124 protein-coding genes, 2 tRNA genes and 1 riboswitch (1 of these 127 cut by a window edge) are annotated in these 109171 nt (G+C 69.8%); of the genes, 69 read left to right on the top strand and 57 right to left on the bottom strand.

What is annotated here, in order from left to right:
- Positions 1–528 carry the 3' portion of a ComEC/Rec2 family competence protein gene (locus GPZ80_RS21170; protein WP_187222670.1) on the top strand. 1890 nt of this gene lie to the left of the window's left edge, so the window shows 528 of its 2418 coding nt (coding positions 1891–2418); the start codon falls outside the window, past its left edge; the stop codon is at positions 526–528.
- 207 nt (positions 529–735) lie between these two features.
- Here GPZ80_RS21170 and thrC read toward each other — a convergent pair whose 3' ends face one another.
- Positions 736–2001 carry a threonine synthase gene (thrC, locus tag GPZ80_RS21165; RefSeq protein WP_187222668.1) on the bottom strand — a complete coding sequence of 422 codons (1266 nt, stop codon included), beginning with the start codon at positions 1999–2001 and terminating at the stop codon, positions 736–738.
- A gap of 11 nt (positions 2002–2012) precedes the next feature.
- Positions 2013–2141, bottom strand: a riboswitch (SAM riboswitch).
- A gap of 118 nt (positions 2142–2259) precedes the next feature.
- Here thrC and holA point away from each other — a divergent pair.
- Positions 2260–3237: a DNA polymerase III subunit delta gene (gene holA / locus GPZ80_RS21160; protein ID WP_187222666.1), complete on the top strand. Its 978-nt coding sequence runs from the start codon at positions 2260–2262 to the stop codon at positions 3235–3237.
- A 206-nt stretch (positions 3238–3443) separates the two neighbouring features.
- On the opposite strand, the gene GPZ80_RS21155 is transcribed toward holA, so the two are convergent.
- On the bottom strand, positions 3444–3962 hold the full coding sequence (locus GPZ80_RS21155; RefSeq protein ID WP_222719629.1) for an acyl-CoA thioesterase: 519 nt from the start codon (positions 3960–3962) through the stop codon (positions 3444–3446).
- Between the two features lie 111 nt (positions 3963–4073).
- Entirely contained in the window at positions 4074–4337 is a 264-nt protein-coding gene (rpsT, locus tag GPZ80_RS21150) for a 30S ribosomal protein S20 (RefSeq protein WP_187222664.1), read from the bottom strand.
- A gap of 215 nt (positions 4338–4552) precedes the next feature.
- On the opposite strand from rpsT, the gene mscL reads away from it, so the two are divergent.
- Positions 4553–5008, top strand: a complete 456-nt coding sequence (gene mscL, locus GPZ80_RS21145) for a large conductance mechanosensitive channel protein MscL (protein WP_187222662.1) — start codon at positions 4553–4555, stop codon at positions 5006–5008.
- Here mscL and GPZ80_RS21140 read toward each other — a convergent pair whose 3' ends face one another.
- The 3 genes from GPZ80_RS21140 to GPZ80_RS21130 form a co-directional block, all read right to left on the bottom strand.
- Complete coding sequence (locus GPZ80_RS21140) at positions 5009–5209, bottom strand: type II toxin-antitoxin system antitoxin (RefSeq protein ID WP_187222660.1); 201 nt, start codon at positions 5207–5209, stop codon at positions 5009–5011.
- Positions 5209–6153, bottom strand: a complete 945-nt coding sequence (locus GPZ80_RS21135) for an SPFH domain-containing protein (RefSeq protein WP_187222658.1) — start codon at positions 6151–6153, stop codon at positions 5209–5211. Before GPZ80_RS21135 ends, GPZ80_RS21140 begins: the two co-directional genes overlap by 1 nt.
- 65 nt (positions 6154–6218) lie before the next feature.
- On the bottom strand, positions 6219–6653 hold the full coding sequence (locus GPZ80_RS21130; protein ID WP_312880479.1) for a type II toxin-antitoxin system PemK/MazF family toxin: 435 nt from the start codon (positions 6651–6653) through the stop codon (positions 6219–6221).
- A 51-nt stretch (positions 6654–6704) separates the two neighbouring features.
- On the opposite strand from GPZ80_RS21130, the gene GPZ80_RS21125 reads away from it, so the two are divergent.
- The 4 genes from GPZ80_RS21125 to lepA all read left to right on the top strand — a co-directional run bounded on the left by GPZ80_RS21125 (position 6705) and on the right by lepA (position 10411).
- Positions 6705–7085, top strand: coding sequence for a VOC family protein (locus tag GPZ80_RS21125; RefSeq protein WP_187222654.1), 381 nt, complete (start codon positions 6705–6707; stop codon positions 7083–7085).
- Positions 7086–7158: 73 nt separating this feature from the next.
- Positions 7159–7725: a redoxin family protein gene (locus GPZ80_RS21120; protein ID WP_187222653.1), complete on the top strand. Its 567-nt coding sequence runs from the start codon at positions 7159–7161 to the stop codon at positions 7723–7725.
- On the top strand, positions 7725–8522 hold the full coding sequence (locus GPZ80_RS21115; RefSeq protein WP_187222651.1) for a cytochrome c biogenesis CcdA family protein: 798 nt from the start codon (positions 7725–7727) through the stop codon (positions 8520–8522). The genes GPZ80_RS21120 and GPZ80_RS21115 overlap by 1 nt, the downstream gene beginning before the upstream one ends.
- A gap of 50 nt (positions 8523–8572) precedes the next feature.
- A complete protein-coding gene (gene lepA / locus GPZ80_RS21110) occupies positions 8573–10411 on the top strand; it encodes a translation elongation factor 4 (protein WP_187222649.1) in 1839 nt (612 codons plus the stop codon).
- A gap of 3 nt (positions 10412–10414) precedes the next feature.
- Here lepA and GPZ80_RS21105 read toward each other — a convergent pair whose 3' ends face one another.
- Complete coding sequence (locus GPZ80_RS21105) at positions 10415–10813, bottom strand: DUF3224 domain-containing protein (RefSeq protein ID WP_187222647.1); 399 nt, start codon at positions 10811–10813, stop codon at positions 10415–10417.
- A 45-nt stretch (positions 10814–10858) separates the two neighbouring features.
- On the opposite strand from GPZ80_RS21105, the gene GPZ80_RS21100 reads away from it, so the two are divergent.
- A complete protein-coding gene (locus GPZ80_RS21100) occupies positions 10859–11230 on the top strand; it encodes an MmcQ/YjbR family DNA-binding protein (protein WP_187222645.1) in 372 nt (123 codons plus the stop codon).
- Here GPZ80_RS21100 and GPZ80_RS21095 read toward each other — a convergent pair.
- Positions 11227–11652 (bottom strand): HD domain-containing protein, encoded by a 426-nt coding sequence (locus GPZ80_RS21095; RefSeq protein ID WP_187222644.1) that lies wholly within the window; start codon positions 11650–11652, stop codon positions 11227–11229. The genes GPZ80_RS21100 and GPZ80_RS21095 overlap by 4 nt on opposite strands.
- A gap of 80 nt (positions 11653–11732) precedes the next feature.
- Between GPZ80_RS21095 and GPZ80_RS21090 the strand changes: the two genes are divergently transcribed.
- From GPZ80_RS21090 to GPZ80_RS21080, 3 genes are all read left to right on the top strand, one after another.
- Positions 11733–12665 carry a TIGR04222 domain-containing membrane protein gene (locus tag GPZ80_RS21090; RefSeq protein WP_187222642.1) on the top strand — a complete coding sequence of 311 codons (933 nt, stop codon included), beginning with the start codon at positions 11733–11735 and terminating at the stop codon, positions 12663–12665.
- A 22-nt stretch (positions 12666–12687) separates the two neighbouring features.
- Positions 12688–13719 (top strand): NAD(P)H-dependent flavin oxidoreductase, encoded by a 1032-nt coding sequence (locus GPZ80_RS21085; protein ID WP_187222640.1) that lies wholly within the window; start codon positions 12688–12690, stop codon positions 13717–13719.
- A 118-nt stretch (positions 13720–13837) separates the two neighbouring features.
- Complete coding sequence (locus GPZ80_RS21080) at positions 13838–14899, top strand: alpha/beta fold hydrolase (RefSeq protein WP_187222638.1); 1062 nt, start codon at positions 13838–13840, stop codon at positions 14897–14899.
- Positions 14900–15084: 185 nt separating this feature from the next.
- Here GPZ80_RS21080 and GPZ80_RS21075 read toward each other — a convergent pair whose 3' ends face one another.
- The 3 genes from GPZ80_RS21075 to GPZ80_RS21065 all read right to left on the bottom strand — a co-directional run bounded on the left by GPZ80_RS21075 (position 15085) and on the right by GPZ80_RS21065 (position 17410).
- Positions 15085–15498, bottom strand: coding sequence for a hypothetical protein (locus tag GPZ80_RS21075; RefSeq protein WP_222719628.1), 414 nt, complete (start codon positions 15496–15498; stop codon positions 15085–15087).
- On the bottom strand, positions 15498–16376 hold the full coding sequence (locus tag GPZ80_RS21070; protein ID WP_187222636.1) for an alpha/beta fold hydrolase: 879 nt from the start codon (positions 16374–16376) through the stop codon (positions 15498–15500). The genes GPZ80_RS21075 and GPZ80_RS21070 overlap by 1 nt, the downstream gene beginning before the upstream one ends.
- Before the next feature lie 68 nt (positions 16377–16444).
- Positions 16445–17410 carry a zinc-binding dehydrogenase gene (locus GPZ80_RS21065; protein WP_187222634.1) on the bottom strand — a complete coding sequence of 322 codons (966 nt, stop codon included), beginning with the start codon at positions 17408–17410 and terminating at the stop codon, positions 16445–16447.
- Positions 17411–17477: 67 nt separating this feature from the next.
- Between GPZ80_RS21065 and GPZ80_RS21060 the strand changes: the two genes are divergently transcribed.
- Genes GPZ80_RS21060 through GPZ80_RS21050 form a run of 3 tightly spaced genes read left to right on the top strand, consistent with a single transcriptional unit; the run spans position 17478 to position 18439 of the window.
- Entirely contained in the window at positions 17478–17699 is a 222-nt protein-coding gene (locus GPZ80_RS21060; RefSeq protein ID WP_187222633.1) for a hypothetical protein, read from the top strand.
- A 9-nt stretch (positions 17700–17708) separates the two neighbouring features.
- The gene (locus GPZ80_RS21055) at positions 17709–18137 is read left to right on the top strand and encodes a guanyl-specific ribonuclease (protein WP_187222631.1); all 429 of its coding nucleotides are present in this window, start codon (positions 17709–17711) and stop codon (positions 18135–18137) included.
- Positions 18134–18439 carry a barstar family protein gene (locus GPZ80_RS21050; protein ID WP_187222630.1) on the top strand — a complete coding sequence of 102 codons (306 nt, stop codon included), beginning with the start codon at positions 18134–18136 and terminating at the stop codon, positions 18437–18439. Before GPZ80_RS21055 ends, GPZ80_RS21050 begins: the two co-directional genes overlap by 4 nt.
- On the opposite strand, the gene GPZ80_RS21045 is transcribed toward GPZ80_RS21050, so the two are convergent.
- The 12 genes from GPZ80_RS21045 to GPZ80_RS34070 all read right to left on the bottom strand — a co-directional run bounded on the left by GPZ80_RS21045 (position 18430) and on the right by GPZ80_RS34070 (position 29145).
- Entirely contained in the window at positions 18430–19203 is a 774-nt protein-coding gene (locus GPZ80_RS21045) for an enoyl-CoA hydratase-related protein (RefSeq protein ID WP_187222628.1), read from the bottom strand. The genes GPZ80_RS21050 and GPZ80_RS21045 overlap by 10 nt on opposite strands.
- 463 nt (positions 19204–19666) lie before the next feature.
- The gene (locus GPZ80_RS21040; protein ID WP_187222625.1) at positions 19667–20290 is read right to left on the bottom strand and encodes a cyclase; all 624 of its coding nucleotides are present in this window, start codon (positions 20288–20290) and stop codon (positions 19667–19669) included.
- Between the two features lie 299 nt (positions 20291–20589).
- Complete coding sequence (locus GPZ80_RS21035) at positions 20590–21333, bottom strand: sirohydrochlorin chelatase (RefSeq protein ID WP_187222623.1); 744 nt, start codon at positions 21331–21333, stop codon at positions 20590–20592.
- On the bottom strand, positions 21334–22218 hold the full coding sequence (locus tag GPZ80_RS21030; RefSeq protein ID WP_187222622.1) for an ABC transporter permease: 885 nt from the start codon (positions 22216–22218) through the stop codon (positions 21334–21336). It abuts the gene before it with no gap.
- The gene (locus GPZ80_RS21025; RefSeq protein ID WP_187222620.1) at positions 22205–22999 is read right to left on the bottom strand and encodes an ABC transporter ATP-binding protein; all 795 of its coding nucleotides are present in this window, start codon (positions 22997–22999) and stop codon (positions 22205–22207) included. Before GPZ80_RS21025 ends, GPZ80_RS21030 begins: the two co-directional genes overlap by 14 nt.
- Positions 23000–23028: 29 nt before the next feature.
- Complete coding sequence (locus GPZ80_RS21020; protein WP_187222619.1) at positions 23029–24084, bottom strand: ABC transporter substrate-binding protein; 1056 nt, start codon at positions 24082–24084, stop codon at positions 23029–23031.
- 29 nt (positions 24085–24113) lie between these two features.
- Positions 24114–25454, bottom strand: coding sequence for a sulfate adenylyltransferase subunit 1 (locus GPZ80_RS21015; RefSeq protein ID WP_187222617.1), 1341 nt, complete (start codon positions 25452–25454; stop codon positions 24114–24116).
- Positions 25454–26377 carry a sulfate adenylyltransferase subunit CysD gene (cysD, locus tag GPZ80_RS21010; RefSeq protein WP_187222615.1) on the bottom strand — a complete coding sequence of 308 codons (924 nt, stop codon included), beginning with the start codon at positions 26375–26377 and terminating at the stop codon, positions 25454–25456. The genes GPZ80_RS21015 and cysD overlap by 1 nt, the downstream gene beginning before the upstream one ends.
- A gap of 5 nt (positions 26378–26382) precedes the next feature.
- Positions 26383–27066 carry a phosphoadenylyl-sulfate reductase gene (locus tag GPZ80_RS21005; protein ID WP_187222613.1) on the bottom strand — a complete coding sequence of 228 codons (684 nt, stop codon included), beginning with the start codon at positions 27064–27066 and terminating at the stop codon, positions 26383–26385.
- On the bottom strand, positions 27063–27221 hold the full coding sequence (locus tag GPZ80_RS21000; protein ID WP_091372251.1) for an Insertion element protein: 159 nt from the start codon (positions 27219–27221) through the stop codon (positions 27063–27065). The genes GPZ80_RS21005 and GPZ80_RS21000 overlap by 4 nt, the downstream gene beginning before the upstream one ends.
- On the bottom strand, positions 27218–28945 hold the full coding sequence (locus GPZ80_RS20995; RefSeq protein WP_187222611.1) for a nitrite/sulfite reductase: 1728 nt from the start codon (positions 28943–28945) through the stop codon (positions 27218–27220). Before GPZ80_RS20995 ends, GPZ80_RS21000 begins: the two co-directional genes overlap by 4 nt.
- A 113-nt stretch (positions 28946–29058) precedes the next feature.
- Positions 29059–29145 carry a putative leader peptide gene (locus GPZ80_RS34070; protein WP_376771706.1) on the bottom strand — a complete coding sequence of 29 codons (87 nt, stop codon included), beginning with the start codon at positions 29143–29145 and terminating at the stop codon, positions 29059–29061.
- 119 nt (positions 29146–29264) lie between these two features.
- On the opposite strand from GPZ80_RS34070, the gene hemW reads away from it, so the two are divergent.
- Positions 29265–30479, top strand: coding sequence for a radical SAM family heme chaperone HemW (hemW, locus tag GPZ80_RS20990; RefSeq protein ID WP_187222609.1), 1215 nt, complete (start codon positions 29265–29267; stop codon positions 30477–30479).
- Between the two features lie 29 nt (positions 30480–30508).
- Here the strand turns inward: hemW and GPZ80_RS20985 are convergent, their stop codons facing one another.
- Positions 30509–31120, bottom strand: a complete 612-nt coding sequence (locus GPZ80_RS20985) for a TetR/AcrR family transcriptional regulator (protein ID WP_187222607.1) — start codon at positions 31118–31120, stop codon at positions 30509–30511.
- A 56-nt stretch (positions 31121–31176) separates the two neighbouring features.
- On the opposite strand from GPZ80_RS20985, the gene GPZ80_RS20980 reads away from it, so the two are divergent.
- Positions 31177–32382: a cytochrome P450 gene (locus GPZ80_RS20980; protein WP_187222605.1), complete on the top strand. Its 1206-nt coding sequence runs from the start codon at positions 31177–31179 to the stop codon at positions 32380–32382.
- A gap of 184 nt (positions 32383–32566) precedes the next feature.
- On the opposite strand, the gene GPZ80_RS20975 is transcribed toward GPZ80_RS20980, so the two are convergent.
- The gene (locus GPZ80_RS20975) at positions 32567–33442 is read right to left on the bottom strand and encodes a bile acid:sodium symporter family protein (protein ID WP_187222603.1); all 876 of its coding nucleotides are present in this window, start codon (positions 33440–33442) and stop codon (positions 32567–32569) included.
- Between the two features lie 148 nt (positions 33443–33590).
- Between GPZ80_RS20975 and hrcA the strand changes: the two genes are divergently transcribed.
- The 12 genes from hrcA (at position 33591) to GPZ80_RS20915 (ending at position 42615) form a co-directional block, all read left to right on the top strand.
- Entirely contained in the window at positions 33591–34613 is a 1023-nt protein-coding gene (gene hrcA, locus GPZ80_RS20970) for a heat-inducible transcriptional repressor HrcA (protein WP_187222601.1), read from the top strand.
- Positions 34614–34667: 54 nt separating this feature from the next.
- Complete coding sequence (gene dnaJ, locus GPZ80_RS20965; protein ID WP_187222599.1) at positions 34668–35825, top strand: molecular chaperone DnaJ; 1158 nt, start codon at positions 34668–34670, stop codon at positions 35823–35825.
- Positions 35822–36556 carry a 16S rRNA (uracil(1498)-N(3))-methyltransferase gene (locus tag GPZ80_RS20960; RefSeq protein WP_187222597.1) on the top strand — a complete coding sequence of 245 codons (735 nt, stop codon included), beginning with the start codon at positions 35822–35824 and terminating at the stop codon, positions 36554–36556. Before dnaJ ends, GPZ80_RS20960 begins: the two co-directional genes overlap by 4 nt.
- Before the next feature lie 197 nt (positions 36557–36753).
- Positions 36754–37098: an HIT domain-containing protein gene (locus GPZ80_RS20955; RefSeq protein ID WP_187222595.1), complete on the top strand. Its 345-nt coding sequence runs from the start codon at positions 36754–36756 to the stop codon at positions 37096–37098.
- A gap of 97 nt (positions 37099–37195) precedes the next feature.
- Positions 37196–38254 (top strand): PhoH family protein, encoded by a 1059-nt coding sequence (locus GPZ80_RS20950; protein WP_187222593.1) that lies wholly within the window; start codon positions 37196–37198, stop codon positions 38252–38254.
- A 22-nt stretch (positions 38255–38276) separates the two neighbouring features.
- Positions 38277–38828 carry an rRNA maturation RNase YbeY gene (ybeY, locus tag GPZ80_RS20945; RefSeq protein WP_187222591.1) on the top strand — a complete coding sequence of 184 codons (552 nt, stop codon included), beginning with the start codon at positions 38277–38279 and terminating at the stop codon, positions 38826–38828.
- A 5-nt stretch (positions 38829–38833) separates the two neighbouring features.
- Positions 38834–40144, top strand: a complete 1311-nt coding sequence (locus GPZ80_RS20940; RefSeq protein ID WP_187222589.1) for a hemolysin family protein — start codon at positions 38834–38836, stop codon at positions 40142–40144.
- Complete coding sequence (locus GPZ80_RS20935) at positions 40137–40463, top strand: cytidine deaminase-like protein (protein ID WP_187222586.1); 327 nt, start codon at positions 40137–40139, stop codon at positions 40461–40463. Before GPZ80_RS20940 ends, GPZ80_RS20935 begins: the two co-directional genes overlap by 8 nt.
- Positions 40460–40804, top strand: coding sequence for a (2Fe-2S) ferredoxin domain-containing protein (locus GPZ80_RS20930; protein ID WP_312880477.1), 345 nt, complete (start codon positions 40460–40462; stop codon positions 40802–40804). Before GPZ80_RS20935 ends, GPZ80_RS20930 begins: the two co-directional genes overlap by 4 nt.
- 4 nt (positions 40805–40808) lie before the next feature.
- Positions 40809–41717: a GTPase Era gene (gene era / locus GPZ80_RS20925; RefSeq protein ID WP_187222584.1), complete on the top strand. Its 909-nt coding sequence runs from the start codon at positions 40809–40811 to the stop codon at positions 41715–41717.
- Position 41718: 1 nt separating this feature from the next.
- Positions 41719–42246 carry an RDD family protein gene (locus GPZ80_RS20920; protein WP_187222582.1) on the top strand — a complete coding sequence of 176 codons (528 nt, stop codon included), beginning with the start codon at positions 41719–41721 and terminating at the stop codon, positions 42244–42246.
- A 3-nt stretch (positions 42247–42249) separates the two neighbouring features.
- Positions 42250–42615 carry a DUF2752 domain-containing protein gene (locus tag GPZ80_RS20915; RefSeq protein ID WP_312880476.1) on the top strand — a complete coding sequence of 122 codons (366 nt, stop codon included), beginning with the start codon at positions 42250–42252 and terminating at the stop codon, positions 42613–42615.
- 29 nt (positions 42616–42644) lie between these two features.
- Here GPZ80_RS20915 and GPZ80_RS20910 read toward each other — a convergent pair whose 3' ends face one another.
- Positions 42645–43850 (bottom strand): RNA-guided endonuclease InsQ/TnpB family protein, encoded by a 1206-nt coding sequence (locus GPZ80_RS20910; RefSeq protein WP_187222581.1) that lies wholly within the window; start codon positions 43848–43850, stop codon positions 42645–42647.
- A 143-nt stretch (positions 43851–43993) separates the two neighbouring features.
- Between GPZ80_RS20910 and recO the strand changes: the two genes are divergently transcribed.
- The 6 genes from recO to GPZ80_RS20880 all read left to right on the top strand — a co-directional run bounded on the left by recO (position 43994) and on the right by GPZ80_RS20880 (position 48849).
- Positions 43994–44761, top strand: coding sequence for a DNA repair protein RecO (gene recO, locus GPZ80_RS20905; RefSeq protein ID WP_187222579.1), 768 nt, complete (start codon positions 43994–43996; stop codon positions 44759–44761).
- A 99-nt stretch (positions 44762–44860) separates the two neighbouring features.
- Entirely contained in the window at positions 44861–45706 is an 846-nt protein-coding gene (locus tag GPZ80_RS20900; protein WP_376771704.1) for an isoprenyl transferase, read from the top strand.
- Complete coding sequence (locus GPZ80_RS20895; RefSeq protein WP_091372190.1) at positions 45703–46149, top strand: hypothetical protein; 447 nt, start codon at positions 45703–45705, stop codon at positions 46147–46149. The genes GPZ80_RS20900 and GPZ80_RS20895 overlap by 4 nt, the downstream gene beginning before the upstream one ends.
- A 57-nt stretch (positions 46150–46206) precedes the next feature.
- Positions 46207–47313: a permease gene (locus GPZ80_RS20890; protein WP_187222577.1), complete on the top strand. Its 1107-nt coding sequence runs from the start codon at positions 46207–46209 to the stop codon at positions 47311–47313.
- A complete protein-coding gene (locus GPZ80_RS20885; RefSeq protein WP_187222576.1) occupies positions 47310–48125 on the top strand; it encodes a TIGR03943 family putative permease subunit in 816 nt (271 codons plus the stop codon). Before GPZ80_RS20890 ends, GPZ80_RS20885 begins: the two co-directional genes overlap by 4 nt.
- Positions 48126–48411: 286 nt before the next feature.
- On the top strand, positions 48412–48849 hold the full coding sequence (locus GPZ80_RS20880; RefSeq protein WP_187222574.1) for a hypothetical protein: 438 nt from the start codon (positions 48412–48414) through the stop codon (positions 48847–48849).
- 286 nt (positions 48850–49135) lie between these two features.
- Here GPZ80_RS20880 and GPZ80_RS20875 read toward each other — a convergent pair whose 3' ends face one another.
- From GPZ80_RS20875 to GPZ80_RS20865, 3 genes are all read right to left on the bottom strand, one after another.
- Entirely contained in the window at positions 49136–49549 is a 414-nt protein-coding gene (locus GPZ80_RS20875; protein ID WP_187222573.1) for a Fur family transcriptional regulator, read from the bottom strand.
- Positions 49546–49947: an ArsR/SmtB family transcription factor gene (locus GPZ80_RS20870; RefSeq protein ID WP_222719626.1), complete on the bottom strand. Its 402-nt coding sequence runs from the start codon at positions 49945–49947 to the stop codon at positions 49546–49548. The genes GPZ80_RS20875 and GPZ80_RS20870 overlap by 4 nt, the downstream gene beginning before the upstream one ends.
- A 101-nt stretch (positions 49948–50048) precedes the next feature.
- A complete protein-coding gene (locus GPZ80_RS20865) occupies positions 50049–50321 on the bottom strand; it encodes a DUF6703 family protein (protein WP_246477310.1) in 273 nt (90 codons plus the stop codon).
- Between the two features lie 1205 nt (positions 50322–51526).
- Between GPZ80_RS20865 and GPZ80_RS20860 the strand changes: the two genes are divergently transcribed.
- Both GPZ80_RS20860 and GPZ80_RS20855 read left to right on the top strand, forming a co-directional pair.
- Positions 51527–51901 carry an antibiotic biosynthesis monooxygenase family protein gene (locus GPZ80_RS20860; protein ID WP_187222571.1) on the top strand — a complete coding sequence of 125 codons (375 nt, stop codon included), beginning with the start codon at positions 51527–51529 and terminating at the stop codon, positions 51899–51901.
- A 205-nt stretch (positions 51902–52106) separates the two neighbouring features.
- Complete coding sequence (locus GPZ80_RS20855; RefSeq protein WP_187222570.1) at positions 52107–53516, top strand: glycine--tRNA ligase; 1410 nt, start codon at positions 52107–52109, stop codon at positions 53514–53516.
- A gap of 7 nt (positions 53517–53523) precedes the next feature.
- On the opposite strand, the gene GPZ80_RS20850 is transcribed toward GPZ80_RS20855, so the two are convergent.
- Positions 53524–54468, bottom strand: a complete 945-nt coding sequence (locus GPZ80_RS20850; protein ID WP_187222567.1) for a hypothetical protein — start codon at positions 54466–54468, stop codon at positions 53524–53526.
- Positions 54469–54698: 230 nt separating this feature from the next.
- On the opposite strand from GPZ80_RS20850, the gene GPZ80_RS20845 reads away from it, so the two are divergent.
- From GPZ80_RS20845 to GPZ80_RS20830, 4 genes are all read left to right on the top strand, one after another.
- Positions 54699–55283, top strand: a complete 585-nt coding sequence (locus GPZ80_RS20845; protein WP_246477327.1) for a YdcF family protein — start codon at positions 54699–54701, stop codon at positions 55281–55283.
- Between the two features lie 20 nt (positions 55284–55303).
- A complete protein-coding gene (locus GPZ80_RS20840; RefSeq protein ID WP_187222563.1) occupies positions 55304–56569 on the top strand; it encodes a deoxyguanosinetriphosphate triphosphohydrolase in 1266 nt (421 codons plus the stop codon).
- 55 nt (positions 56570–56624) lie between these two features.
- A complete protein-coding gene (locus GPZ80_RS20835; protein WP_187222562.1) occupies positions 56625–57710 on the top strand; it encodes a serpin family protein in 1086 nt (361 codons plus the stop codon).
- A gap of 80 nt (positions 57711–57790) precedes the next feature.
- Entirely contained in the window at positions 57791–58357 is a 567-nt protein-coding gene (locus GPZ80_RS20830; RefSeq protein WP_187222560.1) for a carboxymuconolactone decarboxylase family protein, read from the top strand.
- A 522-nt stretch (positions 58358–58879) separates the two neighbouring features.
- On the opposite strand, the gene GPZ80_RS20825 is transcribed toward GPZ80_RS20830, so the two are convergent.
- Positions 58880–59806 (bottom strand): sigma-70 family RNA polymerase sigma factor, encoded by a 927-nt coding sequence (locus GPZ80_RS20825; protein ID WP_187222558.1) that lies wholly within the window; start codon positions 59804–59806, stop codon positions 58880–58882.
- Between the two features lie 60 nt (positions 59807–59866).
- Between GPZ80_RS20825 and dnaG the strand changes: the two genes are divergently transcribed.
- From dnaG to GPZ80_RS20805, 4 genes are read left to right on the top strand one after another with little or no spacing between them, the layout of a single operon-like run.
- On the top strand, positions 59867–61768 hold the full coding sequence (gene dnaG, locus GPZ80_RS20820) for a DNA primase (RefSeq protein WP_187222556.1): 1902 nt from the start codon (positions 59867–59869) through the stop codon (positions 61766–61768).
- Complete coding sequence (locus GPZ80_RS20815) at positions 61765–62307, top strand: hypothetical protein (RefSeq protein ID WP_187222554.1); 543 nt, start codon at positions 61765–61767, stop codon at positions 62305–62307. The genes dnaG and GPZ80_RS20815 overlap by 4 nt, the downstream gene beginning before the upstream one ends.
- 36 nt (positions 62308–62343) lie before the next feature.
- Complete coding sequence (locus GPZ80_RS20810; protein ID WP_187222552.1) at positions 62344–63108, top strand: trans-aconitate 2-methyltransferase; 765 nt, start codon at positions 62344–62346, stop codon at positions 63106–63108.
- Positions 63105–63806: an MOSC domain-containing protein gene (locus tag GPZ80_RS20805; protein ID WP_187222550.1), complete on the top strand. Its 702-nt coding sequence runs from the start codon at positions 63105–63107 to the stop codon at positions 63804–63806. The genes GPZ80_RS20810 and GPZ80_RS20805 overlap by 4 nt, the downstream gene beginning before the upstream one ends.
- Here the strand turns inward: GPZ80_RS20805 and GPZ80_RS20800 are convergent.
- Positions 63803–63973 carry a hypothetical protein gene (locus GPZ80_RS20800; RefSeq protein ID WP_376771707.1) on the bottom strand — a complete coding sequence of 57 codons (171 nt, stop codon included), beginning with the start codon at positions 63971–63973 and terminating at the stop codon, positions 63803–63805. The two genes, GPZ80_RS20805 and GPZ80_RS20800, sit on opposite strands and share 4 nt — an antisense overlap.
- A 171-nt stretch (positions 63974–64144) precedes the next feature.
- Here GPZ80_RS20800 and GPZ80_RS20795 point away from each other — a divergent pair.
- From GPZ80_RS20795 to GPZ80_RS20785, 3 genes are all read left to right on the top strand, one after another.
- Positions 64145–64217, top strand: a tRNA-Asn gene (locus GPZ80_RS20795).
- A 94-nt stretch (positions 64218–64311) separates the two neighbouring features.
- Positions 64312–64385 (top strand) — tRNA-Ile (locus tag GPZ80_RS20790).
- Positions 64361–64522, top strand: coding sequence for a hypothetical protein (locus GPZ80_RS20785; RefSeq protein WP_187222548.1), 162 nt, complete (start codon positions 64361–64363; stop codon positions 64520–64522). Before GPZ80_RS20790 ends, GPZ80_RS20785 begins: the two co-directional genes overlap by 25 nt.
- A gap of 34 nt (positions 64523–64556) precedes the next feature.
- Here the strand turns inward: GPZ80_RS20785 and GPZ80_RS20780 are convergent, their stop codons facing one another.
- Complete coding sequence (locus GPZ80_RS20780) at positions 64557–65435, bottom strand: class I SAM-dependent methyltransferase (RefSeq protein WP_187222546.1); 879 nt, start codon at positions 65433–65435, stop codon at positions 64557–64559.
- Between the two features lie 290 nt (positions 65436–65725).
- On the opposite strand from GPZ80_RS20780, the gene GPZ80_RS20775 reads away from it, so the two are divergent.
- The 7 genes from GPZ80_RS20775 to GPZ80_RS20745 are packed head-to-tail and all read left to right on the top strand — an operon-like array spanning position 65726 to position 72123.
- On the top strand, positions 65726–66484 hold the full coding sequence (locus GPZ80_RS20775) for a DeoR/GlpR family DNA-binding transcription regulator (protein WP_187222544.1): 759 nt from the start codon (positions 65726–65728) through the stop codon (positions 66482–66484).
- A complete protein-coding gene (gene pfkB, locus GPZ80_RS20770) occupies positions 66481–67422 on the top strand; it encodes a 1-phosphofructokinase (RefSeq protein ID WP_187222542.1) in 942 nt (313 codons plus the stop codon). The genes GPZ80_RS20775 and pfkB overlap by 4 nt, the downstream gene beginning before the upstream one ends.
- 7 nt (positions 67423–67429) lie before the next feature.
- A complete protein-coding gene (locus GPZ80_RS20765) occupies positions 67430–67879 on the top strand; it encodes a PTS sugar transporter subunit IIA (protein WP_187222540.1) in 450 nt (149 codons plus the stop codon).
- Positions 67876–69330, top strand: a complete 1455-nt coding sequence (locus GPZ80_RS20760) for a PTS fructose transporter subunit IIC (RefSeq protein ID WP_187222538.1) — start codon at positions 67876–67878, stop codon at positions 69328–69330. Before GPZ80_RS20765 ends, GPZ80_RS20760 begins: the two co-directional genes overlap by 4 nt.
- A 12-nt stretch (positions 69331–69342) precedes the next feature.
- Positions 69343–69609, top strand: coding sequence for an HPr family phosphocarrier protein (locus GPZ80_RS20755; RefSeq protein WP_187222536.1), 267 nt, complete (start codon positions 69343–69345; stop codon positions 69607–69609).
- Positions 69606–71243 carry a phosphoenolpyruvate--protein phosphotransferase gene (gene ptsP, locus GPZ80_RS20750; RefSeq protein WP_187222534.1) on the top strand — a complete coding sequence of 546 codons (1638 nt, stop codon included), beginning with the start codon at positions 69606–69608 and terminating at the stop codon, positions 71241–71243. Before GPZ80_RS20755 ends, ptsP begins: the two co-directional genes overlap by 4 nt.
- Positions 71244–71262: 19 nt before the next feature.
- On the top strand, positions 71263–72123 hold the full coding sequence (locus tag GPZ80_RS20745; protein ID WP_187222533.1) for an exodeoxyribonuclease III: 861 nt from the start codon (positions 71263–71265) through the stop codon (positions 72121–72123).
- Here the strand turns inward: GPZ80_RS20745 and GPZ80_RS20740 are convergent, their stop codons facing one another.
- Complete coding sequence (locus GPZ80_RS20740) at positions 72124–72924, bottom strand: SH3 domain-containing protein (RefSeq protein ID WP_187222531.1); 801 nt, start codon at positions 72922–72924, stop codon at positions 72124–72126.
- Between the two features lie 153 nt (positions 72925–73077).
- Here GPZ80_RS20740 and GPZ80_RS20735 point away from each other — a divergent pair, with 153 nt between their 5' ends.
- Positions 73078–73368, top strand: coding sequence for a DUF6191 domain-containing protein (locus GPZ80_RS20735; protein ID WP_187222529.1), 291 nt, complete (start codon positions 73078–73080; stop codon positions 73366–73368).
- Here GPZ80_RS20735 and GPZ80_RS20730 read toward each other — a convergent pair.
- On the bottom strand, positions 73344–73742 hold the full coding sequence (locus GPZ80_RS20730) for a DUF5313 family protein (protein ID WP_187222527.1): 399 nt from the start codon (positions 73740–73742) through the stop codon (positions 73344–73346). The genes GPZ80_RS20735 and GPZ80_RS20730 overlap by 25 nt on opposite strands.
- 356 nt (positions 73743–74098) lie before the next feature.
- The gene (locus tag GPZ80_RS20725; protein ID WP_187222841.1) at positions 74099–75076 is read right to left on the bottom strand and encodes a CobW family GTP-binding protein; all 978 of its coding nucleotides are present in this window, start codon (positions 75074–75076) and stop codon (positions 74099–74101) included.
- Positions 75077–75354: 278 nt separating this feature from the next.
- Here GPZ80_RS20725 and GPZ80_RS20720 point away from each other — a divergent pair, with 278 nt between their 5' ends.
- The 5 genes from GPZ80_RS20720 to GPZ80_RS20700 all read left to right on the top strand — a co-directional run bounded on the left by GPZ80_RS20720 (position 75355) and on the right by GPZ80_RS20700 (position 81964).
- Entirely contained in the window at positions 75355–75492 is a 138-nt protein-coding gene (locus GPZ80_RS20720; RefSeq protein WP_187222525.1) for a hypothetical protein, read from the top strand.
- Positions 75493–75616: 124 nt separating this feature from the next.
- On the top strand, positions 75617–77818 hold the full coding sequence (locus tag GPZ80_RS20715; RefSeq protein WP_187222523.1) for a fibronectin type III domain-containing protein: 2202 nt from the start codon (positions 75617–75619) through the stop codon (positions 77816–77818).
- A 5-nt stretch (positions 77819–77823) separates the two neighbouring features.
- Entirely contained in the window at positions 77824–78801 is a 978-nt protein-coding gene (locus GPZ80_RS20710; RefSeq protein ID WP_187222840.1) for an AAA family ATPase, read from the top strand.
- Positions 78802–78812: 11 nt separating this feature from the next.
- A complete protein-coding gene (locus GPZ80_RS20705) occupies positions 78813–79913 on the top strand; it encodes a DUF58 domain-containing protein (RefSeq protein ID WP_312880474.1) in 1101 nt (366 codons plus the stop codon).
- Positions 79910–81964, top strand: coding sequence for a transglutaminase TgpA family protein (locus GPZ80_RS20700; RefSeq protein ID WP_187222519.1), 2055 nt, complete (start codon positions 79910–79912; stop codon positions 81962–81964). The genes GPZ80_RS20705 and GPZ80_RS20700 overlap by 4 nt, the downstream gene beginning before the upstream one ends.
- 19 nt (positions 81965–81983) lie before the next feature.
- Here the strand turns inward: GPZ80_RS20700 and GPZ80_RS20695 are convergent, their stop codons facing one another.
- The 9 genes from GPZ80_RS20695 to GPZ80_RS20655 form a co-directional block, all read right to left on the bottom strand.
- The gene (locus GPZ80_RS20695) at positions 81984–83843 is read right to left on the bottom strand and encodes a serine/threonine-protein kinase (RefSeq protein ID WP_187222517.1); all 1860 of its coding nucleotides are present in this window, start codon (positions 83841–83843) and stop codon (positions 81984–81986) included.
- A 117-nt stretch (positions 83844–83960) separates the two neighbouring features.
- Entirely contained in the window at positions 83961–85451 is a 1491-nt protein-coding gene (locus GPZ80_RS20690; RefSeq protein WP_187222516.1) for a S8 family serine peptidase, read from the bottom strand.
- 99 nt (positions 85452–85550) lie between these two features.
- Positions 85551–86702: a M15 family metallopeptidase gene (locus GPZ80_RS33765; protein WP_187222514.1), complete on the bottom strand. Its 1152-nt coding sequence runs from the start codon at positions 86700–86702 to the stop codon at positions 85551–85553.
- Positions 86699–87169 carry a hypothetical protein gene (locus GPZ80_RS20680; RefSeq protein ID WP_187222512.1) on the bottom strand — a complete coding sequence of 157 codons (471 nt, stop codon included), beginning with the start codon at positions 87167–87169 and terminating at the stop codon, positions 86699–86701. The genes GPZ80_RS33765 and GPZ80_RS20680 overlap by 4 nt, the downstream gene beginning before the upstream one ends.
- A gap of 25 nt (positions 87170–87194) precedes the next feature.
- Positions 87195–87902 (bottom strand): ABC transporter ATP-binding protein, encoded by a 708-nt coding sequence (locus GPZ80_RS20675; RefSeq protein ID WP_187222510.1) that lies wholly within the window; start codon positions 87900–87902, stop codon positions 87195–87197.
- Positions 87899–88672, bottom strand: a complete 774-nt coding sequence (locus GPZ80_RS20670) for an ABC transporter ATP-binding protein (protein ID WP_187222839.1) — start codon at positions 88670–88672, stop codon at positions 87899–87901. The genes GPZ80_RS20675 and GPZ80_RS20670 overlap by 4 nt, the downstream gene beginning before the upstream one ends.
- On the bottom strand, positions 88659–89807 hold the full coding sequence (locus GPZ80_RS20665) for a branched-chain amino acid ABC transporter permease (protein WP_187222508.1): 1149 nt from the start codon (positions 89805–89807) through the stop codon (positions 88659–88661). Before GPZ80_RS20665 ends, GPZ80_RS20670 begins: the two co-directional genes overlap by 14 nt.
- Positions 89804–90700 carry a branched-chain amino acid ABC transporter permease gene (locus GPZ80_RS20660; RefSeq protein WP_187222506.1) on the bottom strand — a complete coding sequence of 299 codons (897 nt, stop codon included), beginning with the start codon at positions 90698–90700 and terminating at the stop codon, positions 89804–89806. The genes GPZ80_RS20665 and GPZ80_RS20660 overlap by 4 nt, the downstream gene beginning before the upstream one ends.
- Complete coding sequence (locus tag GPZ80_RS20655; protein WP_187222504.1) at positions 90697–92142, bottom strand: ABC transporter substrate-binding protein; 1446 nt, start codon at positions 92140–92142, stop codon at positions 90697–90699. The genes GPZ80_RS20660 and GPZ80_RS20655 overlap by 4 nt, the downstream gene beginning before the upstream one ends.
- A gap of 4 nt (positions 92143–92146) precedes the next feature.
- Here GPZ80_RS20655 and GPZ80_RS33760 point away from each other — a divergent pair, with 4 nt between their 5' ends.
- A complete protein-coding gene (locus tag GPZ80_RS33760; protein ID WP_312880489.1) occupies positions 92147–92656 on the top strand; it encodes a zinc ribbon domain-containing protein in 510 nt (169 codons plus the stop codon).
- Positions 92657–92693: 37 nt separating this feature from the next.
- Here the strand turns inward: GPZ80_RS33760 and GPZ80_RS20645 are convergent, their stop codons facing one another.
- The 4 genes from GPZ80_RS20645 to GPZ80_RS20630 form a co-directional block, all read right to left on the bottom strand.
- Entirely contained in the window at positions 92694–93779 is a 1086-nt protein-coding gene (locus tag GPZ80_RS20645; protein WP_187222502.1) for a hypothetical protein, read from the bottom strand.
- Positions 93780–94074: 295 nt separating this feature from the next.
- Entirely contained in the window at positions 94075–94470 is a 396-nt protein-coding gene (locus GPZ80_RS20640) for an OsmC family protein (RefSeq protein ID WP_187222500.1), read from the bottom strand.
- Positions 94467–94868, bottom strand: coding sequence for a VOC family protein (locus GPZ80_RS20635; protein WP_187222498.1), 402 nt, complete (start codon positions 94866–94868; stop codon positions 94467–94469). Before GPZ80_RS20635 ends, GPZ80_RS20640 begins: the two co-directional genes overlap by 4 nt.
- 11 nt (positions 94869–94879) lie before the next feature.
- A complete protein-coding gene (locus tag GPZ80_RS20630) occupies positions 94880–95938 on the bottom strand; it encodes a beta propeller repeat protein (protein WP_187222497.1) in 1059 nt (352 codons plus the stop codon).
- A 56-nt stretch (positions 95939–95994) separates the two neighbouring features.
- Between GPZ80_RS20630 and GPZ80_RS20625 the strand changes: the two genes are divergently transcribed.
- Complete coding sequence (locus GPZ80_RS20625; RefSeq protein WP_187222495.1) at positions 95995–96759, top strand: SGNH/GDSL hydrolase family protein; 765 nt, start codon at positions 95995–95997, stop codon at positions 96757–96759.
- Here the strand turns inward: GPZ80_RS20625 and GPZ80_RS20620 are convergent.
- The 4 genes from GPZ80_RS20620 to GPZ80_RS20605 all read right to left on the bottom strand — a co-directional run bounded on the left by GPZ80_RS20620 (position 96756) and on the right by GPZ80_RS20605 (position 99569).
- Positions 96756–97811, bottom strand: a complete 1056-nt coding sequence (locus GPZ80_RS20620; RefSeq protein WP_187222493.1) for an FAD-dependent oxidoreductase — start codon at positions 97809–97811, stop codon at positions 96756–96758. The two genes, GPZ80_RS20625 and GPZ80_RS20620, sit on opposite strands and share 4 nt — an antisense overlap.
- Positions 97812–97865: 54 nt before the next feature.
- Positions 97866–98297, bottom strand: a complete 432-nt coding sequence (locus GPZ80_RS20615) for a hypothetical protein (RefSeq protein WP_187222491.1) — start codon at positions 98295–98297, stop codon at positions 97866–97868.
- Between the two features lie 82 nt (positions 98298–98379).
- Positions 98380–98805 (bottom strand): GNAT family N-acetyltransferase, encoded by a 426-nt coding sequence (locus GPZ80_RS20610; RefSeq protein WP_187222489.1) that lies wholly within the window; start codon positions 98803–98805, stop codon positions 98380–98382.
- Positions 98802–99569, bottom strand: coding sequence for a helix-turn-helix domain-containing protein (locus GPZ80_RS20605; protein ID WP_187222487.1), 768 nt, complete (start codon positions 99567–99569; stop codon positions 98802–98804). The genes GPZ80_RS20610 and GPZ80_RS20605 overlap by 4 nt, the downstream gene beginning before the upstream one ends.
- A gap of 79 nt (positions 99570–99648) precedes the next feature.
- Here GPZ80_RS20605 and GPZ80_RS20600 point away from each other — a divergent pair, with 79 nt between their 5' ends.
- Genes GPZ80_RS20600 through GPZ80_RS20575 form a run of 6 tightly spaced genes read left to right on the top strand, consistent with a single transcriptional unit; the run spans position 99649 to position 105470 of the window.
- On the top strand, positions 99649–100236 hold the full coding sequence (locus GPZ80_RS20600) for a TIGR03086 family metal-binding protein (RefSeq protein ID WP_187222486.1): 588 nt from the start codon (positions 99649–99651) through the stop codon (positions 100234–100236).
- 9 nt (positions 100237–100245) lie between these two features.
- Positions 100246–101313: an NAD(P)/FAD-dependent oxidoreductase gene (locus GPZ80_RS20595; protein WP_187222484.1), complete on the top strand. Its 1068-nt coding sequence runs from the start codon at positions 100246–100248 to the stop codon at positions 101311–101313.
- A gap of 9 nt (positions 101314–101322) precedes the next feature.
- Positions 101323–101688, top strand: coding sequence for a hypothetical protein (locus tag GPZ80_RS20590; protein ID WP_187222482.1), 366 nt, complete (start codon positions 101323–101325; stop codon positions 101686–101688).
- Positions 101689–101698: 10 nt separating this feature from the next.
- Entirely contained in the window at positions 101699–102475 is a 777-nt protein-coding gene (locus tag GPZ80_RS20585; RefSeq protein ID WP_187222480.1) for an exodeoxyribonuclease III, read from the top strand.
- Between the two features lie 42 nt (positions 102476–102517).
- Positions 102518–103888 (top strand): FAD-binding oxidoreductase, encoded by a 1371-nt coding sequence (locus tag GPZ80_RS20580; protein WP_187222478.1) that lies wholly within the window; start codon positions 102518–102520, stop codon positions 103886–103888.
- A 28-nt stretch (positions 103889–103916) separates the two neighbouring features.
- The gene (locus tag GPZ80_RS20575) at positions 103917–105470 is read left to right on the top strand and encodes an acetolactate synthase large subunit (RefSeq protein WP_187222476.1); all 1554 of its coding nucleotides are present in this window, start codon (positions 103917–103919) and stop codon (positions 105468–105470) included.
- A gap of 27 nt (positions 105471–105497) precedes the next feature.
- Here GPZ80_RS20575 and GPZ80_RS20570 read toward each other — a convergent pair whose 3' ends face one another.
- The 4 genes from GPZ80_RS20570 to GPZ80_RS20555 all read right to left on the bottom strand — a co-directional run bounded on the left by GPZ80_RS20570 (position 105498) and on the right by GPZ80_RS20555 (position 108356).
- A complete protein-coding gene (locus GPZ80_RS20570) occupies positions 105498–105734 on the bottom strand; it encodes a hypothetical protein (protein ID WP_187222475.1) in 237 nt (78 codons plus the stop codon).
- A 188-nt stretch (positions 105735–105922) separates the two neighbouring features.
- Positions 105923–106138, bottom strand: coding sequence for a hypothetical protein (locus GPZ80_RS20565; protein ID WP_187222838.1), 216 nt, complete (start codon positions 106136–106138; stop codon positions 105923–105925).
- 17 nt (positions 106139–106155) lie between these two features.
- Positions 106156–107286: a fatty acid desaturase family protein gene (locus GPZ80_RS20560; protein ID WP_187222473.1), complete on the bottom strand. Its 1131-nt coding sequence runs from the start codon at positions 107284–107286 to the stop codon at positions 106156–106158.
- A gap of 11 nt (positions 107287–107297) precedes the next feature.
- Positions 107298–108356, bottom strand: coding sequence for a ferredoxin reductase (locus GPZ80_RS20555; protein ID WP_312880471.1), 1059 nt, complete (start codon positions 108354–108356; stop codon positions 107298–107300).
- An 85-nt stretch (positions 108357–108441) separates the two neighbouring features.
- On the opposite strand from GPZ80_RS20555, the gene GPZ80_RS20550 reads away from it, so the two are divergent.
- The gene (locus GPZ80_RS20550; protein WP_312880470.1) at positions 108442–109089 is read left to right on the top strand and encodes a TetR family transcriptional regulator; all 648 of its coding nucleotides are present in this window, start codon (positions 108442–108444) and stop codon (positions 109087–109089) included.
- The last annotated feature ends 82 nt before the right edge of the window (positions 109090–109171 follow it).

Here is a 109171-nt window from a genome sequence, read left to right as displayed (position 1 = left end):
GACTGGGCATGGCGACAAGTCCGCCGCGAAGCCGAACGGGCGGGGGTGCCGCTGGTCGACTTGGCCGGGGGTCAGCGCCTGAGTTGGCCTTCGCTGACGATCGAAGTGTTGTCCCACAACAGAATCGGGAAAGCTGACAACGAGACCACCGGTACGGCCATCAACAACCGCTCACTGGTGTTTCGCGCGTCCACGACCGCCGGGCGAGTCCTGCTGACGGGCGATATTGAACTGGCCGCCCAAGTCGACCTGATTTCGTCCCAAGTGGACATCGCGGCTGACGTGGTGAAGGTACCGCATCATGGTTCCCGCACGACTTCGCCGGAATTCCTGGCGGCGGTGGGGGCTCGGGTCGCGTTGGTGAGTGTCGGGGTGCGCAACCGGTACGGGCACCCGAGCCCGCGGACCATGGATGCGTTGCGGGACCTGGGGACTGTGGTCGCACGGACTGACAGTGATGGTGACAGTGCGGTTGTGCCGGGGCCGGGAATTCGGCGGCGGGGTGCCCGTGGGCCGCCGGCTTGCTGACGCCTTCACGGGCTTCGCATGGGCCGCTGACTCTGGCTTCCGGTGCCTGGTGTGGCTCGTTCGCCCACTGGTGGCGGACGCGTGTTTGGGGTGGTTGGCCGAATCTGGTGGCGGGTGCCTGTTTGGGTGCCTTGCGATTCGGGATGAGGAAATCGCCCACGCGGCCTCTGGGGATCGACGAGTGCCGCCGATCCCCAGGGCTCAGCTTCACCTACGGGAAAGGGCCTCGCGCACGGCGGCGGCTGAGGGTGGGACTGTGGCGAGTGGGCCGATCTTGTCCTCGACGGCGTCGAGGGTCTTGAGGCCGTCGCCGGTGATGAGGAGGACGGTTTCCGCGTCGGGGTCGAGTTTGCCGTTCTCGACGAGCTTCTTGGCGGTCGCGACGGTCACGCCGCCCGCGGTCTCGGCGAAGATGCCCTCGGTGCGGGCCAGCAGGCGGATGCCCTCGACGACCTCTTCGTCGGTCACGTCCTCCACGGCGCCGTTCGTGCGGCGGACGGAGTCGAGGACGTAGGGGCCGTCGGCGGGGGCGCCGATGGCGAGGGAGCGGGCGATGGTGTCCGGCTTGACCGGGCGGATCACGTCGCTTCCCGCCTTGTAGGCCGTCGACACCGGCGAGCAGCCGGTGGCCTGGGCGCCGAAGATGCGGTACGGGGTGGCCTCGACCAGGCCGAGTTCGCCGAACTCGCGGAACGCCTTGTCGACCTTGGTGAGCTGCGAGCCGGAGGCGACCGGGATCACGACCTGCCCGGGGAGCCGCCAGCCGAGCTGCTCGGCGACCTCGTAGCCGAGGGTCTTGGAACCCTCGGCGTAGTACGGGCGGACGTTGACGTTGACGAACGCCCAGTCCTCGTGTTCGGCGGCCAGTTCGGTGGCCAGGCGGTTGACGTCGTCGTAGTTGCCGTCGACGGCGATCAGGGCGCCGTCGTACACGGCGGTGGTGAGGATCTTGGCGCGCTCGAGAGAGGAGGGGATCAGCACGACCGAGTCCCAGCCCGCGCGGGCCGCGGCGGCGGCCACGGCGTTGGCCAGGTTGCCGGTCGACGGGCACGCGAGCACGGAGAAGCCGAGCTGGCGGGCGGCGGCGAGGGCGACGGCGACCACGCGGTCCTTGAAGGAGTGCGTGGGGTTGCCGGTGTCGTCCTTGACCCAGAGGTTCTTGATGCCGAGCGCGGCGCCGAGGCGGTCGGCCTTGACCAGGCGGGTCATGCCGGGCTCGGTGTTGGGGTGGGTGTCGACATCGGCGGGCACGGGGAGCAGTCCGCGGTAGCGCCAGATGGACTTGGGGCCCGCTTCGATGTCCGCCCGAGTGATCTTGCCGAACTCGTAGGACACCTCAAGCGGGCCGAAACACTCGGCACAGGCGAATTCCGCGGCGAGCGGGATCTGGTGGCCGCACTCGCGACACGACAGAGCGCGCGCGGAACCGAGGTCGAGGGTGGTGGGACGCTGGGCGTCGAGTGCCGATGTCATCGCGAGGTATCTCCTCATCTATCCCGCAAGCGGGTCGGAATTGGCACCGTGATCGCGCACACGTCTCCCATGGGAAGACATGGCTCACGCCGGTTGCCGGGGCTTCTTCGGGCCGATCCCTCTGCCCCTCTGGATGAGCGGTATTCAGTTATGCCGGCGACGCTACGGCACCGTGTCCGGCAGGTGCCAGCAAGCGTCCAGTATCCGAGAGTGGTTGCGCGCCCGCGGTTGTCACCCACACATGGCAGGATTCCCAGCGTGAACTCGCCCGCGGTCACCCCGGCACCTCTGCAACTCGCGCTGGGGGAGGAGGAATTGCTGGTCGAGCGCGCGATCCGCGCCGCACTCGACTCGGCTCGCCTCGCCGACCCCTCGGCCGACCTCACCCGGGTGCGCGTGGCTGAACTCACATCCCCCGAGCTGGCCGAGCTGGTCTCGCCGTCCCTGTTCGCCGAAGGCCGGGTGATCGTCGTCGAGGCCGCGCACGAAGCCACCCAGGACATCGCGGCCGTGATCATCTCGTACGTGAAGAACCCGGCCGACGGCATCGTGTTCGTCGTCGTCCACAACGGCGGCGGGCGCAAGGCGGGCAAGGACATCGTCGCCGCGATGCGCAAGGCGGGAGCGGTCGTCACCGAGTGCGCCAAGATCACCAAGCCCGCCGAGCGGGAGGCGTTCGTCCGCAACGAGATCCGCCGGGCGGGAGGGAAGACCGACCCGGCCGCCGTCGCGGCGCTGGTGGACTCGGTGGGCTCGGACCTGCGGGAACTGGCCGCCGCCTCCGCGCAGCTGGTGGCCGACACCGCGGGGGCCGTGACGGAGGAAGCGGTTCGGCGGTACCACCGCGGACGTGCGGACGTGACCGGTTTCGCGGTGGCCGAGAAAGCCGTGACCGGCGATGTTCCCGGCGCCCTCGAGGCCCTGCGGTGGGCGATGCACCTCGGAGTCCCACACGTCCTGGTGGCCGACGCCCTCGCCGACGCCGTCCGGACAGTCGCGCGGGTGGCGGGCGCGGGCCGGGCGGATCCGTTCCGGTTGGCCGGTGAGTTGGGCATGCCCGCGTGGAAGGTCAAAAAGGCGCTGGCCCAGAGCCGCGGGTGGAAACCCACGGGCCTGGTAGAGGCGATGCGCGTGGTGGCCGAGGTCAACGCCGACGTGAAGGGCATTGCCGCCGACGCGGACTACGCCCTGGAGCGGGCGGTCCTCCGCCTCGCGAAGGCACACCGCCGCGAGTGAGCGGCTGAACTCCCGCTCCTTTGACTTGGCGAGCGGGGAGCAACGACGCTCCCGGCGCGGATTACGCCCTGGAGCGGGCGGTCCTTCGGCTGGCGAAGGCTCATCGGCACGAGTGGGCCGCTGAACTTCCCACGGACGGCGGAGGGGAGAGCGTCGTTGCCGATACGGATTATGTGCGGGCCATCCGGCTGGCTGGCGCCTGCTTGCTACTCAGTCACCGGCGCCTTTGGGGTTCGGCTGGCGAGGATTTCGTCGCGGCGGGCCAACCGGTTATTGCGGCGGATCTCGGCCTCCACCCCGCGGCGTTCGTCTTCCGGGGTTTCCGGCTTCACCGGGGGCACCGCCCGGGGGTTGCCCTCGCCGTCCACCGCGACGAAGACCAGGTAGGCGGTGGCCACCCTGGTGGGTGCGACGCCCGCGCGGTCCCACGGCTCGGCCAGGACGCGCACTCCCACCTCCATGGAGGACCGTCCCGCCCAGTTGACCTGCGCGTGGGCGTGGACCAGGTCGCCGACGCGGACCGGGTGCAGGAACGTCATGCCGTCCATCGCGGCGGTGACCGCCGGGCCGCCGGAGTGGCGTTGGGCGACCGCGCCCGCGACGTCGTCGACGAGCTTCATGATCACGCCGCCGTGCACCGTGCCCAGGAGGTTCGTGTCCAGCGCCGTCATGATGTGCGACAGCGACGTGCGGGCCGCGGAGGTGGGCTTCGGGTCCAGATCCATGGGGCGAAGTGTGCCCCAGACGCCCGCGCCGCTCATCAGCGAGGCAAGCCCCGGAACGCCGACAGCGCCGCCCACCAGTGCGGTGGACGGCGCCGTCGAGAAAGGCTTGGGTCAGCCGAGCTTGTTGACCGCCAGGGCCATCGCCGACTTCTTGTTGGCGGCCTGGTTGGCGTGGATGACGCCCTTGCCCGCGGCCTTGTCGAGCTTGCGGCTGGCGTCCTGCAGCAGCTCCAGGGCCTTGGCCTTGTCGCCGGCTTCGGTCGCCTCGCGGAACTTGCGGACCGCGGTCTTGACCGAGGACTTGACGGACTTGTTGCGCTGGCGCGCCTTCTCGTTCGTCTTGATGCGCTTCATCTGGGACTTGATGTTGGCCATGCGTAACTCCTCGATTCAAAAACGCGGATTGCGCGCCGCTGTCTTCATGTGGCCCTGCTTACGCAGGTCTCCTCCAGGGCGGAGTGCCGTACGGCGCGTCGAGCAAGGTTAACAGGCCTGGTCCTGGCCTCACCCATCGGCTCTTCCGGTTGCGGAATGACGATCAGCCCCCCGAAATGTCAGACCAACACCAGGCATTCGAGAGGAGACGGATCGTGAAGGCCCTGTGGAGTGAATTCAAGGCGTTCGCGCTCGGCGGGAACATGTTCGACCTGGCGCTCGGCTTCATCATCGGCACCGCGTTCGCGGCCCTGGTGGAGAGCCTCGCGGGCAACGTGCTGATGCAGCTGGTCGCGGCGATCTTCGGCAAGCCCGACTTCAGCAGCCTCATGTTCACCGTCAACGGCGCCGAGCTCAAATACGGCGCGTTCCTCACCGAGCTGTTGAACTTCCTGCTGCTCGGCCTCGTGCTGTTCGGCCTGGTCAAGCTCATGAAGAAGGCGGGCCTGGGCAACTTCCGGGCGCAGGGCAGCCGTGAGTGCCCCTACTGCAAGGAGTTCGTCCCGATCGACGCGCTCAAGTGCAAGTGGTGCACCGCCGACATCGAACCCGCGCTGCTCGACGAGGAGGATACGGAGCTCATCGCCTCGCGGACGAAGGTCGCCGAGTAGTCAGTCCGCGTCCTTGGGCGGGCGGCCGCGCCGGGGGAGGCCGCCCGCCCCGTCAGGCAGCCGCCCCGCCTCGGCGAGGGCCCGGCGGAGCATGAACTCGATCTGCGCGTTGGTGCTGCGCAACTCGTCGTTCGCCCACCGGGCCACCGCGTCGTGCACGGCCGGGTCCAACCGCAGAAGGACCTTCTTGCGCTCGGCCATCAGTGGTAGAGCGACCCGGCGTTCACCACGGGCTGGGCCTCGCGGTCACTGCACAGCACGACCATCAGATTGCTCACCATCGCCGCCTTGCGCTCCTCGTCGAGGTCGACCACGTCGTTCTCGGCGAGCCGGGCCAACGCCATCTCCACCATGCCGACCGCTCCCTCGACGATCCGGGTGCGGGCCGCGACCACCGCGCCCGCCTGCTGCCTGCGCAGCATCGCCTGCGCGATCTCCGGCGCGTACGCCAGGTGCGTGATGCGCGACTCGATGACCAGCACCCCGGCCGCCTCGACCCGGGCGGCGATCTCCGCGGAGAGCCGCCGGGTGATCTCGTCGGCGTTGTCCCGCAGCGACATCGCGTCTTCGCCGTGGACGTCATACGGGAACGTGTTGGCGATGTGCCGGACCGCGGTCTCGGTCTGGATGGCGACGAAGGCGATGAAGTCGTCGACCTCGAACACCGCGCGGGCGGTGTCCTCGACCTTCCAGACCACCACCGCGGCGATCTCGATCGGGTTGCCGTCGGCGTCGTTGACCTTCATGACCGCGGTCTCGTGGTTGCGGATCCGCGTCGACACCTTGCGTCGGGTGGTGAACGGGTTCACCCAGCGCAGGCCGTCGAGCCGCACCGTGCCCGTGTAGCGGCCGAGGAACTGCAGGACCCGGGCCTCGTTGGGCGCCACCATCGTGAGCCCGCCCCCCGCGAGCCCGGCCGCGATGACCGCGACGACGCCCAGGACGATCGCCCCCGCCGCCACCGGCGTGCTGATGTTCACGCTGTCGGCGAGCCCCCCGATGCCGACGCCGATCAGTCCCAGCCCGGCGACCGCCAGCACGAACGCCGCGCCCGCCAGCGGCAGCCCCGCCGCGCCGAACGCCTCCTTCTCGCGCACTCGCGGCGACGGCAGCACTGGGCGTTCGAAGTCCTGTGGTGTGGTCATAGCGTCCTCCCCTGGATATCTATTGCCAAGCAAAGTGATATCACTTTTCCGGGGAAGCTGTCCAGTCACCGCCAGCCGTAGCGGTCCCGCAAAGCGGCGGCGACCAGGGTGAAGCGGTCCGCTTCGAGGATCGAGCCCTCGCGGCGGATGTCGTCCTCGCCCAGCTCGAAGAGCCGGTCCAGCCGCAGATACGACACCCGGGCCTCGCGGTCCCAGGTGCCGGAGCCGACCTCAAGCCAGTCGTCGCGCTCGCGATCGTGCGGAGTTTTGCTCGACAGCATCAGCGCGCGCAGGCCCGATCCCTGCCTGCCGACGACCAGCAGCGGCCGGTCCTTGCCGCGTTCCGGATCGTCCTCATAGGGCACCCAAGCCCAGACGATCTCGCCCGGATCAGCGTTTCCGTCGAGATCCGGGGCGTAGTCGATGGTGGCGGGACGGTCGGTGGACGCCTCCCGGACCGCGCCGCGGGCGGGTCGGGGGTCATCAGAGGTAGCTCGCACGGGGCGGGAGCGTAGTCGCGCGCGAGCCGGATCCCCGGTAGGACTTGTGGTGTGGAGTTCCTGACGAGCCGCGTGATCATCCATCCGCGTGACCCCGAGCGGTCCATGGTCTTCTATCGGGACGTCCTCGGCCTGGCGATCTTCCGCGAGTTCCCCGGCGGCACGGTGTTCTTCCTCGGCGGCGGCCAGTTGGAGCTCTCGTCGACGGGGTCCGAGCCCGCGTCCCCCGACCTCGCGCTGTGGCTGCAGGTGCGCGACCTCGCCGCCGCCGTCGCCGAACTGCGTGAGCGTGGCGTCGAGTTCACCCGCGAGCCCCGGCTGGAGCCGTGGGGTCTGCATGAGGCCTGGCTCGCCGACCCTGACGGGGTCCGGATCGTGCTGGTGCAGGTCCCGCCCGAACACCCCATGCGGCGCGACTCCCGCACCCCGTGACCGTCATCAACCCGTAAGGACTTCCACGGGCCGTCGTGCGCGATGATTCGGTTCCGACGACGTGGAGGTTTCAATGCGCCGCCCTGCCCTGGTGCTCGCCGCCCTTCTCCTGCTGGCGGGGTGCGGCGGCACGCCTGCCCCGGCCGGTCAGCCCGAGCCCGGCACGACCGCCGCGACGACCGCTTCCACGAGCCCGGCCGCGGGTTCGTCGGCCCCGGCCGCAACGGCGGCCGTCCCGGAGAAGCTCCAGTTCACCGCCATGACCGTCGACGGCAAGGATTTCCGCGGCGACTCGCTCGCGGGCAAGCCCGCCGTGCTGTGGTTCTGGGCCCCGTGGTGCCCCAACTGCCAGCGTGAGGCGGCGGGACTCGCCGAGATCGCCAAGGCGAACGACGGCAAGGTCACCTTTGTCGGCGTCGCCGCGCAGGACCGGCTCGAGGCCATGCGCGACTTCGTCCAGAAGCGCGGAGTCGGCGGCTTCACCCACCTCGCCGACACCGAGGCCGCACTGTGGAAGCGCTTCGGCGTGACCTACCAGCCCTCGTATGCCTTCATCTCCGCCGACGGGACCATCGAGACGCAGACCAAGCAGCTCAGCAAGGACGCCCTCGCCGCCAAGGTCGCGGGTCTCGCGGGCTGATGGGGGACCTGGGGCTCGCGCTCGTCGCGGGCATGTTGGCCACGGTCAACCCGTGCGGGTTCGCGATGCTGCCGGGCTACCTGGCGCTCGTCGGCGGGGCCAAGGTCGGTCGGGCGCTGGCCGCCGCCGCCCTGATGACTGTCGGGTTCATCGCGGTCTTCGGCATCTTCGGCCTGCTCAGCGCGCCCTTCGCGGCGACGCTGCAGCAGTATCTGCCGGTTGTCACCGTGGTGATCGGCGCCGCGCTGGTCGTCGCGGGCATCGTGCTGCTGTCCGGGCGTGACCTGCCGCTGCCGATCCCCAAACCCAGCCGCGGCGCGCCGAGCACACGGATCATCTCGATGATCGGCTACGGCGTGGCGTACGCGGTCGCGTCGCTGTCGTGCGCGGTCGGTCCGTTCCTCGCCGTCGCCGGTATCGCCCTTCGCGGTGGCAGCGTCGTCCCGTTCGTCGCCTACGGCCTGGGGATGGGCCTGGTCGTCGCGGTGCTCGCCGTGGCGGCCTCGATGACCTCGCTGGTGCGCCGGATGCTGCCGTACGTCAACCGGGTCGGCGGCGTGCTGCTCGTCGTCACCGGCCTCTACGTCGGCTACTACGGGATCTACGAGTTGCGGCTGTTCCACGGCGACGGCGACCCGGCCGATCCCGTGGTCGAGGGGGCCTCGGAAGTGCAGGGTTGGCTGGTCGGAGTCCTCGACGACCTCGGTCCGGTGCCGCTCGTGGCGGCGTTGGCCGTGCTCACCGTGGGTGCCGCCCTCGTCGCACAGCGCCGCCGGAAAGCGCCGGATCAGTCGTGACCTTGGGGCATGGGACGATGTACGCATCCATTGACCATGCGAGGACCTGAGTGGCTACGTTCGCTGACAAGACCTTCACGACACCGGAACTGATCCGGAACTTCTGCATCATCGCGCACATCGACCACGGCAAGTCCACGCTGGCCGACCGCATGCTGCAGATCACCGGCGTCGTCGAGGCCCGGGACATGCGCGCGCAGTACCTCGACCGGATGGACATCGAGCGCGAACGCGGCATCACCATCAAGGCGCAGAACGTGCGCCTGCCGTGGGTCGTCGACGGCACCGAGCATGTCCTGCACATGATCGACACGCCCGGCCACGTCGACTTCACCTACGAGGTCTCCCGCGCGCTCGACGCCTGCGAGGGCGCGGTCCTGCTGGTCGACGCGGCGCAGGGGATCGAGGCGCAGACGCTGGCCAACCTCTACATGGCCCTCGACCGCGACCTGACGATCATCCCGGTGCTCAACAAGATCGACCTGCCCGCCGCGGACCCGGACAAGTACGCGGCCGAGATCGCGCACATCATCGGGTGCGAGCCCGACGACGTGCTGCGGGTCTCCGCGAAGACCGGCTTCGGCGTGAAGGAGCTGCTCGACGAGGTCGTCAAGATGGTGCCCGCGCCGGTCGGCGACGCCGACGCGCCCGCCCGGGCGATGATCTTCGACTCGGTCTACGACACCTACCGCGGCGTGGTCACCTACATCCGCGTGGTCGACGGCAAGATCACCCCGCGCGAGCGGATCAAGATGATGTCCACCGGCGCCACGCACGAGCTGCTGGAAGTCGGGATCATCTCCCCGGAGCCCAAGCCCAGCGTGGGCCTCGGCGTCGGCGAGGTCGGCTACCTCATCACCGGTGTGAAGGACGTCCGCCAGTCGCGAGTCGGCGACACGGTGACGTCGGAGCGCAAGGGCGCCACCGAGGCACTCGCCGGCTACCGCGAACCGCGGCCGATGGTCTACTCGGGGCTCTATCCGGTCGACGGCTCGGACTACCCGGACCTGCGTGAGGCCCTCGACAAGCTGCAGCTCAACGACGCCGCGCTCACCTACGAGCCGGAGACCTCCGCCGCGCTCGGGTTCGGCTTCCGCTGCGGCTTCCTCGGCCTGCTGCACCTGGAGATCACCCGCGACCGGCTTGAGCGCGAGTTCGGCCTCGACCTGATCTCGACCGCGCCCAACGTGGTCTACCGGGTCGTGCAGGACGACGGCACCGAGCTGACCGTGACGAACCCGTCGGACTGGCCCTCGGGCAAGATCGCCGAGGTCTTCGAGCCGATCACCAAGTGCACGATCATCGCGCCCAGCGACTACATCGGCGCGATCATGGAGCTGTGCCAGGGCAAGCGCGGCCAGCTCGGCGGCATGGACTACCTGTCCGAGGACCGCGTCGAGCTGCGCTACACGATGCCGCTCGGCGAGATCATCTTCGACTTCTTCGACAACCTGAAGTCGCGCACGCGTGGCTACGCCTCGCTGGACTACGAGGAGTCCGGCGAGCAGGCCTCCGAGCTGGTCAAGGTCGACATCCTGCTGCAGGGCGAGGGTGTCGACGCGTTCAGCGCGATCGTGCACAAGGACTCGGCCTACGGCTACGGCACCCGGATGGTCACCAAGCTGCGCGAGCTGATCCCACGCCAGCAGTTCGAGGTGCCCATCCAGGCCGCCATCGGCTCCCGGGTGATCGCCCGCGAGACCATCCGCGCCATCCGCAAGGACGTTCTCGCCAAATGCTACGGCGGTGACATCAGCCGTAAGCGCAAGCTGCTCGAGAAGCAGAAGGAAGGCAAGAAGCGGATGAAGATGGTGGGCCGGGTCGAGGTCCCCCAGGAAGCCTTCGTCGCCGCCTTGTCAACCGACGACTCGGCAACCAAGAAGAAGTAGCACTCAGACCTCGTAGTCGAACGTGTAGGTGTGGCTGCCGTCCTCGTGGCGGGTGATCACGAACTCTCCGGTCAGCCCGGCGAGTTCGTTGGTCCCCGTCCCAGGGACGACAGTCACCTTCGCCGACTGCTCGTCGGGGGACGCCGTGGCGGTGTGCTGCAGCACGAAGCTGCCCGCCCGGCCGTTCAGGTCGCCGTGGACGCGCTCGATCGCCACGTACGCCCCGGTGCCCGCCTCCGGGTTCTGCGCGCCGATCATGTGCACCTCGCTGGTGCCCACCAGCGCGCCCGAGAAGGTCTTGGTCAGCGTGACGTGGCCCAGGTGCGTCCCGCCGTCGTCGTCGTACGGGTCCTCGGCCTTCCACTCGTCGATCACGAACTCGCCGCTGACATGCTCGGCCATGCTTCTCCCCTTGGACTGTCGTGCCTCAAGGGCATCATGGCATCCATGACCGACACGCGTGATCCGCTTCCGACGCTGCGCGAGCTGTGTCTGGCCATGCCGGAGTCCACCGAGCGGGTCAGCCACGGTGAGCCGACGTGGTTCGTCCGGGACAAGAAGGTCTTCGTGTCCTACGCCGCCCACCATCACGACGACCGCGTCGCCTTCTGGTGCGCCGCGCCGCCGGGTGTGCAGGAGGAGATGGTCGCCGAAGACCCGGAGCGGTACTTCCGGCCGCCGTACGTGGGCCACCGTGGCTGGCTTGGCGTGTATGTCGACGTCGAGGTGCACTGGGACGAGATCGCCGAGATCGTCGAGGAGGCGTACCGGATGGTCGCGCCGAAGCGGCTGGTCGCCGAACTCGACGCCCGCGGCTAGGGGGCGCCGAGGAAGGCCAGGGCGGCGGTGTACTTGGCGCGCAGCCTGCGCTGGGTGTGCTCGTCGAGCTTCGCGAGCCGGTCGGGGGAGGTGTTGTCGGCGATGTCCGCGAACTTGACCGCCAGGGCGATCGGGTTGGCCGCGACCCGGGCCAGGTACGTCTCCTGGTCCTCCCCGGCCACCTTGCTGATCGCGACGACAGCGGCCACGACCTCGGGTGGGCATCCCTGCGCCGCGAGGTCCTCGGCCGTCACCGCGGTGTCCTCGATGACGTCGTGCAGCACGGCGGTCATCTGCTCGTACTCGCCGCTGACGTTTTTCATGACCCGCAGGGGATGCCCGATGTAGGGTCGGCCGGACTTGTCGACCTGGCCCTCGTGCGCGTCGCGGGCGATCCGGATGGCGTCATCGACGGTGAACATGTCGAGAATCTAACCGCCTCCGCTGGAACCGCACGTCGATCACGGACGTCCTGGAGACAACACCGCTTGAGGAGGCCGACGTGGATGACCCCTGGGGACTGACCGGTCCGGAGTTCATGCAGCTTTACTGGATCGCCGTCGCGTTCGCTGTCGTCGTGGTCATCGTGGCCAAGGTCCGTTCCCGGTCGGTGGCGCAGCCGCAGCCAGGTGACCGTGGTGACCTGAGCCCGTACGACCTGGCTCTGCTCGCCGCGGGCCCGACGCGGGTCGAGCACACCGCGCTGGCGGGTCTGCTCGCAGGCGGCGCGGTCCGGGTCAGCCGCGGCGGCAAGATCAGCCGGACTGTGGGTGGTCCGGGCCCGGCCGATCCAGTGCAGGACTTCGTCTACGCCCGGTTCCGCAAGGCGGGCAAACTGGGTCCGCTCGGCTTCGCGAACAGCCCGCTGGGCAGGCAGATGATCGACACCCTCGACCAGCGCGGCTTCATCACCTCCATGCACCGCGCGGCGCGGCTGCGGCGGGTGCACTGGCTGTTCCTGGTCATCATCGGCGTCGGTCTCGCCAGGCTGGTCAACGGCCTGCAGCTTGAGCGCCCGATCGAGAACCTCACGGTCGCGTTGTTCATCACGCTCGGGATCTGGATCGTCTGCCGGATAATCCTGGGCCGGGCCAGGAGCAAGATCACTGCGCGCGGCCGCGAAGCGCTGGACTACCACCGGACGCAATCGCCTCGGATGGCCGCCACCGGCGCGATGGTCGGCTTCGCCGTCCTCGGTCCGATCGCGCTCTACGGCCTGACCGCGTTCCCGGACGAGGAACTCAACGAGATCCTCGCCATGAACACGGCCTCCGCCTCCGCCTCCACCTCCAGCTCGAGCGACGGCGGCGGGTGCGGCAGCGGCTGTGGGAGCAGTTGCGGCAGCTCCAGCAGTTCGGACAGTTCCAGTGGCGGCGGTGGCAGCAGCTGTTCGAGCGGCAGCAGCTGCGGCGGAGGTAGCAGCTGCGGCGGTTGATTCGGCGGCTACTGTCGGAGGGGTGTTCGCTGACCTCGAAGTGCCGGTGATCATCGCCCCCATGGCCGGTGGGCCCAGCACGCCCGCGCTCGTCGCGGGCGCGGTGGAGGTGGGGGCGTTCGCCTTCCTCGCCGCCGGCTACCTCAGCCCCGAAACCCTGCGCGAGCAGATCGAGGCCACCCGCGCGCTGACGCCGAAACCGTTCGGTGTCAACGTGTTCGTGCCCGGCGCGGAGTCGGCAGCCGATCTGGGCCTCTACCGGGATCTCGTGTCGCGGGAGGCGAACCGGCTCGGCGTCGAACCGGGCGAGCCGACCTGGGATGACGACCACTACCCGGCGAAGATCGACTTGTTGGTCGAGCTGGCGGTCCCGTGCGTGTCCTTCACCTTCGGCCTGCCCATTGCCGACGACATCGCGCGGCTGCGAGCTGTCGGCGCCACCGTCGTGGCGACGGTCACCACACCCGCCGAAGCACGGGCGGCAGTCGGCGTGGATGCCTTGTGCGTGCAGGGATCGGCCGCGGGTGCCCACCGCGGCTCGTTCACCGCGGACGCCCCGGCCTACGACCTGCTGCCGCTGCTGCGGCTCATCGCGGCCGAGATGGACCTGCCGCTGATCGCCACCGGCGGGCTCATGCGCGGCGCCGACATCGCCGCGGTGCTCGCCTCCGGCGCCGTCGCGGCCCAACTCGGCACGGCGTTCCTGCGTTGCCCGGAAGCCGGAACCCAGCCCGCGCACCGGGAAGCGCTCGCGGCGGGGGAGCGGGAGACCGTCGTCACCCGCGCGTTCAGCGGGCGGTCCGCGCGCGGCATGGCCAACCGGTTCATCGCCGAGTACGGCCCGCACGTGCCTGCCGCGTACCCGGAGATCCATCACGTGACTCGCCCGATCCGCGCCGCCGCCGCGAAGGCGCGAGACCCGGAGGCGATGGCGCTGTGGGCGGGCCAGGGCTACCCGCTGGCGCGGGAAGCGCCGGTCGCCGAGGTGATCGGCACGCTTGTGCGTGAACTCACCGACGCGGCCACTCGATTGGCGCAGCGGCACGCGAAATAACCGGGCGACCGTGCTGAATCTGCTGTGGACTGTTGTGCGGTTGGCCACAGAGAGGTCTACGGCGGACACAGTCGGTGTCTAACCTCGGCGGTAATCCACTTCTTCGAGGGAGTTCCCCATGGTTGGACTTCCCACTCTGGGCACGGTCCGGGCCGCCGCCGAGAACGTCGCGCACAAGGCGCTGTTCGGCGGCTTCGCCGACTTCCGACCGCTGCCGCGCACCGCCGTCGACTCCGGTCGGACGCGGTCGGTGTTCGAATACCACCTGCCCGATGGCGTCGAGGCCGCTGGCCTGCCGACGCTGCTGGTGCCGCCGCTGGCCGTCCCCGACTACTGCTTCGACCTGCGCCGCGGCTGCAGTGTCGTCGAGCACCTGATTTCACAGGGACGGCCGACGTACGTAGTCGAGTACGGCGGCATCGGCTTCGGCGACCGCGGTCTCGGGCTGGAGCACTGGGTCGAGGAGGTTCTGCCTGCTGCTGTGCGGGCGGTGCACGAGCGGACAGGGAAGCCGGTCCACGTCGTCGGTTGGTGCCTCGGCGGCATCATGTCGGTGTTGGCCGCGGCCCGCATGGGTGCCTTCCCGATCGCGTCGCTGACGGTGATCGCCAGCCCGTTCGACTTCAAGGCGATCCCGTTGGTGGCCCCACTGCGCCCCCTGATCGAGGCGACCGGCGGTCATGCGCTGACACCGCTCTATCAGGCGTTCGGCTCGATTCCGGCGCCGCTGGTGCGGAAGGCGTTTCAGCTCAGTGGGCTGGACAAGCAGATCATGAAACCGATCTCCATCGCGCGGAACCTCGCTGATCGCGATTACCTGGCGCAGATCGAGGCGGTGGATAGGTTCACGGACAACATGGTCGCCTATCCGGGGCGGACCGTGGCGCAGATCTACCACCGGTTCTTCCGGGCGAACGACTTGGCTGACGGCGAGATCGTGCTCGGCGGCACTCGGGTCGAGATCGGGCGGGTCAAGCAGCCGACGCTCGTGATCGCCGGTCGCGGTGACGCGATCGCACCGGTGAAAGCGGTGCGGAAGCTGACGGAGTTGTTGCCGGAAGCGGCTGAGGTGCGGTTCGAGACCGCGCCAGGTGGACATCTTGGAGTGCTGACGGGTCGTGGTGCTCGGCTGGGGACGTGGCCTTTGATCGACGAATTCCAGGTGCGGCACGACGGTTGAGTTCGATCGGCGGTCTTGGTCTGGTGGAGCCTGTTTGGTCCTGCCCCTTGCGATTTGTGGTGCTTGGGGCCGCCACCACCTGATCATGGTCGTGGATCGACCCGCTGCGTTTGTGGGTGGGAGGTGGGCGAGTCAACCAGGCAGGCCGTTGGGTTCCGCCCCCTCGCGTTCGGGTGGTGAGTTCCCTAGTCCCAGTAGTTGAAGAGGGCTTCACCGAGGGTGTTGGGCTTCCAGTACCTGATGTCGCGTGGGTCGAGGTTCGGCCACAGTGTGGGGTCGCACGGCTGGTTCAGCTCCGCTGTCGTGAGCACTCGGTACCGGCCTGCCATAACCGCCAGCAGATCAGGATCGTCCAGGAATGTCAGCGGGCCTGATTCCGCGCCGTCGGTGATCTCGATGGTTCGCGGCTCGGCGAGGGTGACCAGTGCCAAGTCGCGACTGCACACCGCCGCGATCAGGCGATCGCGATACGCGATCACGCCTTGGTGAAAGTTCGGTGCCGCACGGTCGGAGAACCGGAACTCGATCACCTTGCCGCCCGTCTTGCGCGCGGCGTCGTGGCAGGTCATGCGGAATTCGCGGCGGTCAATCACCGACATCAGGTCGCGACCAGGGCCTGTCGGCCGGTGTGGGCGGTGAAGTTCGCGATCAGGTCGGCTGTCAGTGCGGGGTCGTCGAGCTGTGGGCAGTGGCCGCACTCGTCGAGGATTCGCAGAGTGCTGTGCTCCACGTCCCCGTGCAGGCGCCTGCCTGCTTCGACGGCGACCAAGCGGTCGCGCCTGCCGGCCACCACCAGCAGGGGGATACGGATGTCATGGGGCCGGTAGGCGTCGTGGAGTTCGCTCAGGAGGGTTTGGCCGCGGCCGAGCAACTCCTTCGTCGACCGGTGGTCGCGGACGAGCGAGGCGAATCGGGCTACGGCGTCGGGGCACGCCGAGCCGGGTCGCGCGAACAAAATGCGGGGGATCACCGTCGACGCGATCGCGCGGACCGCGAGGCCGGGGACCGGCACCGGCAGCCACGAGTACAGGCGCACCGGCAGCGCGTTGTCGCTCAGGGCGCGCAGCAGCCAGGAGTCGCTGAAGCCGGGGGCGGCGATGGAGATGACGCCCGCCAGCGGCAGCGCCTGGTTCTGTGCGGCCCGCACCGCCGCCGTGCCGCCCATCGAGTTCCCGACGAGCACCACCTGACCCGACCGGGCCTCCGACGCGACCAGTGCGGCGAGGAAGGCGTCGAGTTGGGGGAGGATCGGGCCCTCCGCCAGGTCGTCGGCCTCGCCGAAGCCGGGTTGGTCGACGGCGACCGCCGACAACCCGCGTGCGGCGAACTCGGCCAGCACGCCACGCCAGGTGTCGGCGGAGTCGCCGAAGCCATGGAGGAGCACGACGCGGGGGCCACGGCGGCGGGAGCCGACCGACAGCGCCCGCGTGCGCACTCCGCCATACGTGTGGCGCGTCACCCGAATGGCGTCCGACATAGCGTCCGAATGTAGGCGACGAACGCGAGAAATCCTCGATACGCGCCGGTAACGAAGTGGTGCCGGTTTTAGCTGGTGAAGACGATCTTCCCCGCCGTCTCGCCGTCGAGCATCTGCTGGAAACCGTCCCTGGCCTGCTTGAACGGCATCTCCGCGCCGATCCGCGGCTTGATTCCCGCGGTATCGCAGAAGGCCAGCAGGTCGGCCAGTTCCTCGCGGGTGCCCATGGTCGAGCCGACCACGCGCAGTTGCAGGAAGAACAGCCGCTGCAGGTCGGCGCTCGGGTCCGGGCCGCTGGTGGAGCCGGAGACGACGATGATGCCGCCGGGCTTGAGCGCGCGCATCGAGTGCGACCAGGTGGCCTTGCCGACGGTCTCGAACACGCCGTCGACCTTCTCGGGCAGCCGGGCGCCCGACTCGAACACCGCGTGCGCGCCCAGCTCGGTGGCCAGCGCGCGCTTCTCCTCGGTGCGCCCGGTGACCCACACCCGCAGGCCCGCGGCCTTGCCGAGTTCGATCAGGGCCGTCGACACCCCGCCGGAGGCGCCCTGCACCAGCATGGTCTGCCCGGGACGCAGCCCGGACTTCACGAACAGCATCCGGTAGGCGGTCAGCCACGCGGTCCCCATGCAGGCGGCCTCGGCGAAGCTGAGCCCGGCGGGCTTGGGCAGCGCGTTGCGGGCGGGCACGATCACCGTGTCGGCGAAGCTGCCCTGGTGCTTCTCGGTGAGCAGCGTCCGCGTCGGGTCCAGGGTCTCGTCGCCGGTCCACGCCGGGTCGCCGATGACCGAGTGCAGCACGACCTCGGTGCCGTCGGCCAGCACCCCGGCTCCGTCGCAGCCCAGGATCATGGGGAACCGCTCCGCCTTGATCCCGACACCGCGCAGGGTCCAGAGGTCGTGCATGTTGAGGCTGGCGGCCTTGACCGAGACGGCGACCCAGCCGTCGGGCACCTCGGGCTCGGGCCGTTCCCCGATCTCGAGGGCGGCTAGCGGGTCATCCGGGCTGGGCGCGGTGGCGTAGACGGCGAACATGGTCGTCAACTTATCCACCGGCGGCGGCCGGTGCCGCGCGGAAGTGGCCAAGGTCTACTGTCGAGCCGTGTTTGACGGGTTGTCCGACTGGTGGAACGACGTGGAGCTGTGGGTCATCCAGCTCCCGTTCGCGGCGCAGTTCGCCCTGGTGATGGCTGTGCTGCTGCCGCTGTGTGTGGTGGCGGCCTGGGCTATCGACCGGGTCGTGGACTACGCGTCGGCCCGTTTCGGCACCTCCCGCGACGAACGCCCGCTGGGGTCGCGCGCGGGTCCCGGTACGGATTCGTAGGCTGACCGGGTGGGTTCGAGAAAACGCATCACCGCCGCCCTTGTCGGCCTCGTCGTGCTGGTCCTCGCCGGGTGGCTGATCCGGGAGGTCGGCTCCGGCGACGCCGCCGCGCCGCCGCCGGGCGCGGCGGCCGTTCCTGGTGTGGAATCAGGTCTGGACGTGCGGCCGCTGTCGCAACTGCCCAAGGAGGCCGCCGACACCTGGCGGCTCATCCAGCGAGACGGGCCGTTCCCCTACCCCCGCAACGACGGCACCACGTTCCAGAACCGCGAGAAACTGTTGCCCGCCAAAAAATCCGGCTATTACCGGGAGTACACCGTGCCCACCCCTGGCAGTCCAGACCGCGGCGCCCGCCGCATGATCTACGGCAACGGGAAAGAGCTGTTCTACACCGGCGACCACTACGCGTCCTTCGTGCTCGTGGACCCGACCCGATGATCGAACACGTGTTGGACGGGTCCGCGGTGCGCAGCAAGCGCGCGATGTACACCGCGATCGCCAAGACCCTGTCGTTCCCCGACTGGTTCGGCCACAACCTCGACGGGCTCTACGACTGCCTGACGGACCTGTCGTGGCTGCCCAAGGGCGAGCACGTGCTGATCTGGACGCACTCGGAGGTCCTGGCCAAGGCCGACCCGTCCGGTTACCGCGCCATCCGCGAGGTCCTCGACGACGCCGTCGAGGGTGCGACCGATCCCGGCCGCACCCTCTCCGTCGTGCTGGCCAAGCCTCAGTCCTGAGGCACCCAGTTCGGCTTGCGCTTCTGCGCGAACGCGGTGATCCCCTCCTGGCCTTCCGGGCTCGCGAAGAACCCTGCGGACAGCTTGAGCATCTCCTCGAAGTCCGTGGACAGGTCCGCGGCCGGGGTGCGGCGCAGCATCTCCTTGGTGGCCGCCAGCGCGAGCGGGCCACCGAGGGCGAGCATCCCGGTGTAGCGGTCGACCTCGGCGTCGAGCCGCTCGGCGGGGACCGCGGAGTTGATCAGCCCGATCTGCACGGCGCGCTCGGCGTCGAAGCTCTCACCGGTGAGGAACAGCTCGTGCGCGGCCCGGGGGAGCAGGCGCGGCAGGACGGTCACCGAGATGATCGCGGGCACGACGCCGATGCGGACCTCGGTGAACGCGAAGGTGGCGTCCGAGACCGCGATGGCGATGTCGGCGGCCGCAACGATGCCCACGCCACCCGCGCGGGCCGGTCCGGCCAGCTTGGCGACGACCGGCTTCGGGCTGGTCCAGATCTGCTCCAGGATCGCGGGGAACTCGTTGACCCCCTGGTCGCCGGACGACGCGCCGCCCGCCTCCTTGAGGTCCATGCCCGCGCAGAACACGGGCCCGGTGTGGTCGAGGACGATCACCCGCACGGCGTCGTCGGCGAGCGCCGCGGACAGGTGCTCACGCAACTCGCCGCGCAACTGCCGCGACAGCGCGTTGCGGTTGTGCGGAGAGTCCAAAGTGATCCGCGCGACGCCTCGGGAAACCTCGTAGTGCACCAACTCGTCAGCCATGCCGCCCAGACTATCCACGCCTCGCCGACGCCAGGATCTCGCCAAGGCTAGTCGTCAGGCGGGGATAGTCGGCGGGAGACATCGTCGTCCAGTCACTGCTGCCGGGGCCCGCTTGACACTCAGCAGGCAACGGCCCTGGGCCGTTGTCGAGCCAGGTGAGGCCGGGCAGCCGCCTCGGCTTGCCTGAGCACCTCGATCTGCTTGTTGAACTTGCTCAGTACCTGGTCTGCGGAGTGTGGACCGCCAGTCGCGAGCTGTTCGTTGAACGCACTGATCTGCCCCCAAGCGGGCCGTCTGGGCGGGCGTCTGGTCCTGCGCCTCCATCCACTGGCGCGTCTTCTCCTGGGCCCTTTGTTGCGCAGGCGTCAGCGGTGGCCGACGGACGCGTGACGTCGAATGGTACTGCCTGACACAGCGGTGCCGAGCCGTCGCAGGGGCGGCTCGGCATCGCTGGTTGGGGTTGCTATCCGATCGTTGTGGTGGTGATGACCGGGTTGGGGTTCGGGTAGCACTTCGTCGGGACATTCATGTCGCCGAAGAAGGAGCCGACCACGGCGGTGAACGTGAGACCCGGGTTGGTGTAGCTCGTGCCGTAGAGCTTGGTCTGGATCGTGCCGGACGACCCCGCGGTGAGGTTCGCCGTCACCGTGGGCAGTTCGAACGTGGAGCCGCCCGCGATCGGGCCGGACGCGGTGATCGTCGCGATTCCGTTGGAAACACTGATGTTCGTCGTGCCCACGTTCGACCCGCCGGACAGGGTGGCGGAGACATAGGTGGAGTTCGCCGGAATCGGCACCTTGAGCGCCATGGTGTGCACCCGCTTGACGGTGTAACCGTTGACCTTGGCCGGAACCGTGTTCGGCGCCGGGTCGATCACGATGGTCAACGCGCCGCCGGGGGCGACGGTGGCGGGGGCGGTCACCTCCGCGCCTTGCTGCAGGGTGAAGTACTGCGCACCCGCCGGGCTGTCGCCTCGGCAGTCGAAGTTGACTGTCGTCGGCACGGCGGCCGCGACCGGTGCGAACGCCAGGATCGGAACCACCGCGAGAACTGCGATGGAAAGGGCTCGACGTAAGGTCGAATTCATATCTGGTCACCTCGAATGTGCTGGGGGGACAACGGTTCGGGGTGGATCAGCCGCGGCAACGAGATAGTTACTTTCGAGTAGCCTCGCGGTCAAGTTTTCACGTTTAACACAAAGTCATGGTCGGCAACTATCCGACGACAGCGCGTTTTGATCACTGCCGGACAGTTGCGCCACTCGGGTGGCGGTCGCCGACGAACAACGTGGGCCACCACTCGACTGGCCCACGACAGGTGGCGCACGGCTATCGGCCTAAGGCCAGGCGGGTGGATATGTGTTACGCCCGATTACCCGAACCTGTTTCAGGCCGTGCGGAGGCTCGCAAGCCGCGATTCGTCGTAGCGGTCCAACACCAGATCGGCCACCTCGACGGCGGATCCGAGGGGCGCGGCGATGACGACGCCCGGGTCGATGCCCCGAGCCCGGGCCGCGACGCGGTCCGGCAGCAGACCGGGCGCCAGAAACCACGACGCCACAGCGATTCGCTGAGCTCCCAGCGCGCGCAGGGCTGACATGGCCGCGGGCACGCCGGGTTCGGTGCCGGAAGCGAAAGCGGTGCGGACACCCGACCAGCCCATGACGCGCGACCAGCGGTCGGCCACCTCGTGCACCCGGGCGTTGGCGGGCGCGTGCGACGACCCGGTCGCCGCGAGCACGACGCCCACGGTCGGATCGTCAGGCGCCACACCGGTTTCCGCGAGCCGGCGCAACGCGGCGACCTCCAAGCGGGCATCAGGCCCGAGTACATCGGTCACCGTCACCGACAGCCTGGGCAGCCGCGCGCACGTCTCATCGATCAGCGCGGGCAGGTCCACCCGGGCATGGAAAGCCCGGCCCAGCAACAGCGGGGACACCACGACCTCGCGGTGTCCCTCGCCGTGCAGCCGCGTCAACACGTCGGTCAACAGCGGCCGAGACAGGTCCAGGAACGCCCCGTGGACGTCCAGTTCCGGCCGCCGTGAGCGCACGACGTCCAGCAGTTCGGCCACCGTGGCGGCCGAACGCGGGTCACGACTGCCGTGGGCGACGGCGATCAGGGGAGTCATCTAGTGCGTGCCCGCCAGCCCGCGCGACTTCAGCACCGACTTCTCCAGCGGTCGGAACAGCAGCAGCTCGATGCCGACACCGACGAAGAAGATCAGCGCGATGCCTGCCATCACCATCGACATGTCGGACAACGACATCCCGTTGTGGAGATACTGACCGAGGCCGAATCCGAGCTGGGGCGACTGGGCGATCAGCTCGGCGGCCATGAGCGAGCGCCACGAGAACGCCCAGCCCTGCTTCATCCCCGCCAGGTAACCGGGGAGGGCCGCGGGCAACAGGATGAAGCGCGCGTTGTCGATCCGGCCCGCGCCGAGGACCTTGCCGACCCGAGGCAGGATCGGTGGTATCTGGTCGATACCCGCGACCAACCCGTTGGCGATCGACGGCACCGCGCCGAGCAGCACGACGGCGTAGATCGTGGCGTCGGTGAGTCCGAACCACAGCACCGCCGCGGGCACCCACGCCACCGACGGCAGGCTCTGCAGACCCGAGATCAGCGGCCCGAAAGCGGCCCGGAAGAGCCGCACCTTGGCCAGCAGCAGACCCAGCGGGGTCGCCACCGCCAGCGCGATCAGGAAGCCGATCACCGCCCGGTGCACCGAGACCCAGAGGAACTCCCAGACCTGGCCGCTGTCGATCAGGGTCTGGATCTGGTCCCACACCGCGAGAGGAGCGGGCAGCTGGAACTCCGGCCAGATCGCCCGAGACCAGAGGAACTGCCACAACCCGACTATGGCGACGAGCGCCACGATCGGCGCCAGCACTTGGCGCAGCAGGTCGCGGCGGGCGGCACCGCGTGTGGTTCCGGTCGGGGTGTCGAGCGCGTCGAGTCCGGCCTCGACGGCGGCTTCGTCCTCACGCAGTTTCGTCTCATGCTGCGGCATGACTACTGATCACCTCGCGCAGGCGGGCGTTGATCTCGTCGATTCGGGCGGACTCGGCGGTCTGGGACAGCCCGTCGACGTCCCACTCCTGCACCACCCGGCCGGGCTTGGACGACAGCAGCACCACGCGCTGGCCGAGGCGCACGGCCTCACGCACGTCGTGGGTGACGAACACGACCGCCGTGCCCGTCGCCTTCCACACGCGCAGCAACTCGCCCTGCAGGACGTCGCGGGTGATGGCGTCGAGCGCGGAGAACGGCTCGTCCATCAGCAGCAGCGAGGAGGCCTTGCCGCCGTTGCCGGAGATCGCCGACGCCAGCGCCCGGGCCAGGGCGACGCGCTGGCGCATGCCGCCGGACAGCTCGTGCGGGCGCTTGTCGCCCACACCGCCCAGCCGCACCAGTTCCAGCAGTTCCAGCGTCTTGGCCTGCCGCTCGGCGCGCTTGACGCCCGCCAGCCGAAGCGGCAGTTCGATGTTGCGCGCGGCCGTCAGCCACGGCATGAGCGCCGCTTCCTGGAACATCACGGCCGGGCGGGTGGTGGTCAGCTCGATCGAGCCGGCGCTCGGCTTGTCCAGCTTCGCGATCAGGTTGAGCACAGTCGTCTTGCCGCAGCCGGACGCCCCGAGGAGGCAGACGAACTCGCCGGGCGCGACGGTCAGGTCGATCCCGTCGAGCGCGGTCACGGCACGAGTGCCGTGACCGAACGACTTGCGGACGCCGGTCAGCCGTACGGCGGCGTCGATAGCGGTGGGCACGGGTGCCTCAAGCGTCGCGGTCATCGTCCTCGCCTGCCTTCCTCGGTTGTCCACTACTTCTTGTCCAGGCCTGCTGCGTCGGCCGCGGGCTTGCCCGCCGCCTTGAGCACCTCGTTGAGCGCGGTCAGGTCGACGAACCCGGAGAGCTCGGTTTCCTTCGCCGCCACACCCGCGGTGACCGCGTCCTTCGCCAACTGCGGGAAGGTGCCCGCCAGCGGGTCCGGGTCCAGCGCGATCGTCGTGAACGCGCGGTCGATGACCGGGGGGGCCAATCCCTTGCCTGTCAACGCTTCGAGCTGCTTGTTGATCGCGGCCTTCGCGCCCGCCCCATCGGCCTTGGCGAAGTCGTTGGCCGCGAGCAGGCCACGCAGCAGAGCCTTCACGGTCTGGGGGTGGTCCCTGAGGAACTGGGTGCGGACCAACAGGACGGTGGTCGGGAACTTGCCGTCCGTCCACAGGTCCTTCTCGTCGAGCAGGACCTTGCCGCCCGCGTCGAGCACCAGCCGCGACGCCCACGGCTCGGGCAGCCACGCCGCCTGCACCTCGCCCTTCTTGAAGGCGTCGAATGTCTGTGGGTTCTCCCGGTTGGTCACCTCGACCTTGTCGGTGAGTCCCTTCTCGACCAGCCACTTCTTCAGCGCCACGTCCTGGGTGCTGCCCAGCCCGGGGGTGACCACCGTCTTGCCCGCCAGATCTTCCGCCGTGGTGATGTCGGCCGAGACGACGAACTGCGCGCCGCCGGACGTGCCGCCCGCCACGAGCCGCACGGCCTTGCCGTCGGACTTGCCGAAGCCGTTGATGGCCGGGCCGGAGCCGATGAAGCCCGCGTCGAGCGAACCACCGAGGAACGCGCTCATCTCCGTCGAACCGTCGTTGAACTTCGTCGGCACGAGCCTGGTGGCGCCCAGTTCCTTGGCGAACAGGCCCTCCTCCAGGCCGATCAGCGCCGACGCGTGCGTGACGTTCGGGAAGAACCCCAGCCGCAGCTCCGTCGCCGGGCCCTTGTCGGGACCCGTCGTGGGCTCCTGGGCCGACTCGACACGCGTGCAGCCTGCCACGAGAAGGGAGAGGGCGGCGGTCGCGGCGGTCAGTCTGGTCAAGCGGGTCACGGCTGGAGCCCTTTCGATGGGGAGTGGGTTTACGGACCGGGCGAGACGACGGCATCGCCGTCGGTGGTGCTCCGGTCCGTCTCCAGCGCGGACAGGCCCGCTCCGACGAGGCCCGCGGCGAGCGTGGACCCGTCGGCCGCGTCGATCACCAGGAAGGCCCCGGTGCGCCGGTTGACGGAGTAGTCGTCGACCGGCAGCGGCTCGGCGGTGCGGATGGTGACCTGCCCGATCTCGTTGAGCTGCAACGCGCCGGGAGTGGCCACAGTGGACAGTTTCTGCTCGTCGAACCGGGCGTGCAGGTCGGCGACGATGGCCTGGACCGTACTCGCGCCGTGCTTGACCAGCACCCGCGCGCCCGGCTTCAGCGCCTTCTCCGACAGCCACGCCAGGGTCGCGTCGAACTCGTCGGTGACCGCCGGCGCGTCGACCGCCGCGGCGATCAGGTCGCCCCGGGTGATGTCGATCTCGTCGGCGAGGATCAGCGTGACCGAGCGGCCCGCCTCCGCTTCGTCCAGCTCACCGTCGTGCGTGTCGATGCGCGCGACAGTCGTGCGGAGGCCGGCCGGAAGAACGACGATCTCGTCGCCCTTGGTGACCGTGCCCGCCGCCACCAGACCCGCGTAGCCGCGGTAATCGGTGTGCTCCGCGGTGTTCGTGCGGATCACGTACTGCACGGGGAAGCGGAACGGGACGTGGTGCGGGTCGGGCTCGACCGGCACGTTCTCCAAGTGTTCCAACAGAGTCGGGCCGGTGTACCAGGGCGTGTGCGCGGAGCGGTCCACCACGTTGTCGCCGACCAGTGCCGACACGGGGATCGAGAGCACCGAGCCGATCGGGTAGCCCAGGGCGGTGGCGTGGTCGGTGAACTCCTTGGCGATGACCTCGAAGATGCCCTCGTCGTAGTCCACCAGGTCGATCTTGTTGACCGCCAGCACCAGCTGCGGCACACCCAGCAGCGCCAGCACGGCCGCGTGCCTGCGGGTCTGCTCCAGCACACCCTTGCGCGCGTCGACCAGCAGCACGGCGAGCTGCGCGGTCGACGCGCCGGTCACGGTGTTGCGGGTGTACTGCACGTGTCCGGGGGTGTCGGCGAGCACGAAGGACCGCTTGGGCGTGGCGAAGTAGCGGTACGCCACGTCGATGGTGATGCCCTGCTCGCGCTCGCTGCGCAGGCCGTCGACCAGCAGCGACAGGTCCGGAGTGGACAGTCCCTTGTCGACGCTCGCACGGTGCACGGCGTCGAGCGTGTCGGCCAGGACCGACTTGGTGTCGTACAGCAAACGTCCCACCAGCGTGGATTTACCGTCGTCCACGCTTCCAGCGGTGGCAAGCCGCAGCAAATCAGGAGGGAGATCGCGCAGCGTTGTCATTAGAAGTAGCCCTCTCGCTTGCGGTCTTCCATGGCTGCCTCGGAAAGGCGGTCGTCAGCACGGGTCGCGCCGCGCTCGGTGAGCCGGGACGCGGACACCTCGGCGATGACCGCCTCGATGTCGGCGGCGTCGGACTGGATCGCGCCGGTGCACGAACCGTCACCGACGGTCCGGTAGCGGATGGTCAGCTCCTGCACGGTCTCGTCCGCGTTCGGCCCGAACCACGGACCCGCCGTCAGCCACATGCCGTCGCGCTGGAACACCTCGCGCCGGTGGGCGTAGTAGATGGACGGAAGGTCGATGTTCTCGCGCTGGATGTAGCGCCACACATCGAGTTCGGTCCAGTTCGACAGCGGGAACACCCGGACATGTTCGCCCGCGCGGTGCCTGCCGTTGTACAGGTTCCACAGTTCGGGACGCTGCCTGCGCGGCTCCCACTGGCCGAACGAGTTGCGCAGGCTGAAGATCCGCTCCTTGGCCCGCGCGCGCTCCTCGTCGCGCCGCCCGCCGCCGAAGACCGCGTCGAACTTGTTGCTGGTGATGGAATCGAGCAGCGGCACGGTCTGCAGCGGGTTGCGGGTGCCGTCGGGGCGCTCCTCCAGCCGGCCGTCGTCGATGAAGTCCTGCACGCTGGCCACGACCAGGCGCAGCCCGTAGCGCTCGACGGTGCGGTCGCGGAACTCGATGACCTCGTCGAGGTTGTGCCCGGTGTCCACGTGCAGTAGCGGGAACGGCACCGGCGCTGGCCAGAACGCCTTGACCGCGAGGTGCAGCAGGACGGTCGAGTCCTTGCCGCCGGAGAAGAGGATCACCGGTCGGTCGAACTCGCCCGCGACCTCACGGAAGATGTGGATCGCCTCGGATTCAAGGCGATCGAGTGCGTCTAGCTTGTTCACAGCCTGGGTTGACTCTGTTGTTTTCATATCCCTTACCCGTGCAATCCGCACTCGGTCTTCGACTGCCCGGCCCAGCGGCCACTGCGCGCGTCCTCGCCCGGCTTCGGCAACGAGGTGCACGGCGCGCACCCGATCGACAGGTAGCCGATGCTGACGAGGGGGTTCTCCAGGATCCCGTGGTCGGCGATGTAGGCGTTGAACTTCTCGTCCGACCACGCCGCGATCGGGTTGATCTTCACCAGGTTGTTCCGGTCGTCCCACTGCACGATCGGCGTGTTCGCCCGCGTCGGTGCGTCCACCCGGCGCACACCGGTGACCCAGGCGTCATATCCCGCAAGGGTTTTCTGCAGCGGCACGACCTTGCGCAGGAAGCAGCACTGGGTCGGGTCGGTCTTGTTCAGCGGACCGAACTCGGCCTCCTGGTCGGCCACCGACTGCTCGGCCTCGGCGTTGACGATCCGCACCTCCGGGTAGACCGCGGCCACCGCGTCGCGGGTGCCGATGGTCTCGGGGAAGTGGTAGCCGGTCTCGAGGAACAGGATGTCGATCTCGCGCTTCGCCTGGTACGCCAGGTCGATCAGCACCGCGTCCTGCATGTTGGACGCGACGATGAAGCGGTCGCCGAAGGTGTCACGGGTCCAGGCAAGCGCTTCCTCAGCGGAGACCTCGGCGAGCTCCTTTTCCGCCCATTGAGCGAGTTTCTTCAACTCGGTCACTTCGCAACCCCCTGTGGCAGGTTCAACCCGACGAACTTCACCGTGAACACGCGCCTGCAGCTCGCGCACAGCCACGCGGACTGCGGCTCCTCCTGCGGGCGCAGGTCCTCATCGCCGCAGTAGGGGCAGTGGAACGGCGTGGCGCGCTCGGTCATCGCAGATCACCCTCGTCAGCCCGGGTGACCCACTGGGCGAAACGCTCGTCCGGCTCGCGCTTCGCGACGAAGTTGCGGACCACGCGCTCGACGTAGTCCGGCAGCTCGGTGGCGGTGACCTTGTGGCCGCGCAGCTTGCGGCCGAAGCCCGCGTCGAGGCCGAGGCCGCCGCCGAGGTGCACCTGGAAACCCTCGACCTGGGCGCCGTCGTCGTCGGTCACGATCTGGCCCTTGAGGCCGATGTCCGCGGTCTGGATGCGGGCGCAGGAGTTCGGGCAGCCGTTGATGTGCACCGAGATCGGCGCAAAGGAATTTTCGCCGGCGATGACGTCGGTTATGTCCTTGAGCCGGGCCTCGAGCTTCGCGACCAGGTCCATCGCCCGGTCCTTGGTGTTGACGATCGCGAGCTTGCAGAACTCGATGCCGGTGCAGGCCATCACGCCGCGCCGCCACACCGACGGCTCGGTCTGCAGGCCCAGCTTGGCCAGCTCCGTCTGCAGTGACGCAACCTCGGCCTCGGGAACGTCGAGGACGACCAGCTTCTGCTGCGGGGTGAAGGTGACCCGGGTGGACCCGGCGCGCTCGGCGGCCTTGGCCACCTGCACGAGGACCGAACCCGACACGCGGCCGACGATCGGGGCGGCGCCGACGTAGAACTTGCCGTCCTTCTGCTTGTGCACGCCCACGTGGTCGTAGGGGACCGCTGGGACCTCGGGCGCGGGGCCGTCGATCAGCTTGCGGTTGAGGTACTTCTCCTCCATGACCTCACGGAACTTCGCCGCGCCCCAGTCCTTGACCAGGAACTTGATGCGCGCGCGGTGGCGCAGGCGGCGGTAGCCGTAGTCGCGGAAGACGCTGATCACCGCGCCGTAGACGTCGGCCACCTCGTCGAGCGGCACCCACGCGCCCAGGCGCTGGCCGATCATCGGGTTGGTGGACAGGCCGCCGCCGACCCAGACGTCGAAGCCGGGGCCGTGCTCGGGGTGGTTGACGCCGACGAACGCGACGTCGTGGATCTCGTGCGCTACGTCCGGCAGCCCGGAGACGGCCGACTTGAACTTGCGCGGCAGGTTCGAGAACGCCTTGTCGCCGATGAAGCGGCGCTTGATCTCCTCGATGGCCGGGGTGCCGTCGATGATCTCGTCCTCGGCGATCCCGGCGACCGGCGAGCCCAGGACGACCCGCGGGCTGTCGCCGCAGGCCTCCATGGTGGTCAGGCCCGCGCCTTCGAGCTTGTTCCAGATCGCGGGCATGTCCTCGACCCGGATCCAGTGGTACTGGATGTTCTGCCGGTCGGTGATGTCGGCGGTGTCGCGGGCGTAGGTCTGTGACACCTCGCCGATCACCGCGAGCTGGCGCGTGGTGACCAGGCCGCCGTCGATGCGGATGCGGAGCATGAAGTACTCGTCGTCGAGCTCCTCGGGCTCCAGCGTCGCCGTGCGGCCGCCGTCGATCCCGGGCTTGCGCTGGGTGTAGAGGCCGTACCAGCGGAAACGTCCCCGCAGGTCGCCCGGGTCGATGCTGTCGAAGCCACCGTGCGCGTAGATGTTGACGATGCGGTCCCGCACGTGCAGCGGGTTGTCGTCCTTCTTGGCGCGCTCGTTCGGATTCAGCGGCTCGCGGTAGCCGAGCGCCCATTGCCCCTCACCCCGGCGGGCCTTGGGGCGGGCCGGGGCTGAGGGGGTCGACTGCGGGGTGGTCGACTCCGTGGTGGTGGGAGACACCGGCTGTCCTCTAGGGTCGGGGCGCTCGGGCGCACCGTCAGGGACCCCGGGAAATCAGGGATGCTCAGCCGGCGCGTCCGACGCCTGCTGAATTCGAGATAGGCGACGACGGATCAGGTGTACTGACGGCACATCGCGCTGGAGACACGACGGAAGTCGACGTGGCGGCGGGCCACCAGGAAGACTTCGGTCGCTGACATGGGTCCAGACTCCCATGCGTCCACGGTGTGGTCCACCTCCATCCGCATGCTGGGACGGACGTCACGCGGTTCGCCCTGCCGGAATAAATCCCTGCTAGGGGGCCTGGGAGGATGGTGGCGTGCCCTCCGTACTGCCTGACGGCGAACCCGCCCCCGTCGACGGCTCCCTTCCGTCCTCGGCGCTCGCGGGCCTGGGCGCGCGCCCGTTCGGCGTCTACGTGCACGTCCCGTTCTGCGCCACGCGCTGCGGGTACTGCGACTTCAACACCTACACACCGGGGGAACTCGGTTCGTCCGCGTCGCCGGATTCCTGGCTCGAAGGGCTGCGCCGGGAACTGGATCTCGCCGCCCGGGTGCTGGGATCGCCGCCCAAGGTCGACACGGTCTTCGTCGGCGGTGGGACGCCGTCGCTACTGGGCGCCGACGGGCTGGGGGAGGTGCTCGGCGCCGTCCGGTCGACTTTCGGTCTCGCCTCCGGCGCCGAGGTGACGACGGAGTCCAACCCGGAGTCGACCTCGCCGGAGTTCTTCGCCGGCCTGCGCGAGGCCGGGTACAACCGGATCTCGCTGGGGATGCAGTCCGCGGCGCGGCACGTGCTGAAGGTCCTCGACCGCACTCACACCCCGGGACGGGCCGTCGCCGCCGCTCTCGAGGCGCGGGCCGCGGGCATCGAGCACGTCAACCTCGACCTGATCTACGGCACGCCGGGCGAGCGGCACGAGGACTTGGCGGCCTCCCTGGACTCGGTCCTCGCCGCGGGTGTCGACCACGTGTCGGCGTACGCGCTGATCGTCGAGGAGGGCACCGCCCTGGCCCGCCGCATCCGCCGCGGCGACCTGCCCGCCCCGGACGACGACGTGCTGGCCGACCGGTACGAACAGGTCGACGAGACGCTGTCGGCGGCGGGCCTGACCTGGTACGAGGTGTCGAACTGGGCGTCGTCGGACGACGCGAGGTGCAGGCACAACCTGGGCTACTGGCTCGGCGGCGACTGGTGGGGCGCCGGTCCCGGCGCGCACAGCCACGTGGGCGGCGTGCGGTGGTGGAACGTCAAACACCCGGCCCGCTACGCCGACCTGCTCGCCGAGGGCAACTCGCCGGCGGCGGGCCGCGAACGCCTGTCGGCCGACGACCAGCGGGTCGAACGGGTCCTGCTGGAGCTGCGCCTCTCCGACGGCCTGGCTCTGTCCGCCCTGGATGAGGCCGGGCAGGTGGAGGCGGTCGAAGCGGCGAAGGACGGCCTGCTCGACGGTCCGTCGCTGGCCGCGGGCCGGTGTGTGCTCACCTCCCGCGGCAGGCTGCTGGCCGACGCCGTGGTCCGCCGCCTGACCTGACCTCGCCGCCTTGGCAGGGACGGGTCCTGCTATTCCGGGGAGGCGGACAGCCCGCGCATCATCCGGCGGACCATGTCCGCGTACTCGTCGCGCAGCCGCTGCTGGTCGCTCGCCGGGCTTTCGGCCAGCGTGGTTCCCGCCGATCCCAGCATCGAGAAGGTGATCCGAGTGGCCGTGTCGAGCGGCACCGGCTCGATCTGCCCGCTCGCGACCAATGCGGTCAGCAGCTTGTGGATGATCCCGTATGCGTAGGTCTCCTCCGCCCGGTGCCACTCCTGCCACCCCAAGGCCACCGGTGCCTCACGCCACACGATTCGGCTGTAGACCGGGTCCAGGCACTGGTCGAGGAACGCGTCGAGCGCGTCCAGCGCTCCGGTCCACGGGTCCGCCGCGGCTGCCGCGATCTCCGTGACCCGGGCGACGGCGGCGGACTCAAGCTCCTCATGGACGGCTTTGAACAGCGCCCGTTTGTTGCTGAAGTGGTGGTAGACCGCGCCGCGGGTCGCGTCGATGTCGGTGGCGATGTCCTCCAGCGCCGTCGCGGCGAACCCAAAAGTCGCGAAGCGCCTGGTGGCGGCGTCGATGAGGGCGGCCCGAGTCGCTTCGGAGTACTGCTCGCGCCGGCTTTTGGTGGCGGACATGCTGTACAACTTAATGACATACACGATGTATGTGACCAACGCAGGGAAGGTGAACCATGACGGAGACGATGTTCAACCCCTTCGCGCCGGGATTCAACGAGAACCCGTACCCCCACTACGCGGAGCTCCGCGAGGAGACCGCGGTCCACGAGCACCCCCTGGGCTTCTGGTACGTGTCCCGATACGACCTCGTCACCGCCCTGCTCCGCTCGGGCCAGTCGGTCGAGACCCGACACCTCGCCCCGCACCCGGTCCGCGACGAGATGCGCAAGGCCGCTGGCGGGGACGACTGGCGGCTGGGCGGTCTGTCCATGCTCGACCGCGACCCGCCCGACCACACGCGGCTCCGGTCGCTGGTCGCGAAAGTCTTCACGCCGCGCGCGATCAACGCGCTGGCTCCGCGGATCACCGAGTTGGTGGACGCCTCCCTGGACCGCATGGCCGACGCGGGCCGGTGCGACCTCGTCGACGAACTGGCGTTCCCGCTGCCTTTCACCGTCATCGCCGACATGCTCGGCATGCCGCCGACCGACGAGGACCGCCTGCGCGAACTCACCGGAACCCTGGTCCGGTCCCTGGAACCGGTCGGCGACCCCGACCTGGCCCGCCGCATCGGCGAGGCGGACGCCGAGTTCACCCGGCTCACCGCCGAGATGATCGAGTGGAAGCGCGCCAACCCGGCCGACGACCTGCTCACGGCCCTCATCGAGGCCGAACACGAAGGCGACGTCCTCAGCGACGACGAGCTGATCGCCCAGGTGGGGCTGCTCTATGTGGCGGGTCACGAGACCACGGTCAACCTGATCTCCAACGGCGTCGTCGCCCTGCTGTCCAACCCCGACCAGCTCAAGGCGCTGCGCGAGGACCCACCCCTGATCGACAACGCCGTCGAAGAACTCCTGCGCTACGACAGCCCGGTCCAGATGAGCCGACGCATCACCACGGCCGCGGTGGAGATCGGTGGCCGCGAGATCCCGCCGGGCAGCTTCGTCATCGCCAGCCTCGCTTCCGCGAATCACGACCCGGCTTTCTGGGGCGAGGACGCCGCCGACCTGGTCCTGAGCCGCCCCAACGCCCGCCACCACGTCTCCTTCGGCGCGGGCCCCCATCATTGCCTGGGCGCGGCCCTGGCCCGCCTCGAAGGCCGGATCGCCCTCGGCAGGCTGGTCGAACGCTTCTCGAACCTGGCGCTCGACGGACCGGTCGAATGGAACGGCCGCATCAACCTCCGCGGCGCGGCGAAGGTCCCGGTGACAGTCTGACGTCGGCGGAGACGGCTTTCAGGCGCGACCTCCTGCTGGACCGGCCAGGCGGCATCCGGCAGGGGCACGCGCTCTATCTCTTGGGAGCCGGCCTCGGACGCACCGGCATACCGAATGGCGAACCCGCCGATCGGTGGCGTGGTTCATTTCGCCTAGTGACCCGGCGAGCACGGGTTTCGGGCCGTCAGGCGGTGACCGGCGCCGCTCGCCGGGTGATCCACCAGGCGAGCAGGCCCGCCGGGAAGAACATGAGCACGCCGTACACCGCCGCGGGCACTGCCATCTGGGCGTTGTTCAGCAGGGCCGGGCTCAACGCGATCGTGATGGCCAGCGTGCTGTTGTGGATGCCGACCTCGAACGACGACGCGATCGCCTGCCGCTCGCCCACCTTGGCCAGGCGGGGGATGAAGTACCCGAGCGCCAGGCTGATCACGCACAGCAGGACAGCCGCGATGCCGACGTCTCGCAGGTACCCCGCGAGGTTCGCCCGCTCGGCCAGCAGCGCGCCCAGGATCACCAGCACCAGCACCACGATCGACGCGATCTTCACCGGCTTGCGCATCCGCGCGGTGAACTCCGGGAAGCGCCGGTTCACCGCCATACCGATGGCCACCGGGATCAGCACGATCGCGAACACCTGCAGCATCTTCGCCGGCTGAAGCCCGAGCGACGCGTCGCCGTCCAGGAAGCCTGCGATGGCCAGGTTGACCACGATCGGCAGCGTGACCACCGCGAGGACCGAGTTGATCGCCGTCAGCGTGATGTTCAGCGCGACGTCCCCGCCCGCGAGGTGGCTGAAGATGTTCGCCGTCGTCCCGCCCGGGGACGCGGCCAGCAGCATCATGCCGACCGCGAGCACCGGCGACAGGTCGAAAGCCAGCACCAGACCGAGCGCCACGCCCGGCAGCACCAGCACCTGCACCGCGAGCGCCAACAGCGCCGCCTTGGGGAACTTCGCCACCCGGGTGAAGTCGTCGATCGTCAGCGACAGCCCCAGCCCGAACATGATGATCGCGAGCGCGATCGGCAAGAACACCGTGGTCAACACTGACGACGCCATGAGGGCTCCCAGTTACCGTCGGGTAGTGCGAGCATGATTCAGACGAACCGCGCAAACCCGCAAGACCCATGCTCAAAACGTGATAGCCGTACCGATTGACTCCACAGGGTCCAGCGCTCCGTAAACTCTGACCAGAGGGAGGTGCCACGTGGTCAGTTCGGACGAACGCAGGCTCGACGTCCTGCGCGCCATCGTCGCCGACTACGTGCACAACCAGGAGCCCGTCGCGTCCAAGGCGATCGTCGACCGGCACAACCTGGGTGTGTCGAGTGCGACCGTGCGCAACGACATGGCCTCGCTGGAAGAGGACGGTTACATCACCCAGCCGCACACCAGCGCGGGCCGCATCCCCACCGACAAGGGCTACCGCCTCTTCGTCGACCGCCTCAGCGACGTCAAGCCGCTGAGCGCCGCCGAGCGCCGGGCCATCCAGAGCTTCCTCGAGGGCGCGATCGACCTCGACGACGTCATGCGCCGCAGTGTCCGGCTGCTCGCCCAGTTGACCCGCCAGGTCGCGGTCATCCAGTACCCGACGCTCACCACTTCGACCGTGCGCCATGTCGAGTTGGTCAGCATCACCCCCGCGCGAGTGATGGTGGTCCTCATCACCGACACCGGCCGCGTCGACCAGCGCATGGTCGACCTGGGCGATCTCGTCTCCGACGAGTCCGTCGGCCGGCTGCGCACCATCCTCAACTCCACGCTCGCGGGCAAGCGCCTCACCGACGCCGCCGCGAAGGTCGCCGAGCTGCCGGAGTCCGCGCCCAACGACCTTCGCGACCCGCTGACCAGGCTTTCCACCGTGCTGGTCGAGTCCCTGGTGGAGCACCCCGAGGAGCGTCTCGTCCTCGGCGGCACCCCCAACCTGACCCGCAACGCCGCAGACTTCCCGCACTCCCTGCGTCAGGTGCTCGAGGCGCTTGAGGAGCAGGTGGTGGTGCTCAAACTGCTCGCCGCGACCACCGACTCGGGCAAGGTCGTGGTCCGCATCGGCGAGGAGAACGAGGCCGAGGAGATGCGCAGCACCTCCGTGGTTTCCATCGGGTACGGCACTCGTGCGACCCTGCTCGGGGGCATGGGCGTGGTCGGGCCGACCCGCATGGACTACCCCACCAACATCGCCGCCGTTCGCGCGGTGGCGAATTACGTCGGGGACATCCTCGGCCGGTAACGCAAAGCAACGAAGTGATCCCCCGACGTGCTCGGGGCAGGAGGACTGGACAAGGTGGCGAGGGACTACTACGGCGCTCTCGGGGTGCGGCAGGACGCGACCTCGGACGAGATCAAGCGCGCCTACCGCAAGCTGGCGCGCGAGCTGCACCCGGACGTCAACCCGGAGGAGGCCGCGCAGCAGCGCTTCCGTGACGTCACCGCCGCCTATGAGGTCCTGTCGGACCCGCAGAAGCGAAAGATCGTCGACATGGGCGGCGACCCGCTGTCCAACGGCGGCGGTGGCGGCGGCGGCCACGACCCCTTCGGTGGCGGTTTCGGGCTCGGCGACATCATGGACGCCTTCTTCGGCGCCGCGGGCGCCGGTGGCGGACGCGGTCCGCGCAGCCGGGTGCAGCCCGGCTCCGACGCCCTGCTCCGCATCCAGATGACACTCGAGGAGTGCGCCACCGGCGTCAGCCGGGAGATCGCCGTCGAGACGGCCATCCTCTGCGACCTGTGCCGCGGCTCGGGCTGCGCGGCGGGCACCTCGCCCACCACCTGCGACACCTGCGGCGGCCGTGGCGAGGTCCAGTCCGTGCAGCGCTCGTTCCTCGGCCAGGTCGTCACCGCCCGGGCCTGCCCGGTGTGCCGCGGCCTCGGCGAGGTCATCCCCGACCCGTGCCGCCAGTGCGCGGGGGAGGGCCGCGTCCGGGCCCGCCGCAACATCACCGCGAAGATCCCTCCCGGTGTCGCCGACGGCATGCGCGTGCGGCTCTCCGGCCAGGGCGAGGTCGGTCCTGGCGGCGGTCCCGCAGGCGACCTCTATGTCGAGGTCGAGGAGCTTCCCCACGCGACGTTCGAGCGCGCCGGAGCCGACCTGCACTGCACCCTGCGGGTCCCGATGACCACCGCCGCGCTCGGCGCCGTCGTCCCGCTGGAGACCCTTGACGGCCCGCTCGACATCGAGCTGGAACCGGGTACCCAGCCCGACACCGAACTGGTCATGACCGGCCGCGGCCTGCCGCGCCTGCGGTCCACCGGTCGCGTCGACGGCCGCGGCGACCTGCACGTGCACATCGAGGTCGAGGTCCCGACGAAGCTCGACGCCCGCCAGACCGAGCTGCTGCGCGAGCTGGCCGAGCTGCGCGGCGAAGAGGAGCACACGCTCGCCATCGCGAGCGCGCGCCAGGGCGGACTGTTCTCCCGCCTGCGCCAGCGCCACGCGCGATGACACTGGCGCTGTTCCTAGCCGAGGCACTGCCCTCCGGCCCGTCGTTCACCCTCGACGGGCCGGAGGGTCGCCACGCGGCCGCGGTCCGGCGGCTGCGCGCGGGCGAGGCAGTTCTCATCTCCGACGGCAAAGGATCAGTCGCCCACTGCGTCGTCGACGCGGCGGGCAAGGACTCGCTCGACTTGACGATCACCCGGCGCTGGACCGAGCCGCAGCCCGCCCCGCGCGTGATCATCGCCCAGGCGCTCGCGAAGCTCGACCGCGGCGAACTCGCCGTCGAACTCGCGACCGAGGCGGGCGCCGACGCGATCGTCCCCTGGCGCGCTTCCCGCTCCATCACCAAATGGGATGACGGACCGCGCGGCGAGAAAGCGCTCAATCGCTGGCGCTCCACTGCCCGAGAGGCCGCGAAACAAGCGCGACGCGCCTGGATTCCCGAAGTCACCGAGCCTATGTCGGTGCGCGAACTCAGTGCCGTGGCAAAGGAGTCCGCGCTCACTCTCGTATTGGAAGCCGGACGCGCCACCCGAATGGCGGATATCGATCTCCCTTCATCGGGTGATCTTTTGCTGATCGTCGGGCCGGAAGGCGGGATCACCGATGAGGAGATCAACGCCTTTGAGCAGGCAGGTTCCCGAACCGTCCGACTCGGCCCGTCCGTGCTGCGCACTTCCACGGCCGCCGCGGTCGCGCTCGGCGCTATCGGCGTGCTCACGACACGGTGGCGTTGACCCGCGCGAAGGGGCTACCCTTTCTCGTGCAACGCGATCCGAACTTTCGGACGCCCGCATGACTACCGCCGGACACCTCCCCCCTCGGTCCGGCGGAGCCGCGCGAGGCGGTGAGGCGACCCCCAGGCTTCACCGCCCGCGCGGCATCCTCCACCCGCGGCATCCTCCACCCGCGGCCGTCCCATTAATCTGAGCGCATGAATGCGGACTGCCTCTTCTGCAAGATCATCGCCGGTGACATCCCGTCGAAGCTCGTCCACGAATCCGAAACCACCTACGCGTTTCGCGACATCAATCCGCAATCCCGGGTCCACGTGATCGTCGTGCCGCGAACCCACCACGAGGATGCCGCCGCACTCGCCGAGGACGCGCGATTGCTGGCCGACGTGCTGAAAGCGGGCGTCGAGGTGGCCCGGATCGAGGGAATCGACCAGTCCGGATACCGGTTTGTCTTCAACACCGGCGACGATGCCTGCCGCACGGTTTTCCATGCCCACCTGCACGTTCTCGGTGGCGAACAGCTGGCGGGCTTCGGTCGCTGAGCGTGTTTTTCCGGTGCGCCGTGTCGGTGGCTGGGTCTAGCATCGGAGCAGACACCGACCCACAGCGCGTGGCGCAGAAGGCAGGACCGAAAGCAACGTGACCGGCACCGATCCCCGACCTTCCGACGCGCCAACGCCACAGCACGACGCCCAGTCGCGGTTCTCCATCCCCGATGGTGCCGTCCTCGCCCTGCTCGGGTCGCGAGACGAGAACCTCCGCCTCGCGGAGGAACTGCTCGATGCCGACGTCCACGTCCGCGGCAACGAGATCACGCTGACCGGCGCCCCCGCCGATGTGGCCTTCGCCGAGCGGGTGTTCACCGAACTCGCCACGCTCGCGACCCGCGGGCAGCAGGTCGGTCCGGACACGGTCCGCCGCACCGTCGCCATGCTGTCCGGCGACTCGGGCGAGTCGCCCGCCGACGTGTTGAGCCTCGACATCCTGTCCCGGCGAGGCCGCACCATCCGCCCCAAAACGCTCAACCAGAAGCGCTACGTCGACTCGATCGACGCCAACACCGTCGTGTTCGGCATCGGCCCGGCGGGCACCGGCAAGACGTACCTGGCGATGGCCAAGGCCGTGCAGGCGCTGCAGGCCAAGCAGGTCAGCCGGATCATCCTCACTCGCCCGGCGGTCGAGGCGGGGGAGCGGCTCGGGTTCCTGCCCGGCACGCTGTTCGACAAGATCGACCCATACCTGCGCCCGCTCTACGACGCGCTGCACGACATGATCGAGCCGGAGTCGATCCCGCGCCTGATGCAGGCGGGCACCATCGAGGTGGCCCCCCTCGCCTACATGCGTGGCCGCACGTTGAATGACGCGTTCATCATCCTCGACGAGGCGCAGAACACCACGCCCGAGCAGATGAAGATGTTCCTGACCCGGCTGGGCTTCGGCTCCAAGATCGTGGTCACCGGCGACATCACCCAGATCGACCTCCCCGGCGGGCAGCGCAGCGGCCTCAAGGTCGTCAAGGAGATCCTCGACGACGTCGAGGACGTCCACTTCGCCCTGCTCACCAGTTCCGACGTGGTCCGCCACAAGCTCGTCGGCGACATCGTCGACGCCTACGAGCGCTGGCAGGTCGTGCAGGACGAAGCCGAGGAAACCCACCGCGGACCGGTCCGTGCGGGTGGCCGCAGGCAGGGCCGCTGAGCCGACCAGGGACAATGAGCCCGTGAGTATCGAGATCGCCAATGAGTCAGGGGTGGCGGTCGACGAGGCGTCCATCGTCGCGGCGGCCCGCTTCGCCCTGGACCGGATGAACGTCAGCAAGCTGGCGGAGCTGTCCGTGCTGCTCGTGGAGCTGGACGTGATGTCCGACCTGCACGAGCGCTGGATGGATCTGCCCGGCCCGACCGACGTCATGGCGTTCCCAATGGACGAGTTGGAGAACGCCCGGCGGCCCGACGCGCCCGAGGCGGGTCCGGCGCTGCTCGGGGACATCGTGCTGTGCCCGGCCTTCGCCAAGGAGCAGGCGCGCAAGGCAGGCCACAGCCTGATCGACGAGCTACACCTGCTGACCGTGCACGGCGTGCTCCACCTGCTGGGCTACGACCATGCGGAGCCCGCGGAGGAGCGTGAGATGTTCACGCTGCAGAAGCGCATCCTCGCTGACTTCCGCACGGCCGCCGCCGAGGCCAAGCGCCGCGCGGCGCAGCGGGTCGAGGACGACAAGCTGCTCGGCGCGGTCGGACTCAGCGAGTCGGACAAGACCGGGGAACACTGAACAGCGTGTCAGCCGACTCGGCCGGTCTCCTGGTCATCGCCGTCCTGCTGATCTTGGCAGCGGGTTGTTTCGCCGCCGCGGACGCGGCGCTGTCGGCCGCCTCCAAAGCCCGGGTCGAGGGCCTTCTCCGGATGGGCAGGCGGGGTGCGAGGCAGCTCCTCGCCGTGGTCAACGACCGGCCGCGGCACATCAACCTGTTGCTCCTGCTCCGGCTGAGCTGTGAACTGGCGGCGACCGTACTGGTGGCCGTGATCTGCCTCCGGTCGATCAGCCCGGGCTGGCTCGCCGGGTTCGTCGCCGCGGTCGGGATGATCGTCGCGTCCTACGTCCTTGTCGGTGTCGGACCGCGCACCATCGGCCGTCAGCACCCGTACGGAGTGGGTCTGGTCGCCGCGGGGCCGGTAAGGGCTCTAGGGACTGTCCTCGGGCCGTTATCCCGGCTGTTGATCCTTATCGGTAACGCGATCACCCCCGGTAAGGGTTTCCGCGAGGGCCCGTTCTCCTCCGAGGTCGAACTGCGCGAGCTGGTCGACCTGGCCGAGGAGCGCGGCGTCGTCGACGCCGACGAGCGCGAGATGATCCACTCGGTGTTCGAGCTACGCGGCACGATCGCCCGCGAGGTCATGGTGCCCCGCACCGAGATGGTGTGGATCGAGCAGACCAAGTCCGTCCGGCAGGCCCTCGCGCTGTCCCTGCGCACCGGCTACACCCGGCTGCCGGTGATCGGCGAGACCGTCGACGACATCGTCGGCGTGGTCAACCTCAAAGACCTCGTCCGCGCGTCGATGGAGTCCGCGGCCGAACTGCAGAAGACCGCCGACGTGATGAGCGTGGCCGCGTTCGTGCCCGACACCAAGCCCGTCGACGACCTGCTTCGCGAAATGCAGAAATCCAAGAACCACCTGGCGATCGCGGTCGACGAATACGGCGGCACCGCTGGGCTGCTGACTATCGAGGACATCCTGGAGGAGATCGTCGGCGAGATCACCGACGAGTCCGACACCGACGACCGCCCGCCGGTAGAGCACCTCGACGACGGCGCCTTCCGGGTCAGCTCAAGGCTCGCCGTCGAGGATCTCGGCGACCTGTTCGGACTCGAACTCGACGGTCAGGACGTGGAGACCGTCGGCGGGTTGCTCGCCCAGCGACTGGGACGTGTGCCACTGCCCGGTGCCGAGGCGGAGATCGCCGGGCTACGGTTCCGGGCCGAGGGCGGTAAGGACGCGCGTGGCCGAATGCGGATCACCTCGGTGGTCGTGCGGCGCGCGGAGTCCGACGCCGAAGCGGAAGAGGAGAGGAGCCCCGAGCGTGGCTGAGCTGGACCCTGAGGACGCCAAGATCGTGACCCTGGCACGGTCGAGCAGGGCCCGGACCGGCGCCGCCGAGGGCGCCGCCGTCCGCGACACCGACGGCCGGACCTACGCCGCCGCGACCGTCGCCCTGCCGTCACTCAAGCTGACCGCGTTGCAGGCCGCCGTGGCCGCCGCCGTGTCCAGTGGCGCCGAGGGCCTCGAAGCCGCCGCCGTCGTCACCGAATCGGGTGACATCGACCCCGATTCGCTCGCCGCCGTGCGCGACCTCAACGCCGAGGCTCCCGTCTTCCGCGCGGACCCGTCCGGCGCCGTCGCGCAGTGAGCAAGCTGCGCATCACGGTCTGCCGCGACTGCTGCTGCGGGACGGTCAAGAAGCACCCCACGGTCGACCACGGCTACCAGTTGGCCCGGCTGCGCGTCGTCGCCGCCGAGGTCGGCGCCACGGTCCGGGTCGCCGAGTGCCTCGACACCTGCGAGACGTCCAATGTGGTCGTCGTGCAGGCGAAGGGCGGCAAACCGGTGTGGCTGGGCTTCGTGCTCAGCGACGAGGCCGTCGACGACATCGAGGAGTGGCTGAAGGCGGGCGGACCTGGGGTGGCGCCGCTGTCGGACACCCTTGAGCTGCACCGAATCACACCGCCCGGGCAGCGGAAGGCACAATAACTCGGTGACCAGCAGCACCGAAGGGCATCGATCCGGTTTCGCCTGTTTCGTCGGCAGACCCAACGCGGGCAAGTCCACGCTCACCAACGCCCTCGTCGGCAGCAAGGTCGCGATCACCTCCAGCAAGCCGCAGACGACCCGGCACGCCATCCGCGGCATCGTCCACCGTGACGACGCCCAGCTCGTCCTCGTCGACACCCCGGGCCTGCACCGGCCGCGCACGCTGCTCGGCCAGCGGCTCAACGACATCGTCCGCGAGACGTGGTCCGAAGTGGACGTCGTGGGGTTCTGTGTGCCCGCCGACCAGAAGGTCGGACCGGGCGACAAGTTCATCGCGGCGGAGCTGGCCAAGGTCGCCAAGCGGACCCCCATCATCGGCGTGATCACCAAGACCGACCTCGTGTCCCCGGACCAGGTCGTCGAGCAGCTGATCGCGCTGCAGGACGTGATGGAGTTCGCCGAGCTGATCCCCGTCTCGGCGGTCGACGGCTTCCAGGTGCAGACGCTCACCGACCTCCTGGTCGCGCGGCTGCCGGAGGGCCCGCAGCTCTACCCGGGCGGCGAGCTGACCGACGAGCCGGAGGCGACCCTTGTCGCCGAACTGATTCGCGAAGCGGCGCTTGAGGGCGTGCGCGACGAGCTGCCGCACTCCATCGCGGTGACGGTCGACGAGATGATTCCGCGCGAAGGCCGCGACGACATGCTCGACATCCACGCGCTGCTCTACGTGGAACGGCCCAGCCAGAAGGGCATCATCCTGGGCCACCGGGGTGAGCGGCTCAAGGCGGTCGGCTCGACCGCGCGCAAGCACATCGAGGCCCTGCTCGGCATGCGGGTGTACCTCGACCTCCACGTCAAGGTCGCCAAGGACTGGCAGCGCGACCCGAAGCAGCTTCGCCGCCTGGGGTTCTGAGTTGGCCGCAGCACACCGCGCGGACCTCGAACGGGTCGAGATCGGCGAGCTGGGCGAGGTCACGCTGGCGACGGTCGCCGGGCGGTTTGCCGCCCGGCTGATCGACACCGTCGCCGTCGCGGCTCCCGCGGCCATCGCGGCGGCGCTGATCTGGCCGGGGAACGGACTGCTCGCCGTGCTCCTGATCGCCGCTGTCGGGATCGTCTACGACACCGCGCTGGTGGCGGCGCGCGGATCGACCCCGGGCAAGGCGCTGCTGCGGCTCAGCGTCGTCGACGCCGAGACCGGCGGCGATCCCGGTGCGGTGGCGGCGGGAGTGCGGGCGTTGTGTCACTGGACGCTGCCGGGCGCCGGCGCGACCGTGGCCTACGGGCTGGTGGCGTTCGTCCTCCCCGACGCCATCGCGGGCGCGGCCGCGCTCGTCGCTGGGCTGCTGGCGGTGCTGAGTCCGCTGTTCGACGAGGGGCGCAGGCGCGGCCTGGCAGACCGGGCGGCGGGCACCGTGGTCATGCTGCACCCACGGATCTGACCCGTGTTCGTCCGGTGGGCGGCACTCGGCGCGGGGGTGGCCGCGGGGTGCGCGTACGTGCTCGCCACCGACCCGACCACGCCTGGTGGGTTGGTCTGCCCGTCGAAGTGGCTCGGTCTGTGCTGCCCCGGCTGCGGTGGTCTGCGGATGGCTTACAGCCTGCTCCACGGCAGGGTTCTCGACGCCGTCCACTACAACGCGGTGACGCTGCTGGTGTTGCCGCTGTTCGCCTGGGCGGCGGTCCAGTGGGCCCGGGGAAGGCCGGTGACCTGGCCGCGCTGGGGCCTCCCGGTGCTGATGAGCGTGCTCGCGGCCTGGTTCGTGGCGCGGAACCTGCCGTTCGAACCGTTCAGTCGGTGGTACGTTTGACATCCTCCCCCGGCTCAAGCAGGGGGATTTCAACAGCGACTACCGTACGAGAGGTGGTCGTCGTGTTGAGGTTCACGGTTCGCAGGCCCGCCCAGCGGCGGGCCTCCCCGAGCAGCCACGGCATGCCCTGCCGCGAATCGAATATTGCGTGCCGCGTTCACGTCGGCGTTGCAGGCGAATCCGCAGGCCCGGCAGCGGAAGGCGGCTTGGCTCTCGCGCGCCTCCCGATCCACGATCCCGCACACCGAGCAACGCTGACTGGTGAACCGCGGGTCGACCTTCACTACCCGGCCAGGAGCCTTCTGTTCCAACCGGGTCACCAACTGCCCCCACCCGTTGGCCAGGTTGCCCCGGTTCAGGCCCGCCTTCTGCCGCACACCCCGACCCGGCGCCTCCCGCGTGCCCTTCGCCGACCGGGTCATGTTGGCGATCTTGAGGTCTTCGACCGCGATTACGTCGAAGTCGCGGGCCAGGAGGGTGCTTGTCTTCTCCACCCAGTTCATCCGCCGGTCGCTTTCGCGGGCCTTGAGCCTCGCGATCGCGATCTTGACTTTGCCACGCCGGGTGGAACCGCGTTGTGCCCGGGCGAGCTTGCGTTGCAACCGCAGCAACCGGGCCTTTTCGGTTCCCAGCAACGTGGGCACCGACAGCAGTTCCCCGGTGGACAGCGCCGCCGAGACCGCGACACCGCGATCCACACCCACAGCCGCACCCGTGCCCGGTCCGGCGATGGGCTCGGGCACGACCGCGAACGCCACATGCCAGCGGCCGGCCCGGTCACGGGTGATGCGGTAGGACTTCACACCGTTGGTAACCGCACGGGACCATCGGAAGCGCACCCACCCGATTTTGGGCACCTTCACTTCGCCCACGTTGCGAGACACTCGGCGCACATCGTCGGGGCTGATCGCGACGATCCGGAAGCCCTCGCTCTGTCCGCGTTTTCGCCACGTGGGCCGTCGGTGGGTCCGACGGAAGAAGTTGGCCCTCGCCTGGGCGAAGTCCTTCAATGCCTGCTGCTGCACGATCACCGAACCGGCCGCCAGCCACGGGTTCGCCGCCCGCGCCTGGGTCAATTGGCGGCATTGCTCGTTGTACCCCGGCGCGGCCTTCCTGCCCGGCCGCCAGTGGGCGTGCTGCTCCACCGCGAGGTTCCACACGAACCGGGCATGCCCGCAATGGTCCACCAACAGCCGCTCCTGCGCGGGGGTCGGCTGAAGACGGTACCGGGACATGCCGATCAAGCTAGCGATCATCACCGACAGAACCAGGAGACTCTGTTGAAGCCGGAAAGGCCACGACGCGCACGGGCCTTGGCGGCCGTCCCGCTCCCGATTCATTACCGGCGTGAACGCCGTGGAATCCTCGGGAGATCCCGGTGAGCCTGTATCGCGACACCGGCGTGGTGCTGCGCGTGCAGAAACTCGGTGAAGCCGACCGGATCATCACGCTCATCACGCAGAAGCACGGCAAGGTCCGCGCCGTGGCCAAGGGCGTGCGTCGCACGACCTCGCGGCTCGGCGCCCGGGTCGAGCCGTTCGCGCACGTCGACGTCCAGTTCTACACGGGACGGACCCTCGACGTGATCACCCAGGTCCAGACCCTCGACGCGTTCGGCGCGGGCATCGTCGACGATTACCAGCGCTACACCGCGGCGTGTGTCGTCCTGGAGACCGCCGACCGGATGTCGGCGGAGGAAGGCGAACCCGTCTTCCGGCTCTACCTGCTGGTCGCCGGGGCGCTGCGCGCGCTGGCCGACGGCCAACGCGACGCCTCGCTCGTCCTGGACGCATTCCTGTTGCGTGCCATGGCTTTCGCCGGCTGGTCTCCGGCGATCACAGAGTGCGCCCGCTGCGGCGACCCCGGTCCGCACCGGGCGTTCAGCGTGCACGCGGGCGGGTCGGTGTGCCCGAAGTGCAAGCCCCCCGGGTCGGCGAGTCCGCCGTTCGAGGTGCTGTCTCTCATGGACGCGTTGGCCACAGGCGTCTGGGACATCGCCGAACGGTCCACGGAGTCGTCGCGACGCGAGGCCAGCGGCCTGGTCGCGGCTTTGCTGCAGTGGCACCTCGAACGGCAGCTCCGGTCGCTTCCCCTGGTCGAACGCCGCCGCGTCGAGGAACGCACGCCGGTTCGCGAATCGCCGTAGCGGTACGGAAGTTCCGCCGGTTCTCCACCCTGCGACCGAGGCCATGCGCCGTCGGTCAGTACTGTCATTGCGGTCAAACCGGCGAGTGAAGGAGTTGCGGTGCTGCGACGGCGGCAGGTCAGCAGGCGCGAATCGGGACGCCCGGTGGCGCCCCCGGATCCGCACCCCTCCGGCGCCCGCCCACCCGCCATCCCGGCTGAGTTCGTCCCCAAGCACGTCGCGATCGTCATGGACGGCAACGGCCGCTGGGCCAACCAGCGCGGCCTCACCCGCGTCGAGGGGCACAAGCGCGGCGAGGCGCAGGTCGTGGAGGCGGCGCGCGGCTGCATCGAGATGGGAGTCAAGTGGCTCTCCCTCTACGCCTTCTCCACGGAGAACTGGCGGCGCAGTCCCGAAGAGGTCCGCTTCCTCATGGGCTTCTCCCGCGACGTCATCGGCCGCCGCACCGACGAACTGGACGAGATGGGTGTCCGGGTCCGGTGGGCGGGGCGCAGGCCGCGGCTGTGGCGCAGCGTCATCAACACGCTGGAGTCCGCGCAGGAGCGCACCAAGGACAACGACGTGCTCAACCTCGCCATGTGCATCAACTACGGCGGCCGCGCCGAACTCGGTGACGCGGCCCGCGAGATCGCTCGGCTGGCCGCCGCCGGGAAGCTCAACCCCGAGAAGGTCGACGAACGCACGATCGGCAAGTACCTATACCAGCCGGAGATGCCCGACGTCGACCTGTTCATCCGGCCGTCGGGGGAGGAACGGACGTCGAACTTCCTGCTGTGGCAGTCGGCGTACGCGGAGATGGTGTTCCAGGACGTCCTGTGGCCCGACTTCGACCGCCTCCACCTCTGGCAGGCGATCGAGACCTACGCCCGCCGCGACCGCCGGTTCGGCGCCGCGGCCGACTCGGCCGAGGTGGCCGCCCAGCTCAACCCAGGAGGAGGCGCATGACCAGCGAGGCCGTCACCACCGCTGACCTGCTCACCAAGGCCCGTGAGGCCCTGGAGAGCTACCACGACGTCAACGTCGACGACGACGGCGCGCTGACCTTCCGGCACGGCGACGTGCCCTCGGCCGTGCAGGCGATGCAACTCGCCGAGGGCCTCACGGTCCTGAGCCTGACCTGCGTGGTCGCCTGGGACCTGCCCGACGAGCCCGCGCTGGCCATCTCCGCGGCCGAACGGGCGGGGCAGGGGCTGTTCGGGACACTCGGCGTGGTCCACACGGACCGGGGGATGGATGTGACCCTGCGTTACGCGTTCCCGGCCGACGGCCTGGGTGTCAGCGCCCTCGGCACCCTGCTCATGCTGGTCGTTTCCACTGCTTCACAGTTGAGGACCGAGTTGCTGGGAACAGCCAGTGAACAAAGTGCTACAGGGGACTCCCCAACTTGATGCGCATAATGGCATCATTCGCCGCGTGACCACCCTGCATCGCCGGAGCCAGCGCTGATGAGCAAAGAACCGGCTGACAAAGCCGACCCTGTCGAGGACGTTTCGCCTGCTCAGGAAGGCGCCACCGCGCAATCCGAGTCCAGCGTCGCCGTGGCTGAGCGAGCCGAGCCGAAGGCTTCGCCCGAGGAGCCCAAGCGCCGCATCACCTCCCTGGAGGTGCTGTGCGGCCTGTTGGTCGTCGCGCTAATAGGGCAGCAGTGGCTGGCCTCCTGGCTCGACGTCCCGGCCATCCAGACCGGCTCGACGATCTTCGTCGCCGTCTGCGTGCAGGCGCTGCCGTTCCTGGTCCTCGGTGTGATGATCAGCGGCGCCATCGCGGCCTTCGTGCCCGCGCGGGTGCTCGAGAAGATGCTGCCGAAGAAGCAGGCCTTCGCCGTCCCGGTGGCGGGTATGGCGGGCGTGGCGCTGCCGACGTGTGAGTGCGCGGCCGTGCCGGTGGCCCGCAGGCTGATGCAGCAGGGCGTCCCGACCTCGGTCGCGCTGGCGTTCCTGCTGGCCGCGCCCGCGGTCAACCCGATCGTCCTGGTCGCCACCAGCGTCGCGTTCCCGAACAGTCCGGGCATGGTCGCGGCCCGCCTGGCGGGTTCGCTCGCCACGGCGATCATCATGGGCTGGCTGTGGGCCCGCTTCGGCAAGGCCGAGTGGATCATCGAGCGCGCTCTGCGCAGGCTGCCCGAGCAGGACGGCCGCTCCCGCTGGCGGATGTTCTTCGAGACCTCCCGCGCCGACCTAGTGGACGCAGGCGGCTTCCTGGTCATCGGTGGTTTCACCGCCGCGGTCCTGAACGTCGCCATCCCGCGCGAATGGATCAACACACTCGGCGAGCAGATCATCCTCGGTGTCATCGTGATGGCCGTCCTCGCGGTGCTGCTGGCCCTGTGCAGTGAGGCCGACGCCTTTGTCGCCGCCTCCATCGCGGGCATGCCGCTGCTGCCCAAGCTGGTCTTCCTGGTGGTCGGCCCGGCCATCGACGTGAAGCTGTTCGCCCTGCAGGCGGGCACCTTCGGCAAGTCCTTCGCGATGCGCTTCGCACCCGCCACGTTCATCGTGGCCGTGGCCTGCGCGGTCATCTCAGGCGTGATCTTCCTTGGGGGTGTCGGATGAGGCGCGAAACGCAGAACATCCTGCTGGTCCTGGTCGGCGGCGCGCTGCTGAAGATCTCGTTCACCGGCACCTACCTGCTCTACGTCAAGCCCGCCCACCAGTACTGGCTGATCGCGGGCGGCGTGATCATGGTCGCCTTGGCGGCGGTTTCCATCGGGCGCGACCTGGTGTCGGCCCGCGAGCCTGCGCCCGCGGCGGTGCAACTCAACTTCGGCGCCGACAGCGACGGCGCCGCTCCCACCGCGAAGCCCGCCGCCCACGACGACCACGATGACCACGGCGACGACGACTGCGAACACCACCACTCGGCGAAGAGTGCCTGGCTGTTGCTGCTGCCGGTGCTGGCGATCTTCCTGGTGGCCCCGCCCGCCCTGGGCGCCGACTCCGTCATGCGCGGGGACAACCGCGCCGCCGCCACCCGCTCGTCGGGCACCGACGGCTCCACCACGTTCCCACCCATCCCCCAGGGCGACGTCGTCTCCCTGGCGATGAGCGACTTCGCCGCCCGCGCGGCCTGGGACTCGGGCAAGTCACTCGACAACCGGACCGTGCGCCTCACCGGCTTCGTGGTGACCCAGGACGGCGCCACCTACCTGGCCCGCCTGTCCATCGCCTGCTGCGCCGCCGACGCCTTCCCGGTGAAGGTCAAACTCGACGGCCCCGGCACCGCTGGACTGGCGAACGACACGTGGCTGGAGGTGACGGGCCAGTTCCAGCCGGGCACCGCGACCAAGGAGACGGACTACGTGCCGTCCCTGACGGTGGCGTCCATGGTCCAGATCCCACAACCCGAAAACCCGTACGAGGCCTGACACAACTCAATTCGGAGCCCGGCACACCACTGGTGTGCCGGGCTCCGGCTACTTCGGCTGAGCTATAGAGAAGCGGGCCGCCGAGAGGCTTAGAACGTGACGGGCCGCATCGGTCCCATCCGTACCCCCGGCGGACACCCGCCGGGGTCGCGCACTTCGGTCCGCGGACACTCGGACCGGAGCCGACACCTATTCTCGGCTGAGATTCAAAACTTCTCGACATTTCGTCGCGCTGACGCTACGCTTGGGTTCGTCGAGGTGATTACGGCCCGGCGGATAGGATGACATGCTCCCTCGTGAGGCCAAGTTGAGTAATATAGAGATTTTTGAAGCGGATTTTGAGCGAATTAAGCTCCTCCAGCGGGCGTGGAACGGGTCAGCCGCGACTGTGGTCAACAGGCTCCTCGATTCGTTCATGCGCGAGCAGCCTCACGTCCCCGAAGGCGAACCTGCTGATCCGGGTGAGATCCGCGTACATGCCACATACGAGGGCGTCTGGATTGATGGATTGTTCGAGCCCGTCACGGAACGTCTGCTGATCACCAACGGCGACCTCGCGGGCCAACGGTTCAAGTCTCCCAGCGGAGCTGCCGCGGCTGTCGTGCGTCTGCTGAACCCGGATGTGCATCCAAATCGAAATGGTTGGACCTTCTGGACGGTGACCGACACGGGGCACCTCCTGGGGTCGCTCCGACGACACGATTCAGCCGGGCGTGCGGGATGACCTGGATATTCGTCCTGTCATCAATCGGGTTCGTTCTCCGCACTTCCGCATGGCTCGTCGTGCGGTGTCAGCGGGGAGCCATCGTCAAGCACGCTTCGAGACAAGCTTTGACCGACTGTCCGCCGGAACAGCGAGCTGAGGTGATCGCAGCTCTCGGCTCGCTCGCCGTCGGCCTACGCGCGGAATCTGGCTCAACAAATCCGGTTGGGCCGTCCCGCGGGGAAGTCGTGACAGGGGGGCGGCCGGCCGAGTAGTCGGGTCGGTCGCGGGGTCTCGCTGTGCGATGTCAGACGCAGTTGGCGCAGGTGCCGAAGATCTCGACGGTGTGGCTGACCTGGGAGAAACCGTTCTCCTCAGCCACCCGGTCGGCCCACCGCTCCACGGCTGGGCCCTCCACCTCGACGGTGTGTCCGCACTCGCGGCACACCAGGTGATGGTGGTGGTGGCTGGAGCAGCGGCGGTATATGGCTTCGCCGGTGTCGGTGCGCAGCACGTCGATCTCGCCGGCGTCCGCGAGCGACTGCAGGGTGCGGTAGACGGTGGTCAGGCCGATGCCCTCGCCGCGTTTGCGCAGCTCCTCATGGAGTTCCTGCGCGGAGCGGAAGTCGTCGAGTTGGTCGAGCAACTGGGTCACGGCGGTGCGCTGCTTCGTGGAACGCTTGCCTGGAACAGTGGCTGAGGCGCGGTCGGTCGCGGTCACTGCGGGTTGCCTTCCTCCACGTGCGCTACGGCGTCGACGACGATGTGTGAGAGATGCTCGTCCACCAGTCGGTAGACGACCTCACGGCCATGGCGTTCGCCGTAGACGACGCCGGCGGACTTCAGTACGCGCAGATGCTGGCTGATGAGCGGCTGGGCCACGTTCAGCGCGTCCACCAGTTCGTGCACGCAGCGATCGGCCTCCCGCAACTCCAACACGATGGCGATCCGCACCGGCGCGGCCAGCGCGCGCAGGAGGTCCCCCGCGGCGGTCAGCGTGGTGGCGGGCCGCCGGTGCGCGGGCGGAACGGCGGGACGGTCAGGGGAATGCTCGTGCTGCTCGGCGGCTACCCGCAGCTCGTGCGACGCGGCTTCCGAGGTCACGATGGACGTCCTCATCTCCTGCTGCACCGACAGTGGACTCCGCCGGATTTGGTTACCGTGTTCAACATCCTAGGCGGTCACCCTATTTCCTGGTCATGGCGACGTGCGGGCATTGCTCACAACACAGAGAAGGCCACCGCGACGAGCACCACAAGGACGAGTACGCGCCCAAACCGATGCCCCGGCGAAAGCGCCTGCCAAGTGGCGGCCAGCAACACGGCGACCCCCGCCGCCAGCAACCCGAGCAACGCCGCCCCGAGGACCCCGCGGACCAGCACCCCCGCGGTGAACAGCCCGATGACCACGAGGAACGCCAACAACGGCGGCACCTTCGCCAGCGGCCCCTGCCCGGCGATGAGTGGTGCCCGTGTCGACCGACCCTGGCGCAACGGTGCCTCCCGTGTGATCTCGCTCCGAGCCGAACATGCCCCAGCAGCACTCCAACCTGCGGCCAAGAGCTTAGAAGGCGGGCGGCGATACCGCTCTTCTGCACCCTTCATGGCTCGCCGACCACAACCCGACCGGCAACCCTGCTGATACCGCGGCCATCAACCGCAGCCAAAGCAGTAGAACCACCGACAGGAGCGGCCCCCGACCAACGCAGCTCGCATCGCCATCGTGCCCGCTGCTATCGCCACCGCAGTCACCGTCATCCCCACCGACCGCAACTGCTGCCGCTCGCTCCGCCACCGCGAGCCGCTGCTCGCTGCGCCACCGCAGTCACCGTCATCCCCACCGACCGCAACTGCTGCCGCTCGCTCCGCCACCGCGAGCCGCTGCTCGCTGCGCCACCGCAGTCACCGTCATCCCCACCGACCGCAACTGCTGCCGCTCGCTCCGCCACCGCGAGCCGCTGCTCGCTGCGCCACCGCAGTCACCGTCATCCCCACCGACCGCAACTGCTGCCGCTCGCTCCGCCACCGCGAGCCGCTGCTCGCTGCGCCACCGCAGTCACCGTCATCCCCACCGACCGCAACTGCTGCCGCTCGCTCCGCCACCGCGAGCCGCTGCTCGCTGCGCCACCGCAGTCACCGTCATCCCCACCGACCGCAACTGCTGCCGCTCGCTCCGCCACCGCGAGCCGCTGCTCGCTGCGCCACCGCAGTCACCGTCATCCCCACCGACCGCAACTGCTGCCGCTCGCTCCGCCACCGCGAGCCGCTGCTCGCTGCGCCACCGCAGTCACCGTCATCCCCACCGACCGCAACTGCTGCCGCTCGCTCCGCCACCGCGAGCCGCTGCTCGCTGCGCCACCGCGACTGCTGCTGCCGCCGCCGATGCCCACGGTTTACGCGCTGACGCCGCCGCAAGTGCTGCCCGCCACTGACGTAGCAGCTGCCGCCGCCATCACCAGCACCACACCTGCCGGCGCCGCCACTGCTGCCGCGACAGAAACAGAGGGGCTTCTGCTCTTCGGCGAGCACCTTCACCGCCACCCCGCCGTCTATCGCCTGGTCTGGTTGCAAGACCGAATCCCCGCCGCCTTTGCGTGGGGCGCCGAGGTCGTTGAGGTGGTCGGTGGTGGCCGAGGTCGGTCCCGCCGGGTGGGTTACCGTGCGGCGTCCTCGCACCACCGCTCGGAAGGTCGCCTGTCGTGCTGTTGATCGCCCGGTTCACCGTCGCCGAATCCGAGCCGTTCACCGCTCGTGCGCACCGGGCGCTGGAACTGCTGCTCGCCCAGCGTGGCTGCCTTCGTGGGCTGCTCGTGCGGTCCACCGAGTCCGCCGAAACGTGGGTATTGACGGTCGAGTTCGCCTCCGTCTCCGCCTATCGCAAGTCGATGTCTCCTTTCGAGGTCCGGGAACACGTGATCCCGTTCCTCGCCGGGGCGGATGCCGCCGAGACCGCTGCGTACGAGGTTGTCCTTGAAGCCGACCCGACGGCCGTCCGCGAACACACCAGCCTGCTCGCCGCCGACGCCGCGACCGTGCGCCTCGGTGAAGCTGGCGGCCCCGCCGAACCTCGGTGACGAGTTCCTAAGCGGTGCGGTGATTAGGCCACCTTGCTCTGGAACCATTTGCTAATCGCTCAGTCTGGTGAGTGAATATCCGCCATATCCGTAACTCTTGATCTTATCTGTTCACCCCTTTGAACACGCTCATTCCCCCGATCGAGGAAACGATTCGCCGGGATACTCTCCACGCCTGCGACTTTGAGTTCCCCGTGGAGGATCAGTGTCAGCCGATCGGATCGATACCGTGGTCAGTCTCTGCAAGCGCCGAGGCTTTGTTTACCCGTGTGGCGAGATCTACGGCGGCACCAGGTCGGCTTGGGATTACGGTCCGCTCGGCGTGGAACTCAAGGACAACATCAAGCGCGCGTGGTGGAAGACGATGGTGCAGGGCCGCGACGACGTCGTGGGTCTCGATTCGTCGGTGATCCTGCCGCGCTCGGTATGGATCGCATCCGGGCACGTCAACGCCTTCCACGACCCGCTGGTCGAGTGCACCTCCTGTCACAAGCGTTTCCGCGCGGACCAACTCGCCGAGGAGTACGCGGCGCGGACCGGCAAGGACATGGCTGTCGACGCGGGGGAGGCCGCCCCGGTCTTCGACCTGTCCGACGTGCCGTGTCCGAACTGCGGCAACCGCGGGCAGTACACGGAGCCGCGCGAGTTCAACATGATGCTCAAGACCCACCTCGGCCCGGTGGAGACCGAAGAGGGAATGCACTACCTGCGCCCCGAAACGGCGCAGGGCATTTTCGTCAACTTCCTGAACGTGCAGACCACCTCCCGTCGCAAGCCGCCTTTCGGCATCGGTCAGATCGGCAAGTCGTTCCGCAACGAGATCACTCCCGGGAACTTCATCTTCCGCACCCGCGAGTTCGAGCAGATGGAGATGGAGTTCTTCGTCGAGCCCGGCACGGACGATGAATGGCACCAGTACTGGATCGACGAGCGGACGCGCTGGTACACCGATCTCGGTATCGCCAAGGACAACCTCCGGGTCTATGAGCACCCGCGGGAGAAGCTGTCGCATTACTCCAAGCGGACTGTGGACATCGAGTACCGCTTCCAGTTCGGCGGCCAGGAATGGGGTGAGTTGGAGGGCATCGCCAACCGCGGCGACTTCGACTTGACGACGCACTCCAACCACTCCGGGGTCGACTTGTCGTACTTCGACCAGGCCACCGGAACCCGCTACCGGCCCTATGTCATCGAGCCCGCCGCCGGCGTCGGCCGCCCGATGATGGCCTTCCTCCTCGACGCCTACACCGAGGACGAGGCACCCAACGCCAAGGGCGGCGTCGACACCCGGATCGTCCTGCGGCTCGACCGCAGGCTGGCACCGGTCAAGGTCGCCGTCCTCCCGCTTTCACGAAACGCGGACCTCTCGCCGAAGGCCCGCGATGTCGCGGCGAGCCTGCGCAAGCACTGGAACGTCGACTTCGACGACGCCGGGGCGATCGGCCGCCGGTACCGCAGACAGGATGAGATCGGCACCCCGTTCTGCGTCACCGTCGACTTCGACACCCTCAACGATCACGCGGTCACCGTTCGGGAGCGCGACACCATGTCGCAGGACCGGGTTTCGATGGACCAGTTGGAGTCGTATCTGGCCGGGCAGCTCATCGGCTGCTGAGGTTCGCTCAGGAAGCCACCACCTTTGGCCTCGGTCGGGCCGACGCCAGCCGGTAGGCGCCGCGCAGCTCGGCCACGACGGCCTCGGTGTCGTCGCGGATCCGACTTGGGGTGGTGTGGACCGAAACCACACCGTGCGCGGTGAGGCGCGCCGCCCTGGTCGACACCATGTGCTCCGTGCGCGGTGCCCATGGACGGTGGATGTCGGCGTCCCAGGCCATCGCGATGTCGTCCCACCAGGCGTCGACCAAGCCGAGGTGAACATCGTCGGCCGTGCTCAGGCGCGCGCCCCACTGGGGCGGTGGCAGCCCGGCACGCTCGACCAGTTCACGCGCGATCCGGCCACCCGCCAACCGGATGCCCCGATCGATCTCGCCCAAGACCTGCCGCAGCAGCGTCGTTCCGCGGGTGGAGCCGCGAGCGAGTTCGTCGTGCACGGCATCGAGGCTCACGCCTCCCCGGTGCACGGCTTCGAGCACCAGAATGCGGACTTCCCCGAATGACGGCGTCCGCCGACAGGCATCAACGGTGGCCCGGGCGAGGGGGGCCGTCGCGAAACCCTTGCGCCACAGAGGGTCTGGTGGGCGGTGGGTGCGCTCCACGGTTACGGAGCCGTCGGTTCGCTGTGGCCCGCGATCGGGGACAAGCAGGTGGATGGCCCCCATCGGCGGCAGTGGCAGACCATGCAGCCACATCGCTTCGCGGCCGGTCACCACACCCTCCGGACCCACCATGCGCAGCGCCGCCTGCAGACGCTGCGTGCGTACCGGCGGCGCGTCGCTGAGCAGCACGACCCCGGGCTGAAGTCGTTGCCACGGCCCGTCTTGCCTGCATCGGTGCTGGATGCTTCGCCCCGAAAGCCCGAGCGCGACGAGTTCCGACGCGCGGGCGACACGGTGTGGGAAGAGGCTGGGGAGATGGTCGAGGTCGAGCACGGCTCGGTTGGATTCCATGTGTCGAGCGAACCGTGATCTTGGCGGTCTCACCAGGGTTGGCGATTCCGCTGTGGATGAGTCGGCGAGTCTGTGGATAACTCAGTTCCGGACGCGGGGATTCGTCATGACCATCGCGTACAGTCCCCGGGCCACCCCGATTCGCCCTTGGTGAAAGGATGCGGACTGTGTCTCCCCAACCCCGTCCCGTCCTGCGCTTCTTTCGCCGGTTGTTCATCGGAACATTGCTGATGGGCGTGCTGGTGGTCGGCGGCACGGCGTTTCGGGTGTGGCAGGTCGGTCGGGTCGACGATCGCGATCGCGCCGACGTCGTCGTCGTTCTGGGCGCCGCCCAGTACGCGGGCAAGCCGTCGAAGGTCCTGGAAGCCCGCCTGCGCAAGGCGAAGGCGCTGTATGACGAAGGTGTCGCCGAGTACGTCGTCACCGGTGGCGGCAGGCGCACCGGCGACCGGTTCACCGAAGCGGAGGCGGGCCGAAACTGGCTCGTCGACCGGGGTGTGCCCAAGGACAAGGTCATCGGTGTCGGCGAAGGCAACGACACTCTCGGCACCATGCGGGCTGTCGCGACCGAGGTCAGGCAGCGTGGCTGGGATTCCGCGGTGATCGTCAGCGACCCGTGGCACTCCCTACGCGCCCGGACCATGGCGCATGACGCGGGGATCGACGCCTGGACGTCGCCGACGCATTCCGGGCCGATCGTGCAGACCCGCGAGACCCAGGCCCGCTACATCCTCCGCGAGACCGCCGCGCTGCTTTACTACCGCGCGACCAAAGCTCCAGCCGACGGGATCGTGCTCGACAGCGAAGTCGGCTGACCGGCACGTACCCTCAGCCCGTGAGCCCCGGCTACTCAGATCATGACAGCGAACGGCTGTTCGCCGAGCCGCCCAAGTCGGCCGCCCTTCCCGGCTCCTGGCCTGCGGTGCGCACCCCGTTCAGCCGCGACCGCGCCCGAGTCCTGCACTCGGCGGCGTTACGTCGGCTGGCGGGAAAAACCCAGGTCGTCGGCCCCAATGAGGGCTCTGAGGTGCACGGCATCCCGCGCACCAGGCTGACCCACTCGCTTGAGGTCGCCCAGATCGGCCGGGGAATCGCCGAGGAACTCGGCTGCGATCCGGACATCGTGGACACGGCCGGACTCGCCCACGACATCGGCCACCCTCCTTTCGGTCACAACGGCGAACGCGCGTTGGATGAGTCGTCGCAGGCTTGCGGGGGCTTCGAGGGCAACGCCCAGACACTGCGAATCCTGACCCGCCTCGAACCGAAGATCCTCGGCCACGGCCTCAACCTGACCAGGGCTTCGCTCGACGCCGCCACGAAGTACCCGTGGCCGCGCCGCGCGGGCATCCGCAAGTTCGGTGTCTACGAGGACGACCTCGCGGTGTTCGGGTGGATGCGTGACGGCGCTCCGGGAGACCGCCGGTGCATCGAGGCGCAGGTCATGGACTGGTCCGACGACGTCGCGTACTCCGTGCACGATGTCGAGGACGGGGTTCGGGCAGGCCGTATCTCGCTCAGCGCCTTGGCGGATTCGACAGAGCGCGCGGTGATCGCCGAGCTGGCCGCCAAGCACTTCTCCAGCGAGCCGATCTCGGCGCTGGAAGAGGCCGCCACAGTGCTGCTGGGTCTTCCCGTCGTCGGCGACCTCGCGGAAAGGGAGTACGACGGGTCGCTCGACGCCCAGGTCGCACTGAAGCGGCTGACCAGCGAGTTGGTGGGCAGGTTCGCCGCCGCCGCGGTCACCGGCACGCGCGAAGCGCACGGCCCAGGACCACTGATCAGGTACACAGCTGACCTGGTCGTGCCCGAGCGGGTTGCCTCGGAGGTCGCGCTGCTCAAGGCGATGGCCGTGCACTTCGTGTTAAGCGACCCCGTTCGGCTGGCCATGCAACGAGAGCAGCGTGCTTTGATCGCCGGCCTGGTGGAGACGTTGACCGAGCGCGCACCGGATGTGTTGGAGCCGGCGTTCCTGCCCGCGTGGCATGCGGCGGCGGACGACGGGGAGCGGCTTCGGGTGGTCGTCGACCAGGTCGCGTCGCTGACTGACGCCCAGGCGATCGTCTGGCACGCGGAGCTTGTGGACAACTTCCGAGCCTGATCGCTGTGAAGTGGCACACTCGACTGACGGACATCACAAGTCGGGGAGTCAAGCCGTGTCGCATCTCGATTTCGCTCTCGCCCTGCACCGTGCTGTGGCGGGCAAGCCCACTGAACAAGTCTGTTGGTCGCCCTATTCGGTGGCCAGCGCGCTCGGCTTGCTGGCTCTAGGCGCCCGTGGGGGCAGTCGCCAGGAACTGGTCGACCTCCTCGGCCCGCTGGACGAGCTGACCGCCACAATCGCCGGCGCGGCCACCCTGGACGAGGCGGGGCGGGGCGAGGAAGAACCGGCGATCGCCATCGCGAACACGCTTTGGGCGGACGCGAAGATCACGGTCGAGGACGCCTTTGTCGACGAACTGTCCCGGTGGTCCGACGGATCGGTACGCAACGCGCCGTTCGAGCACGAACCGGAAAAGGCACGCGCCGAGATCAACGCCGACGTCGCCGAGACGACTCGGGGCCTCATCCCTGAGTTGCTGCCTGAGGGCTCGATCGACACCGACACGGTGTCGGCCTTGGTCAACGCGCTGTATCTGAAATGTGCGTGGCGCAAGAAGTTCCGGGAGCACGCCACCGAGCCGAAGCCGTTCCAGACTCCGACGGGCTCGGTGGACGTGCCCACGATGGTGTTGAACGAACAGGTCGGTTACGCCGCGACTGACGGCTGGCGGATTGTCGCGCTGCCCGCGGTCGGGGGCGTGGAGGCGGTGGTCCTGCTTCCGGACGGCGACCTCGTCGACGCCGAACCGACGCTGACAGCCGAATCCCTCGGCGCGTTGCTCACGGCGCCTGAGTCGACGCAGGTCGCGTTGAGTTTGCCGAAGCTGAAACTGACCACCCAGGCCGAGCTGTCTATCGCACTGCGAGGGCTCGGCGTGAACACGGTGTTCGGCGACAAGGCGGACCTGTCGGGAATCAGCCCCGACCCGCTCGCCGTGCAGTCGATCCTGCACGAGTCGGTGCTGAAGATCGACGAGGACGGATTCGAGGGCGCGGCGGCGACGGCGGTGATGATGCGGCTGATGTCGATGCCCGCCGAACCGGTGGAGGTGGTTGTGGACAAGCCGTTCCTGCTGCTCGTCCGCCATGTCGACACCGGCGCGGTGTACTTCATGGCGCGGGTCACAAACCCGTCCTGAGCTGAGCTGTCACACCTTCCCGAGGTGTGTCGTCCTCATCGTGAACGGCCCGGATCGGGGGCCGACATGAGGAGGTTGACATGTCGCGGATCGCTGGTGTCACGAAGAAGGACGCGTCGCTGATGGTGCGGACCATGTACTGGTTCGCCAAGCGCCGCTTCGGAGCCGTGCCGGAGCCGTTCGCGGTGTCGGCACACCACCGCAAGCTGCTCATGGCCAGCGCCCGGCATGAGATGGCGGTGGAGAAGGCGTCGAAGGAGCTGCCCGCCAGCGTCCGGGAGCTGGCGGTGTACCGGGTGGCGCAGCAGTTGGGCTGCTCGTGGTGCGTGGACTTCGGCACCATGCTGCAGCGGCACGAGGGGCTGGACATCGAACGACTGAAGGAGATCGACAACTACGCCGAATCGGACGCCTACAGCGCGCAAGAGCGACTCGCCATCGCCTACGCGGACGCGATGACCTCCAGCCCGGGCACCGTGACCGACGAGCAGGTCGCTGAGCTGAAGGAGGTGTTCGGGGAGAAAGGAGTGATCGAACTCAGCTACCAGATCGGCCTGGAGAACATGCGGGCCCGCGTCAACAGCGCCTTGGGCATCGTCGACCAGGGCTTCACCAGCGGCGATGCCTGCCGGGTGCCGGGCAACTGACCGGCAGGCCGCCGGCGCGGCCGTGGGCGACGAGCAATGTGGTCTGGGTGGCCGTGCGGTCAGGCGGTTGAGAGAAGCCTGCGTGCAGGTGACCGGCACCTCGCTCACGATCGGCGTGCAGTTCGCGTCGTGCAGGAGCCGAAAGTGCCGGATGCCGCCGGTCTCCTTGGGCTGCCCGTCCGTGGTTGGCGGCCGGGCAGGGTGGGGCCGGGCCAAGCCAAGCCGGGCCGAGCCGGGCTGGGCTTGGCTGGGCCGGACCGAGCCGGACTGGGCGGAGCCGGACTGGGCAGGGCTGGACTGGGCTGGGCTGGACTGGGCCGGGCCGGGCAGGGCTGGGCCGGGCTGTGCCGGTCACCTGGGGCGGAACTGTGTGAGGTTGGCGGGCGAGTCTGGCCGGGTCACCTGGGGCGGAGCTATTCGGGCTTGGCGAGCGAGTCGGGCCGGGGCGTTGGCTGAGCCGGGTCGGGCGTGGGCGGGCTGGCGCGGGTCTCGGTGGGCTTGTGGGCGGTGAGGTTGGCTCGGTCAGCTCATGTAGTGGGTGAGTTTGTCCGGGTTCGCGATGTCGTAGATCGTGGCGATCTTGCCGTCGCGGATGGTGAAGGTGGTTACCCGTCGGGTCAGTTCTCGGTGGGTTCCGTCGCTGGGGACGTCGGGTAGGGCCATGCCGATGTCGCCGTTGACCAGGACGACTTGGCCTGCTCCCATGCTTTCCAGGCCGTACATCTGGATGAGGCCCAGGAGGAAGCGGCTGATCTTGTCCGGCCCCACGACGTGCTGGCGGGCGGTGCGGGCCTTGCCGTCGCTGTCGCCGATGAGGACGGCCTGCGGGTGCAGCAGGCCGACCACCCGCCCCAGGTCGCCGGAGGCGAGGGCGGTGAGGAAGTCCTGGATGAGTGCGCCCTGCTCGGCCAGGGCGGCGCGCGGCGGTGGGTCGGCATCGGCGGCGGCTCGGCGGCCGCGGGAGGCGTGTTGGCGCGCGGTGGCCTCCGTGCAGCCCAGGGTGGCCGCGATTTCGCCGAACGGCACACCGAAGGCGTCGTGCAGGACGAAAGCCACGCGCTGTTCCGGCGTCAACTTGTCGAGCACGACCAGCGCCGCCATGCGGACGCCGTCGTCGCGGACCACGGCGTCGAGCGGGTCCTCGCTGGTGGGGGTGCCGAAGGGGGTGACCACCGGCTCGGGCAGCCAGGGCCCGACGTAGCGCTCCCGGCGCGCCGTCGCCGAGCGCAGGCGGTCGAGGCATATGCGGCCGACGACAGTGGTGAGCCAGCCCCGCAGGTCGCGGATGTCCTCGCGCGCTCGTCCGTCCAAACCGGACAGTCGCAGCCACGCTTCCTGGACGGCGTCCTCGGCGTCGGTCAGGGTGCTGGTCAGGCGGTACGCGACGCCCAGCAGGTGGGAGCGGTGCTCGGTGAAGCGCTCGGCCAGCGCGACGTCGCCTACGGTCACGGCTCCATCCTAATGACCGGCCGCTCGTCGGTCAGGGCGCCGCGCATAGACTCATCTGTTGTGGCTGGGCGAATCCGGGAAAGTGACATAGCGCAGGTACGCGAGCGCAGCCGGATCGACGAGATCGTCGGCGAATACGTGGCTCTCCGCAACGCGGGTGGTGGCGCGCTCAAGGGGCTGTGCCCGTTCCACGACGAGAAGACGCCGTCGTTCAATGTGCGGCCGACGCATGGGACGTTCCACTGCTTCGGCTGCGGCGCGGGCGGCGACGTGATCGCCTTCGTGATGAAGATCGACCACCTCTCGTTCGTCGAGTCCGTCGAGCGGCTGGCCGAGCGGGTCGGGCTGCAGCTCACCTACGAGGGCGGCGGGACCAGCGTCCAGCGCGACCGCAGCACCCGCTCACGGCTCGTCGACGCGCACCGCGCCGCCGCCGAGTTCTACGCCGAGCAACTGCGCGGCCCGGACGCGATCGTCGCCCGTGAGTTCCTCGCCGAGCGCGGGTTCGACCAGGCCGCCGCGGCCACCTTCGGTTGCGGGTACGCGCCCGCGGGCTGGGACAAGCTGACCAAACACCTCCTGGGCCGCGGCTTCGAGGTGCAGGAGCTGATCAAGGCCGGGCTGGCCAAGGAGGGCAGGCAGGGGCCGATCGACCGGTTCCACCGCAGGCTCCTCTGGCCGATCAAGGACATCGGCGGCGACGTCGTCGGCTTCGGCGCGCGCAGGCTCTTCGACGACGACCAGATCCAGGCGAAGTACCTCAACACCAGCGAGAGCCCGATCTACAAGAAGTCCCAGGTGCTCTTCGGGCTCGACATGGCCAAGCGGGAGATCGCCAAGCGGCATCAGGTCGTCGTCGTGGAGGGCTACACCGACGTCATGGCCATGCACGCGGCAGGCGTGCTGACCGCCGTCGCGTCCTGCGGCACGGCGTTCGGCTCCGAGCACATCCTCGTCCTGCGCCGCCTCCTGATGGACGACGACGCCTTCCGCGGTGAGGTGATCTTCACCTTCGACGGCGACGAGGCGGGCCAGAAGGCCGCGTTGAAGGCGTTCGACGACGACCAGCAGTTCTCCGCGCAGACCTTCATCGCCGTCGCTCCCGACGGCATGGACCCGTGCGAGCTGCGCCAGGCCAAGGGCGAGGTGGCCGTGCGCGACCTCGTCGCCCGCAGGCAGCCGCTGTTCGCCTTCGCGATCCGCGCCGAGCTGGCATCACACGACCTGGACACCGCCGAGGGCCGGGTCGAGGCGCTGCGCCGGACGGTGCCGATGGTGGCCCGGATCAAGGACCACTCCCTGCGTGACGAGTACGCGCGCCAACTCGCGGGCTGGGTCGGCTACGAGGACGTCGCCACCGTCGTGCGCAGGGTCCGCGAGAACGCGGGCGGACCCGCGCCGGTGCGCCGCGGCAGGCCCGTGGACCCGAACCAGGGCGCCTTGGCCGTCGACGTCGAGGGACCCCCCAAGCCCGATCCGCGCGACCCGAGGCTCAACGCCCAACGCGAGGTGCTGAAGCTGGCGCTGCAGGAGCCCGCGCTCGCCGGGCCGATGTACGACTCGCTGCCCATGGAGGTCTTCACCGGCCCCGCGTACGCCGCGCTGCACCGCGCCTACCTCGACGCGGGCGGCACCGCGTCCGGGCTCGCCGGTATCGAGTTGCTGGAAGCGGTGACCAAGAACTGCACCGCGCAGTCGGTGAAGGCGCTCGTCAGCGAGTTGGCCGTCGAGCCGATGCCGCTGCCGAACAAGAACGCCGCCGCCGAGCGCTACGCCTCGGCCATCCTCGCCGCCCTGCAGCGGGAGCTTGTCGCCCGCCAGATCGCCGACATCAAGTCGCGGCTGCAGCGGGTCTCGCCGATCGAGCAGCCGGACGAAGCACGCGCGCTCTGGGGCGACTTGGTCGCGATGGAAGAGTGGTACAAGGCGTTGGGCAAGCAGGCCGCCGGAGGGATGGCATGAGTTTCCTCGACCGCCTGCTTGGCGGTGTTCCCAAGGGTTTCCGGGGCAAACTGGACGCCGAAGAGGCGGTCGCGGCCGCCGCGCCGGTGCGCGGTGGAGGCTACCTGGTCGCCACGTCCCACGGTCTGTGGGTGCCCGACGGCGAAGGCGCCCGGCGCATCGGCTGGCACCACATCGCCAAGGCGACCTGGGCGAGCGGCGTCTTCGTGATCATCGAGGCCGAGGAGTCGGAGACCGTCGGCGACGCCGTCCTGTTGGCCGATCTTCCGCCGCTCAAGATTGTTGTCGAGGCCCCCGGCAAGCTGCCGCAAGCGGTGCACAAGCGGGTGACCGGGTCGATCCGGTCGCGGCACCACCGCGAGCTCCCGGGTGGGGGAGCGTGGTTCGTGCAACGCAAAGTGTCTGGTCAGGATGGCGTCGTGCTGCAGGTGCGGCCCGATCCCGGCACCGATCTCGACGCGGTGCGCGTGGTGGCCGCCGAGGTGTCGGCCAAGATCGCCGAAGCGAAAGACCTCGCGGACCACGACCTCGACAGCTAGGCTAACAGTACGATCGTACTGTTAGCGGGAGGCTGCATGTGGGACCCCGAGAAGTACCTGGCTTTCGGCGACGACCGCGCACGCCCGTTCTTCGACCTGGTCGCCCGCGTCGGCGCTGAGTCGCCCAGGGCGGTGGTCGACCTCGGGTGCGGCCCCGGACACCTCACCGAGACCCTCGCGTCGCGCTGGCCGCGAGCCGCGCTGACCGGCTTCGACTCCTCGCCGGAGATGGTCGAGGCCGCGCGGGCCCGCGGGGTGACCGCGCGCGTGCGCGCGATCGAGAGCTGGCAGCCCGACGACGACACCGATGTGGTGATCAGCAACGCCGCCCTGCAGTGGGTCCCCGGCCATGTCGAGTTGCTGCGCGAGTGGGTGCGGCGCCTTCCGTCCGGCGCGTGGATCGCCGTCCAGGTGCCGGGCAATTTCGCCGCGCCGTCGCACCGGATCATCCGCGACCTGGCCCGCGAGCCGCACTGGCGGGAACGTCTGGAGTCGATCGTCCTGCGCGAGGACGGCACCGTGCTCGACCCGGCGGGGTACGCCGACGTCATGGCGGACGCGGGGTGCGAGGTCGACGCCTGGGAGACGACGTACCAACAGCGCCTCAAGGGAAGGAATCCCGCGCTGGAGTGGGTCACGGGGACCGCGCTGCGACCCATCCGAGGGGTGCTGTCTGACGGTGAGTGGGCGGACTTCCGCTCCGCCATCGCCCCGCGCATGTTCGAGGCCTATCCATCTCGCTCGGACGGCACGACCTGGTTCCCGTTCCGTAGGATCTTCTTCGTGGCGAGGACCCCGTGACTGGCGCGTTGAAGGTCGAGTTGGTCGCCCGATACCCGGTCAAGGGCCTTCGCGGGGAGTCGATCGAGGTGATCGAACTCGACGAGCGCGGTGTCGTCGGCGACCGGCGGTGGGCGCTGCGCGCCGAGAACGGAAAGTTCGGCTCGGGCAAGAGCACCCGCCGGTTCCTCTACCTGCCGCGCTTGCTGGAGATGTCGTCGCGGGTGCTGTGGGGCATCCACACGGTCGTGGAACTGCCCGACGGTCGCGAGTACGCCACGGTCGACCCGAAGGTGCACGAGGCCGTCTCGGAGATCGTCGGCACGCCGGTGACGCTGGTCGAGGAAGCCGAGATCTCCCACCTCGACGACTCGCCCGTGCACCTGCTGACCGGCGCCTCGCTGCGCTGGATGGCCGACCAGGTCGGCGAAGCCGAGGTCGACTGGCGGCGGTTCCGGCCCAACATTCTCGTCGACTGCGCAGGCGACGACCGGGTCGAAGACGACTGGGTCGGCCGCAGGCTGGAGATCGGCACCGCCGAAGTCGAGATCACCGGCCTGGCCGTCCGCTGCGCCGTGATCGGCCACGCGCTCGACCGAGAGCCGAACCGGCCCGACCTCCTCGCCGCGCTGACCGACCACGACCTGATGCTCGGCGCCTACGCGAAGGTCATCCGTCCAGGCGTCGTCGGAACCGGCGACCCGCTGCGCTTCCGCTAGCGGCGGCGGACCTTCTCGCCGACCTTCTCCCCGATCTTCGCCCGCGCGATCCCGGCCGCGCCCTGCACCGCGGGGTGGTCGGCGATCCGCCGGTAGGTGCGCATGATCTGGTCGTAGCGGGCACGGCCGGCCTTGGAGCCGAGCACGTATCCAACGCCGGCCCCCAACAGGAACCCCATCACGATGCTTCGCCTCCCGGATGCGCGGACTTTGCCCGGCCCATCCTTCCCTACCTGGGCGGCGCCTGCCGAGGCCGCATATGGGTACCCCCTTGCGAAAGGTCGTTGCCGGGGTGCGATAGAGTTGCTCCAACGTTGAGCCACGGTTCAACGGAGCAATCCTCCATAGCTCAATTGGCAGAGCATGCGACTGTTAATCGCAGGGTTGTTGGTTCGAGTCCAACTGGAGGAGCTTCCGCCCCAGGTCAGCGCACCTGGGGCGTTTACTTTCCCTCGATTTCGGCAAGATCGCCCTTGGCTGCGGCCTGGGTAGGATCGGTCGGGTGGGGGCGGTAGCTCAGTTGGTCAGAGCAGGGGACTCATAATCCCTTGGCCGTGGGTTCGAGCCCCACCCGCCCCACAAAGCTCGGCACCGTCAAGCCCGGCGCCCCGGTGCTGGTCACGTCCATACCGTCCGACGACATCGTCCCCGACAAGATGGCCCAGCAGTTGGTGGCCGACCGGTTCGCGGGCGAGCCCGCTCCGTCGAGTTGCTGACCAGGTGGCTCGGTAAAGCAGGCTGGTCCCCGCATCATCGCGGCGGGACGGGGTACGACTGTCCCGCCGCGCCGTGTCCGTCGGCAGGAAACGCGCGGGCGATGGTGTAGCGGACGGTCTGGGTCATCCGCAGGCATCCATCCGGGTCGCGCAGCGGCGTCAGGCGGCTGAGGACTTCGGCTCGGACCGCGGCCTGGTCGGCGGGCGGGACGAGTTCCCAGAAGAGCCGCTGGCCGTGCGACCACGACCATTCGACCCAGTGCTCCGGGCAGGCGAAGGTGATCTCGTGTTCCCGGATCACCGACGAGGGCGACGTGAATCCGGCCGAGCCGAGGGCGCTCTCGAAGTTCTCCGTGGAGGCCATTGGATTCGCCGGGTTCACCATCGACCAGATCAGCTCGGGCGGTAGGTAGGGCCCGAAGACCTCGCGGACCGGGGACCAGCGGGGGTCGTCGCCGCTGAAGGTGGTCAGGCCGATGCGGCCGCCGGGGCGCAGCAGGCCGTGCCACGCGCGCAGGGCGGCGACGGGGTCGGGTAGGAAGAAAACCACACAGGACGCCACGATGGTGTCGAAGACCTGCCCTGGCAGTGTCGGCGCCTGGGCGTCCATCACCGCGACGGTGGCGTTGACGCCGCGTTCGGCGATGTCCCGCTCGGTGCGGGCGATCATGGCGGGGGACAGGTCGATGCCCAGCACCGAACCGGTCGGGCCGACGCGGTCCGCCGCCGGGAACAGGACCGCTCCCCGGCCGCAGCCGATGTCCAGGACGCGGTCACCGGTGAGCGGGCCGACGTCGTCGAGGAGCAGGCGGGCGAAGACGCCGAAGAAGTCGACGCCGACCGCGTCGTAGGTGTCCGCCGTGCGGTCGAAGACGTCGGCGATGCCACTCGCCACATCCGGTTGGTTCGCCATTTCGGTCTCCGCCGTCGAGTCGGTGCTGTGACGGGACCATAGATTTCGACGAGCTTGAGAAACACCCTCACGTTTGTGGACGGACTTTGTCAGCCGTTTCTTTGTCATCTTCCGTGGGTGTTGCCCGCTCCCGTGCTCCATGGACGTGGAAGAACCGGAGAACCGCTGTCGTCCCAACGTGCGACAGGTTCAGCGTGACCAACTGTGACTACCCGCCGGTAACCCTTGACCCCACTGAAACAAAGACGTACAAAGATGAAACAACAGTGAAATGAAGGGAATCCCACTTCATGTATGCCGCCGAACGCCAGCAGCTCATCGCCGAACGTGCTCGTGCGGCGGGGCGGGTGGAGGTCGCCGGGTTGGCCGAGGACCTCGGTGTCACCACCGAGACCGTTCGGCGCGACCTCGACGCCCTGGAGAAGCACGGCGTTCTCCGGCGGGTTCACGGCGGTGCGATTCCCGTGGAGCGGCTGCGGTTCGAGCCGGAGCTGGCCGCTCGGGACGCCGAGTCGACCGCCGAGAAGCAGCGCATCGCCAAGGTGGCGCTCGCCGAGCTGCCCGCCGAAGGCGTGATCCTGTTGGACGCGGGCAGCACGACCGCCCGGCTCGCCGAGTTGGTGCCCGCCGACCGCGACCTCACCGTGGTGACCAACGCGCTGCCTATCGCGCTGGCGTTGGCGAACCGCGGGGTCAACGTGCTCTGCCTGGGCGGTCGGGTGCGGCCCAAGACGCTGGCCGGGGTCGACACCTGGGCGCTCAACGCGTTGCGGGACCTCTACGTCGACGTCGCATTCGTCGGCACCAACGGGCTGAGCGTCGCCCGTGGGCTGAGCACCCCTGACCAAGCCGAGGCCGCCGTGAAATCCGCGATGGTCGCCGCCGCCCGACGGGTCGTGGTGCTGACCGACTCCTCCAAGGTTGGAACGGATTGCTTCGCACGATTCGCGACGCTGGACCAGGTCGACACGGTCGTCACCGACGACCGGCTCAGCGACGCCGAGGCCGCCGAGTTCGAGGCGGCCGGGCCGACGGTGGTGCGCGCATGATCGTCACCGTCACCGCCAACCCGAGTGTCGACCGCACCATCGAGATCGACAGTCTCCAGCGCGGCGCCGTCCTGCGAACCAGGTCCGCGCTGCTCGACGCGGGCGGCAAGGGCGTCAACGTGGCCCGCGCGCTCGCCGCGAACGGGCTCGCCGCCACCGCCGTCCTCCCCACCGGGGGAGCCGAGGGCGTCCAGCTGACCGCTCTGCTCGCCACCGCGGGAATCAACGTCGTCGAGGTCCCCATCGCGGGAGCGGTGCGGTCCAACATCACGATCGCCGAGGCCGACGGCACCACGACCAAGCTCAACGAGCCTGGTCCCAGGTTCGACGCCGCCGAGCGGGCCCGGCTGGTGGCCGCCACGCTGGACGCCGCCGAGGGCGCGGACTGGGTCGTGCTCTGCGGCAGCCTCCCGCCCGGCGTCCCCGCCGACTTCTACGCCGACCTCACCCGGCGCCTGCGTGAGCGGGGCGCCCGGGTCGCGGTCGACACCAGCGGCGACGCGTTGCGCGCGGCCGTCGCCGGACGTCCCGACCTGGTCAAGCCCAACCGGGAAGAACTCGCCGACCTCGTCGGGCACGAGGTGCGCACCCTCGGCGACGCGTTGCGCGCCGCCCGGCAGGTGCTCGGCCAGGGCGTTCCGACCGTGGTCGCCAGCGTCGGCGCCGAAGGGGCGCTACTGGTCACCGCCGACGGTGCCTGGCACGCGCGGAGCACCTTCGTCGAACCGCGCAGCACCGTCGGCGCGGGCGACGCCCTGCTCGCGGGATTCCTTGCCGCGGGCCACATCGGGCCCGACGCCCTGGCCGACGCCGTCGCGTGGGGCGCCGCGGCCGCCGCCCTGCCCGGCAGCCGGATGCCCACGCCCGCCGAACTCGACCGGGCCGCCGTGCAGTGCTCGCCCGCCTTCGATCCCGCCGCCACCCTCACCGAGAGCTGAGACGCCGATGCCCCTCATCACCGAAGACCTCGTCCTGCTCGACCTCGGCACCACCGACCGCGCCTCGACCACCCGTGCGCTCGCCGAACGGCTCCACGCCGCGGGCAGGGTCACCGACGTCGAGGCGTTCCTCTCCGACGTCGCCGCCCGCGAAGCCCAGATGCCGACCGGTCTCGAAGGCGGGATCGGCATCCCGCACGCCCGCTCCGCCGCGGTCGCCGAACCGTCGCTCGCCTTCGCGCGAAGCGACGACGGCGTCGACTGGGGCGCTCCCGACGGTCCCGCGCGACTCATCTTCCTGATCGCCGCGCCGGACGGGGCGGGCGGCGAGCACATGAAGATCCTCGCCGCGCTCGCCCGCAGGCTCGTGCACCAGTCCTTCAAGGACTCCCTCGCCACCGCCGCCGACCCCGCCGCGGTCGTCAAGCTCATCACCGAGGAAGTGATCGACCGATGAAACTCGTAGCTGTCACCTCATGTCCCACCGGCATCGCGCACACCTACATGGCCGCCGAGGCCCTGGAGCAGGCCGCGACGGACGCGGGGCACGAACTGCTGGTGGAGACCCAGGGCTCGGCGGGCATGGACCCGCTGTCCGCGCAGGACATCGCCGACGCGCGGGCGGTCATCTTCGCCGCCGACGTCGAGGTCCGCGAGCGCGAACGGTTCGCGGGCAAGCCGCTCGTGCAGGCGGGTGTGAAGCAGGCCATCAACAACCCGGGCGCGTTGATCGCGCAGGCCGTCGAACGTGCCGCCGATGGTCCGTCGGCCGTCCTGGTGTCCAAAGTGGACGAGTCGGGCGGCGTCGGGACCCGGCTGCGGCAGTGGCTGATGACCGGGGTCAGCTACATGATCCCCTTCGTCGCCGCGGGTGGTCTGCTGATCGCGCTGGCGTTCCTGTTCGGCGGCGCCGAAGTGGCCAACAAGGTCAACGGCGGCACCTTCGGCGGCGTCGAGTACGCGGGCGTCACCGATCTCTCGCAGCTGTTCGCGACGGCCGGTGTGCCGGGTGTGCTGTTCAAGATCGGCGCGGTCGCCTTCTCCATGCTGGTCCCGATCCTGGCCGGGTTCATCGCCTTCGCCATCGCCGACCGGCCGGGTCTTGTGCCCGGTGTCGTCGGGGGCCTGCTCGCGACCGCGACCGGCGCCGGGTTCCTCGGCGGCCTGCTCGCGGGTCTGCTGGCCGGTGGTGTCGCCTACGCGCTGACGAGGATCTCGCTGCCGCGAGCACTGCAGGCGGTCATGCCGGTCGTGATCGTGCCGCTGATCTCCACGGCCGTCGTCGGAACGGTGATGCTGCTGGTCATCGGTTCCCCGGTCGCGGCCGTGCAGACCGGTCTGACCGGCTGGCTTGCCGGGATGACCGGCACCGGCGCGATCGCCTTGGGGTTGCTTCTGGGCGCGATGATGGCCTTCGACATGGGCGGGCCGGTCAACAAGGTCGCCTACACCTTCGCCGTCGGCACCCTCGCCTCCGGCACTCCCTCGGCCGCGATGGCCGCGGTGATGGCGGCGGGCATGGTGCCGCCGCTGGGTCTCGCGCTGGCGACGGTCATCCGGCGCAAGCTGTTCACCGACGCCGAGCGCAAAGCCGGTGAGGCGGGCTGGCTGCTGGGCGCGTCGTTCATCACCGAGGGCGCGATCCCGTTCGCCGCGGCCGACCCGCTGCGGGTGATCCCGTCGATCGTGCTCGGGTCCGCGGCGACCGGCGGGCTGACGATGCTCGTCGGCGCGACCTCGCTGGCCCCGCACGGCGGGATCTGGGTGGTCGGGCTCATCGGTAAGCCGCTGTTCGTCGTGCTCGCGATCGCCGTGGGCACCGTCATCACCGCGGTGTGCGTCCTGGCCGCGAAGTCGTTGCGCGGCAGTGAGAAGTCCGCTGTCGCCGCTGTGCCCGCCACTGTCTGAGAGAGGACCGTCATGACCGAGTGCCGAGTGACCATCGCTTCAGCCGTGGGCCTGCACGCCCGCCCGGCGAGCCTGTTCGTGCAGGCCGCCGCGGCGCAGCCGGTGCCGGTGACCATCGCCAAGGACGGCGGCAACCCCGTGGACGCCCGCAGCATCCTGTCCGTGCTCGGACTCGACGTCCGCGGCGGCGACGAGGTCATCCTGTCCGCCGACGGCGACGAGGCGTTTCAGGCGCTGGCCGCGCTCGCGGCCGTCCTGGAAGTCGACCACGACGCATGACCGGTTTCAGCGGCATCGGTGTGAGCCCCGGTGTGGCGACCGGCCCGGTCGCCCGCCTCGGGGAGCCGCCCCGGCTGCCCGCCGCGCAGCCCGTGGTCGGCGCCGATGACCAAGACCGTGCCGTCACGGCGTTGGAGGAGACGGCGGGTGAGCTGGAGCGGCGGGCGAAACTGGCGAGCCCGGAGGCCGCCGAGGTGCTCACGGCCGCGGCGATGATGGCGCGCGACCCGGCGCTGGCCTCGAACGTCCGAGACCTTGTCGGGCAAGGGATTCCGGCCGCGTGGGCGGTCGACCGGGCCATCGGCGGGTACCGGGAGCTTCTTGCCGCGGCCGGACCCTACATGGCCGAGCGGGTGGCCGACCTCGACGACATCCGCGACCGGGCCGTCGCGCACCTGCTCGGACTGCCGATGCCCGGTCTGCCCGCGCCCGGATACCCGTATGTGCTGGTGGCGAAGGATCTCGCGCCCGCGGACACCGCGCTGCTGGACCCGGCGGTGGTGCTGGCCGTGGTCACCGAACGCGGTGGGCCGACGAGTCACACGGCGATCCTGGCCAAATCGCTGGGCATCCCGGCGGTTGTGGCATGTGCGGACGCTTTGTCCTTTGTGGATGGCACGCCCGTGGTCGTGGACGGCGGAGCGGGTCGCGTCGTGGTCGATCCGACGGAGGCTGAGGTCGCCGAGGTCGCCACCATGCGCGCGGCGCGGGTCGCACGGGCGGCTGTGCGTGGTCCTGGTCGCACGGCCGACGGTCACCCGGTCGCGTTGTTGGCCAACGTCGGTGGTCCGGCGGACGCGGTGGCGGCCGCCGCCCTCGACCTCGAGGGTGTTGGGCTGTTCCGCACGGAATTCCTGTTCCTCGACCGGGCCGAGGCGCCGTCGATGGAGGAGCAGCGTCGGGTGTACCGGCGCGTCCTGGAACCGTTGGCGGGCCGCAAGGTCGTCGTTCGGACCCTCGACGCGGGCGCGGATAAGCCCGTTCCCTACGCCTGTCCCGATCCTGAGGACAATCCGGCGCTGGGTGTGCGTGGCCTGCGGACGTCGTGGCGGCGGCCTGAGTTGCTCCACGACCAACTGGAGGCGTTGGCGCTGGCCGCGGGCGACACCGGAACGTCCCCGTGGGTGATGGCGCCGATGGTCGCCACGGCGGCGGAAGCCAGGGACTTCGCCGAAGTGGCGCGCTCGCACGGGATCGCGAAGGTCGGCGTGATGATCGAGGTGCCCGCCGCCGCGTTGCGCGCGGCGTCGGTGTTGGCGTCGGTGGACTTCGTCAGCCTCGGCACCAACGACCTGGCGCAGTACACATTCGCCGCCGACCGCCAACTCGGCGCGCTGGCCGGGCTGCTGGACCCGTGGCAGCCCGCGCTGCTCGACCTGATCGCCGCGACCGCGCGGGCCGGTCGGGAAGCGGGGAAGCCGGTCGGTGTGTGCGGTGAGGCGGCGAGCGATCCGCTGCTCGCTGTGGTGCTGGCCGGTTTGGGCATCGAGTCGCTGTCGATGGCGGCGGTCAGCGTGCCGGATGTGCGGGCGGCGCTGGCCGAACACACGATCGAGCAGTGCCGGGAGATGGCCGTGGCGGCGCTGGCGGCGGAGTCGGCGGTCGGGGCGCGCGAGGCGGCGGCCCGGTTCTGACCCGGTTACGGTGGACCTCATGCGGGTAGCGACGTGGAACGTCAACTCCGTCAAGCAGCGCGAGCCCCGGCTGTTGCCCTGGCTCGACCAGCGTGCGCCCGATGTGGTGTGCCTGCAGGAAACCAAGCTCACCGACGAGGCCTTCACCGACCTGCTCGGTGCCAAGCTCGCCGACCGCGGGTACGAGGTGGCGCTCAGCGGTGAGGGCCGGTGGAACGGGGTGGCGATCCTGTCCCGGGTCGGGCTCGACGAGGTCGCCGTGGGGCTGGCGAACGCGCCGGGCTTTCCGCACCAGGAGGCTCGTGCGGTGGCGGCCACCTGCGGCGGGGTGCGGGTGCACTCGCTGTACGTGCCGAACGGGCGGGTGCCCGGGTCCGACCACTACGCGTACAAACTCGAATGGCTGGCCGCGCTGCGGGCCGTCGTCGCCGCCGGTCCACCAGAGGTGATCGTCTGCGGTGACATGAACGTCGCGCCCAAAGACGCCGACGTGTTCGACCCCGCGGCCTACGTCGGGCAGACCCACGTCACGGCCCCGGAGCGGGCCGCGCTCGCCGAGTTGCAGGCCTTGGGGCTCAGCGATGTCGTGCGTGACCGGTGGCCCACCGAGACTATCTTCACCTATTGGGACTATCGGGCCGGGATGTTCCATCAGAATCTGGGCATGCGCATCGACTTGGTGCTCGCCGGGGCGCCGGTCGCTTCGCGCGTCCAGGCGGCCTGGGTCGACCGGCACGCGCGCAAGGGAACCGGACCCAGCGACCACGCTCCGGTGATCGTGGACCTGGACGAGGCCCCGGACGGCGACATCGGGCCGGTCGTGCCGCCGCCGTCCGCGGGCCGTCCGCGCCGAGCCGTGCGGTTGCCGCAGGCTCGCTGACTAGAAGATGTGGAATGTGCGGACCGAGCCCCACGTGCCGCCGTCGCCAGGGGAGGGGCCGGTGAAGGTGCCGCCGAGGACCTGGCCGCCCAGCACCGAGTCCGGGACGCCCACGACGGCGCCGTAGCCGACCATGTGCATCAGGACGAGGTGGCCGTCGGTGTCGCCGATGACGGTATGGATGCCGCCGGTGGACAGGAAGTTGCCGCCGACGTACGTGCCGATCTGGTTGATGTGGAAGTCGCCGATCGGGAGCGCGCCCTTGTGCGGGCCGGTGCGGACGGCGGCGAGGAACGGGTACTCCGCTGCGGTGGTCTGCGCGGGTTCGGCCATCTTCGCGTCGGTGAGCGCGGCGATGGGGCCGCTGTGGCCGTCGGTGGTGGTGAAGGTGCCGGAGAAGCCCTTCGCGCCCGCGTGCCACGACGTGCCGGTGAGCCAGCCGTCGAACGCCGAATAGCGGACCTCGGGGGCCATGAACGGGCGCTGCACCACGGTAAGGCGGACGGAGCCGGTGCGTTCGGTCTCGGGCATGTTGACCCGGGCGGCGCGGGCCTGGCCGGACAGGACCGTCGTGGTGGTCTTCCACCAGAGTGGGCCGGAGGTGGTCTGGGAGACCACCGTCGTCGGGGACAGCTCACCGCGCCAGAACGGGTTGGTGTCGTGGGCGTCGTCGCCGAAGACGAAGCCGATCGTGAGGTGTTCGGCGTACCTGGCCGCGGTGGGGGCGGCCGAGGCGCTGGGCGCGGTGACGCTCACGGCCAGGACGACGGAGATGACTGCCGCGCGGAGGAATGCCCGCATCTGGTGACTCCTCGGGGACGGGGCTCAAGGAGGTCCAGTGTCGTGGGCGGCGTGTATCGGAGGCTATGCGCTGGGGGACAAAAGCTCTTGTCGCTCAGGACAAGGCGGGAACTCTCGTGGGCTTGGCGGAGTTCTTCGGGTGTGTGGCTTGGGATGCTCTTCGCGCTGTCGCTGCCGGGATTGGTGGTGCTGCTGATCGTGCTCGCGGCTGTCGAGCGCTGGTCGCCGTGGCGGCGCAAGGATCTGCCCGCGACGACCGTCGGCTTCGAGGAACTCGACGCCTTCTTCTCGGGCGGCAAACGGCTGGAACTGGAGGACCGCAAGTCCCAGTCCCTGATGCGCGAGGACGAGGAGTCGGGTGCGCCCCCGCACCTGCGTATCGATCTGGATGGGAGCGCGGTGCGTGTGGTCAGGCGGGATCAGCCCTGCCAGGTCTCGCGGTAGCGCGCGGCCTTGGCGGCCTCCTCGTCGGCGTGCCGTCGGCGTCGAATCGCGGTCGCGTGCCCAGCCGGGAACCCGTGCTGCGCGACGCGCGCGTCGACGTTGTCCTGGGCGAACGCCAGAATGATCCGCAAAGCGACCAGGAACCCGAGCAGCGTGGACCCGAGAGCCAACGGCCACGATCCACCGAAGACCACCAGTCCCGCGAGCAGCGCGCCGAGCACCGGCGCGAGCTGCATGAGCCCCCGCCCGAACGCGCGAACCAACCACGTCGGACAGGTGGCGACGTGCAGCACCCAGTCCCGGTACCGGTCGGGAAGCCGGCCACCGTAGACGAAGTAGAGCCACCGAAATGGACCCGGGCGCTTGGCGGCCATAGGGGGCATCGTAGTTGTCCACAGCCACCCCGCGCCCCTCGCGTCGATAGGCGGGCCAAGGGCGGCCTCCAGGGCGACCGGCGCCTATGCCGACGTCCGCGACCTGGTGATCGCCACGCCTGAGCGCTGGCGCGACCAGAGGGTGGATGTCAGAGCGGTGGACGGGATGGTGCGGCACGTGCGGCGTTCCGCCCACCGCGAAACCCAGATCTGCACCGTCGACTTCGACGCGCCGGTCGCTGTGGTCGGCCCATCTCGAAGACCGGAGGAAGAGATCACAGATGCATGGGCCCAGTAGGTGTCGTCGTCGTAGTGGTAGTCGACGATGTCGGTTTCACCCGTTTCGTGAACGGCAGTCAGTCTCGGACGTATCGGGTGACCGAAAGCAGGTCGAGCGGGTCGAGTGACGCCGGGTCCGGTTCGACGGCGTCGGTGAGGGTCTTGGTGATGACGTCCGCGTCGAGGGCGGCGCCGATCATGACCAGTCGGGTGCCGTGCGGTTCGGGTTCGCGCCGGAGGTCGAGGTAGCCGCCGACGGTCTGCAGCGCGTACTGCTGACTGTCGCCGAAGTGGGCGTAGCCCTTCATCCGGTACAGGCCCGGCGGGCGGTCGGTGAGGAACCGGGCGAAGCGGATCGGGTTCATCGGCTGGTCCGACTCGAAGGTGACGCTCTCGTAGCCCGCGTGGACATGCGGTTCATGCTCGATCAGGTCGTCGAAGGACAGTTGGCGTCCGGCCGGGTCCGGGCGGTCGACGGGGTCGAACAACAGGTGCGGGTCGACGCGGCCGTGGTCGGTCGGCACGACCGGGACACCGGCCGCCAGGTCGCGCACCAGCGCCAGCACACGCTCGCCCGCGGCGGGGTCGACCCGGTCCATCTTGTTGAGCAGCAACAGGTCCGCGTACCGCAGGTGTTTGTCGATTTGGGGGTGTCGCTCGCGGGTGGAGTCGAACTCGGCGGCGTCGACGACCTCGACGAGGCCGCCGTATGCGACGTGCGGGTTGGTGCTGCCGAGGACGAGCTTGACCATCGCGGGCGGTTCGGCCAGGCCGCTGGCCTCGATGACGATCACGTCGACCGGCGCGTCCGGCTTGGCCAGGCGGGCGAGCATGTCGTCGAGGTCGGATACGTCGATGGCGCAGCACAGGCAGCCGTTGCCGAGAGTGACCATGGAGTCGACCTGGGCGGCCACGGTCAGCGCGTCGATGTTGACGCTGCCGAAGTCGTTGACGACCACACCGATGCGCAGGCCGGTTCGAGCCCGCAGCAGGTGGTTGAGCAGGGTGGTCTTTCCCGATCCGAGAAAGCCCGCGACGACCAGGACCGGGATCATCTGCACCCGCCCAGAATACCGGCCCGCGCGACTGGTGTTTCGGCGACACACGGTAAGCGTTCGATCGCGCACGGACAACGGGAATCCGGCCTCGGCAAACGGATTTATACGCCCAAGTGGACTAACGGCGAAGGAAGCTCGGAGATTGTCTTGTCCGCAAGCCGTTTTCTCTGTAAGACGACGGCGGAAGTGCGCACAATTGCGCCACAAGGCCGTTGACATAGGCACGATCCACAGTCCACAGTCGTGCCGTCCCCCTGCTGACACGAGAGGTACCCATGAAACGCCGTGCCCTGCTGCTGATCGCCGCGCTCGTCACCGCCGCCGGCCTTGCCATCGCCGCCCCGACCGCTTTCGCGGGCTCGTTTGAGAACACCGTCGATGAGAAGTGCTGCGCCACGCCTAAAGCGGGTTAGCCCATTCTGGGGAACGACGGTGCTTTCGCGAACGATTCTCCCGGACTGACGATCTAGACAGTCGGTTCCGACCAAGTAAGGCTCCCAGCCCGGATACGATCCCGGACGGGCCAGGGAGAGTGCTATGACTGTGGGATCGAGCGCGGCGAGATTCGTTCGCCGTCTTTTCACCAAGCGTGGACGCGGCCGTGAATCGGCCAGCTTCGGCGCCGCCGCCTTGGGCGTGCTCCTGCTCGCCGGGGCGGCACTGGGCAACGGGATCTCCCGCACCGCGGTCGAGGTCTCCGACGGACTGACCTGGCTCGGCGACGAACAGCGCGGCGAGGTTGTCCAGGTCAACCCCGCCTCCGGCAGGCCGGAGACCCGACTGCGGGTTTCGGGCGCCGACGCGCTGCTCGACATCACGCAGAAAGACGGGATGCTCGTCGTCCTCGACCGGCGGAACGGGCAGATCACCGTGATCGACCTGTCGACGTTGCTCGCGAGCGGCCGCAGGCAGGCCCCGGCGGGCGGGTCGAGCAAAGTGCTCCTTGCCGTGGGCAGGCTCTACATCGTCGATCGGGCGGGCGGGTCGGTGGTCAACGCCGACCCGATCACCCTCGCCGACATCGGGGCTCCGTGGCTGGCGGGCCGGCCGCTCGCCGACGCCGTCACCGACGATGAAGGCGTGCTCTGGGTCGTCGACCACGGCGGCAACCTGCGCGCGCTGGACTGGTCCGACGAGGACAACCGGTTCGTCGAGAAGTCCAACCGCCCGGTCGCGGGCGCGGGCCCACGCGCCGCACTGGTCCCGCACCGTCAGGGCGTCACCGTGCTCGGTCTCGAAGGCGGAGTCGTCCTGCAGGACGGCACCGGCGCCGACGTGCGGGCCACGACCGCCCGCCAGCCCGGCGACGTCCTCGCCGCGCAGACCAGCCCGAGCGGGCTGGTTCCCGCGTCGATCCCGGAGAACGGCACGGTCGTGCTGGTCTCCGGCGACGAGGTGCTGCGCGTGGACGTCGCGGGCCTGGGCTGCGCGCGCCCCGGCAGGCCTGCCGTCTTCCAGGACAAGATCTACGTTCCCTGCCGGGGCACCGGCCGGGTCGTCGTGCTGAACCGCTCAGGCGGGCGCGCGGGCGACGATGTGCGCACCGGCGGCTCCGGCGACCCGCAGTTGGTCTTCGACGACGGCAGGCTGTTCATCAACACCCCGGGCGCTGAGACGGGCGTGATCGTCGACGCCGACGGAAAGACCCGCTCCGTGGTGATCCGCAGCCCCGAACTGCAGGTCACCAACCCCGACCGGACACCGCCGCCGTCGCCGCCGAGCCCGCCGAAGCCCAACCCGCACGAGCCGACGCGGACCCGGCCCAACCAGCCGACCACCGCGCCGGTCGAGGTCAGCCCGGTGCCTACCGAAAGCGGGTCACCCGCGCCGCCGACGTCGGTCGACCCGCGGGCCGGTGTGCCGGGCGTGCCGCCGGGTGTGGCGGTCTCCCTGGTCTCCCGCACGGCCGCCGAGATCACCGTCGCCGTCGGCTGGGGGGTCGCGACCGCGGGCGCGTCCCCGGTCTCCGGGTACGCCGTGGAGGCGTCCGGTGCCTTCACTGGCGGGTCGAAGTCGGTTCAGGTCACCGGCACGTCGACCCAGCTGACGCTGCCCTGCGAGGGCACGCGGTTCTGCCAGAACGGCAGGCTCGACGTGGCCGTGACCGCGGTCAATCAAGCCGGTCGGGGCGCCGCTGGGTCGACGGTCTGGGCGGTGCCGCCGCCTGCCACGACCAACCCGCCGCCGGCCACCACCGTGCCGAACACCCCGCCGCCGACCACGGTCGCGCCGCCTGTGACCACGACGACTACCCCTCCTCCCCCTCCTCCCCCTCCTCCCCCGCCGCCTTCGCTACCGACCGCGGGCGCGGTGGTGATCACCGGCGTCTCGGGCAGCGGTTACACCAGGCGGCTGACGATGGCGCCGCCCGCGGACTGGGCAGGCCACAACGGCACCTGCGAGGTCGTGAACCGGACTTGGGACTACGCGGAGCCAGTCGCGTGTTCGGCCACGAGCGCGACGATCACGATCGAGGAGGGGATCAACAGCGTCGTCATCCGCGCGCACGCCGCCGCTGGTGGCACGTCGGTCGACTCGGCGAGCCGGTCGATTCGGATGCTCTCGACCGAGCCCTGCCCGGGCGGACGGGTCTGCCAGCAGCCCAAGGTGGCCAGTGATCAGGGCGCCACCGAGCTCTCCTCCGAGTCGCTGACCGGCGCGGGCCTGGGCTTGATCGCGACCGCCGTGCTGCTTCGCGTCGGTGTGCGGCGGCGGGAAGACGAGGACGAACAGCGGTGACGACGATGACCGGGACGGCGATCGGTGAGCACGAGATCGCCGCGTTCCAGGCGCTGCACAAACGCGTCGGCGACGCCGTCGAGACCGCGCTGCGCGGCAAGCGCGAGGTAGTCGACCTGGTGCTGGTGGCCATGTTCGCGGGCGGGCACGTGCTGCTCGAGGACGTTCCCGGCACCGGCAAGACGACACTGGCGCGGGCGGTCGCGGGCGCGTTGGGCGGGCTGTCGCGGCGCGTGCAGTTCACCCCGGACCTGTTGCCCTCCGATGTCACCGGCACTTCGGTCTACGACCCGAAGAGCGGACAGGTCGGCTTCCGGCCGGGCCCGGTGTTCGCGAACGTGGTCCTCGCCGACGAGATCAACCGGGCGGCGGCCAAGACGCAGTCGGCGCTGCTGGAGGTCATGGAGGAGCGCACGGTCACCGTCGACGGTGTCGCGCACGCCGTGCCGGACCCGTTCCTCGTGGTGGCCACGCAGAACCCGATCGACCTCGACGGCACGTACCGCCTGCCGGAGGCGCAACTCGACCGGTTCATGCTGCGCACCTCCATCGGCTACCCGGATCTCGACCACGAGTTGGACGTGCTGCGCCCGGGCAGCGGCGCGGGTCGGATCGGCACGGTGCCCACGGTGACCAACCCGCACCAGGTGGCGGAGTGCGCGCGCAGGCTCGCCACACTGCACGTCGCCGACCGGATCCTGCGCTATATCACCGAGTTGGGCACCGCCACCCGGTCCGATGACCGGTTGCGGCTCGGCGCGAGCACGCGTGGTCTGCGCGCGCTGGTGCGGTGCGTGCAGGTGTACGCGGCCTCGCACGGCAGGCACTTCGCCGTGCCCAGCGACGTGCAGCGGCTGTGCGCGCCGGTGCTCGCGCACCGGCTGGTGCTCACCCGCGAGGCCCAGCTCGCGGGCGTGACGACCGCCGAGGTGCTGGCCGACGCCACGGCCCGGGTCGAGGTCCCGCGCCCGACGCCGCAATGACCGCGCGAGGTGTGACCGCGCTCGTCATCGGCGTGCTTCTCGGCGGACTTGGACTGTGGTGGCGCTATCCCGGACTCGCCGCGTTGGGCATCGCGCTGACGGTGACCGCGTTGGCTGGTCTGGGATCGGTGTTGTTCGCGGCTCCGGTGACCTCGACGCGCACGGTCCGGCCGAGCACGGTGCAGCGGCTCGGCGTGTGTACCGGAACGCTGGAGATCACCAGTGTGCGCAAACGCTTTCCCGTGGTGCTCGACGGGACCGACGAGGTCGCGGGTGAGCCGGTCCAGGTCGACATCCCCGTCCTGGCACCAGGGGAGCGGACCGTTGTGGAGTACCGCATCCCGACTGACCGTCGCGGTGTCTGGCTGGTCGGCCCGCTGACCTTGCGCAGGCGCGGGCTGGCTGGTCTCGCCGAGTCGCGCACGACCGTCGGCGAGGTCGTGGAGGTCCGGGTGGTGCCGCGGGTGCTCCCGGTCCGGGGTCTGCCCTCGGGTGCGCGACGCGGTCAGGTCGGCGCCGACGAGCGGGTCGAGCGCGGCGGCACGGACCTGGTGGGACTGCGCGAATATGTCCCCGGCGACGACCTCCGCAGGCTGCACTGGGCGACGAGCGCGCGCACCGGGACGCTGATGATCCGGGAGGACGCCGACCCGGCCCGGCCGCATCTCGCTGTCCTGCTTGACGACCGCGCGTCGGGCTACCCGAGGGAACGCCAGTTCGAGGACGCGGTCGAGGTGGCCGCATCGCTGCTGACCTCCGCGATCGCCGACGCGCACCCGGTGCGGCTGCTGACCGTGTCGGGGTCGCTGGACATCGAGGCGGCCGACGGGGACTCGGGTCTGGTGCTCGTGGCCCTGGCCGATGTGGCGATGGTGGATGACGCTGGGGACACCTCGGTGCCCGCGCGTGATCTCGATGTGGTGGCCGTGATTTGCGGTGAGTCGGCGGACCTGTCGGCGATGCTGCTGGAGGCGGGCCGCGCGTCCTGTGGCGTGGTGTTGACGGTGGCGGACGAGGGTGCGGGTCTGTCCGCGATGGGAAGTGTGTTGGTCGTTCGGGCCGCGGATGCTGAGGGGCTGTTGCGGGCTTGGGATACCGGGGTGGCCCGGTGACCTGGCTGCGGGCCGGGTGGGCGGTCGTCCTCCTTGCGGTGGCGGCGTTCCCCCTTTCCGCGGGGTGGTCGGGTTCGGGGCCTTGGTCGCTGTTCGCGGGTGCGGTCGTGGTCGCGTTCGGTGTGGTGGTGCAGGCCCGGCGGTTCCGTCTGACTACCGGGATGACGCTCGTCGGCGCGGGGGCGGCCGCGCTGATCGGCGGGTACTTCGTCGCCCGGGGTGCCATTGCGGGTGGGCCGGTGGAGGTGTTGCGCGACAGCGTTCCCCGGCTGCTGACCTCCGCGCGCCCAGCGCCGCCGACGCCGGACCTGCTGATGCCGGGGGTGCTGCTGGTGTTCCTGGTCGCGCTGGTGGTGGCGGTTTCCGTCGCGGGGGAAGGGCGGTCGCTGATCGGGCCGCCGGTGGGGGCCGTCGTGCTCTACGCGGCGGGCGCTCTGGTCACCGCTGGCCGCGCGGACGGGCGGGGGCTGGTGGCGGTCGGGGTCGTCGCGCTGGCTGCGTTCGGGTGGGTGGTGGTCGACCGGGCCGAGTCGACCCGTCGGGTCTCCCTGGGACCGCCCGGCGCGGTGCTCGCCGTGCTGGCGGCCGCCGCGCTGCTCGCGGGCGTGCTGCCGAACCGGAACGCGTTCGAGCCGCGAGAGCTGGTACGGCCGCCGGTGACCGACATCGCGGTGTCGAATCCGTTGCCGCAGCTGGCTTCCTGGGCCGCGATGGCCGACACGGAGCTGCTGCGGATGCGTGGCCCGGAGTTGCCGGTGCGGCTCGTGGTGCTGGCCGACTACACGGGCGCGGCCTGGCAGGCGTCCTCGCTGTACGGGCCGATCGGGGCGGTGGCGCCGCCGGACCTGCCCGCGGGCCGCCGGGCGCACCAAGCCGACGTGGAACTGGTTGTCGGCGCGCTCGACGGGAACTGGCTGCCCACCGTGGGCAGGCCCGTTTCGACGAGCCTCGGCGACGTGATGGTGGACCCCGACTCCGGCTCGCTGATGCTGCCACGCGGGATGGGCCCTGGTCTGTCCTACGACGTGCGCGGCGTGGTCGACCGGCCCAACGACGACGACCTGGCCACCGCCAAGGTGCCCACCGGCGACGCCATCCGCCGCTACCTCGACCTTCCCGGACTACCCGCCACCCTGGCGGACTACGCGCGACAGGCGGTCCTCAACACGAGCACGCCCTACGAGCAGGCGGTGGCGCTCGAACAAGTCGTCCGGCTCGACCGTCACCCCGACGCGGAGGCGCCGGTCGGTTCGTCGTACGCGCGAATCGAGCAGTTCCTGTACGGCCCATTGGGCGACGCGGGCGCGGCCAAGGGGACAGCGGAACAGTTCGCCACGGCGTTCGCGGTGCTCGGCAGGGCGGTCGGTCTGCCGACCCGGGTGGTCGTGGGTTTCCAGCCGGTGCCCGAGGGGCCGGACGGCTACCGGGTGATTCGGGGCGTCGACGCGACCGCGTGGCCCGAGGTGTACTTCGCGGACTGGGGCTGGGTCCCGTTCGACCCCGTGTCGGGCACCGACAGCGGGCCGAGCGCCGCGTCGAAGCGTGAGGTGCTCAACCGGCTCGCGTCGACCACGGCCCAGCCCACGGTCCCGGCGAAGGACGGGCCGCCGCTGGTGCTCCCGCCGGAGCAGGCCAAGTCCGATGCGGCGCAGGCGAAGCCCCAGGCGCGACACTGGCTGCTGCTGTTCCCCGCGCTCCCGCTGTCGGTGCTGCTGGTGCTGGCCTGCCTGCGTGGCGCGCGGCATTCTCGGCTGCGTCGTGCGGGAGCCCTTGGGGCGTGGGCGTCAGTGCTCGACCTGCTGCTGCTGGCGCGACGACAGCCCGCCCGGCACCTCACCGCGCCCGATATCGCCGCGCTGGCACCGGATTCGGAGCAGGCGCTGCGCCTGGCGGCCTTGGCCGACCGGGCCGCGTTCGCCCCCGACCAGGCGGGCCCGGACGACTCGTGGCGGCTCGCCGGACAGGTTCGCGCGGGCATCCGCCGGCTGGTTCCTTGGTACCGGCGGCTTTTCTGGGCCGTCGACCCCCGGCCGTTGCGGCGCCGCTGGTGACGGGCCACCAGGACATGCCCTAGTTGCGAATCGCGCAGACCCTGGCGGATGAACCCTTCTGCGTGGTGGGGTCGTCCAGGCCGATGGCGACGAGTTGGAAGCAGTACTGCTTGGTTCTGGGGTCGAGGTCCGGAACCACGAAGCTGGTCTCGCCGGGGTCCACTCCGGACACGACCTTGGGCTTGCCCGCGAGATCGGTGACGTCGTAGAGCACGAAGTGGGCTCGGCCGCCGGTGGGGTCGGTCCAGTGCACCTCGACGGTGCTCCCGTTGTCCACCAGGCGGTTCAGGGCGGGAGCCGTATTCGGGTCGCCGCCCTGGGCGATGGGCGCGGCCGACGTGGTGGTGGCTGGGGCCGTGGTTGTGGGCACGCTCGTGGTGGTGCCGGCGGTGGTCGACGTCGCCGGCGGTGCGGCGGCCGGGGCGGCGCCGCGGTTGGCGAGGATCCCGATCCCGACTCCCGCGACGACGGCGACCAGTCCCGCGACGGCGAACGCCCAGCCGCGGCGGCGGGCCGGTGGGCCGTCGGGCCCGGGCGTGCGGTCGGTGGTGTCGACATCGACGAGGTCCCAGTCGCGCGGCGGCACAGTCATCGACAGGGGAGCAGCCATGGGAGAGGCCGCAGCCGTGGGCGAGGAACTAGCCGAGGGCTGGGGGGCAGCCACGGGCAGGGCCGTGACCGGGTGCGGAGGCGCAGCCACGGGCGAGGGAGTGGGCGTCACCGGTTCCGGGGTGGCCTCCGGCGCGGCCGGACCGAAGTCCGGGACCAGTGGCTCCGGGGCGTGGCGGACGGTCAGATCGGCGAGTCTGCCGGTCATCGTCCCGCGCGCCTCGTCCACCGCGGGCGCGGGGAGCGGCTCCGGTTCCGGCTCGGGCATCTGCGTCGGGGTCGGTCCGAAGTCGGCGGAATGGGTCAGCGGCACACTTTGCGTGCGCTCCACCGGCGACACCGCGGTCGCATCGGCGTCCACACCGGGAATACTGTCCACAATGGACGATACGGAGGATGGGCTCCACTTGCGCACCTCGGCCCCGACCTCGGCGAGCGCGTCGCGCAGTTCCGCGGCGTCGGCGAACCGATCCGCGCGGTCCTTGCTCAGACAGCGTCGGATGATCGCGACCAGTTCCGCGGGCACATCCGGGCGGGTCAGCGCCCGTGGCTCAGCCGACCGGACCCGGCCGAGGTAGGTCAGCACCGTGTCCTCGTCGGGATTGTCCGACGCGAACGGCGGCACCCCTTCCAACAACGTGAACAGGGTCGACCCGAGCGACCACAGGTCGTCGGCCGCGGCCGGGGCGACGCCCTCGATCATCTGCGGCGCCGCGTGCCGGTAGCTCACCAGCTCCAGCGACGCCGAGTGCCCCGCGTCCGCGCCGCGGGCGATCCCGAAGTCCGCCAGCACATACGAGGTCGGCAGCACCAGCACGTTCTGCGGCTTGACGTCGCGGTGCAGGAACCCTTGCCCGTGGGCGAAGGCGAGCGCGTCGGCGACCGCCGTGCCCGCGGCGATGACCTCGCTGACCGGCAGCGGCCCGCGTTCCCGGAGCCGGTCGTGCAGCGAGCCCAGGTCGTAGAACTCCATGACGATGCAGGGCTGCCCGCCCGCGACCGTGCCGGTGTCGAGCACGGTCACGATGTGCGGGTGCTGCCGCCCGAGGCGGACGGTGATCTCCAGTTCCCGCCGGAAGCGGGCGAGCGTCGTCGGGTCGTCCACCTGCAGGACCTTGACCGCGACATCGCGGCCCAGTCCGTCCTGGCGGGCCCGGTAGACGGTGCCCTCGCCGCCTTGGGCGACCAGCCGGAAGTCGCTGTAGCCGGGCAACCCGATCTCCGGCCGCGGGGGCGGTTTCGGCGCCCAAGCCAGCAGTTCGTCGTCCACCTGGCCGCCTTCGTGCTCCGTGCCGCCGGTCGCGGCACACCACGCCGCATCGTATCGGCGATAGTCCGGCACGGAGGGTGCCGAGGCCGGACAAGACCGACCTCGGCACCACCGTCGCTAGCTGACCGCCTTGAGCGCGTCGACCTCACCGGCTCCGTAGAAGCTGTTGTGCGCCGGACCGCCTTGGCAGGTCTGCGGGGCGCCACCGAGCTGCGGGAACGGCGCGTAGATGGACGTGTCGGGGCACGACAGCGGGTTGGTCGCCTGCTGCAGCCTGGCGGCCACCTGGCCGGGCGTGCCGGACTGGACCGACATCAGCAGCGCGGCGACACCGACGGCGTGCGGACCCGCCATCGACGTGCCCTGGGCGTAGCAGTACTTCGCGCCCGTACCCGGGTCGAACACCGTGCGCACGGGGTTGCAGGACGCCGTGGCCGGCCAGGTCGAGAGCACCAGTCCGTTGGGCGCGGCGTCAGTGCGCTGCAGGATCGAGTCGCCACCGGGGGCGGTGACCTCCGCGGTGGAGATGCCATAGGAGGAGTAGAACGACTTGAGCCGCAGATTGCCCGTGGCGGTCACGCCGACGACGCCGGGGACCTCGAGCGGGACGACCGAGCAGGCGTTGGTGATCCTGCGCTCCTCTTCGTTGCCCGGCGGGTAGTCCGGGCTGGAGTCGTCGAACGCCGGGTGTGTGCGGTCCGACCTGTCGTTGCCCTGTGAGGCGATCACGAGCACGCCCTTGGACTGCGCGTAGCGGATGGCCCGCCTTTCGGCTTCCCAGATCGCGCGCTGTTCCGCGTCGTTCTTGCAGTTGAACAGCCACGGGTCGGCGTAGTAGCTGTTGTTGGTGACGTTGATGCCCGCCTTAGCGGCCCACATGAACGAGCAGACGACCATCTCGGGGAAGAAGTAGCCGTCGTCGTTGCTCGACTTGATGCCCGCGAGCTTCACGTTGGGCGCCACGCCGACGATGCCGGAGCCGTTGGCCGCCGCGGCGATCGTGCCGCCGGTGTGCGTGCCGTGCCCGTGGGCGTCGTTGCCGACGGCCAGCGGAGTCGCCGCACCGCTGGAGCAGTCGGCGCTGCGGGTGGCGTCGTAGTTCGGCGCGATGTCTGGGTGGGTGAAGTCCAGCCCGGTGTCGAGATTGCCGACGACGACGGAGTCGGAGCCACCGGTCACCGCGTGCGCCTGCGGCACGTTGATCTGGACCATGTCCCACTGCCTGCCGGACAGGGTGTCGCCCCACGTGGCCTGGACGGCCTCGGCCTCGGCGGACCCGCCTTCGGCGGCGGGGGCAACCCGGGTGCCGAGCCCGGAGGTGGCGCTGACGCCGTCGACCTCGCTCGACTTCTTGACCGTGTTCGCGAATCCGCTGTTCGCCGAACGGGCGACGATCACGCCGATCTCGGCGTAGTTCGCCACGACGGTTCCGCCCGCCGCGGCGATGGCCTGGCCCGCGTCCGCGGTCGACGCGCCCTGCCGGTACAGCACGACATAGGTCGAATCCGTGGCGCCGGTCGCCGCCATGCTCGTGGTGGCCGTCGGTGCGACGACCAGTGCCGCTGTCAGGCCGAGTACGGCGGACAGCCTGCGTCTCGAATGCTTCATATCCGGACCTTCCGGTAGGACGGTCCCCGACCTTGCTTTTCCTGCGAAGAACCCCAGAGGGGTCTACCAGGTGGGATGGCCGGTGTCCATGGTCTGCCCTCAGTTGCCCACCAGGGCCGACAGCTCCAGGTGCATCGGATCCCTCGACGGCTGCGGTCCCCAGTCACCGCCCCAGGAGAAGCCCCATTTCTTGAACACCGACACGACTCGTCGGTCGATCTGGCCCGCCGTGCCGGGCAGGTTGCCAGGGACGTTGAGGTCCACGGCGATGCCCCAGGTGTGCAGCGACAGCCCCCGGCGTGGGTCGCGGCCGATGAATCTGGGCACGTAGCAGCCGCCGTACTCGCCCGGATGCACCAAGGCGCCCAGTCCGGCGCGCTCGATCTCGGTCAGGGCGCCGCGCAGCTGGCTCAGCATCCGCCGGTGGCAGGTGACTCGGCCCAGCAGGGGAACGGTCTCGGTCCGGATGTTCGCCGACACCCAACGCGCGTCGGGTTGGACGCTTCCGTCGGGGAAATAGCGGTAGCTGAACGAGCCGACCGCCTTGGCCACCGAACCGCCGGTCAGGTAGGCCGCCTGCCGCTCTCCGCCGCCACCGCGGGCGGGCTCGACGAGCGGCTGGACCGAAGCCGTGTCGCCCGCGATCCGCTCAAGGGCCATGCGCACGTCCGTCGAGTCCACGGAGAGCAGGATGGCGTTCCCCGGCGCCATGCCGAGCTGTTCGGCGCGGCGCACGTTCACCAGGGCGTCGATGGTCGGCACGGTCGAGGCGTAGGCGCCGATGCGCAGCCGGAAGTCCTGGCTCTGGTCCCGCAAGGCCAGTTCGCCGCCGAGATCCTGGCTCAGGTCGCGGCCGATCTCATGGGTGATGACCGCCTCGCCCGCGGCCAGTGCGCGCCACACCGGTTCGGACTCGGCGGTGACCTTCGCGGCGAACCGCCGGTAAGGCGCGAGGTCCGCGCCCGCGACTGTGATGGTCTGGTGCGCGACAGCGACAGACGCGACGGAAAGCCTCAGCGATCCCTGGACACCGCGTACCGCCAGCAACTCCTCGACCAGCGGCTCGGGCAGAGTGTCCGTGCCAAGGACGAGCAGGTCCGGCCGCAGCGGCTCGGTGGGCGGCGGACCCGGGTCCTGCACCGACCAGTCGACCGCGATCGCCGGTGGTGCGGGGGCCGCCGCGGGCTCGCCCGCATAGCCGCCGCACCCGGTGACGAGCGCGCACAGGACCAAGGCGACGAGCTGTCTCACAGCTGCAGCGTCGCCTGTCCCAGCTGCGGCGGGCTGCACACCCGGCACGGGGTCAGGCCGCGCACGATCACGTCGTCGATCTTCACCAGCTCGGCCTCGTCCCGCGCCTGCGGCAGGTGGCAGTCGACCCGGTGGTACGACGACTCGCCTGCCACGACGAACCCGGTGAAGCCGAATCCGTTGGCGGCGGCCGGGCTGGTCCCGTGGTCGGCGACCGCGGCGGCGACGCGGTCGAGCGCGTCCTCCAGCCGGACCCGGTCCGCCCGGTGGTTCTGCACGATGATCATCGCTGATCCCATCACCACGATCGCCAGCCCGACCATGCCGCCCGAGATCAGGTACGGGAACTGCGCGGGGGTGAAGTTGCTGCTGGCCGCGCCGTTCCAGCCGAGGAACATCACGAGGAAGCCGGTGACGCAGAGCAGCACCCCCAGCTGTCCGCCCAGTCGACCCAGGTTGATCCGCACTGTGTACTCCTTCGTCGTGGGCGCCTCAGGCGCCCAGGTAGGCCTCACGCAGGTTGACTTGGCGGAGTTCGTCGCCGACGCCGGTGTAGACCAGCGTTCCCTTCTCCATGATCAGCGCGCGGTCGGCGAACGGGAGGGCCCCCGCGTTCTGCTCGACCATCAGCACCGTGGTGCCGTCGGCCTTGATCCGCGACGTCACCTCCCACACCGTCTTCGCCACGGTGGGGGACAATCCGAGGGACGCCTCGTCGATCAGCAGCAGCCGGGGCCGCGACATGAGCGCGCGGCCGACCGCGAGCATCTGCTGTTCACCGCCGGACAGTGTTCCGGCGAGCTGCTCCTCGCGCTCGGCGAGCCGGGGGAAGTAGTCGTAGGCGAGATCGAGCTGCCGCTTCACCGTCTTGCTGTCGCGCCGCCGCGTCCAGGCGCCCAGCCGCAGGTTCTGCCGCACGGTCAGCCGGGGGAAGACCCGCCTGCCCTCCGGGCACAGCGAGATGCCCGCGCTGACCCGCGCCGACGGCGACTTGCGGCCGAGATCCTTGCCGTCGAACAGGACCCGCCCCGACCGCGGGCGCAGCAGACCGGCGATCGTGCTGACCGTCGTCGTCTTGCCCGCGCCGTTGAGGCCGAGCAGGACGCAGACCTCGCCCTCCTGGACCTCGAAGTCGATGCCGTGCAGCACGGGGAAGGCGTCGTAACCGACGACCAGCCCCTCGATCTTGAGCAGCGTCACGACGCGGCCTCCTCTTCGCCCAGGTACGCGCGGACCACCTCGGGGTGGCGGCGCACCACGTCGGGTCTGCCCTCGGCGAGCACCTCCCCGAAGTTGAGGCAGTACACGTAGTCGGAGATCCGCGTGACCAGCGGAACGTGGTGGTCGATCATCACGATGGTGAGGCCGAACTCCTTGCGCAGCCCCAGAAGCGTGTCGCCGAGCGAGTGCGCCTCCTCCGGTCCGAGCCCGGACCCCGGCTCGTCGAGGAGCAGCAGATCGGGGTCGGTGGCCAGCACCGTGGCGATCTCGATGCGCTTCAACAACCCGTAGGGCAGATCGGCGACCCGCGCGTGCGCGTGACCCGCGAGCCCGGACAGCTCGAGCAACTGGTGGGCTCGGTCGGTCAGCCCGCGCTCCTCGGCGAAGGTCGCCGGGCCGCCCACCATGCCGGTCACCGGGTCGTAGCCGATGCGCAGGTGCTGGGCGGTGAGCAGGTTCTCCAGGACCGTGGCGTTCTTGACCAGGCCGACGTTCTGGAAGGTGCGCCCGATCCCGAGCGCGGCCCGCGCGTGCACCGGCATGGTCGTGATGTCACGGCCGCGGTGGCGGACCCGCCCGGAGGTGGGGCTGTAGAAGCCGGTGATGCAGTTGAACAGCGTGGTCTTGCCCGCGCCGTTGGGACCGATGATGCCGACGATCTCCCATTCGCCCGCGCGCAGCGTGACCTCGCGCAGCGCCTGGACACCGCCGAAGTTGATGCTGACCGCGTCGACCTCAAGCACGGACATCGTTCACCTCGATCTCCTTGACCGCGCCCGCGTGCCGGTCGAACCGGCCGCCGAGCATCCAGCCCCGGACCGGCGCGACCTGCTGGCCGATGCCGCCGGGGAAGCGGGTGATCGTGAGCAGCAGCAGGATCGGGCCGATCACCAGGGCGACGAACTCCTTGGGCAGCCCGATGACACCCTCGACGAAGCCGGTCAGGTGCAGTGCCTCCACCAGGAAGCCCGAGCCCAGCAGCGCGAAGAACACCGAGCCGAGGACCACCCCGAGCCGGTTGCGCAGCCCGCCGACGACCGTCATCAGCACGAACAGCAGGGCGAGTTCGAAGTCGAAGCTGCTCGGCACGATCACCTCGTCGTGGTGGGCGAGCAGCGACCCGCCGATCGCGGCGAAGACACCGGAGACGACGAACGCGAGCATCGTGTAGGCCTTGACGTTGATGCCGTAGGAGGACGCCACCCGCGGGTTCTCCCGCAGCGCCTGCAATGCGCGGCCGCCCTTGGTCCGGGTGAGTCGCAGGTCCAGCCACCACACCAGGGCCAGGAACGCCAGGCACACGTAGTAGTACTGGTAGTCGGTCTCGAAGCCGATCGGCCGCGGCGCCGCCTTGCCGCCCTCGCCGCCGGTCAGCGCGGCGATGCCGAACAGGCTCTCCTCGGCGAACATCCCGTACGCCAGGGTGACCAGCGCGAAGTACAGCCCGGACAGGCGCAGCGAGATCGCGCCGAGCAACGCCGCCTGGACCCCGCCCATGATCGCGGCGATCGGCACCGCCAGCCAGAACTCCATGCCCAGATCGGTCACGACGAACGCGGAGGTGAACGCGCCGATACCGACGAAAGCCTGGTGGCCCAACGAGATCGTGCCCGCATAGCCGATCAGCACGTTCAGCGACAGGCCGATGATGGCGAAGATCGCCGCCGTCGAGAGCACGCCGACATCGGACACCCCGAGGTCGAACGGCGAAAGGTGGTTGCCGGGGACGGCGAGCACCAGCCACGCCACCGCGGCCCAGGCCAGACCACGGCCCAGAACGCCGGACATACCAGGCCGGAACGGCTTCTCCTCGACGCTGACGGTCGGTAGCACCGCGGTCTTCTCGGCCGGGGTCTCCGGTGGGGTCTCGATCGCCGCACTCATGTCGCTGCCCTCCGGACGAACAGGCCCTGCGGCCGCAGCAGCAGGACGGCGAGCAGGAAGACGAACAGCACCAGGGCTTTCGCGCCGTGGACCTGTTCGAGCGCGGAGAGCGTGCCGAGTTGCTCGACCACGCCCACGACCAGTCCGCCGATGACCGCGCCCGGCATGCTGCGCATCCCGGCGAGCACGGCGGCCATGAGTCCGGGCAGCAGCGCCCGACCGGCGCCGAAGGTCAGGAAGCCCGCGGTGAACGTGGTGTTGGGGCCTGCCAGCACACCCGCGAGGCCGCCGAGCAGCGCCGCGATGCCCCAGGTCATCATCGACACCCGGCGCACGCTGATGCCGACGAGTTCCGCCGCCGTCGACTCCTGCTGTGCCGCCTGGATCGCCAGACCCGACGGGGACCGGAAGAACACCGCCAGCGCGACCGCGACCGCGCACAGCACGCCGAAGGTGATCAGCTGCTGGTAGGTGACCGCGGCCCCGAACGGAGTCGCCGCGACACCCTCGACGATCTTGGGCATCTGCCGGATCGGGACCTCGTTGTTCTGCCAGAACTGGATTCCGACCGCCGTCAGCGCCACGCCCGCCGTGCCGACGAGCAGCGTGACCTTCGAGGCGTCGCGCAGCGGGTGGATCACCAGCCGCTCGGTCAGCAAGCCCATCGCGACCGCGGCGAGCAGTCCGAAGAGGACACCCCAGCCGTAGGACCAGCCCCAGATCTCCACCGCCACGAACGCGGCGAACAAGCCGGTGGTGCCGAACTCGGCCTGGGCGAAGTTGAACACCCCGGAAGCGCGGTAGACCAGCACGATTCCCAACGCCACCAAGGCGTACACGCTGCCCTGGAGGACACCTGTGACCAGGACGATGCCCAGTTCGTCGATGGTCATGGCGCCACGTTCAACCGCTGGGTCCGGTACTGCCGGGCGCCGCAGTCGGCCCGCAGCAGGTGCATGGCGGTGCCGCCGAAGTGGTCGCTGCCGCTCCACTGCACCCCCGGGTAGACCCCGGTGTCGAACCGCTTGCCACTGGCCAGCGTGGCCAGGAACTTCTCCCGGCTGAGGTCCTTTCCGGCCGCTTGGAGCATCGAGCCGATCAGCTTCTCCGCGCCCCACAGCGCGATGCCGATGTCGTCGGGCGCGGCCCCGGTCTTGCGGCGGTAGGCCGGGTCGAACTCCGGGTCCATTTGGCCGATCTTGTCCAGCCCCGGGAACGATGAGAAGAACAGCGCGTTGCCCACGTTGGGGCAGCCGCCGGTGGCCACGATGTTGAGGCCGTTGGTGTTGCCCGGCCCGAAGAACTGCACACTGCACGTCATCGACTTGCTGACGTTGATCAGCCCGCTCGGGCTGGCGTTCCACAGCACGGCCTGCGCGCCGCTGTTGCAGATCTGGGTCGCGATGGCCGGGGCGTCGACGTCGGTCTTCTTCGGGATTCGCCGCGACAGCACCACATTCGCGCCGATCGCCTGCTTGATGGCGCCGTCGACCTTGGCGTAGAAGTTGTTGAGGCTGTCGTTGTCGGCGACGATCACCGCGACCTTCTTGCCCGCCAGGTCCGTCTTCGCGACGTTGACCAGCAGCGGAACCTGCTCCTCGTAGGTCAGCGACATCGCGTAGAAGGTGCGCAAGGCGTTGAGGGAGCCCAGATTCGGCCGGGTCTCGTGCACACCCGCCGACAGGTACGGCGTGTTCACCGAGGTGGCGTAGCGGGCGCACGCGTCGATCTGGTCGGAGCCGCCCGCGCCGATGAGCAGGAAGACCTTCTGCTGCTGCGCGAGTTCCTTGCACACCCCGCGCGCGCTGTTCGGGTCGAAGCGGTCGTCCCGGAAGACGATCTCGATCTTGCGGCCGTGGATGCCGCCCTTGCTGTTGATGTGGTTGGCCCACACCCCGACACCGCTCTGGAACGACTGCTGCGGGAACGCGGCCGCACCGGTGACCGGGGCGTGCACGCCGATCTTGATGGTGGTGTCGGTGACGCCGGTCCGGTCACCAGGTCCGCCGCCACCGGGCGTCGCGCCGCCCCCGCCGCCGGGCCTGGTTCCACCGCCCCCGCCACCGGTCGACCCTCCACCCGCTGAGCCCCCGCCGGCCGTCCCGCCCGCGCCGGGCACGTTCGCCGCGGGCTGGCCCGCGACCCCGTCCGGCCCCGCGGCCGCCGGGTCGAGCGGGACCCCGTCCGCGCCGACGCCCGCGCTGTTGTCGCCGTAGTACTGGCCGCCGGGGCCGATCCCGAGTTCGGCCACGCCAGGTTTCTGGCCGCAGGCCGTCGTCACGAGTGCGGCGACGGTGAGGAAGACTGCGGGGACCAAGGTGTTCCGAACGCGCATCACCATGACCTCCAGAGGATGCTCCGGCGTTCACTCCGGGAGGGAATCGGGAGCGGCAGCCCTGCTGAGGCCGGAGCGTGCCGTGGCTTGCCGGTTCTCATTGGTGTCTCCGGGTTTTGTCGGTGGTAGTCGCATGACGCGGTCGGCGAAGGGGACAGTGGACGCCCCTGGCCGGGGTGTGCGGCAGATGGCAGGGCTCAACCGCGGGATCCTCGCCAACGGGTGGGGCATGCTTGTGACCCGCGTGGAGCGGAAGGCGCCGGGGCGGGTGGTGAGGGTCGATCCGCGGTTCACCAGTCAGCGTTGGTCGGCGTGTGGGGTCGTGGATCGGGGGGCGCGCGAGAGCCAAGCCGTCTTCCGGTGCCGATCCTGTGGCTTTGCCTGCAACGCGGATGTGAACGCGGCCTTGAATATTCGATTCGCGGCAGGGCATGCCGTGACCGCACGGGGAGGCCCGCCGTTGGGTGAGCCTGGGAACCGTGAACCTCAACGCGACCTCCTCCTTGTGCGGTAGTCGCTGTTGGAATCCCCGACTTCAGGTGGGGAGGATGTCAAAGCTGACCTCCCGCGGCACGCCGCGTTTCCAGGGCGCGGCTCACGCCGCGGCGGACCGTCGTCAGGGTCGGTTCGCCCGCCGGGCCGAGCGCGAGCATCATCAGGTACGCGGCGACGAGGACCACCGGGATCAGGAACAGCGCCGCCGTCGGGATGTTGTCGAAAATCGGCAGCTTGCCCGCGCTTCGCACGGCTTGTGCCTGACCGGCTGTCGTCGGCGTCTCCGCGCCCGCCGCGACGGGCGCGCCCGCGTCCCCGGGCACCGCGCCCGCGTCGGGCACGGCGCCTGCGTCGGCGGGCACCGCGCCACCGCCACCGCCCGCGTCGCCGAGGTCACCCGTGCCGGTTCCACCGGAGCCGCCGGCGGATCCATCCGATCCGCCCACCGAACTGTCCGGAGTGGAGGGATCGGTGGTCGCGGGAGCGGCTGTGGACACCAGTTTCGCGCCCACGCCGTTGGCGGCCGGACCGTCGAACGCGACCTGGAACGTCGCGGGCGCCTCGACTTGCTCGACCAGCACGACGGAGGTCGGCGCCGAACTGCCCGGTGCGAGCCAGGTGCTCGCCATCGAGGTCAGGTCGAACGTCCACACGCCGTTCGGTCCGGCGGTGCCCGCCGCGGACGCGCCGCAGTCGAACAGCGGCTGGGTCTTCCACGGCGCGGCCTGGCCGTCGGCCCAGAACTCGGTCACCGGACACGCGATGATCTTCGCGCTCTCCTGGTTGGCGTTGGCCGCGGTCGCGCCGCTTTGCTTGAGTGCCAAGACGAACGACGTCACGGTCGCCCCGGGCTCCGCGTCCAGAGCGAACTCGATGGCGAAGATCTTCTCCGGGTCGCCGACCGCCGCGGCCACCGGGAGGGTCCCGCTGGGGGCGTTGGGCGGCGCCACGGCCGGTGGTGCGGCGGCGGGCTGGTCGGGGGTCTCGTTGACCCGCCACCACCACCCCGTCTTCACCACCGAGACGCCGGACAAGGTGCCCGGGGTGACGTCGGGAGCGGCCGCCTGGGAGACCCCCGGAACGGTCAGGAGCGCGAGCCCGCCGATCAGTGCGATGGCGGCGCGGCGCCGGCGCGTGGACATGGTTCTCCCGGGGTCGGCGACAGTCGATACAGGACTCAACGGCCGGCTCGACCGGAGGATATTGGGACATCGAGGCAGATTTCGGGCACTGGAGTTGTGACCAGTCACAACGACCTCCTGACGCCGCGACGGCGAGCCGGACAGCGGGGGTGTCTGTCGAGCGGGTCAACGAGGCAGGCGCGCCAAAGATGCGCACAAGTGCATGTCAGGTGGCCGGGCCAAGATCGCGAAAACCCGCCCTCACCGGCGTTTCAGCAGGTGGGGCGGGTTCTCGTCACGAACTTTTCGCAGTGCCTCAGGCTATGGTCAGCCGCACTTCGTTGGACTGTTTCAGCGTCCGAGTGACCGTGCACAGCGCCTCGACCGCGCGGGTGACAATAGCCCGCACCTCCGCCTGCGCCTCGGCATCCAGCCCGGACAGGTCGAGGTCGAGCGAGACGTCGACTCCGTCGAGCTGGTGGGCTCCCGCGGGCCGGACATCGGCGGCCGCCGCCCGGATCGGGATCTCACCCGTGCGACGCAAGATCAGCTCCTCGCCGGTGATCGCGACGCAGCCCGCGGCGGCGGCCAGGAGCAGCTCGACCGGACTGAACGAGCCCTCCTGGCCGACGCGGCCGATCCTGACCTCGGCACCCCGACCGTTGCGCCCCACGAACTCGTGCGACCCGGTGCGTTCGACGTCGATGGTCATGCTGGGGCAGCCATGTTCTTGCTGTGCTGCTCCTTTTCGACGGCCGAACGCTCCACACAGAACTCATTGCCTTCGGGGTCGGCCAGCAGGACCCACCCGGTGCCGTCCGGCCTGCGGTGGTCGGTGACCAGCGAGGCGCCGTGGCCGAGCAGGCGCTCGACCTCGGCGTCGCGGGTGTCGTCCGGGCACAGGTCGAGATGGACCCGGTTCTTGACCGACTTGCCCTCGGGGACGCGGATGAACAGCAGCGTCGGGCCGTTGTCGAAGTGGATCATCGCTTCCGGGTCGCCCGGCTCGTCCTCCTTCTGGATGGGCCGGTTCACGACCTCGCTCCACCAGAGGGCCAGGGTGTACGGGTCGGCGCAGTCGAAGGTGATGTTGTGGATCGTTGAAGCCACGCGGTGTGTCCTTACGTCGTCAGGCGGAGGATGCCGACGCGGCCGGTCGCTCCCGCGGCCCAGCACGCGCCGTCGCCGGCGCAGTCAACAGTGTCGAATGTGCCCGCGTCGAACTGTTTCCAGCTGCGGCCACTGTCGAAGGTGACGTCGCTGCCGGTCGGTCCGACCGCAATCGCACCACTGCGGACGAACGGGTGCCAGGTGACGCCGGAACGGTAGCCCTGCGGGGCGTTCGACGGCTTGGTCCAGGTCTGCCCCGCGTCCCGGGTCAGGCCCAGCGCGTCGACGCCGTTGGTGGGCGCGGCGAAGTCGCCGCCGACGGCGATCCCGCGCTTGGTGTCACGCCACGCCGTGGCGAAAACGCCGCCGCTCGCGTTGCTCGCCAGCACGGTGTCGGCCGCTTCCCAGGTCCGGCCGCGGTCGTTCGAGTGCAGCACGCGCGCCTTGGCGCCGCCGCCGGTCGCGATCCACGCGTCGCGGCCGCCCGCGACGCTGATGCACTGCCCACTCGCGGCGAACGCGAACTCGCCTTCCAGTGCGGCCGGCATACCGTCGGACGGCAGAACCGACCAGGTCGCGCCGCCGTCACCGGTGGACAGGACCCGGAACTTGCCGTCGACCGGGTCGCTGAGCGCGAGGCCGTGCCTGCGGTCGAAGAACGCCATGCAGTCGTAGAACGCGGTCGGCTCGGTGTTGCGGAACGTCTCGGTCCACGTGGCGCCGCCGTCGGTGGTGCGGTAGATCCGGGAGTCCTCGCCGGGGCCGATGGACATCGCCACCGCGTTGTCGGCGTCGAACGCCTCGATGTCGCGTAACTGCAGTGTCTCCGCTCCTGGCGGGGTCGACCGCTGCCAGGACTGTCCGGCGTCGGTGGTGCGCAGGACGGTGCCGCCGCTGCCGCTCGCCCAGGCCACGTGGTGGCTCACGGCCGCCAGACCGCGTAGCCGGGCCTCGGAGCCGGTGGGGGAGAGCTGCCAGGTGAGTCCGGGCTCCGGGGTGGCCGACGCGGGGACCTGCGGCAAGCCGAAGGCCGCCGCGACAGCCGCGGCGATGATCAAGGGTCGCTTCATGTGCCGGACCCTAGCGCCCGAATCAAGTTACTCAAGAGTTTAAACTCGACCACAAGATGAACGCATACACCAGTTTCGTGGCCCTGGGGGACTCCTTCACCGAAGGCATGTCCGACGACCTTCCTGACGGCACCTGCCGTGGCTGGGCCGACCTCGTCGCCGACCGGCTCGCCGCGTCGACACCCGGGTTCCGCTACGCGAACCTCGCGATCCGCGGGAAGCTCGTCGGGCAGATCGTCGACGAGCAGGTCGCGCCCGCCGCGGCCATGGCGCCCGACCTGGTCAGCTTCGCCGGCGGCATGAACGACGTCCTGCGGCCCGGCTGCGACGTCGGCGCGGTGGCGGCGAAGATCACCCACGCGGCCGAGGAACTGGCAGGCGCGGCCAGGCAGCTGGTGCTGTTCCGCGTGGTCGACCCGACCGGCCGGATGCGCGGCAGCGCTCGGCTGATGCCGCGGATCAACCGGCTGCTCGCGGTGGTCGACGAACTGGCCGACAAGCACTCGGCGATCGTGGTGGACCTGTTCTCCGCCAAGGTGTTCGACTCACCCGCGCTGTGGGCCGATGACCGCATCCACCTCAATACCGAAGGACACCGCCGGGTCGCCGAGGCCACCCTGCAGGCGCTGGGACACGACCCCGAGTTCGACTGGACCGCGCCGGTGCCCGCCGTGGCTCCGGCGTCGGTGGCGAGCCGCGTCCGGTCGGACCTGCGGTGGGCGCGGCAGCACTTGGGCCCATGGATCGGTCGGCGACTCACCGGACGTTCCTCGGGCGACGGACGGGTGCCCAAGCGACCAGAGCTGTCGCCGTTCGTCTAAGCGGCGGTTGTTGTCCGCTGTCCGAGCAGGGCGCGGATCTCACGGACCGCCGCCCGTCCCGCTCGGTTGGCGCCGATGGTGCTGGCGGACGGGCCGTAGCCGACGAGGTGCAGCCGCGGGTCCGCCGCGACCCGGGTGCCGTCCATGACGATCCCGCCGCCAGGGCCGCGCAGGCCCAGTGGGGCGAGGTGGTCCAGGGCAGCGCGGAAGCCGGTCGCCCACAGGATGACGTCCGCCTCGACGAACCGGCCGTCCGCCCAAGCGACGCCGGTCGGCAGCACCCGTTCGAACATCGGCTGCCGGTCAAGCACCCCGCTCTCCCGTGCGGCGGTGACCTCCGGCGTCACGGACAGGCCGGTGACGCTCACGACGCTGGCCGGGCTGCGACCCGCCCGCACCGCTTCCTCCACCCGAGCGACCGCCGCCCGGCCGACTTCCTGGGTGAACGGCTCCGTGCGGAACACCGGGGGACGCCGGGTGACCCACGTCGTGGCGGCCGCGACCGGGGCGATCTCCATCAGCGCCTGGACGGCGGACGATCCGCCGCCCACAACCACCACGCGCTTGCCCTCCAACGCCGTCGGGCCCGGGTAGTCGGCCGTGTGGAGCTGCGTGCCGAGGAAGCCGGACTGACCGGGGTAACGCGGCCAGAACGGGCGGTCCCACGTGCCGGTCGCGTTGATCAAAGCGCGAGCCATCCAGACACCGTGGTCGGTCTCGACGCGCAAGCGGGGGCCGTCGGTCACCGACTGGACCTTCACCGGGCGGCGGATCGGGAGGGCGAACTTCCGTTCGTACGCACCGAAGTACTCGGCCACGACCTCCGACGCCGGGCGGTCGAGGTCCTCGGACTCGAACGGGAAGTACGGCAGTTCGTGGATACCGTGCACCCCGCCGAGCCGCAGCGTCGGCCACCGGTGCTGCCAGGCGCCACCCGGTCCCGCATTGGCGTCGAGCACCACGAAGTCGAGCTCCGCGCGGCGCAGGAAGTAGGCGCTCGACAGGCCCGCCTGCCCGGCGCCGATGACGGCGACGTCCACCTCGGTGGTCATATCTCCAACAACGCGCGGTCGCCGTAAGGCTTCCCTCGGCAGGCGTCTGATCGGTCACACCCGGTCGCGGTCCGCCTTCATCAGCACCCACCCGAGGGCGGCGAACAGCAGCATCCACCCGGTGATGGACAGGCGGGCGGGGAGGAAGCCCGCCATGATCGCCGGAGTCATCGGCACGAAGACCCAGACGCCCAGGGCCAGCGGAAGCCACCGACGAACGCCCTGCCAAGCACCTGCGCGGACCACGGCCACGCCGACGATGACGAGCCCGAGACCGGTGGCCAGGCTGGAGCCGCCATAGAGGATGTCGAGGAGGTCGGTGCGCTCGCTCGGATGCGGGTCCTCGGCGGCCGTCGTCGCGATCACCTCGGTCACGGCGAGCAGCGCCATTCCCGCGAGACCGGCCGCGTGGCCGCCCCAGACCGTGCGCGAGCGCCCCGCGACGCCCGTCCGCCACAGCGCGATCTGCCCGAGGAGCAGCCCCACGTGCTGGACGAAGAACCAGAGTTGGATCGCGACGAACGCGCCCGCGTCAGCGGGTAGCTGAAACGCTCCTCGGGCACCGGGCTCATCTCAACTGAGAGCCCGTCCCCGGCCGTTCCAAGTAGGTCATGGTCGGCTCGGCGAACCCGAAGAGGCGGTACAGGTCGTGAGCGTCCTTGGTGTGCAGCGCCCAGCGGAACTTGGCGCCCGGACCCTCGTCGATCATCGTGCGGACCAGTGCCTTGCCCAAGCCGGTGCCGCGTGCCGATTGCAGCACGTAGACGTCGGCGAGGTAGGCGTAACCCACCCCGTCGGAGACCGCGCGGGCGAAGCCGACCTGCGCGCCGGTCTCCCGGTGATAGGCGCCCACCACCCGCCAAGCGGAATCGATCTGCGCGGCAACCTGCTCCCGAGTGCGCCAGTGGCCCCAGTACGCCTCGGTCGACATGAACGCCCACACGGCGTCAAGGTCGACCCGCTTGGGGTCATCGTCGATCTCGTACTCGCTCATGCCCGCAATCTAGCGGCGTAGCGGCTGGGGGAGACACCGATATTCGCAGTGAACTCCCTGGTGAAATGTGCTTGATCGGCATAGCCGAGGTCGTTCGCCAGCGCCGCCCAGTCGACGTCCGTCCCGGCGTCGACCCGGGCCGCCGCCTCATGCACGCGGAACCGCCGGATCACCCACTTCGGCCCCACACCGACGTATTCGCTGAACAACCGCTGCACCGAGCGCGCCGTCAACCCGAACTCCCCGGCCAGGGTGTCCACTCTGGACACACCACCGTCGATCGCCGCCACCATCGCCCGGACGTCCTCGACAACCGGGTCGACTTCGGGCAGCCGGGGCAGCAGCACGGACTCCGCGGCCGCGACCATCGCCTCGGCGTCTCCAGCCGCCAGGACGCCTCCCGGCTCCACGAAGCCCGGCAGGACCTTGTCGGTCACCGACGAGACCCGCTTGCCCAGCCATGGCCGGAACCCACCCGCGTGGAACCGGACGCCGAGGACGTGGCCCGTTCCCTCGAGCCTGCGGATGAACTTCCCGCGCATCACGCCGTAGAGCAGCGGTCCGTCGTCCTCGAAGACCAGGTGCACGTTGGGATGGGGGAGCACCTGCTGGTCGAACGGCTCGCTGACGTCCCACGACACCAGCCAGTAGTACTCGACGAACGGCGCCAGCCCAGCCGAGGGCGACAGCGTGCGCAGCACGAACTCCGGGCCCGCCGCCCGTGCCCTGAGCACGCCTTTGCGCCTCTCCTCGACCACCGTCATGCCGGCAACATAACCCCGGGCACCGACATGTCGCGTTTCTTCAAGACCTCCCCTGTGGACAACTCGTAGCGTCGGCGGCATGGACAAGCAGACCTGCATGGAACGGGCCGCCAAGGCGGCCGCGGCCGTCGTCGCGAACGTCAAGCCCGACCAGTACGACCTCCCCACCCCGTGCGCCGACTGGGACGTGCGCGCGCTGGTCAACCACCTCACGCACTGGTCCGCCGTCGTCTCCGAGCGCACCGCGCGCAAGCTGCCGGTTCCGGAGGACGGGTCGGAGAAGGAAGGCCTCACCGATTACGCCGCCAAACCCGACTTCCAGGATTTCTTCGTCACCCGACTCGACCGCGCGGTCCGCGCGTGGGGAGAACCAGGAGCGTGGGACGGCGAGTCGGTGATGGCGTCGAGCCCGCTGGCCGCGTCCTTCATCGGCCAGATGGTCTACGGCGAACTCGTCATCCACGGCTGGGATCTCGCCAAGGCGACCGGCCAGGACTTCGAGGTGGACGACGACCTCGCCCGCGCCGCACTGGCCGATGCCGAGGGCATGGCCGACATGGCCCGCGAGTGGGGCGCGTTCGGCGCCGAGGTCAAGGTGCCCGACACCGCGCCGGTGCTCGACCGGCTGGCCGGACTGACCGGCCGCGACCCGGCCTGGCGGACGTAGTCTGCGGGCATGACGACGGTGGTGATCGGCGGCGGTATCGCTGGGGTGTCGGTGGCGGCGGAGTTGGCGGGCAGCCGCGACGTCCTTCTCGTGGAGACCGAGCCGATGCTCGCCCGCCACACCACCGGCCGCTCCGCCGCCGTTTACCTGCCCAGCTACGGCGGCGGCGTCATCCGCGCCCTCACCGCCGCCGGTCGCACCCGGTTCGCGCCGGGCCTGCTCAGACCACGCCCGATGCTGTGGGTCTCGACCGACGACGACGGTGACCAGCACGTTCAGGACACCGTGGCCGCGGGCACCGCCGGGCCCATCACCATCGCCGAGGCCCGAGACCTGTGCCCCGCCCTTCGACCCGACGCCTTCCGCTCCATCGCCCTCGACGCCGGAACCATGGACATCGACGCGATGGGCCTGCACCAGCACTACGTCCGTGAGCTGAAAGCCCGCGGTGGCGAGATCCGGATGGCCGCCCGGGTCACGGCGTTGACCCGCGACGGCGGCGGCTGGCGGGTCACCCTCGGCCACGACGAGATCCACGCGGACGAGGTGGTGAACGCGGCAGGCGCCTGGGCCGACCAGGTCGCCGCGCTCGCCGGAGTCCCCTCGATCGGCCTGACCCCGCTCAAGCGCACCATCGCGATCGCCGTCGGCGGACCGGTCGACCCGGCCTGGCCGCTGGTCGCCGACGCCGCCGAGCGGTTCTACTTCCGTCCCGAAGGCGAAGGTGTCCTGCTCTCGCCCGCCGACGAGACCCCCACCGAACCGTGCGACGCCAAGCCCGACGAGCTCGACATCGCCCTCGCGATCGACCGGGTCAACGAAGTCACCACCCTTGGCCTGCGGTCCGTGCGGACGGCGTGGGCCGGGCTGCGTTCGTTCACCCCCGGCCGCAGCCCGGTTGTCGGGCAGGCCCCCGGGCACCCCGGGTTCCATTTCTTCGCGGGCCAAGGCGGCTACGGCATCCAGATAGCCCCAGCCCTGGCCGCCGCGGGCGCGGCCGTCATCCGCGGTGAGGCGATTCCGGCCGACATCGGGGTGACCGCCGAAGACCTACGCAGTCCGCTCTGGACGGCGTAGCGTCCACCCATGGCCTCTCTCGGAGAACGGTTCGCCAACGCCATGATGCTGCGCGACCGTGACGGGCTGGCGGCGCTACTCGACCCCGAGGTCGACTTCAGGGCCCTCACCCCGAACACCTTCTGGACGGCGGCCACCCCCACCGAGGTGGTCGACATCGTGTTCGACAGCTGGTTCGAGGAACACGACCACATCGACGCCGTGGCCGCCCTGGAGACCGGCGACGCGGTGGGGGACACCCAGCGAACCGGCTACCGCTTCGACATCACCACCCCCGACGGCCCGCACGTCGTCGAGCAGCAGGCGTACTACCGTGAGCGCGACGGCAGGCTGCGTTACCTGCGGATCGTCTGCTCCGGCTTCCGACCCGCGTAGCTTTCACAGGGTGCGAATCGCCACCTGGAACGTCAACTCACTGCGCTCCCGCATCGACCGGGTCGAGAGATTCCTGGAGCGCCACGACATCGACGTGCTCACGCTGCAGGAGACCAAGGCCCGCGAGGACCAACTCCCGCTGATGGGTCTGCAGGCCCTCGGCTACGACATCGCCGCCGCGGGCACCGACCAGTGGAACGGCGTCGCCGTCATCAGCCGGGTCGGCATCGAGGACGTCCAAGTCGGCTTCGAGGGCATGCCCGGGTGGGGTGACCCGATCGCCGCCGAGTCCCGGGCCATCGGCGCCACCTGCGGCGGGGTCCGCGTCTGGTCGCTCTACGTCCCGAACGGCCGCAAGGTCGGCGATCCGCACTACGTCTACAAGCTCGACTGGCTGGCCAAGCTCCGTGCGGCCGCCCGTTCCTGGCTGGGCGGCGACACCGCGCTGACCGGCGACTGGAACATCGCGCCCATGGACGAGGACGTCTTCGACATGGCCGCCTTCGCCAAGTCCACCCACGTCACCCCGCCCGAGCGTGAGGCGTTCACCGCGTTCCTCGACGACGGCTACGTCGATCTCGTCCGCCCGCACGCGCCCGGTCCCGAGGTCTTCACCTACTGGGACTACTTCCGCCAGCGGTACGAGCGCAATCGCGGGATGCGCCTGGACTTCCTTCTCGGCTCACCCTCCCTGGCCGCGCGCGTGCGGTCGGCGTTCATCGACCGCGCCGAGCGTGCGGGAGTAGGGGCGTCGGACCACGCGCCCGTCGTCGTGGAGATCGCCTGAATGATCTGGGCGGAGTGCTGATCAGCGCACTATCGTGAAGCGATGGACCTCGCCGCGAAGCTGGCTGACGTCGTCGGAGCCGGGAATGTGCTCACGGGTGCCGACGCCTCGGAGGACTACTCGCACGACGAGACGCTGTCGGCCGATCCTGTCCGCCCCGCCTATGTCGTCCGACCGGCCTCCGCCGCCGAAGTCGCCGACATCCTGCGTGCCGCCACGGAGGCCGCGACGCCGGTCACGGCACGGGGGTCGGGCAGCGGCCTGTCCGGCGCCGCCGTGCCGCGGGAGAACGGCATCCTGGTGTCCTTCGACCGGATGAACAAGGTCATCGAGATCGACACGGACAACCACGTCGCCGTCGTCCAGCCCGGCGTCACGCTCCAGGAGTTGGAGGACCGCACCGCCGAGGTCGGGCTGGTCTATCCCGTCTACCCGGGCGAGCTGAGCGCGAGCCTCGGCGGCACCGCCGCCACCAACGCGGGCGGCATGCGGGCGGTGAAGTACGGGGTCACCCGCCACCACGTCCTGGGCCTGGAAGCCGTCCTGCCGACCGGCGAGGTCCTGCGCACCGGCGGCAAGTACGTCAAGGCCAGCACCGGTTACGACCTCACCCAGCTCATCGTCGGCTCCGAAGGCACGCTCGCGCTGATCACCGAGGCGACCCTCAGACTCCAGCCCCGCGTCGCCCACCAGGCCACCGTGCTCGCGCCGTTCGCCGACCTGGACGCGGTGGTGCGGGCGGTGCCGAAGGTGGTCGGTAGCGGCCTGGCACCGCTCATCCTCGAATACATCGACGCCATGACCATGGGCGCCATCACCTACACCGCCGACCTGCAGCTGGGCATTCCCGACCAGGTCCGCGACACGTCCCAGGCCTATCTGGTCGTGATGTTGGAGAACCGCGACGGCGACCGGCTCGACGCCGACGTGGAAGCCGTGGGCACGCTGCTCAGCGAACTCGGCGCCGTCGACGCCTACGTGCTGCCCGGCCCCTCGGCCCGCAAGCTCATCGAGGCCCGGGAGAAAGCCTTCTTCACCGCCAAGGGCGCGGGCGCCGACGAGATCATCGACACCGTGCTCCCCCGCGCGTCGCTGCCCGAGTTCATGGCCAAGGTGACCGCGGTCGCCCAGGCCAACGAGAGCTTCGTCGTCGGCTGCGGACACGCGGGCGACGGCAACGTGCACCTCGCGGTGTTCCAAAAGGACGCCGAGAAGCGGAGCGCCACCCTGCGTGGCCTGTTCGAGGCGGGAATGGCCCTGGGCGGCGCGATCTCGGGCGAACACGGGATCGGCCACGCCAAGAAGCAGTACTTCCTCGACCTGGAGGACCCGGCGAAGATCGACCTCATGCGCCGGATCAAGCAGGCGTTCGACCCGGCGGGGATCCTCAACCCCGGCGTCCTGTTCGACTGAACCTCGTCCCCGGCAAGAGAAGGACCTCATGAACGGCGCACAGTCACTGATCCGCACGCTGGTCTACGGGGGCGTCGACGTGTGTTTCGCCAACCCCGGCACCTCCGAGATGCACTTCGTCGCCGCGCTCGACACCGTGCCAGAGATGCGGGGTGTGCTGGCGCTGTTCGAAGGCGTGGTGACCGGCGCCGCCGATGGGTACGGCCGGATGGCCGACAAACCCGCCGCGACCCTGCTGCACCTGGGCCCGGGCATGGTCAACGGCATGGCGAACCTGCACAACGCCCGTCGCGCGCACACCCCGATCGTCAACGTCATCGGCGACCACGCCTTGTCCCACAAGGGTTTCGACGCGCCGCTGGAGTCCGACATCGACGCCCTGTCGGAGTGGACGCACGGGTGGAACCGCACCTCGACCGACAGTGCCGTGATCGGCCGTGACGCCGCCGAGGCCGTCGCCGCCGCGCGCACCGCGCCGGGCCGCATCGCCAACCTCGTGTTGCCCGCCGACGTCTCGTGGGGGCCGGACGGCGTCGTCGCGTCACCGATCGAGCCGCCCCCTCCGTCCACAGTGGACGAGTCGCGGATCGCGGCCGTCGCGGAGGTGCTGCGGTCCGGTGAATCGACCGTGATCCTGCTCGGCGCCGGGGCCACCCGGGAACGCGGGCTCCTCGCGGCGAGCCGGATCTCGGTCGCGACGGGGGCCAAGCCGCTGATCGAGACGTTCCCCGCACGGCTGGAGCGTGGCGCGGGCCTGCCCACCATCGACCGGATGGGCTATTTGTCCGAGCAGGTCCAGTGGCAGCTCACCGACGTCAAACACCTGGTCCTGGTGGGCGCCAAGGCGCCGGTGTCGTTCTTCGCGTACCCGGGCAAGGCCAGTGAGCTGACGCCGGAAGGCTGCAAGGTGCACACCCTGGCCGACCTCGGCGAGGACGTCGCCGCCGCGCTGGAAAGCCTCGCCGACAGCGTCGCCGCCGACGCGAAGCCCCTGTTGCAGGAGCCTTCCCGCCCGGCGCTGCCCTCCGGTGTGCTCACGCCGCAGAACTGGGCGGAGGTCATCGGCGCGCTGCTGCCCGATGGCGCGATCATCTCCGACGAGGCCAACACCTCCGGCCTGATGATCCCCATGGTCACCGCGGGCGCACCGCGCCACGACGTGCTCACCCTGACCGGTGGCGCGATCGGCCAGGGACTCCCGGTCGCTGTCGGCGCCGCGGTCGCGTGTCCGGACCGGCCGGTGGTGTGCCTGCAGTCCGACGGCAGCGCGATGTACACGATCTCGGCGCTCTGGACAATGGCCCGCGAGAACCTCAACGTCACCACGGTGATCCTCAACAACCGCGCCTATGCCATCCTGCGGATGGAGCTCATGCGGGTCGGCGCCGAAGGTGCCGGGCCGAACGCGAACTCGCTGCTCGACCTGTCCACACCGGACATGGACTTTGTGAAGATGGCCGAGGGTATGGGAGTTCCCGCGACCAGGGCCACGACGGCGGAGGAGTTGGCCGAGCAGTTCAGCCGCGCGCTGGCCGAGCCAGGCCCGCACCTGATCGATGCGATGGTGCCGTCACTCATCTGACGAGGCACGGGCCTGCGGCCGCCTGCGTCAGTTCACCGGCCAGGGGCACCAGCCGTGCCCGTGGTGCCACCAGTAGTGATGGCCGCCGAACAGGAGACCGTCGACCAGGCCGAACAAACCACCGTGGTAGTGGTGGTCGTACCAGCACGGGTAATCGCCGCCTGCGGGTGCCGCGGGTTCCGCGGTGGCCGCGGGTGCGGCGAGTGCGAGGCTCAGTGCGGTGGCGCTGAGCAGGATGCCGAATCGTCTTGCCGTGGTGCGCATGTGTCACTCCTAGCTGGACAGTACGGACAAATTAAGCGTCGCAGACAAGGAAAGCCGCGACGAGACCTCGGACGGGTGGACCCGGAAGAGGTCGTTGGCCCAGCACAGAGTTACTTCAGCGCACAAAGAGAACACCTTTGAGGAAGCCAAATCCTCAAAGGTGTTCTCTTCGGATCACGAAGCGCGGATCAGCGGTCTTCGTCGATGACAAGCGGCGCGTGGTCCGCCTTCGCGCGCTCGGCCGCGTCGCGCATCTCGATCACGTCCGTCGCCCACGAGCCGATCTCCCGGGCTACGTCGCGCACCGCGCCGGTGATGATCGTCGCGATCTGCCCGATGTGGGTGGCGGCGGACTCCGTCAGCTCCTGCACGGTGTCCTTCGCGGTCTCGAATTCGCTGACCATGTCGGCCCCCGTTCCTGTCATGCCGCACGCATCGCGCGGCCCTTGCCGACCGTACCCGCAGGCGGGCCGGAAGGCCTGCCCCAAAAGCTGTCCGGCAGGGCAAGACGCACTATTTTGGTGAAAACCGACGCAAGCTGCTTGCTGAAGCCGCCGGTGTTGTACGGCAGCCCGTACTTCTCGCAGATGGCCCGGACCTCGGGGGCGATCTGTGGGTAGCGCCGGGCCGGGATGTCCGGGAACAGGTGGTGCTCGATCTGGTGCGACAGGTTGCCGGACATGATGTGGAACAGCGGGCCGCCGGTGATGTTGGCCGAGCCGAGCATCTGCCGGTAGTACCACTCGCCGCGTGACTCGTTCGCCGTCTCCTCCTCGGTGAAGGTCTGCACCCCGCTCGGGAAGTGCCCGCAGAAGATGATCGAGAACGCCCAGACGTTGCGGACCAGGTTCGCCGTCGCGTTGCCCGCCAGCGTGGTGAGGAACATCGGCCCGGTGAGTGCGGGGAACAGCACGTAGTCCTTGAGGGTCTGCTTGACCCCCTTCTGCCACATGCGCTGCCGGACAGCCTTGGTCTCAGACCACTTCTTCTCACCGCTGATGAGCCGCTCGGTCTCCATGTCGTGCAGCATCACGCCCCACTGGAAGAACGCCATCAGCAGGAACGCGTACACCGGGTTGCCCAGGTAGTACGGGTTCCATTTCTGGCCCTCGTCCATGCGCAGGATGCCGTAACCGATGTCGCGGTCCTTGCCCAGGATGTTGGTGTAGGTGTGGTGGATGTAATTGTGCGAGTGCTTCCAGTTCTCCGCGGGTGCCACGGTGTCCCAGTCGAACATCTTCGAGTTCAGCGCCGGGTCACGCATCCAGTCGTACTGGCCGTGCATGACGTTGTGGCCGATCTCCATGTTGTCGAGGATCTTCGACACCGACAGCGCGGTCACGCCGAGCACCCAGGCGGGCGGGAAGAACCCGGCGAACAGCAGGCCGCGGCCCATGACTTCCAGGGTCCGCTGGACCTTGACCACGTCGTAGATGTACTTGCGGTCAGCTTCGCCGAGGTCGTCGATGACCCGCTGGCGCAGGTCGTCGAGTTCGCGGCCGAGGGAGTCGAACTGGGCCTTGCTGAGCTTCGGGAGCTTGGTGACAGTCATGGTGGGTCTCCTTAGAGATCGATGGCGACGTCGCCGACGGGGACGGAGACACAGAGCTGGATCTCGTCGTCCGGGTCGGTGGACAGCGCGCCGTTGCGCACGTCGCGGACGCACCCCTCGGTCTTCACGCGGGTGCAGGAAAAGCAGATGCCCATGCGGCAGCCGTGCTCGGGCTTGAGTCCCGCGGCCTCGGCCTGCTCCAGCAGCGTCGCCCCGGAGTTCGGCGCGGTGCGGTGGCTGCGGGCGAAGGTGACGTCGCCGGTCGCGTCGGCCGCGTCGACGGTGATCGGGGTCGGCGCGAAGTCCTCGGTGTGCAGCCGGTCGCTGACGCCGAGGTCGGCGAAGACGTCGCGGACGCCCTTCATGAGTCCGGGCGGCCCGCACAGATAGGTCTGCGCCTCGGCGAACCACGGGGCGGCCTTGCGCAGGTGGGTCTCGTCGAAGAAGCCTTCGAGGTCGCCGCCCGCGGCGTCTGTGTAAGCCAGGACGAGCTTGTCAGCCGCGAGGTCGCGCAGCTGCTCCAGGCACGGCACGTCGGCCTCGGTGTAGGCGTAGTGCAGGAACGTGACGGTGCCCTGGTAGTCCTCGTCGCTCAGGGTGCGCAGCATCGACAGCACCGGGGTGATGCCGCTGCCGCCGCTGATGAGCAGGATCTTGTCCGGCCGGTCGGCGGGCAGCGTGAACTCGCCTTCGGCCTGCGAGAGCCCGAGGACCAGGCCCGGGCGGGCGTTGGCGTGCAGCCAGCGGGAGACGAGGCCGCTCTCGTGCGCCTTGACGGTCAGCTCGAAGTGGCCGTCGCGGTGCTGGGAGGTGGCGGGGGAGTAGCAGCGGGTCCGGCGTACTCCGTCGATGTCGACGGACACGCGGACGAACTGCCCGGCGGTGAAACCCTGCCACCGTCGCGTCGGCCGGATGGTCAGCGTGACCGTGTCGCGGGTGGTTCGGTGAACACTTGTCACCTCACCGCGCAGCTCTCGGACGGTCAGCATCGGGTGGATCAGTTCCAGGTACCGGTCGACGCCATGTGGCGTGGCCAGGGCCTCCAGGAACCTCAGCCCAGTGGTGAGCACCACGACCTCCTTTTTGGGTGTACATGCGTACACTCAAAAGTTCAGCGCGGCGGAACGATGTTGTCAACGTGAAACGGACGTGACGGTGAACACCCGTACTCTCAAACTCGTGGCAGTGGACGCGGGCGGAACCCGCCAGGAACGCAAGCAGCGCACGAGACAGGCACTGCTCGACGCGGCGCTCGGGGCGCAGCAGAGCCTGGCGAGCCTGAGTCTGCGCGAGGTCACCCGTGAGGTCGGAATCGTCCCCACGGCGTTCTACCGGCATTTCGCGTCCATGGACGAACTGGGCGTCGAGTTGGTCGAGGAGGCCATGCGCCCCCTACGGGCGATGCTGCGCGACGCCCGCAAGCGGCCCGCGGGCGACGCGATCCGCGGGTCGGTCGACATCCTGGTCAACCAGGTCGGCAAACACGCCCCCCACTTCCGCTTCCTGCTCCGGGAGCGCCACGGCGACGTGCCGTCGGTGCGGCGGGCGATCGCGGCGGAACTTCGGCTGCTGGGCAGCGAACTGGCGGTCGACCTCGGGCGGTTCCCCGGGCTGGCCGACTGGTCGGCGGAGGACCTGCGGATGGGTGCGGACCTCATGGTCGGCGCCATGATGTCGATCGTGACGGCGTTGTTGGAGGTTGGGGAGCACCCGGACGACCGCGCCCAGGTCGTGTCGGTCGCCGAGGGTCAGCTGCGCCTGATCGTCCTGGGCATGGCCGCCTGGCGGAGCCTGCCCGCTTGACGCCGGGCGTGATTCACGATCGGGTGATCGTGGCTTCACCTGCGGGGATCGGCCGGTTTGAGCGGTAAGATCGAACATGTGT

This window comes from Actinokineospora xionganensis (assembly GCF_014323725.1).
Taxonomy (GTDB): Bacteria; Actinomycetota; Actinomycetes; order Mycobacteriales; family Pseudonocardiaceae; genus Actinokineospora; species Actinokineospora xionganensis.
Note: the sequence above shows the minus strand (reverse complement) of the source record. Positions and strands in the feature narration are given on the sequence as shown.

Excerpts from the sequence above, each read along its gene's own strand:
- thrC (WP_187222668.1), bottom strand. The coding sequence starts at position 2,001 with ATGACATCGGCACTCGACGCCCAGCGTCCCACCACCCTCGACCTCGGT.
- GPZ80_RS21155 (WP_222719629.1), bottom strand. The coding sequence starts at position 3,962 with ATGGATCTGGACCCGAAGCCCACCTCCGCGGCCCGCACGTCGCTGTCG.
- rpsT (WP_187222664.1), bottom strand. The coding sequence starts at position 4,337 with ATGGCCAACATCAAGTCCCAGATGAAGCGCATCAAGACGAACGAGAAG.
- GPZ80_RS21140 (WP_187222660.1), bottom strand. The coding sequence starts at position 5,209 with ATGGCCGAGCGCAAGAAGGTCCTTCTGCGGTTGGACCCGGCCGTGCAC.
- GPZ80_RS21135 (WP_187222658.1), bottom strand. The coding sequence starts at position 6,153 with ATGACCACACCACAGGACTTCGAACGCCCAGTGCTGCCGTCGCCGCGA.
- GPZ80_RS21120 (WP_187222653.1), top strand. The coding sequence starts at position 7,159 with ATGCGCCGCCCTGCCCTGGTGCTCGCCGCCCTTCTCCTGCTGGCGGGG.
- GPZ80_RS21115 (WP_187222651.1), top strand. The coding sequence starts at position 7,725 with ATGGGGGACCTGGGGCTCGCGCTCGTCGCGGGCATGTTGGCCACGGTC.
- GPZ80_RS21105 (WP_187222647.1), bottom strand. The coding sequence starts at position 10,813 with ATGGCCGAGCATGTCAGCGGCGAGTTCGTGATCGACGAGTGGAAGGCC.
- GPZ80_RS21100 (WP_187222645.1), top strand. The coding sequence starts at position 10,859 with ATGACCGACACGCGTGATCCGCTTCCGACGCTGCGCGAGCTGTGTCTG.
- GPZ80_RS21095 (WP_187222644.1), bottom strand. The coding sequence starts at position 11,652 with ATGTTCACCGTCGATGACGCCATCCGGATCGCCCGCGACGCGCACGAG.
- GPZ80_RS21080 (WP_187222638.1), top strand. The coding sequence starts at position 13,838 with ATGGTTGGACTTCCCACTCTGGGCACGGTCCGGGCCGCCGCCGAGAAC.
- GPZ80_RS21075 (WP_222719628.1), bottom strand. The coding sequence starts at position 15,498 with ATGTCGGTGATTGACCGCCGCGAATTCCGCATGACCTGCCACGACGCC.
- GPZ80_RS21070 (WP_187222636.1), bottom strand. The coding sequence starts at position 16,376 with ATGTCGGACGCCATTCGGGTGACGCGCCACACGTATGGCGGAGTGCGC.
- GPZ80_RS21065 (WP_187222634.1), bottom strand. The coding sequence starts at position 17,410 with ATGTTCGCCGTCTACGCCACCGCGCCCAGCCCGGATGACCCGCTAGCC.
- GPZ80_RS21050 (WP_187222630.1), top strand. The coding sequence starts at position 18,134 with ATGATCGAACACGTGTTGGACGGGTCCGCGGTGCGCAGCAAGCGCGCG.
- GPZ80_RS21045 (WP_187222628.1), bottom strand. The coding sequence starts at position 19,203 with ATGGCTGACGAGTTGGTGCACTACGAGGTTTCCCGAGGCGTCGCGCGG.
- GPZ80_RS21040 (WP_187222625.1), bottom strand. The coding sequence starts at position 20,290 with ATGAATTCGACCTTACGTCGAGCCCTTTCCATCGCAGTTCTCGCGGTG.
- GPZ80_RS21035 (WP_187222623.1), bottom strand. The coding sequence starts at position 21,333 with ATGACTCCCCTGATCGCCGTCGCCCACGGCAGTCGTGACCCGCGTTCG.
- GPZ80_RS21030 (WP_187222622.1), bottom strand. The coding sequence starts at position 22,218 with ATGCCGCAGCATGAGACGAAACTGCGTGAGGACGAAGCCGCCGTCGAG.
- GPZ80_RS21025 (WP_187222620.1), bottom strand. The coding sequence starts at position 22,999 with ATGACCGCGACGCTTGAGGCACCCGTGCCCACCGCTATCGACGCCGCC.
- GPZ80_RS21015 (WP_187222617.1), bottom strand. The coding sequence starts at position 25,454 with ATGACAACGCTGCGCGATCTCCCTCCTGATTTGCTGCGGCTTGCCACC.
- cysD (WP_187222615.1), bottom strand. The coding sequence starts at position 26,377 with ATGAAAACAACAGAGTCAACCCAGGCTGTGAACAAGCTAGACGCACTC.
- GPZ80_RS21000 (WP_091372251.1), bottom strand. The coding sequence starts at position 27,221 with ATGACCGAGCGCGCCACGCCGTTCCACTGCCCCTACTGCGGCGATGAG.
- GPZ80_RS34070 (WP_376771706.1), bottom strand. The coding sequence starts at position 29,145 with ATGTCAGCGACCGAAGTCTTCCTGGTGGCCCGCCGCCACGTCGACTTC.
- GPZ80_RS20985 (WP_187222607.1), bottom strand. The coding sequence starts at position 31,120 with ATGTCCGCCACCAAAAGCCGGCGCGAGCAGTACTCCGAAGCGACTCGG.
- GPZ80_RS20980 (WP_187222605.1), top strand. The coding sequence starts at position 31,177 with ATGACGGAGACGATGTTCAACCCCTTCGCGCCGGGATTCAACGAGAAC.
- GPZ80_RS20975 (WP_187222603.1), bottom strand. The coding sequence starts at position 33,442 with ATGGCGTCGTCAGTGTTGACCACGGTGTTCTTGCCGATCGCGCTCGCG.
- GPZ80_RS20960 (WP_187222597.1), top strand. The coding sequence starts at position 35,822 with ATGACACTGGCGCTGTTCCTAGCCGAGGCACTGCCCTCCGGCCCGTCG.
- GPZ80_RS20955 (WP_187222595.1), top strand. The coding sequence starts at position 36,754 with ATGAATGCGGACTGCCTCTTCTGCAAGATCATCGCCGGTGACATCCCG.
- GPZ80_RS20910 (WP_187222581.1), bottom strand. The coding sequence starts at position 43,850 with ATGTCCCGGTACCGTCTTCAGCCGACCCCCGCGCAGGAGCGGCTGTTG.
- GPZ80_RS20895 (WP_091372190.1), top strand. The coding sequence starts at position 45,703 with ATGACCAGCGAGGCCGTCACCACCGCTGACCTGCTCACCAAGGCCCGT.
- GPZ80_RS20890 (WP_187222577.1), top strand. The coding sequence starts at position 46,207 with ATGAGCAAAGAACCGGCTGACAAAGCCGACCCTGTCGAGGACGTTTCG.
- GPZ80_RS20885 (WP_187222576.1), top strand. The coding sequence starts at position 47,310 with ATGAGGCGCGAAACGCAGAACATCCTGCTGGTCCTGGTCGGCGGCGCG.
- GPZ80_RS20880 (WP_187222574.1), top strand. The coding sequence starts at position 48,412 with ATGCTCCCTCGTGAGGCCAAGTTGAGTAATATAGAGATTTTTGAAGCG.
- GPZ80_RS20870 (WP_222719626.1), bottom strand. The coding sequence starts at position 49,947 with ATGAGGACGTCCATCGTGACCTCGGAAGCCGCGTCGCACGAGCTGCGG.
- GPZ80_RS20850 (WP_187222567.1), bottom strand. The coding sequence starts at position 54,468 with ATGGAATCCAACCGAGCCGTGCTCGACCTCGACCATCTCCCCAGCCTC.
- GPZ80_RS20845 (WP_246477327.1), top strand. The coding sequence starts at position 54,699 with ATGGGCGTGCTGGTGGTCGGCGGCACGGCGTTTCGGGTGTGGCAGGTC.
- GPZ80_RS20830 (WP_187222560.1), top strand. The coding sequence starts at position 57,791 with ATGTCGCGGATCGCTGGTGTCACGAAGAAGGACGCGTCGCTGATGGTG.
- GPZ80_RS20815 (WP_187222554.1), top strand. The coding sequence starts at position 61,765 with ATGAGTTTCCTCGACCGCCTGCTTGGCGGTGTTCCCAAGGGTTTCCGG.
- GPZ80_RS20810 (WP_187222552.1), top strand. The coding sequence starts at position 62,344 with ATGTGGGACCCCGAGAAGTACCTGGCTTTCGGCGACGACCGCGCACGC.
- GPZ80_RS20780 (WP_187222546.1), bottom strand. The coding sequence starts at position 65,435 with ATGGCGAACCAACCGGATGTGGCGAGTGGCATCGCCGACGTCTTCGAC.
- GPZ80_RS20775 (WP_187222544.1), top strand. The coding sequence starts at position 65,726 with ATGTATGCCGCCGAACGCCAGCAGCTCATCGCCGAACGTGCTCGTGCG.
- pfkB (WP_187222542.1), top strand. The coding sequence starts at position 66,481 with ATGATCGTCACCGTCACCGCCAACCCGAGTGTCGACCGCACCATCGAG.
- GPZ80_RS20765 (WP_187222540.1), top strand. The coding sequence starts at position 67,430 with ATGCCCCTCATCACCGAAGACCTCGTCCTGCTCGACCTCGGCACCACC.
- GPZ80_RS20760 (WP_187222538.1), top strand. The coding sequence starts at position 67,876 with ATGAAACTCGTAGCTGTCACCTCATGTCCCACCGGCATCGCGCACACC.
- GPZ80_RS20755 (WP_187222536.1), top strand. The coding sequence starts at position 69,343 with ATGACCGAGTGCCGAGTGACCATCGCTTCAGCCGTGGGCCTGCACGCC.
- ptsP (WP_187222534.1), top strand. The coding sequence starts at position 69,606 with ATGACCGGTTTCAGCGGCATCGGTGTGAGCCCCGGTGTGGCGACCGGC.
- GPZ80_RS20745 (WP_187222533.1), top strand. The coding sequence starts at position 71,263 with ATGCGGGTAGCGACGTGGAACGTCAACTCCGTCAAGCAGCGCGAGCCC.
- GPZ80_RS20740 (WP_187222531.1), bottom strand. The coding sequence starts at position 72,924 with ATGCGGGCATTCCTCCGCGCGGCAGTCATCTCCGTCGTCCTGGCCGTG.
- GPZ80_RS20735 (WP_187222529.1), top strand. The coding sequence starts at position 73,078 with ATGCTCTTCGCGCTGTCGCTGCCGGGATTGGTGGTGCTGCTGATCGTG.
- GPZ80_RS20730 (WP_187222527.1), bottom strand. The coding sequence starts at position 73,742 with ATGGCCGCCAAGCGCCCGGGTCCATTTCGGTGGCTCTACTTCGTCTAC.
- GPZ80_RS20725 (WP_187222841.1), bottom strand. The coding sequence starts at position 75,076 with ATGATCCCGGTCCTGGTCGTCGCGGGCTTTCTCGGATCGGGAAAGACC.
- GPZ80_RS20720 (WP_187222525.1), top strand. The coding sequence starts at position 75,355 with ATGAAACGCCGTGCCCTGCTGCTGATCGCCGCGCTCGTCACCGCCGCC.
- GPZ80_RS20715 (WP_187222523.1), top strand. The coding sequence starts at position 75,617 with ATGACTGTGGGATCGAGCGCGGCGAGATTCGTTCGCCGTCTTTTCACC.
- GPZ80_RS20710 (WP_187222840.1), top strand. The coding sequence starts at position 77,824 with ATGACCGGGACGGCGATCGGTGAGCACGAGATCGCCGCGTTCCAGGCG.
- GPZ80_RS20690 (WP_187222516.1), bottom strand. The coding sequence starts at position 85,451 with ATGAAGCATTCGAGACGCAGGCTGTCCGCCGTACTCGGCCTGACAGCG.
- GPZ80_RS20670 (WP_187222839.1), bottom strand. The coding sequence starts at position 88,672 with ATGTCCGTGCTTGAGGTCGACGCGGTCAGCATCAACTTCGGCGGTGTC.
- GPZ80_RS20665 (WP_187222508.1), bottom strand. The coding sequence starts at position 89,807 with ATGAGTGCGGCGATCGAGACCCCACCGGAGACCCCGGCCGAGAAGACC.
- GPZ80_RS20660 (WP_187222506.1), bottom strand. The coding sequence starts at position 90,700 with ATGACCATCGACGAACTGGGCATCGTCCTGGTCACAGGTGTCCTCCAG.
- GPZ80_RS20655 (WP_187222504.1), bottom strand. The coding sequence starts at position 92,142 with ATGCGCGTTCGGAACACCTTGGTCCCCGCAGTCTTCCTCACCGTCGCC.
- GPZ80_RS33760 (WP_312880489.1), top strand. The coding sequence starts at position 92,147 with ATGACCTCCAGAGGATGCTCCGGCGTTCACTCCGGGAGGGAATCGGGA.
- GPZ80_RS20645 (WP_187222502.1), bottom strand. The coding sequence starts at position 93,779 with ATGTCCACGCGCCGGCGCCGCGCCGCCATCGCACTGATCGGCGGGCTC.
- GPZ80_RS20640 (WP_187222500.1), bottom strand. The coding sequence starts at position 94,470 with ATGACCATCGACGTCGAACGCACCGGGTCGCACGAGTTCGTGGGGCGC.
- GPZ80_RS20630 (WP_187222497.1), bottom strand. The coding sequence starts at position 95,938 with ATGAAGCGACCCTTGATCATCGCCGCGGCTGTCGCGGCGGCCTTCGGC.
- GPZ80_RS20625 (WP_187222495.1), top strand. The coding sequence starts at position 95,995 with ATGAACGCATACACCAGTTTCGTGGCCCTGGGGGACTCCTTCACCGAA.
- GPZ80_RS20620 (WP_187222493.1), bottom strand. The coding sequence starts at position 97,811 with ATGACCACCGAGGTGGACGTCGCCGTCATCGGCGCCGGGCAGGCGGGC.
- GPZ80_RS20610 (WP_187222489.1), bottom strand. The coding sequence starts at position 98,805 with ATGAGCGAGTACGAGATCGACGATGACCCCAAGCGGGTCGACCTTGAC.
- GPZ80_RS20605 (WP_187222487.1), bottom strand. The coding sequence starts at position 99,569 with ATGACGGTGGTCGAGGAGAGGCGCAAAGGCGTGCTCAGGGCACGGGCG.
- GPZ80_RS20600 (WP_187222486.1), top strand. The coding sequence starts at position 99,649 with ATGGACAAGCAGACCTGCATGGAACGGGCCGCCAAGGCGGCCGCGGCC.
- GPZ80_RS20595 (WP_187222484.1), top strand. The coding sequence starts at position 100,246 with ATGACGACGGTGGTGATCGGCGGCGGTATCGCTGGGGTGTCGGTGGCG.
- GPZ80_RS20590 (WP_187222482.1), top strand. The coding sequence starts at position 101,323 with ATGGCCTCTCTCGGAGAACGGTTCGCCAACGCCATGATGCTGCGCGAC.
- GPZ80_RS20580 (WP_187222478.1), top strand. The coding sequence starts at position 102,518 with ATGGACCTCGCCGCGAAGCTGGCTGACGTCGTCGGAGCCGGGAATGTG.
- GPZ80_RS20575 (WP_187222476.1), top strand. The coding sequence starts at position 103,917 with ATGAACGGCGCACAGTCACTGATCCGCACGCTGGTCTACGGGGGCGTC.
- GPZ80_RS20570 (WP_187222475.1), bottom strand. The coding sequence starts at position 105,734 with ATGCGCACCACGGCAAGACGATTCGGCATCCTGCTCAGCGCCACCGCA.
- GPZ80_RS20565 (WP_187222838.1), bottom strand. The coding sequence starts at position 106,138 with ATGGTCAGCGAATTCGAGACCGCGAAGGACACCGTGCAGGAGCTGACG.
- GPZ80_RS20560 (WP_187222473.1), bottom strand. The coding sequence starts at position 107,286 with ATGACTGTCACCAAGCTCCCGAAGCTCAGCAAGGCCCAGTTCGACTCC.